The organism is Pseudoalteromonas sp. BZB3, assembly GCF_040104455.1.
Taxonomy (GTDB): Bacteria; Pseudomonadota; Gammaproteobacteria; order Enterobacterales; family Alteromonadaceae; genus Pseudoalteromonas.
In genome coordinates, this window is record NZ_JBECOS010000008.1 from 403,701 (window position 1) to 519,043 (window position 115,343).

General features: G+C 41.4%; 91 protein-coding genes and 1 tRNA gene (2 of these 92 cut by a window edge). 56 read left to right on the top strand and 36 right to left on the bottom strand.

Annotated elements, in window-relative coordinates; all coding sequences use genetic code 11:
* The 4 genes from ABMY35_RS07695 to cysE form a co-directional block, all read left to right on the top strand.
* Positions 1-875 carry the 3' portion of a fused response regulator/phosphatase gene (locus ABMY35_RS07695; RefSeq protein ID WP_349285655.1) on the top strand. It extends 790 nt beyond the left edge of the window, so the window shows 875 of its 1,665 coding nt (coding positions 791-1,665); its start codon lies beyond the left edge, outside the window; its stop codon occupies positions 873-875.
* A 240-nt stretch (positions 876-1,115) separates the two neighbouring features.
* Positions 1,116-1,784: a histidine kinase gene (locus ABMY35_RS07700; RefSeq protein WP_349285747.1), complete on the top strand. Its 669-nt coding sequence runs from the start codon at positions 1,116-1,118 to the stop codon at positions 1,782-1,784.
* A gap of 282 nt (positions 1,785-2,066) precedes the next feature.
* The gene (locus ABMY35_RS07705) at positions 2,067-3,257 is read left to right on the top strand and encodes an amino acid aminotransferase (protein ID WP_058030684.1); all 1,191 of its coding nucleotides are present in this window, start codon (positions 2,067-2,069) and stop codon (positions 3,255-3,257) included.
* Between the two features lie 217 nt (positions 3,258-3,474).
* A complete protein-coding gene (gene cysE / locus ABMY35_RS07710) occupies positions 3,475-4,296 on the top strand; it encodes a serine O-acetyltransferase (protein WP_349285656.1) in 822 nt (273 codons plus the stop codon).
* Between the two features lie 27 nt (positions 4,297-4,323).
* Here cysE and xseA read toward each other — a convergent pair whose 3' ends face one another.
* Positions 4,324-5,697 carry an exodeoxyribonuclease VII large subunit gene (gene xseA / locus ABMY35_RS07715; RefSeq protein WP_349285657.1) on the bottom strand — a complete coding sequence of 458 codons (1,374 nt, stop codon included), beginning with the start codon at positions 5,695-5,697 and terminating at the stop codon, positions 4,324-4,326.
* Between the two features lie 129 nt (positions 5,698-5,826).
* On the opposite strand from xseA, the gene guaB reads away from it, so the two are divergent.
* The 5 genes from guaB (at position 5,827) to rimI (ending at position 10,042) form a co-directional block, all read left to right on the top strand.
* Complete coding sequence (gene guaB, locus ABMY35_RS07720; protein ID WP_349285658.1) at positions 5,827-7,296, top strand: IMP dehydrogenase; 1,470 nt, start codon at positions 5,827-5,829, stop codon at positions 7,294-7,296.
* A gap of 113 nt (positions 7,297-7,409) precedes the next feature.
* Positions 7,410-8,984 carry a glutamine-hydrolyzing GMP synthase gene (gene guaA, locus ABMY35_RS07725; protein WP_138561171.1) on the top strand — a complete coding sequence of 525 codons (1,575 nt, stop codon included), beginning with the start codon at positions 7,410-7,412 and terminating at the stop codon, positions 8,982-8,984.
* 148 nt (positions 8,985-9,132) lie between these two features.
* A tRNA-Trp gene (locus ABMY35_RS07730) sits at positions 9,133-9,209 on the top strand.
* 64 nt (positions 9,210-9,273) lie between these two features.
* Entirely contained in the window at positions 9,274-9,600 is a 327-nt protein-coding gene (locus tag ABMY35_RS07735; protein ID WP_349285659.1) for a hypothetical protein, read from the top strand.
* Positions 9,590-10,042, top strand: a complete 453-nt coding sequence (gene rimI, locus ABMY35_RS07740; protein WP_349285660.1) for a ribosomal protein S18-alanine N-acetyltransferase — start codon at positions 9,590-9,592, stop codon at positions 10,040-10,042. The genes ABMY35_RS07735 and rimI overlap by 11 nt, the downstream gene beginning before the upstream one ends.
* Positions 10,043-10,056: 14 nt before the next feature.
* Here the strand turns inward: rimI and ABMY35_RS07745 are convergent, their stop codons facing one another.
* On the bottom strand, positions 10,057-12,726 hold the full coding sequence (locus tag ABMY35_RS07745; protein ID WP_349285661.1) for an ATP-binding protein: 2,670 nt from the start codon (positions 12,724-12,726) through the stop codon (positions 10,057-10,059).
* Between the two features lie 131 nt (positions 12,727-12,857).
* Entirely contained in the window at positions 12,858-13,544 is a 687-nt protein-coding gene (locus ABMY35_RS07750) for a 4'-phosphopantetheinyl transferase superfamily protein (RefSeq protein WP_349285662.1), read from the bottom strand.
* A 270-nt stretch (positions 13,545-13,814) separates the two neighbouring features.
* Between ABMY35_RS07750 and ABMY35_RS07755 the strand changes: the two genes are divergently transcribed.
* The 5 genes from ABMY35_RS07755 to ABMY35_RS07775 all read left to right on the top strand — a co-directional run bounded on the left by ABMY35_RS07755 (position 13,815) and on the right by ABMY35_RS07775 (position 20,298).
* Positions 13,815-15,194 (top strand): MATE family efflux transporter, encoded by a 1,380-nt coding sequence (locus ABMY35_RS07755; protein ID WP_349285663.1) that lies wholly within the window; start codon positions 13,815-13,817, stop codon positions 15,192-15,194.
* A gap of 158 nt (positions 15,195-15,352) precedes the next feature.
* Positions 15,353-16,942 (top strand): peptide chain release factor 3, encoded by a 1,590-nt coding sequence (gene prfC / locus ABMY35_RS07760; RefSeq protein ID WP_349285664.1) that lies wholly within the window; start codon positions 15,353-15,355, stop codon positions 16,940-16,942.
* A gap of 69 nt (positions 16,943-17,011) precedes the next feature.
* Positions 17,012-18,754, top strand: coding sequence for an arginine--tRNA ligase (gene argS, locus ABMY35_RS07765; RefSeq protein WP_349285665.1), 1,743 nt, complete (start codon positions 17,012-17,014; stop codon positions 18,752-18,754).
* Positions 18,755-18,878: 124 nt separating this feature from the next.
* Complete coding sequence (pdxH, locus tag ABMY35_RS07770) at positions 18,879-19,520, top strand: pyridoxamine 5'-phosphate oxidase (protein ID WP_349285666.1); 642 nt, start codon at positions 18,879-18,881, stop codon at positions 19,518-19,520.
* Positions 19,521-19,533: 13 nt separating this feature from the next.
* The gene (locus tag ABMY35_RS07775) at positions 19,534-20,298 is read left to right on the top strand and encodes a TatD family hydrolase (protein ID WP_349285667.1); all 765 of its coding nucleotides are present in this window, start codon (positions 19,534-19,536) and stop codon (positions 20,296-20,298) included.
* Here ABMY35_RS07775 and ABMY35_RS07780 read toward each other — a convergent pair.
* A complete protein-coding gene (locus ABMY35_RS07780; RefSeq protein WP_349285668.1) occupies positions 20,265-20,894 on the bottom strand; it encodes an AhpA/YtjB family protein in 630 nt (209 codons plus the stop codon). The genes ABMY35_RS07775 and ABMY35_RS07780 overlap by 34 nt on opposite strands.
* A gap of 65 nt (positions 20,895-20,959) precedes the next feature.
* On the opposite strand from ABMY35_RS07780, the gene serB reads away from it, so the two are divergent.
* On the top strand, positions 20,960-21,970 hold the full coding sequence (gene serB, locus ABMY35_RS07785; RefSeq protein ID WP_349285669.1) for a phosphoserine phosphatase SerB: 1,011 nt from the start codon (positions 20,960-20,962) through the stop codon (positions 21,968-21,970).
* 73 nt (positions 21,971-22,043) lie between these two features.
* On the opposite strand, the gene ABMY35_RS07790 is transcribed toward serB, so the two are convergent.
* On the bottom strand, positions 22,044-22,208 hold the full coding sequence (locus ABMY35_RS07790) for a hypothetical protein (protein ID WP_349285670.1): 165 nt from the start codon (positions 22,206-22,208) through the stop codon (positions 22,044-22,046).
* Positions 22,209-22,600: 392 nt separating this feature from the next.
* Between ABMY35_RS07790 and ABMY35_RS07795 the strand changes: the two genes are divergently transcribed.
* The 5 genes from ABMY35_RS07795 to lpdA all read left to right on the top strand — a co-directional run bounded on the left by ABMY35_RS07795 (position 22,601) and on the right by lpdA (position 30,756).
* Positions 22,601-23,332, top strand: coding sequence for a transporter substrate-binding domain-containing protein (locus tag ABMY35_RS07795; RefSeq protein ID WP_349285671.1), 732 nt, complete (start codon positions 22,601-22,603; stop codon positions 23,330-23,332).
* Between the two features lie 432 nt (positions 23,333-23,764).
* Entirely contained in the window at positions 23,765-24,523 is a 759-nt protein-coding gene (pdhR, locus tag ABMY35_RS07800; RefSeq protein ID WP_349285672.1) for a pyruvate dehydrogenase complex transcriptional repressor PdhR, read from the top strand.
* Between the two features lie 51 nt (positions 24,524-24,574).
* Positions 24,575-27,241: a pyruvate dehydrogenase (acetyl-transferring), homodimeric type gene (gene aceE / locus ABMY35_RS07805; RefSeq protein WP_349285673.1), complete on the top strand. Its 2,667-nt coding sequence runs from the start codon at positions 24,575-24,577 to the stop codon at positions 27,239-27,241.
* A 12-nt stretch (positions 27,242-27,253) separates the two neighbouring features.
* Positions 27,254-29,149 (top strand): pyruvate dehydrogenase complex dihydrolipoyllysine-residue acetyltransferase, encoded by a 1,896-nt coding sequence (gene aceF / locus ABMY35_RS07810; protein WP_349285674.1) that lies wholly within the window; start codon positions 27,254-27,256, stop codon positions 29,147-29,149.
* A gap of 179 nt (positions 29,150-29,328) precedes the next feature.
* The gene (lpdA, locus tag ABMY35_RS07815) at positions 29,329-30,756 is read left to right on the top strand and encodes a dihydrolipoyl dehydrogenase (RefSeq protein ID WP_138567070.1); all 1,428 of its coding nucleotides are present in this window, start codon (positions 29,329-29,331) and stop codon (positions 30,754-30,756) included.
* Positions 30,757-30,815: 59 nt separating this feature from the next.
* Here the strand turns inward: lpdA and phaC are convergent, their stop codons facing one another.
* The 3 genes from phaC to ABMY35_RS07830 form a co-directional block, all read right to left on the bottom strand.
* The gene (gene phaC / locus ABMY35_RS07820; protein ID WP_349285675.1) at positions 30,816-32,585 is read right to left on the bottom strand and encodes a class I poly(R)-hydroxyalkanoic acid synthase; all 1,770 of its coding nucleotides are present in this window, start codon (positions 32,583-32,585) and stop codon (positions 30,816-30,818) included.
* Between the two features lie 96 nt (positions 32,586-32,681).
* Positions 32,682-33,026 (bottom strand): phasin family protein, encoded by a 345-nt coding sequence (locus tag ABMY35_RS07825; RefSeq protein WP_138567068.1) that lies wholly within the window; start codon positions 33,024-33,026, stop codon positions 32,682-32,684.
* Positions 33,027-33,096: 70 nt separating this feature from the next.
* A complete protein-coding gene (locus ABMY35_RS07830; protein ID WP_349285676.1) occupies positions 33,097-33,846 on the bottom strand; it encodes an SDR family oxidoreductase in 750 nt (249 codons plus the stop codon).
* Positions 33,847-34,154: 308 nt separating this feature from the next.
* Here ABMY35_RS07830 and ABMY35_RS07835 point away from each other — a divergent pair, with 308 nt between their 5' ends.
* Positions 34,155-35,978 (top strand): HAMP domain-containing sensor histidine kinase, encoded by a 1,824-nt coding sequence (locus ABMY35_RS07835; RefSeq protein ID WP_349285677.1) that lies wholly within the window; start codon positions 34,155-34,157, stop codon positions 35,976-35,978.
* A 150-nt stretch (positions 35,979-36,128) separates the two neighbouring features.
* Here the strand turns inward: ABMY35_RS07835 and ABMY35_RS07840 are convergent, their stop codons facing one another.
* The 7 genes from ABMY35_RS07840 to ABMY35_RS07870 all read right to left on the bottom strand — a co-directional run bounded on the left by ABMY35_RS07840 (position 36,129) and on the right by ABMY35_RS07870 (position 42,277).
* Positions 36,129-37,955, bottom strand: coding sequence for a DUF885 domain-containing protein (locus ABMY35_RS07840; RefSeq protein ID WP_349285678.1), 1,827 nt, complete (start codon positions 37,953-37,955; stop codon positions 36,129-36,131).
* 78 nt (positions 37,956-38,033) lie between these two features.
* A complete protein-coding gene (hemW, locus tag ABMY35_RS07845) occupies positions 38,034-39,170 on the bottom strand; it encodes a radical SAM family heme chaperone HemW (RefSeq protein WP_349285679.1) in 1,137 nt (378 codons plus the stop codon).
* 2 nt (positions 39,171-39,172) lie between these two features.
* Positions 39,173-39,760 (bottom strand): XTP/dITP diphosphatase, encoded by a 588-nt coding sequence (locus ABMY35_RS07850; RefSeq protein ID WP_349285680.1) that lies wholly within the window; start codon positions 39,758-39,760, stop codon positions 39,173-39,175.
* 7 nt (positions 39,761-39,767) lie between these two features.
* Positions 39,768-40,202, bottom strand: coding sequence for a DUF4426 domain-containing protein (locus ABMY35_RS07855; protein WP_349285681.1), 435 nt, complete (start codon positions 40,200-40,202; stop codon positions 39,768-39,770).
* Between the two features lie 12 nt (positions 40,203-40,214).
* A complete protein-coding gene (locus ABMY35_RS07860) occupies positions 40,215-40,748 on the bottom strand; it encodes a YggT family protein (RefSeq protein ID WP_349285682.1) in 534 nt (177 codons plus the stop codon).
* A gap of 9 nt (positions 40,749-40,757) precedes the next feature.
* Positions 40,758-41,579 (bottom strand): pyrroline-5-carboxylate reductase, encoded by an 822-nt coding sequence (gene proC, locus ABMY35_RS07865; protein ID WP_349285683.1) that lies wholly within the window; start codon positions 41,577-41,579, stop codon positions 40,758-40,760.
* 14 nt (positions 41,580-41,593) lie between these two features.
* Entirely contained in the window at positions 41,594-42,277 is a 684-nt protein-coding gene (locus ABMY35_RS07870; protein ID WP_349285684.1) for a YggS family pyridoxal phosphate-dependent enzyme, read from the bottom strand.
* Positions 42,278-42,307: 30 nt separating this feature from the next.
* Here ABMY35_RS07870 and ABMY35_RS07875 point away from each other — a divergent pair, with 30 nt between their 5' ends.
* The 3 genes from ABMY35_RS07875 to ABMY35_RS07885 are packed head-to-tail and all read left to right on the top strand — an operon-like array spanning position 42,308 to position 45,368.
* On the top strand, positions 42,308-43,354 hold the full coding sequence (locus ABMY35_RS07875) for a type IV pilus twitching motility protein PilT (protein WP_138482675.1): 1,047 nt from the start codon (positions 42,308-42,310) through the stop codon (positions 43,352-43,354).
* A 12-nt stretch (positions 43,355-43,366) separates the two neighbouring features.
* Positions 43,367-44,485 carry a PilT/PilU family type 4a pilus ATPase gene (locus ABMY35_RS07880; protein ID WP_349285685.1) on the top strand — a complete coding sequence of 373 codons (1,119 nt, stop codon included), beginning with the start codon at positions 43,367-43,369 and terminating at the stop codon, positions 44,483-44,485.
* Positions 44,466-45,368: a hypothetical protein gene (locus ABMY35_RS07885; RefSeq protein ID WP_349285686.1), complete on the top strand. Its 903-nt coding sequence runs from the start codon at positions 44,466-44,468 to the stop codon at positions 45,366-45,368. Before ABMY35_RS07880 ends, ABMY35_RS07885 begins: the two co-directional genes overlap by 20 nt.
* A gap of 3 nt (positions 45,369-45,371) precedes the next feature.
* Here ABMY35_RS07885 and ruvX read toward each other — a convergent pair whose 3' ends face one another.
* Genes ruvX through ABMY35_RS07915 form a run of 6 tightly spaced genes read right to left on the bottom strand, consistent with a single transcriptional unit; the run spans position 45,372 to position 49,653 of the window.
* Complete coding sequence (gene ruvX / locus ABMY35_RS07890; RefSeq protein ID WP_349285687.1) at positions 45,372-45,821, bottom strand: Holliday junction resolvase RuvX; 450 nt, start codon at positions 45,819-45,821, stop codon at positions 45,372-45,374.
* A gap of 15 nt (positions 45,822-45,836) precedes the next feature.
* Positions 45,837-46,397 (bottom strand): YqgE/AlgH family protein, encoded by a 561-nt coding sequence (locus tag ABMY35_RS07895; RefSeq protein WP_349285688.1) that lies wholly within the window; start codon positions 46,395-46,397, stop codon positions 45,837-45,839.
* 48 nt (positions 46,398-46,445) lie between these two features.
* Positions 46,446-47,402, bottom strand: coding sequence for a glutathione synthase (gene gshB, locus ABMY35_RS07900; RefSeq protein WP_138482684.1), 957 nt, complete (start codon positions 47,400-47,402; stop codon positions 46,446-46,448).
* Between the two features lie 55 nt (positions 47,403-47,457).
* On the bottom strand, positions 47,458-48,192 hold the full coding sequence (gene rsmE, locus ABMY35_RS07905; RefSeq protein WP_349285689.1) for a 16S rRNA (uracil(1498)-N(3))-methyltransferase: 735 nt from the start codon (positions 48,190-48,192) through the stop codon (positions 47,458-47,460).
* A gap of 57 nt (positions 48,193-48,249) precedes the next feature.
* Positions 48,250-48,726: a hypothetical protein gene (locus ABMY35_RS07910; protein ID WP_349285690.1), complete on the bottom strand. Its 477-nt coding sequence runs from the start codon at positions 48,724-48,726 to the stop codon at positions 48,250-48,252.
* Positions 48,727-48,759: 33 nt separating this feature from the next.
* Positions 48,760-49,653: a hypothetical protein gene (locus ABMY35_RS07915; RefSeq protein ID WP_349285691.1), complete on the bottom strand. Its 894-nt coding sequence runs from the start codon at positions 49,651-49,653 to the stop codon at positions 48,760-48,762.
* A gap of 81 nt (positions 49,654-49,734) precedes the next feature.
* Between ABMY35_RS07915 and glnE the strand changes: the two genes are divergently transcribed.
* Complete coding sequence (gene glnE, locus ABMY35_RS07920) at positions 49,735-52,530, top strand: bifunctional [glutamate--ammonia ligase]-adenylyl-L-tyrosine phosphorylase/[glutamate--ammonia-ligase] adenylyltransferase (protein ID WP_349285692.1); 2,796 nt, start codon at positions 49,735-49,737, stop codon at positions 52,528-52,530.
* A gap of 56 nt (positions 52,531-52,586) precedes the next feature.
* Here the strand turns inward: glnE and ABMY35_RS07925 are convergent, their stop codons facing one another.
* The 3 genes from ABMY35_RS07925 to tolC all read right to left on the bottom strand — a co-directional run bounded on the left by ABMY35_RS07925 (position 52,587) and on the right by tolC (position 55,606).
* Positions 52,587-53,201: a TcpQ domain-containing protein gene (locus ABMY35_RS07925; protein WP_349285693.1), complete on the bottom strand. Its 615-nt coding sequence runs from the start codon at positions 53,199-53,201 to the stop codon at positions 52,587-52,589.
* Between the two features lie 16 nt (positions 53,202-53,217).
* A complete protein-coding gene (lpxL, locus tag ABMY35_RS07930) occupies positions 53,218-54,144 on the bottom strand; it encodes an LpxL/LpxP family Kdo(2)-lipid IV(A) lauroyl/palmitoleoyl acyltransferase (RefSeq protein WP_349285694.1) in 927 nt (308 codons plus the stop codon).
* Positions 54,145-54,265: 121 nt separating this feature from the next.
* Complete coding sequence (tolC, locus tag ABMY35_RS07935) at positions 54,266-55,606, bottom strand: outer membrane channel protein TolC (protein ID WP_349285695.1); 1,341 nt, start codon at positions 55,604-55,606, stop codon at positions 54,266-54,268.
* A 166-nt stretch (positions 55,607-55,772) separates the two neighbouring features.
* Between tolC and nudF the strand changes: the two genes are divergently transcribed.
* The 9 genes from nudF (at position 55,773) to ABMY35_RS07980 (ending at position 64,555) form a co-directional block, all read left to right on the top strand.
* Positions 55,773-56,396, top strand: a complete 624-nt coding sequence (nudF, locus tag ABMY35_RS07940) for an ADP-ribose diphosphatase (RefSeq protein ID WP_349285696.1) — start codon at positions 55,773-55,775, stop codon at positions 56,394-56,396.
* 12 nt (positions 56,397-56,408) lie between these two features.
* Positions 56,409-56,864, top strand: a complete 456-nt coding sequence (locus ABMY35_RS07945; protein ID WP_138482702.1) for a DUF1249 domain-containing protein — start codon at positions 56,409-56,411, stop codon at positions 56,862-56,864.
* On the top strand, positions 56,851-57,624 hold the full coding sequence (locus ABMY35_RS07950; protein ID WP_349285697.1) for a metallophosphoesterase: 774 nt from the start codon (positions 56,851-56,853) through the stop codon (positions 57,622-57,624). The genes ABMY35_RS07945 and ABMY35_RS07950 overlap by 14 nt, the downstream gene beginning before the upstream one ends.
* Complete coding sequence (locus ABMY35_RS07955) at positions 57,609-58,175, top strand: YqiA/YcfP family alpha/beta fold hydrolase (protein ID WP_349285698.1); 567 nt, start codon at positions 57,609-57,611, stop codon at positions 58,173-58,175. The genes ABMY35_RS07950 and ABMY35_RS07955 overlap by 16 nt, the downstream gene beginning before the upstream one ends.
* Positions 58,176-58,209: 34 nt before the next feature.
* A complete protein-coding gene (gene parE / locus ABMY35_RS07960; protein ID WP_058030634.1) occupies positions 58,210-60,099 on the top strand; it encodes a DNA topoisomerase IV subunit B in 1,890 nt (629 codons plus the stop codon).
* 113 nt (positions 60,100-60,212) lie between these two features.
* The gene (parC, locus tag ABMY35_RS07965) at positions 60,213-62,510 is read left to right on the top strand and encodes a DNA topoisomerase IV subunit A (RefSeq protein WP_349285699.1); all 2,298 of its coding nucleotides are present in this window, start codon (positions 60,213-60,215) and stop codon (positions 62,508-62,510) included.
* A gap of 165 nt (positions 62,511-62,675) precedes the next feature.
* Positions 62,676-62,771: a helix-turn-helix transcriptional regulator gene (locus tag ABMY35_RS07970; protein ID WP_349285700.1), complete on the top strand. Its 96-nt coding sequence runs from the start codon at positions 62,676-62,678 to the stop codon at positions 62,769-62,771.
* 90 nt (positions 62,772-62,861) lie between these two features.
* Positions 62,862-63,134, top strand: a complete 273-nt coding sequence (locus ABMY35_RS07975) for a hypothetical protein (protein ID WP_349285701.1) — start codon at positions 62,862-62,864, stop codon at positions 63,132-63,134.
* Between the two features lie 113 nt (positions 63,135-63,247).
* Positions 63,248-64,555 carry an amidohydrolase gene (locus ABMY35_RS07980; RefSeq protein ID WP_349285702.1) on the top strand — a complete coding sequence of 436 codons (1,308 nt, stop codon included), beginning with the start codon at positions 63,248-63,250 and terminating at the stop codon, positions 64,553-64,555.
* Positions 64,556-64,608: 53 nt separating this feature from the next.
* Here ABMY35_RS07980 and rluA read toward each other — a convergent pair whose 3' ends face one another.
* From rluA to ABMY35_RS07995, 3 genes are all read right to left on the bottom strand, one after another.
* Positions 64,609-65,262: a bifunctional tRNA pseudouridine(32) synthase/23S rRNA pseudouridine(746) synthase RluA gene (gene rluA / locus ABMY35_RS07985; protein ID WP_349285703.1), complete on the bottom strand. Its 654-nt coding sequence runs from the start codon at positions 65,260-65,262 to the stop codon at positions 64,609-64,611.
* Positions 65,263-65,385: 123 nt separating this feature from the next.
* A complete protein-coding gene (locus tag ABMY35_RS07990) occupies positions 65,386-67,254 on the bottom strand; it encodes a methyl-accepting chemotaxis protein (RefSeq protein WP_349285704.1) in 1,869 nt (622 codons plus the stop codon).
* Positions 67,255-67,435: 181 nt separating this feature from the next.
* Positions 67,436-68,350: a DMT family transporter gene (locus ABMY35_RS07995; RefSeq protein WP_349285705.1), complete on the bottom strand. Its 915-nt coding sequence runs from the start codon at positions 68,348-68,350 to the stop codon at positions 67,436-67,438.
* Positions 68,351-68,575: 225 nt separating this feature from the next.
* Here ABMY35_RS07995 and ABMY35_RS08000 point away from each other — a divergent pair, with 225 nt between their 5' ends.
* Both ABMY35_RS08000 and ABMY35_RS08005 read left to right on the top strand, forming a co-directional pair.
* Positions 68,576-68,896: a response regulator gene (locus ABMY35_RS08000; RefSeq protein WP_349285706.1), complete on the top strand. Its 321-nt coding sequence runs from the start codon at positions 68,576-68,578 to the stop codon at positions 68,894-68,896.
* Positions 68,871-69,803 carry a hypothetical protein gene (locus ABMY35_RS08005; protein ID WP_349285707.1) on the top strand — a complete coding sequence of 311 codons (933 nt, stop codon included), beginning with the start codon at positions 68,871-68,873 and terminating at the stop codon, positions 69,801-69,803. Before ABMY35_RS08000 ends, ABMY35_RS08005 begins: the two co-directional genes overlap by 26 nt.
* A gap of 26 nt (positions 69,804-69,829) precedes the next feature.
* Here the strand turns inward: ABMY35_RS08005 and ABMY35_RS08010 are convergent, their stop codons facing one another.
* A complete protein-coding gene (locus tag ABMY35_RS08010; protein WP_349285708.1) occupies positions 69,830-70,450 on the bottom strand; it encodes a hypothetical protein in 621 nt (206 codons plus the stop codon).
* Positions 70,451-70,684: 234 nt separating this feature from the next.
* Complete coding sequence (rapA, locus tag ABMY35_RS08015) at positions 70,685-73,579, bottom strand: RNA polymerase-associated protein RapA (protein WP_349285709.1); 2,895 nt, start codon at positions 73,577-73,579, stop codon at positions 70,685-70,687.
* 350 nt (positions 73,580-73,929) lie between these two features.
* Here rapA and ABMY35_RS08020 point away from each other — a divergent pair, with 350 nt between their 5' ends.
* The 5 genes from ABMY35_RS08020 (at position 73,930) to ABMY35_RS08040 (ending at position 79,606) form a co-directional block, all read left to right on the top strand.
* Complete coding sequence (locus ABMY35_RS08020; RefSeq protein WP_349285710.1) at positions 73,930-75,330, top strand: PhoH family protein; 1,401 nt, start codon at positions 73,930-73,932, stop codon at positions 75,328-75,330.
* Positions 75,331-75,751: 421 nt separating this feature from the next.
* Entirely contained in the window at positions 75,752-76,618 is an 867-nt protein-coding gene (locus ABMY35_RS08025; protein ID WP_349285711.1) for an MBL fold metallo-hydrolase, read from the top strand.
* A gap of 222 nt (positions 76,619-76,840) precedes the next feature.
* Entirely contained in the window at positions 76,841-77,989 is a 1,149-nt protein-coding gene (yiaY, locus tag ABMY35_RS08030; protein ID WP_349285712.1) for an L-threonine dehydrogenase, read from the top strand.
* A gap of 149 nt (positions 77,990-78,138) precedes the next feature.
* Positions 78,139-78,936: a LytTR family DNA-binding domain-containing protein gene (locus tag ABMY35_RS08035; protein WP_349285713.1), complete on the top strand. Its 798-nt coding sequence runs from the start codon at positions 78,139-78,141 to the stop codon at positions 78,934-78,936.
* Between the two features lie 130 nt (positions 78,937-79,066).
* Entirely contained in the window at positions 79,067-79,606 is a 540-nt protein-coding gene (locus ABMY35_RS08040) for a cytochrome b (RefSeq protein ID WP_349285714.1), read from the top strand.
* 46 nt (positions 79,607-79,652) lie between these two features.
* Here the strand turns inward: ABMY35_RS08040 and ABMY35_RS08045 are convergent, their stop codons facing one another.
* Positions 79,653-80,420, bottom strand: a complete 768-nt coding sequence (locus tag ABMY35_RS08045) for an NBR1-Ig-like domain-containing protein (protein ID WP_349285715.1) — start codon at positions 80,418-80,420, stop codon at positions 79,653-79,655.
* Between the two features lie 409 nt (positions 80,421-80,829).
* Here ABMY35_RS08045 and ABMY35_RS08050 point away from each other — a divergent pair, with 409 nt between their 5' ends.
* From ABMY35_RS08050 to ABMY35_RS08060, 3 genes are all read left to right on the top strand, one after another.
* A complete protein-coding gene (locus tag ABMY35_RS08050) occupies positions 80,830-81,336 on the top strand; it encodes a hypothetical protein (protein ID WP_349285716.1) in 507 nt (168 codons plus the stop codon).
* 9 nt (positions 81,337-81,345) lie between these two features.
* Positions 81,346-81,561, top strand: coding sequence for a hypothetical protein (locus ABMY35_RS08055; RefSeq protein ID WP_349285717.1), 216 nt, complete (start codon positions 81,346-81,348; stop codon positions 81,559-81,561).
* A 408-nt stretch (positions 81,562-81,969) separates the two neighbouring features.
* Positions 81,970-87,501 (top strand): collagenase, encoded by a 5,532-nt coding sequence (locus ABMY35_RS08060; protein ID WP_349285718.1) that lies wholly within the window; start codon positions 81,970-81,972, stop codon positions 87,499-87,501.
* A gap of 198 nt (positions 87,502-87,699) precedes the next feature.
* On the opposite strand, the gene ABMY35_RS08065 is transcribed toward ABMY35_RS08060, so the two are convergent.
* The gene (locus ABMY35_RS08065) at positions 87,700-88,086 is read right to left on the bottom strand and encodes a hypothetical protein (RefSeq protein ID WP_349285719.1); all 387 of its coding nucleotides are present in this window, start codon (positions 88,084-88,086) and stop codon (positions 87,700-87,702) included.
* A gap of 162 nt (positions 88,087-88,248) precedes the next feature.
* Between ABMY35_RS08065 and ABMY35_RS08070 the strand changes: the two genes are divergently transcribed.
* Together ABMY35_RS08070 and ABMY35_RS08075 are read left to right on the top strand one after the other, a co-directional pair.
* Positions 88,249-91,980, top strand: coding sequence for an ATP-binding protein (locus ABMY35_RS08070; protein WP_349285720.1), 3,732 nt, complete (start codon positions 88,249-88,251; stop codon positions 91,978-91,980).
* Entirely contained in the window at positions 91,981-92,883 is a 903-nt protein-coding gene (locus ABMY35_RS08075) for a diguanylate cyclase (protein WP_349285721.1), read from the top strand.
* Positions 92,884-92,909: 26 nt separating this feature from the next.
* On the opposite strand, the gene ABMY35_RS08080 is transcribed toward ABMY35_RS08075, so the two are convergent.
* Both ABMY35_RS08080 and ABMY35_RS08085 read right to left on the bottom strand, forming a co-directional pair.
* Entirely contained in the window at positions 92,910-93,290 is a 381-nt protein-coding gene (locus ABMY35_RS08080; RefSeq protein WP_349285722.1) for a DUF3192 domain-containing protein, read from the bottom strand.
* 164 nt (positions 93,291-93,454) lie between these two features.
* Positions 93,455-94,402: a D-2-hydroxyacid dehydrogenase gene (locus ABMY35_RS08085; RefSeq protein WP_349285723.1), complete on the bottom strand. Its 948-nt coding sequence runs from the start codon at positions 94,400-94,402 to the stop codon at positions 93,455-93,457.
* Positions 94,403-94,476: 74 nt separating this feature from the next.
* Here ABMY35_RS08085 and zntR point away from each other — a divergent pair, with 74 nt between their 5' ends.
* The 4 genes from zntR to ABMY35_RS08105 all read left to right on the top strand — a co-directional run bounded on the left by zntR (position 94,477) and on the right by ABMY35_RS08105 (position 97,886).
* A complete protein-coding gene (zntR, locus tag ABMY35_RS08090) occupies positions 94,477-94,890 on the top strand; it encodes a Zn(2+)-responsive transcriptional regulator (protein WP_349285724.1) in 414 nt (137 codons plus the stop codon).
* Positions 94,874-96,295, top strand: a complete 1,422-nt coding sequence (locus ABMY35_RS08095) for an SO_0444 family Cu/Zn efflux transporter (protein ID WP_349285725.1) — start codon at positions 94,874-94,876, stop codon at positions 96,293-96,295. Before zntR ends, ABMY35_RS08095 begins: the two co-directional genes overlap by 17 nt.
* A gap of 83 nt (positions 96,296-96,378) precedes the next feature.
* Positions 96,379-97,491 (top strand): 1-acyl-sn-glycerol-3-phosphate acyltransferase, encoded by a 1,113-nt coding sequence (locus ABMY35_RS08100; RefSeq protein ID WP_171040906.1) that lies wholly within the window; start codon positions 96,379-96,381, stop codon positions 97,489-97,491.
* A gap of 152 nt (positions 97,492-97,643) precedes the next feature.
* A complete protein-coding gene (locus ABMY35_RS08105; protein WP_349285726.1) occupies positions 97,644-97,886 on the top strand; it encodes a DUF1289 domain-containing protein in 243 nt (80 codons plus the stop codon).
* Positions 97,887-97,898: 12 nt separating this feature from the next.
* Here ABMY35_RS08105 and ABMY35_RS08110 read toward each other — a convergent pair whose 3' ends face one another.
* Positions 97,899-98,558: a hypothetical protein gene (locus ABMY35_RS08110; RefSeq protein WP_349285727.1), complete on the bottom strand. Its 660-nt coding sequence runs from the start codon at positions 98,556-98,558 to the stop codon at positions 97,899-97,901.
* A gap of 139 nt (positions 98,559-98,697) precedes the next feature.
* On the opposite strand from ABMY35_RS08110, the gene ABMY35_RS08115 reads away from it, so the two are divergent.
* Genes ABMY35_RS08115 through ABMY35_RS08125 form a run of 3 tightly spaced genes read left to right on the top strand, consistent with a single transcriptional unit; the run spans position 98,698 to position 103,840 of the window.
* A complete protein-coding gene (locus ABMY35_RS08115; RefSeq protein WP_058030613.1) occupies positions 98,698-98,904 on the top strand; it encodes a DUF3283 family protein in 207 nt (68 codons plus the stop codon).
* A gap of 5 nt (positions 98,905-98,909) precedes the next feature.
* Positions 98,910-99,314, top strand: coding sequence for a GNAT family N-acetyltransferase (locus ABMY35_RS08120; protein WP_349285728.1), 405 nt, complete (start codon positions 98,910-98,912; stop codon positions 99,312-99,314).
* Positions 99,315-99,337: 23 nt separating this feature from the next.
* A complete protein-coding gene (locus ABMY35_RS08125) occupies positions 99,338-103,840 on the top strand; it encodes an EAL domain-containing protein (RefSeq protein ID WP_349285729.1) in 4,503 nt (1,500 codons plus the stop codon).
* A 57-nt stretch (positions 103,841-103,897) separates the two neighbouring features.
* Here ABMY35_RS08125 and ABMY35_RS08130 read toward each other — a convergent pair whose 3' ends face one another.
* Positions 103,898-104,842 (bottom strand): ion transporter, encoded by a 945-nt coding sequence (locus ABMY35_RS08130; protein ID WP_349285730.1) that lies wholly within the window; start codon positions 104,840-104,842, stop codon positions 103,898-103,900.
* A gap of 3 nt (positions 104,843-104,845) precedes the next feature.
* The gene (locus ABMY35_RS08135) at positions 104,846-107,527 is read right to left on the bottom strand and encodes a bifunctional acetate--CoA ligase family protein/GNAT family N-acetyltransferase (RefSeq protein WP_349285731.1); all 2,682 of its coding nucleotides are present in this window, start codon (positions 107,525-107,527) and stop codon (positions 104,846-104,848) included.
* 315 nt (positions 107,528-107,842) lie between these two features.
* On the opposite strand from ABMY35_RS08135, the gene ABMY35_RS08140 reads away from it, so the two are divergent.
* The 3 genes from ABMY35_RS08140 to ABMY35_RS08150 all read left to right on the top strand — a co-directional run.
* Positions 107,843-108,178 carry a hypothetical protein gene (locus ABMY35_RS08140; RefSeq protein WP_349285732.1) on the top strand — a complete coding sequence of 112 codons (336 nt, stop codon included), beginning with the start codon at positions 107,843-107,845 and terminating at the stop codon, positions 108,176-108,178.
* A gap of 75 nt (positions 108,179-108,253) precedes the next feature.
* Complete coding sequence (locus tag ABMY35_RS08145; RefSeq protein ID WP_349285733.1) at positions 108,254-108,772, top strand: hypothetical protein; 519 nt, start codon at positions 108,254-108,256, stop codon at positions 108,770-108,772.
* An 894-nt stretch (positions 108,773-109,666) separates the two neighbouring features.
* Positions 109,667-115,343, top strand: the 5' portion of a protein-coding gene (locus tag ABMY35_RS08150) for an RHS repeat-associated core domain-containing protein (RefSeq protein WP_349285734.1). It continues 1,829 nt past the right edge of the window; only the first 5,677 of its 7,506 coding nucleotides appear in the window; its start codon is at positions 109,667-109,669; its stop codon lies off the right edge, out of view.

The window sequence follows — 115,343 nt, forward strand, 5'->3', positions numbered from 1 at the left end:
GGCTTGGTGGCATACCTGATATTTATTTAATAGATAAAAGCGGTGCGGTAATTAAAACCCTTGAATCACAGCATATGGCATTGGGTATTCTAGAAGAAGATGAGTTCGAGAGGAATATTGTTCATTTTGAGGTTAATGACGCTCACCGTCTTGTTATGGCAACAGATGGCATTGTCGAGACAGAAAGTAAACAAGGTGAAATGTTTGGTGAAGAGCGTTTAAAAGCTACGCTCGCAAGTAAATCAAATATCGGTACCGAAGATATTATTGCTCAAGTACATCAGTTCTCTGGTCACAGTGAGCAACAAGATGACTTGAGTATCGCAATTATAAATTGTGTTGCGAATCCGCTGATTATTAATTCGGAGGTGAGCTACTCTCAGCTGCCATTTGACTTTCATGTTGTGCTAAACGCAGAACAAATGAAACGAAATGATCCCATTTTAGAATTAGTAAATATGTTAAGTACGGTAGAAGGGGTTGATAATCACCGTTCAAATATTTTTCTTCTGCTTTCTGAAGCCTATAATAATGCATTAGATCATGGGGTGCTGGGGTTAGATTCAGACATCAAAAATCAAGAAGATGGATTTTTTATTTTCTATCAAATGCGTGAAGAGGCATTGGCAAAGTTGCAAGCAGCTCGGATCGAAATAAGTGCAAATTACGAACCTCAGCATCAACACATTAGATTTACCATTACTGACTCCGGCACTGGCTTTCATATTAAAGAAGATAGCACAGCTTCTTTGTGTCAAGAGCATGGTAGAGGTGTTGGCTTACTAAACGAAATAGCTCATTCTGTGTCTTATAATGAAACTGGCAACTGTGTTGAGCTTATATACTCATTAAATAACAACTCTTATATTTCTTGATTGAGTATTTAGGCGATTACTGAATAGTTTAATTTAAGTGTATAAAACTTTAGCTTAGAAAAAGTCATATCTCAAAGTCAAATAACCCCTACCACAGCTAATATCGACCAAAAAATTTTTAACCGAAATTAAATCTTACTTCCGCAGGTCTTAACTGTTTCTCAATGAATTGGCTTTGTCTCTTTGCAAAGCTAATTTTGTGTGTTAAGTTTCGGGTATCTGGATGTTTGGATGGCTAAAATGATTTCTTCTTATCTTTCACTTTCGGGCGTAACTACATCGCCTTCACTTGTTGAGCAAGCACTAGCAGAATTAGATGCATTTCTAAATTCTGAACAAAGCACTGTGGATGCGGTTTGGTCTTATTTGATCCCTGAATTAGGGGAAGGCGGAAGCTGCAGTTTATTTGGCCAACTACAAGATGCGCCTTTTGAGTTAAAAAGCTACATCAACAATAACCAAGAAAATAACGTGTTATTGGAAAAACTCAATGCGATAGTGCAATTCGTTGTTGATAAAACACAAGTAGATTGGTTTGGTATTTATGCAAATACCTTAACCCCTGAAGGTGAGCAGTTACTTAAACTGGCTTATCATGGTGCGCCTAGTCGTCCTTTGTTCCCACTTACAGAAGATTTTGCAAAGATAAGTAATAACGTACAAGTTGCCTTATCTTCTAAAGGTCGAGTTGTGAATGATGTCGCTGAATACGTAGCGCAAGGTGGTGAGTATTATACCTGTGATCCTAAAGTACACTCTGAAGCATGTTTACCTATGTTTGATAACATTTCAGGTTGCACAGGGATCATCGATGCCGAGGCGTTCTCAACTGGCATTTTTGATGAACAGGTGTTGGCAGTTTTAGTTGCCGCCTGTATTAGAATTCCTCAGTATTTACCGCGTTCGTAGCACTCGAGTTCTTAAAATTTTATGTTACTATTAACGCAGTTTTAATATCAATTGCATTGAATTTATGTTCATTTCTTGCGACTGAAAAATGGTCAAAGAATGAGAAAGAAATGACGTGATATAGTTATTCTATATGAGAAGTTTCTAACGAAATTATTGGACTATTTAGCTCGCTAGAATGAACACTTAGCCGATAAAATTGATATCACCCGGGTTATGCCTTGTAAATACTCTGCGCGTTTATAAGGCACACTGACAAATAACTAAATTAAGAGATGACCTATGTTCTCAGAATTAAAACCGTTACCAACTGATCCAATTTTGGGTCTTATGGCTGCTTACAAACAAGATACTAACCCTAATAAAATCGATCTTGGTGTTGGTGTTTACAAAGATGAGCAAGGTAATACCCCTGTACTAAGAGCTGTAAAGAAAGCTGAAGCTTTTCGTTTAGAAAACGAAACCACTAAGTCTTACATTGGTCTTGCTGGTAATTTAGATTTTTGTCAGAAAATGGAAACCCTGCTATTAGGTGAGCACAGTACATTACTTGCAAACCGTGTTCGCACTGCACAAGCGCCAGGTGGTACAGGTGCACTACGTGTTGCTGCTGAATTCATCAAACGTTGTAACACAGATGCGACAGTATGGGTAACAACACCAACTTGGGCTAACCACATCAGCTTATTTGAAGCGGCGGGCCTAACAGTTAAAGAATACCCGTATTACGACTACGAAAATAAAGGCTTGTTGTTCGATGAAATGATCGACACGCTGAAACAAGTACCTAAAGGTGACGTGGTTCTTTTACATGCTTGTTGTCACAACCCAAGTGGTATGGACTTAAACGAAGAGCAGTGGAAAATTGTTGCTGAACTTGCAAAAGAAGTAGGTTTCACACCATTAATCGACATTGCTTACCAAGGTTTTGGTGCAAGCCTTGACGAAGATGCAAAAGGCTTACGTTTACTAGCAGATGCCGTTGATGAGCTGATCATTTGTTCTTCATGTTCTAAGAATTTTGGCCTTTACCGCGAGCGTATCGGTGCATGTTCAATCATTGCTAAAGACAGTGCAAATGCTGATATTTCTAACTCGGTATTATTAAGTGTTGTTCGTAGTATTTACTCAATGCCGCCAGCACATGGTGCAGATATCGTAAATACGATTTTAGGTAGTACAGAACTAACACAAGAGTGGCATGATGAGCTTGATGAAATGCGTAACCGTATCAATGGTCTACGTACATTAATCAAAGATAGCCTAGCAGCTCAAGGTGTAGCACAAGACTTCTCTTTCATTGATAAGCAAAACGGTATGTTCTCCTTCTTAGGTATTAATAAAGAGCAAATCGAGCGCCTACAAAAAGAATACGCTATTTATATTGTAGGTTCTAGCCGAGTAAATGTTGCAGGTGTGAGCCAAGCTAACATTGAGTACTTCTCGAAAGCAGTTGCTGAAGTACTAAAATAATTAAGCTTTAAGCTTAATGAATGCCACTTAGTGATAAGTGGCATTTTTGTTTCTGGATTGTACTTTCTCTTGTTTTGAAGTGAATGCAAACCTTTCGCAAATTGCCTGTTTTAGTGCAGTTTGTTATAAGTAAGTAGAAGATGTTCCCAGCATTTTCTGGTCGTACGGTTTATGTAACCGTTACAATCCGCCTAATGTCAGTCTGTAAGGTATGTTTATGCGTCATGAAATTTGGCAGCAGCTTCGCCAAGAAGCAACAGAGTTAGTAAGTAGAGAGCCTCTTTTGGCAAGTCATGTTTACTCGAGTGTGTTAAATCACGAGTGTTTAGGCTCTGCGTTAAGTTTTATTGTTGCAAACAAGCTTGCGGATGCGGTGGTATCGGCTTTTACAATACGCGAATTGTTTGACCAAGCCTTTGTTGACTGCGACAGAATGTTGACCCATGTTGCCCATGACATAAAAGCAGTTAAAGATCGTGACCCTGCTGCCGATAGTTATTTAACTGTTATTTTGAACTTGAAGGGTTTTCATGCAATCCAAGCACACAGACTTGCACATTGCCTCTGGCGTCAAAACCGCAAAGAGCTCGCACGTTTCATCCAAAGCCGTACCTCTGAAGTTTTTGGCGTTGATATCCATCCTGCTTGTAAAGTCGGTCATGGCATTATGTTTGACCACGCAACTGGTATCGTAATTGGTGAAACCGCGGTAATCGAGGACAATGTTTCAATCTTACAATCTGTAACACTCGGTGGTACAGGTAATGAACAAGGCGATCGCCACCCAAAAATCAGAGCGGGTGTATTGATTGGGGCAGGAGCAAAAGTATTAGGTAATATCGAAGTCGGAGAAGGCGCACGTATTGGTGCTGGTTCAGTGGTGTTAAACCCAGTGGCGCCACATACAACAGTTGTGGGTATTCCGGCAAAAGTGGTTGGTAAGCCGAATTGTCCTTGTCCTGCAGAATCGATGGATCAAAATTTCTTAGAAGATGACGTGTCTTTAGAAAACGAATCGTATACCAGCGCTATGCTATAAACAGCATATAAATGGAAATAAAGGCTGCTACTGTGCAGCCTTTGTTGTTTCTAGGGTGTGATTCACTGTGGTGTGAATTTCACCATCATGGACTTGAGTAACAAGTGTTTCTCCCGCTTTTACTTGTTCAATCGATTTCACTACACTCTCGCCTTTTTTGGTGATGGAATAACCTCTCGCTAACACGCTCAGTGGGCTAACGCTTTCAAGTCTTGCTGCTAGCATGGCTAGCTGTTGCTCTGCGGACTGTTGGTTTTTATTTTGTGCATTCAATAATCTTTGCTCTAATTGCTGTAGCGCATCTTTTGATTGAGAAAGTCGACGTTCAGGGTGTTGATGTTGAAACCTTTGTTGCAGCAAACTCAGTTGGTTATTTTTTTGATTGAGCTGAGCATGCACGCCACGTTGCAATCGCATTGAAAGCTCGTCTAAACGCTGTGCTTGTTGCTGGAGTTGACTATTGGGATGCTGTAGCTTGAGTCGTTGTAGTAGCGCATTGTTAGTTTGCTTAGCTTCTTTGATTTTACTCAGCATTAAATGACTTAAGCGTGCGTACTTTTCAATAATGTGTTTTTTAATCGCATGTTGATCTGGGCTGACTAGTTCAGCGGCTGCTGATGGAGTAGGGGCTCTTAAATCAGCAACATAATCCGAAATGGTGGTATCTATTTCATGACCCACAGCACTAATAATAGGTAAACGGCTGGCAAATATCTCGCGGGCTAGATGCTCTTCGTTAAAGCACCATAAATCTTCTAATGAGCCGCCGCCACGGCCCACAATCAGCACGTCGACTTCATTTCGGATATTTGCCAAACGAATTTTCTCTGCAATTTGCAGGTGAGCATCGCTGCCTTGAACTTGAGTCGGATAAACGATAACTTCAAGTTGTGGAGCACGACGCTTCATTACTGTCAAGATGTCTTTAATGGCAGCGCCAGTGGCAGAGGTAACCACACCTACTTTTCTTATTTGTGTTGGCAGAGGTTGTTTATATGCACTGCTAAATAGTCCCTCAGCAGCAAGTTGTAACTTGAGCGCTTCAAATTGTTGTTTCAGTTGGCCTTCACCTGCAGGTTCCATATGTTCAACAATTAGTTGATATTCACCGCGGGGTTCATACACTGAGACGCGTGCTGTGACAACCACTTGGGCACCATTATTGGGTCTGTACTTGCTGTAGCGGTTGTTTCCTCGCCACATGGCAGCCTTAATTTGTGCTTTGTCATCTTTTAAAGAGAAATACCAATGGCCAGATGCCGGTGCAACAAAGTTGGAGATTTCCCCGGTTAACCTTAAAGAAGCAAAACCTTGCTCTAAAATGCCGCGAATTTCTTTATTTAGCTTTGAAACTGAATAAACTTGGTGTTTTGGAGCTGAAGAAACTGAGAATGTCATCATTGGCCTCTGAAAAAATTACCGCGAAACTTTAGCATATTTTTTGAAAAAAAGATTTACTCACTACAGCAACGCTGATAAAATTCGCACGCAATTCCTATTACTCAATTCCACGTGAGAGATACCGCAAACATGCTAAGAATTGCAAAAGAAGCCCTAACTTTCGATGATGTGCTACTCATCCCTGCACACTCAACTGTATTACCTCATACCGCTGATTTAAAAACGCGTTTAACGCGTGGTATTGATTTAAACCTACCGCTTGTTTCTGCTTCAATGGACACTGTAACTGAAGCGCGTCTTGCTATTGCACTAGCACAAGAAGGCGGCATTGGTTTTGTTCATAAGAACATGACCATTGAAGAGCAAGCGAGAAATGTTCGTAAGGTTAAAGCTTACGAAGCGGGTATCGTATCTTTCCCTGTCACTGTGACAGCTGACCTGACAATTGAAGGTGCGCTGGAGCTTGCACATGAGAAAGGTTTCTCAGGTTTCCCTGTGGTTGGTGAGAATAATCAACTAGAAGGCATCGTAACTAGCCGCGATATGCGTTTTGAAACGCAACTAGATAAGCCTGTTTCTTCAGTAATGACGAAGAAAGCCGATCTTGTAACGGTAAAAGAAGGTGCTGCACGTGAAGAGATCTTAGGTCTGATGCACGAGCACCGCATTGAAAAAATCCTAGTAGTTGATGATGCGTTTGCATTAAAAGGCATGATCACAGTTAAGGACTACCAAAAAGCACAAGAAAAGCCGAATGCATGTAAAGACGAGCAAGGTCGTTTACGTGTAGGTGCAGCTGTTGGTGTGGGTGCAGGTACAGATGAGCGTATCGCAGCCCTTGTTGAAGCGGGTGTTGATGTATTGCTTATCGATACTTCACACGGTCACTCTCAAGGCGTAATTGACCGTGTTAAAGCAACACGTGAAGCATACCCAGATTTACAAATCGTTGCCGGTAACGTTGCTACAGCTGAAGGCGCGATTGCGTTAGCTGATGCAGGTGCTGATGCAGTTAAGGTTGGTATTGGCCCAGGTTCAATTTGTACAACTCGTATCGTAACAGGCTGTGGTGTACCGCAAATTACTGCTATCTCTGATGCTGTTGAAGGCTTAAAAGGCCGTGACATCCCTGTGATTGCTGATGGTGGTATCCGCTTCTCTGGTGATATCGTAAAAGCACTTGTAGCTGGTGCATCATGTGTAATGGTTGGCTCTATGCTTGCGGGTACTGAAGAATCTCCAGGTGAAGTTGAGCTTTACCAAGGTCGTTACTACAAGTCTTACCGTGGTATGGGTAGCTTGGGTGCAATGAACCAAAAAGAAGGTTCGTCAGACCGTTACTTCCAAAAATCAAATGAAGCAGACAAATTGGTACCAGAAGGTATCGAAGGTCGTGTTGCTTATAAAGGTCCTATCGCAACGATTATTCACCAGCAAGTAGGTGGTATCCGTAGTGCAATGGGTTTAACTGGCTGTGCAACGATTGCTGAGTTAAATACAAAACCTCAGTTTGTTAAAGTAACGTCTGCAGGTATGGGTGAGTCACACGTTCACGACGTGCAGATCACCAAAGAAGCGCCTAACTACCGTATGGGTTAATGCGCAACGCATATTAAAAATTGGGCTAGCTCAGGCTAGCCCTTCTTAATTTTAGGTAAAGTTCGTTTTTGTGCTTTACTAAACTTATCGTTTTCTAACCAACGAGATTATCAATGAGCAAAGACATCCACGATTCCCGCATTTTGATCTTAGATTTCGGTTCTCAGTACACGCAGCTTATCGCGCGCCGTGTTCGTGAAATCGGTGTTTACTGTGAGCTTTGGGCTTGGGACGTAACGGAAGAGCAGATCCGTGAATTTAACCCACAAGGTATTATTTTATCTGGTGGCCCAGAGTCAACGACAGAAGAAAACAGCCCACGAGCACCTGAGTATGTATTTAATGCTGGCGTGCCAGTATTAGGCGTATGTTACGGTATGCAAACTATGGCAATGCAGTTAGGCGGCCTAGTTGAAAGCTCAGACAAGAAAGAGTTCGGTTATGCACGTGTTGAAAAACTAGGTAACTGTAAACTATTCGAAGACATTCAAGATCACATTGAGAATGGTTCGGACTTCCTAGACGTGTGGATGAGCCACGGCGACAAAGTAATTGAAGTGCCAGAGACATTTGTAACTTCAGCTAAAACTGATACGTGTCCACATGCGGCTATGTCTTGGGAAGAAAAGCGTTTTTACGGTGTTCAATTTCACCCAGAAGTAACGCATACGCAACAAGGTCAGCGCCTGTTAGAGCGTTTTGTTATTGATATCTGTGGCTGTGAAAAGCTGTGGACTCCATCGCAAATTATTGAAGATGCCGTTGCTAAAATCAAAGAAAAAGTAGGTGATGACGAAGTTATCCTAGGCCTATCTGGTGGTGTAGATTCATCAGTCGTAGCCATGCTTATCCACCGTGCAATTGGTAAGAAGCTAACCTGTGTATTCGTTGATAACGGCCTACTTCGTTTGAACGAAGGTCAGCAAGTAATGGAAATGTTTGGTGATAAGTTCGGTCTGAACATCATCAAAGTTGATGCTGAAGAGCAGTTCTTAAATGACCTAGCAGGTCTTTCAGATCCAGAAGATAAGCGTAAAGCAATCGGTCATACATTCATTGACGTGTTCGATGCAGAGTCTAAAAAACTGAAAAATGCGAAATGGTTAGCACAAGGTACAATTTACCCAGACGTGATCGAGTCAGCGGCTTCTAAAACAGGTAAGGCGCATGTGATTAAGTCTCACCATAACGTAGGTGGTCTACCTGATGATATGGAAATGGGTCTAGTTGAGCCGCTTCGCGAATTATTTAAAGATGAAGTACGTAAGATTGGTCTTGAGTTAGGTTTACCTTACGACATGCTTTACCGTCACCCATTCCCAGGTCCAGGTTTAGGTGTACGTGTACTAGGTGAAATTAAGAAAGAATACTGTGACTTACTTCGTCGTGCAGACGCTATCTTCATTGAAGAACTACATAAAGCAGACATCTACCACAAGGTATCGCAAGCATTCACGGTATTCCTACCGGTTAAATCGGTTGGCGTAATGGGTGATGCACGTAAATACGACTGGGTAGTATCACTTCGTTGTGTAGAAACAATCGACTTTATGACAGCGCGTTGGTCACACCTACCTTATGATTTCTTAGGTCTGGTATCAAACCGCATCATTAACGAGATCGATGGTATCTCACGCGTGGTTTACGATATTTCTGGTAAGCCACCTGCAACCATCGAATGGGAATAATGCGCAAGTAGTTCATTGCTAATTTAATGATTAAAAAGGCGAATAGGTAAAATATTCGCCTTTTTGTTTATTTAAGCCGCAGTTAAACATTTTTTTGAAATTTTTACTTTACCTTTAAAAAAACCTCTCTATAATGCGTCGTCATTGCAGGGGCGTAGTTCCAATTGGTAGAACAGCGGTCTCCAAAACCGATGGTTGCGGGTTCGAGTCCTGCCGCCCCTGCCACTTCTTACTTTGCTTTATCTGCTACAAACCTTTATATTCTAAAAAAATTCTTCAAGATTTAACTATGCGCGCATTGCATGCTGATGTTTTAGGTATTACACCACTTAAACTCAATTCACATTTTGCTCCAGAGACATCTGAGTCTGAAATGACTTCGGCTGATCACAGAGAGGTGCCTTTAATGGCTTCTGAGCAGCAAACTGAGCAATATGAGTTACTAACCCTACCTTATCAATTACATGCTGATTTACTATTGCTACAGCCCGCAGGCTTTGCTGAAATAATAAAGGGCAATAGCGTCAAGCTGCAGAACAACGTGCTTACTCTGCCTTCGGTAAACCTCACGGTTGAGCACAAACGTGCGTTATGGAAGTTATTACATGACAAGTAAAATAGTTGCGGGCTTACTTAATGATATGCCGCTTGAAACCATTATGGGTATCGAAGCGGCATGCCATAGCTTTCCTTGGAGCGCTAAAACCATGCAATCCTGTTTAGGAGGCCGTTACTATAATGCAGGCTTATTATTAAGTGATGAACTGGTTGGTTTTTATATTGCTGAGCAGGTTGGGCCTGATCATACTCTAATGGATATTTGTGTTGCCCCTGAGTACCAAGGGCAGGGTTATGCGAAACAGCTTATGGTTCATTTGCTGAAGCAGGCACAAACACGCCAAGCTGAGAACTGTTTTTTAGAAGTAAGAGAATCAAACTTAAGCGCGATTGCGGTTTATCAAAAGTTCGACTTTTCAGAAGTGGGTTTACGGAAAAACTATTACCCAGCGAAAGAAGGTAAAGAGCATGCAGTATTAATGGCGAGAAGCTTTTTTTAAAGTGATAACGCCATTTAAACCTCAGTTTTTTGCTGTTGTGCCAAGGTGTACTTGATGGCTTCACAGAGATTCAATTGCGTATATTGCCACTGAGCCTGCTGATTGGTCATTAAGCTATTTTCAAGCTCTTCAGCAGCGCTGTGAATGTTCATAAAGCCAAAGCATCCGGCACTGCCTTTTAAGCTATGAGCAAGTGCTCTGAGCGACTCCCACTCCTGATTATCATAATAGTTTTGCACTTGTTTAAGATAGTCAGGCAGCTTTTCCATATAATTTTTGTTGATTTGTACAAACTTTTCACTGGCTAAGAGGGAATCCCACTTAGATTGACTCGCGGCCTGGATCTGTAGGTGCTCTAGCAGTACTTGGCCAAGTTGTTTCTTATCGATTGGCTTTGCCAAGGTTGCATCACAGCCAGCAGCAAGGTAAGACTCAACATCATGCTTCATAACATTTGCAGTGAGAGCGATGATAGGGCCATCGTAGGCTGCGTGCCTGAGCATTTCAGTGGCTTCAAGGCCGCCCATGACAGGCATTTGCATATCCATTAAAATCAGTTGGTAATCATTAACTAGCGCTTTCTCAACTGCTTCAGCACCGTTATTGGCTATATCCGGCTTGATTCCCCATGCATCAAGCAGTAGGCAGATCAATTCTTGGTTATCAGGGTTGTCTTCTGCCAGCAGAATACTGGCATCAAACTGAGTCGCAGCAAGCTCTTGTGAGGCATCAGGGATATACGCTGACTCCTCTAATTTATTGATAAGTTGGTAATCGCCATTCGGAAAGTTTGCTAAAACACGAATGGTAAACTTACTGCCTACACCCTGTTCACTCAATACTTCTACATCACCACCGAGTAGCTGGGCCAAATTCTTAGAAATACAAAGACCTAAACCGGTTCCACCGAAGCGGCGTGTGGTTGTGCTATCAGCCTGCTCAAAGGGTTTAAAGACGCGTTTGATTTCACTGTCAGACATGCCGATACCGGTATCTTCAATAACAAACTCAACACTTTGACTTTGATGAATAAATCGTACACTTAAGCGAATACCTCCATACTCGGTAAATTTCACGGCGTTGGTGGTAATGTTTAAGAGGATTTGTTTTAAACGGGTAATATCGCTGTAAATGGAGCGCGGCAGTGGGAATTGGTAGTCCATAGAAAAAGATAGCTGCTTTTCTTGTGCCAGTGGCGCGATGATCGACTCAACATCTTCAAGTAAAGGCTGAAGCTTGAATGGGCGATTCTCTACATCAAGCTTTTCAGCTTCTATTTTCGATAAATCTAGGATGTTATTTATCAGCTCTAACAAATGTTTGGAGTTACGCAATACAGTACTTAAGTGATTTCGATTCGCGGTTGCTTGCGGATTAACAATCAATTGCTCGGTAAAGCCCATAATGGCGGTAAGCGGCGTGCGAATTTCATGGCTCATATTAGCTAGGAAGCGACTTTTTAAGTCACTGGCCTGTTCAGCCTCTTTAATCGCGATTTCGAGTTGTTGATTTGTTTCTTCTAGCTCTTTGGTGCGCACATCAACCATTTCTTCTAGGTGTAATTTGTAGGTTTTAAGTTCAGATTGAGAATCTCTGATCTGTTTTACCATGTGGTTGAAGTCTCTGAACAAAAGCCCAACTTCATCGTTGCTTTGTTCAGGTAAAGAGACTGATAAATTACCATCACCGACCTTATGGCTGGCAGCACCAAGTAATTCAATTGGGTTTAAAAGTAGATTCCTTACCACTATAAAAATCAAGATAGGGAGAGTTATCACCGACAAAATGACAATCAAAGCAGTGATCAAACTAATTGCTTTACCTGATTGATACAGCAGCGCTTTTGGAATGCTCGATAAATAATAATAACCGCCACTTAATTGCACCGCATAAACCATACGCTCGATGTTATCTACACTCGACAATTTAATTGATTTCAGCGTACTTCGCTCAGCGGTTTCTTGTATTTTTTGAGTTTCTTCGACGTTCAAAGATTGTGCATACAGATTTGGATCTGAACTGAATAAGATTTCACCCTGCTGAGTGATCAATAAATTTAAGGTATTATTGTATGGAGACTCTAAGATACTTGAGTGAATTACCGAAGGGTCAACTTGAACTATGATGTAACCTTGTTGTTTTGGTCTTTTGAGCTGGTAATCAACACTGAAAATTTGCTGTACAAGATAAATATGTGTGGTGTTGTTTTCAGTCGGCACCATGAATTTCTGCTGCCGCATACTGCTACTTTTTACTTGCTCAAAAAACGGATAACTTTGTGGTGCCTGATTCAAATTATTCGCATAGTAAGCTTTTGATTCACCCTCTGGTGAAACTAGGTTAATGCTTAATATGTCAGGGTAGGCATCACTGTAACTGGCAAATACATCCATTAAAGCGCCAAGCCGAGCGGTTTTTTCAAAAGGTGTTTCAAAATCTATTGCGAGAAAATCGCTTAATACAGGAGAAGTTGAGAGCAGTTTGGTGGTTGACTGATAAATCTCAATATAGTTGAACATCTTCTGATGCTGCTGTTCAACAAATCGACTTACAGTGAGCTTTGCTTGTTTTTGTGTTGAACTAGTAACGTTAGTCAAGGTGAAACCACCTAAAAACAGCAAAGGTAAAATCACTAATGGAGTGATGTACCATAATAATTTTATACTTAACTTGCTGGTTTTCATGCGATTTAAATAACGTCCTAAATGTTCTTCTTGTTAGCATAATGGAACAAAGCCCAAGTATCTAATCCTAAGACAATGCAGCTTTTTTAACAAGTCATATGCGCTATGTTCATACTTGTTTAATAAAGTAACTATTTTGCTTCAAATAAACATTGAGTGAATACAAGGCCATCTATAATTTGATAGTGAACATTAACTTCCAAACCGGTTTGTACTTGTTTGCTTAAGTTATACATTATTTTAAAAGTTAAAATAGTCTCGTTAAATGCAATTAACTTTGCTTTATCGAAGCCAAAATATTTTTTCACAAAAGGGTAAAGGGCTTTATAAATACTTTCTTTGGCTGAAAAAATAACGCTGAGGGGATGTGTTACTTGCTTACTAAGCTCATGAAATTGCGTGCTTTCGTCATCTCGTAATATGTGCGTTTGCAGTTTTATCTCTTGACTATCCTTCATCAATTTTTCGACATCAATACCTACGCCTGTGGCGCGATCTTGCAAGCCAGCTATCGCAGCAGCAATGCCTTTGGTGTGGGTAATTGAACCAAATGTACCTGCCGGCCAAATTGGTACTCTATCATCTGCGGTATGGACTATTGGGTTTTCAAAATTTAGTGCTATTAGTGCTTGAGTTGCACATAGTCGACCTGCTAAATATTCAGCTTGACGTTTGTGAACTGCTTTTTTTATGCGTTCAGGAAGTGGCTGTTTGAATAAATCAAAACTTTGAGGCACAAAGCTCCCAGCATCGAACTCTAGCACCACAAGCTCAAGCGTGAGATGATTTTTAAAAACAGTTGATTGGGTTACTTGCATTGCTCACTCCTTTTGGGGCTGAGTGTCAGTTATTTGTTTTAAAATCGCAAGTTTTTCTAAGAAGGTTAAAGGTCGATTATTTAAGCGGATAATAAGTTTTACAAAAGTTTACCTGCTTTATTTTAATCCAGCTTTTAGGATGAAGATAAAGTAAGAAATGCTTTGGCTAGGTCACTAAACACATACTTTGTTACAAACCAGAGAAGTTATTTTGTAATAAAAACTTGGGTTTAGGGTCTTAGTTTAAGACATACGAAATGGATTGATATTATGCAGCAGAGTCAAACTTTGTGTTATCTAAGTGCATCGCCTTGGCAGCTATTAAGAAAAACCACCGCTATTTTATTGCCAGCGATTTGTATTCTATTGGCTTACGATCTAGCCGAATCGTCGGTGATAGCCAATACCAATGAGCAACTTCTACAACTCTATGGGTATGCTCAGCCTTTGCTTGTAACTTTGATGGCATTTGCTGTTGCCTTGTCGGTTCGAACGAATATGGCCATGGTGCAATTGGTTGAGCAGAAAAATAAAGGATTGTTTGCTCATATTCGCTTTGGTGTATTTGCCAGTGTCGCTGTATCTATTTTCTTATTACTCACATTAGATGAAATACTGGCCTTATTCGGTTTAGCTGAGTGGTTGAGTACTTTATCGGACGTGCAGTCTGTCGAGTTTACTTCAGAGATCATGTCGTTTTTAACAGTGCGGATCAGCACACTCTTTGCTTTAGTGATTATTTGGCAAGTTAGCAGCGCGCTCAGAGCGTTAAACGATTGTTGGTACTCGGCACTGTATTTATTGCTTTGGATGATGTGTAAGTCAATTGGGTTGTTAGTGTTAGCTCAGCAAAGCGAGCTTCATTTGCTGAGTTCTCTAGCCCAGTTGCATGCTTTTGTTGATGTTTTATTTGCAGCGATAGGTTTAAGCCTTGTGTTTATGAGGCATAAATCGAGTTTATTTGCATCGGACAAAGCAGTAAATGGAAATTTAGATACGATACTCATTATTTGTCAGCAGTTAATACCTGCATGCTCTCTTGCGCTATTAACTTATATCGCCAGCCAGTCTGATACCGCTTTTATCGCAGTATTTGCTTTAACCTTTAAGATAGAAGCATTGGCTTTATTGATCCCTATGGTGCTGACCGCTTCATTGCCTGCAATAGTGGGCGTCAATTATTGGTCGAACAATAAAAAACGTGCTGTGAGTATCTTAAAAAGTGCGTTTTATCTCATTATTGCTATGCAATGTGTGATAGCCGCTTTACTTTATTTATTTCAGTCACAGCTGTTTGCTGGGATCTGCCCCGATTGTCAGCAAATTACCTTGTTAAAATACTTCATTCAATTCTTACCCATTAGTTATGTCGGTTTAGGTATGTCTATGGTGTATGTCTCTTGTTTGAATGCCATGGGCAAGAGTAAACAAGCCATGGTGTTTTTGGCTTTCCACCGTCTATTGCTTATCCCAATTTCGGCTGTGTTGGGGCTTAATCTATTGGGAAATATGGGGTTGTTTATTGGCTTAGCAGTATCGCATTTCATTATGGGTGGTTTTGTATTTTATCAGATCACTGTTTTTTACAGCCGTTCAAGTGATGAACAAAACGACATGATGCAATTAGATTTGCAAACAGAAAAAACTTAACTGTTTGAGAAGAAAAAGTTGTTATAAAAACCGCTGTACGATTGAGTATCTTGGCAAGATAAGCGAAAATAGTCGATTAACTGATATTCATAGCCTGAGCAGGACAAGTAATTTCATTTTACTTGTGCTGTGCTCAACTTAAGAGAAGATTTTAATCGATGTCAAACGCTTCAATTCCTCAGGAAGTCTCGAAAAGACGGACTTTCGCGATTATCTCGCACCCGGATGCGGGTAAAACCACCATCACAGAAAAAGTACTTTTATTCGGAAAGGCCTTACAAAAAGCCGGTACGGTAAAAGGCCGTGGTTCAAACCAGCACGCTAAGTCTGACTGGATGGAAATGGAAAAAGAGCGTGGTATCTCGGTAACAACCTCTGTGATGCAGTTCCCGTATAACGATGCATTGGTGAATCTACTAGATACTCCGGGACACGAAGATTTCTCTGAAGATACTTATCGTACACTGACAGCCGTTGACTCATGTCTGATGGTGATCGATGCAGCAAAAGGTGTAGAAGACCGTACACGTAAACTGATGGAAGTTACACGCTTACGTGACACGCCAATCGTGACTTTTATGAACAAGCTTGACCGTGACATCCGCGACCCTATGGAAGTGATGGATGAAGTTGAAACTGAACTTAACATCATGTGCGCACCGATTACTTGGCCAATCGGCTGTGGTAAAGAGTTTAAAGGTGTGTATCACATTCACCGTGATGAAACGATTCTATACGCAACCGGTCAAGGTCATACCATCCAAGAAAAGCGCATCATTAAGGGCTTAGATAACCCAGACTTAGATGTAGAAATCGGGGATGAATTAGCAGAGCAACTTCGTGAAGAGTTAGAGCTAGTAATCGGTGCATCAAACGAATTTGATCACGACCTATTTTTATCAGGTGAGCTAACGCCAGTTTACTTTGGTACTGCATTAGGTAACTTCGGTGTTGACCACATGCTTGACGGTTTGACTGAGTGGGCGCCAACGCCAATGCCACGTCAAACAGAAGAGCGTGAAGTCAAAGCAGAAGAAGAAAAGTTCTCAGGCTTCGTATTTAAAATTCAAGCGAACATGGACCCGAAACACCGAGACCGTATCGCATTCATGCGTATTGTATCGGGTAAATATACCCAAGGTATGAAAATGGACCACGTACGTATCGGCAAAAAAGTCAGTATTTCTGACGCGGTTACTTTCATGGCCGGTGACCGTGAACGTGCGCAAGAAGCGTTTGCAGGTGACATCATTGGTTTGCATAACCACGGTACAATCCAAATCGGTGATACTTTTACTCAAGGTGAGAAGCTTAAGTTCAGTGGTATTCCAAACTTCGCGCCAGAGTTATTCCGTAGCATTCGCTTGAAAGATCCTCTCAAGCAAAAGCAGTTATTAAAAGGCCTAGTACAGCTTTCAGAAGAAGGTGCGGTACAGGTATTTAGACCATTACAAAATAACAGCCTAATCGTAGGTGCGGTTGGTGTGCTGCAGTTTGATGTGGTTGTTGCCCGTTTGAAAGCGGAATATAACGTGGATGCAATCTACGAGAGTGTGTCGGTACAAACAGCGCGTTGGGTAACCTGCGACGACGATAAGAAAATGGCTGAGTTTAAACGTAAGTGTGAAGCTAACTTAGCCCTTGATGGTGGTGATAACTTAACTTACATTGCACCAAGCCGTGTAAACTTAAATTTATCGATGGAACGCTATCCTGATGTTCAGTTCCACCATACACGTGAACACTAATAAACGCTTAAATTGAATCGAATTTAACCTTGCTGGCGTTGATGGCTGGCAAGGTTTACAGGATAAAAAATGAATATCAAAACTCTATTAATTGAAAAAGCTAACGCGGCGATGCACGCTGCGGGTATTCCTGAAGGCACAAACCCAGCGGTTACACAATCTACTCGTCCGCAATTTGGTGATTACCAAATCAATGGTGCAATGGGCGCTGCAAAAGCATTAAAAACTAACCCGCGTGAACTTGCACAAAAGATCATCGACAATTTAGACGTTGCCGATCTTGCTGCAAAAACTGAAATTGCAGGCCCGGGTTTTATCAACATTCACCTAAAGCCTGAGTTTTTAGCTGCAAGCCTAGAAGCGGCAAACCAAGATGCAAAACTTGGTGTTGCTGAGCATGCAAACCCGCATAAAGTTGTGGTTGATTACTCTTCACCAAACCTTGCAAAAGAAATGCACGTAGGTCATTTACGTTCTACCATCATTGGTGATGCGGTTGTACGTGCCCTTGAGTTCCGTGGTGATACGGTTATTCGTCAAAACCATATGGGTGACTGGGGTACACAGTTCGGTATGCTTATCGCACACCTTGAAGATTTACTTGAGCAGGGCGTTGACCTTGAAAAAGTAGCACTTGCTGACCTTGAAAGCTTTTACCGTGATGCGAAGAAACGTTTCGATGACGAAGAAGGTTTTGCTGACAAAGCGCGTGACTACGTCGTTAAGCTACAAGGTGGCGACGCACACTGTAAGAAGCTTTGGCAGATGTTTATCGACACGTCGGTTAAACACTCTGAAGAAGTATACGCAAGATTAAACGTTACCCTTGGCCGTGACGATATTAAAGCTGAAAGCGCTTATAACGACCGCCTACAAGGTGTGATCGACCTACTTAAAGAAAAAGGCATTGCGGTTGAAGACCAAGGTGCGCAAGTAGTATTCCTTGATGAGCTTGCTAACAAAGATGGCGAGCCATCAGTGTTCATCGTTCAAAAGTCAGGTGGCGGTTTCTTATATTCAACGACTGACCTTGCAGCCTGTGACTACCGTTCAAACGAATTAGACGTAGACCGTATCTTAATTTTCGTAGATGCACGTCAGGGCTTACACTTCAACCAAGTTGAGATCACAGCACGTAAAGCGGGCCTTTTAAAAGACAAAACCAGCTACGAGCCAAGCCTATTCGGTACTATGATGGGTGATGATGGTAAACCATTCAAAACTCGTACGGGTGGAACAGTTAAACTTGCAGACCTACTTGAAGAAGCAGTAAGCCGTGCAGCAGATAAAATTGCTGACCGTACAGCTGAATTAAGCGAAGAAGAGCGCAGTGAGATTGCGCGTAAAGTGGGTATTGGCGCAGTTAAATACGCTGACTTATCTAAGCACCGTACCAGTGACTATATCTTCAACTGGGACACAATGTTGAGCTTTGAAGGTGCAACTGCACCTTACTTACAATATGCCTACACGCGTGTAAGTGGCATTTTCCGTAAAGCGGGCGTAGATAGTGAAAATCTTGCTGGCAGCATCAACATTGTTGAGTCGCAAGAAAAAGCATTGGCGTTAAAACTACTTCAGCTTGAAGAAGTGCTTGATCTGATGATCAGCGAAGCGACTCCACACGTATTATGTGGTTACTTATATGAGCTTGCGAGCCTGTATATGACTTTCTACGAAGCGTGCCCAATCTTAAAAGATGATGTGGCAGCTGATGTACGTGAAAGCCGTTTACTACTATGTAACTTAGTGGCTAAATCGCTACGTACCGGTCTAGACCTTCTGGGCATCGAAGTGATGGAGCAGATGTAATCTGTTTCATTCACTAAATGAACTTGATAGGCCGCGCAACAGCATGTTGTTGCGGCTTTTTTTATACCCAATTAAGAGCAGATTGTTATTAACCTAAGCTCAGGTTAACGAGTAAGGAACGAATATGAAATTAGAAGACATTCGCCGCGAGTATACCCAAGGTGGTTTGCAGCGTGACACGCTAGCAGATGACCCTATTGTGCAATTTGAGGCTTGGTTAAAACAAGCGGTTGAAGCCAAGTTTAGTAATGATCCGACAGCCATGGTTGTAGCAACGGTTGATGAAACCGGCCAGCCCTCACAGCGCATTGTGCTTCTGAAGCATTTAGATGAGAGCGGATTTGTATTTTTTACCAATACGGGCTCACGAAAAGCACAAGAATTACAAAGCAATAATAAAATTTCGTTGCATTTCCCATGGCATGAAATTGAACGCCAAGTGATTGTTTATGGTGAAGCTAAGCCACTTCCAACCAGCGCTGTAGCAAAATATTTCTTATCTCGTCCAAAAGAGAGCCAACTCGCAGCTTGGGCGTCACAGCAGTCTCGCCCAGTGTCATCACGCCAAGCGCTGATGCAAACCTTTAACAGCATGAAGGCAAAGTTTGCTAAAGGCGATATTCCACTGCCAGACTTTTGGGGCGGCTATTGTGTTGAGCCAACTAAAATTGAATTTTGGCAAGGTGGCGAGCACCGCTTACATGACCGCTTTATGTATGTGAAACAAGCCGATGGCAGCTGGGCTATTGAAAGATTAAATCCTTAAGCTTCGCTTCAATATGCAATTCATAGACACCCACTGTCACCTTGACTTCGAGGAGTTTAAAGGTGACTTGCAAAACCATGTTTACCGTGCAAATCAGCTTGGTATTCATGGTTTTGTTGTACCTGGGGTCACATCAAAACAAAGTGGAGCATTACTGAGTTTTAAACTGCACAACCCTGGAGTTTATATTGCTTTCGGTCTTCATCCGTATTTTATGGCTGAGCATCAAGATGGTGATTTTGAACAACTGAAAAGTTTGGCGATTGAACATCGAGAGCAGCTGGTGGCGATTGGTGAGTGTGGTATTGATGCGAGTATTGCAGATATTGAAAAGCAGCAAACGCTTTTTGCAAAGCATATAAAACTTGCGAATGAGTTGTCGCTGCCGCTAATCGTGCATCATAGGCAAAGCCATCATTTGATTATGCAAGCATTTAAGCAAGTACAGCCAAAATGGGGTGGGGTGATCCATGCTTTTAGTGGCTCACTGCAACAAGCGCAAGCGTATATCAAACTGGGTTTTAAACTTGGCGTGGGGGGCACGATAACCTATGAACGTGCCAACAAAACCAAACAAGCTTTGGCACTAGTGCCACTCGATAGCTTAGTGCTTGAGACTGACGCGCCTTCTATGCCGCTTGCGGGTTACCAAGGGCAGATAAACTTACCTGAACGCCTTAAAGCAGTATTTGATTGCCTAGTAGCAATTCGCAGTGAGTCAGAGTCTGAGATTGCCGAACAAGTTTATGCGTCGTCTTGTTCGCTTTTTAATATTTGACGCTTCACTTCCCAACGTTTTAACGCGCGCCCTAATTGCCAAGTGAATACACAGGTAATGATCAACATCAGCAACACCATACGACCGAGTTCGTGAAAGTGATGATGGCTTTCACTCATAGCGTCTTGAGTTAAGTACACCATATTTACAAAGCCAAGGGGTTTGTCATCCGCATTGGTAATGGGTAGCACGATGGCATCTTTTAATTTGCTGATCCCCGGTAATTGTTTTGCAATGCCTTGATTGAGTGGCTCGGCTTGAAATCCTTCACTTTTAGTTAAGAGTTGCCCTTGGTGGTCATAAATAGCAGCGCCTAACACGTATGGATCTTTGGCCAAATTCTTGGTCAGTTTTTCTAACTTATCGAGCTCTTGGCTTTGCATTGAATAGCTGGCGTTCCATGCTGTTTGCTGTGCCAAACTTCGGGCAGCTTGATGCGCTTGGTTATTTAACAGTTGATGAGAGCGAAAACTGGTATTAAAGGCAATCCAAGTCAGTGTGATAAAGCAAGCTGCAGCAATGATTAAACGGATCAAGCGTCGGTTTTTTGAAGACGTTATCAAATCAAGTGCTTGTGTATTTTTCATAGTATCCATATTGAGTGCTGACAGCCTTTTGGAATGATGTTACAAATGCATTGTTACTAAATTTGGAGCTCACAATGGCTGGTATTCGCTTTAACCTTACACCGCAACTTTCACTCACTGATTTATGCACCTTAGCAAAATGTTATCAGATTGAAAATGATCACTTAGTCGAGCAAGCGTCTGAATCATTGCCATTGGGTGAAGATTTTATCGTGTTTTTTGGTGCTCAAGCGAACACACATTTTTTGCAATATGCCATTGAGTTTATTGGTAAGACGAATATCAATGCAGTAAGCCTATATCAGCCTGCAGCGCAATTAGCACCAGCGTTAGCGTTTAACGTTAAAGCACAGTTTGATGACTCGAAAGAATATAAAAAACAGCTGCGCAGTTTTGCTGTCGAGCATGGTTTTGAAGGTGCCTATTTATCAAAGCCAGCCAGTTTGAGCCAGCCGGGTTTACTCATCATGGATATGGACTCTACGGCGATAGAAATTGAGTGTATTGATGAAATAGCACGTTTAGCCGACGTTTATGACGAGGTTGCTAGCGTGACTGCCATGGCAATGGCTGGGCAATTGGGTTTTAGCGAAAGTTTGCATCAGCGCGTGGCGAAACTTGAAGGTATTGAATTGTCTTTGATCCAACAGTTAAAAGATAACCTACCGCTGATGGAGGGCATTCAAGATCTTTGTCATACATTAAAAGCCCATAACTGGCAGTTAATACTCGCATCGGGTGGCTTCACTTGGTTTGCAGAAGCACTGCAAGCACCACTGTCGCTAGATGCTTTTTATGCCAATGAGCTGGAAATAAAAGGTGCGCGTTTAACGGGTAAAGTATTAGGTGATGTGGTCGATGCTCAGAAAAAGGCTGATATTTTAGCAAAGACGCGCACTCAGCTTGGATTAGCGAAACAACAAACCATTGCCATTGGTGATGGTGCTAATGATTTGGTGATGATGGTGGAAGCGGGAACAGGGGTGGCTATTCATGGCAAACCAAAAGTGATTGAAAACGCCGATGCAGCTATTTGTCATGGCTCACTATTGCAGTTGTTATATTTTATTGCACTACCCAAGTAATCAGTTTGCCAGTGATTAATTGTTCGAAAAAAGGAAGTCGCTGCTACTTCCTTTTTTTGTGTCTATGAAGAGGTTACCTTCGACATGCGTCCACATTTTCACAGGTAGGGAAATAACTCATATGGCAAATACCTTGTGGCGTTGAAAAACCAAACCCGCCTGCAATGTTAGGAGTCGCAACTTTATCAATGGTTTTTGCATTCGATAAGTTCTTTAACTTCTTTTTATTCAATTTCATGATCAGTTTCCTTCTAAATAAAGCCGAAATAGGCTTATTTATGTTAGGTGGTAAATAAGCCAGGGACAAGCTTTGGCTCAGAGTAAAAGATTATAAAAATCGTTTGTACAAACGATTAAGTGCTATTGATAAGACTGCACTATTTAGCTCTATAAAATGATTGTTTAATCTTCATTGGGGCGAGCTTTTGAAGACTAAACATTATGGCGCTAAGTAAGTGGTGTAAAAGATTTCATCGTAATCAGAAATCGCCTAAAGGAGTTTAATAAAGCCGCTCTAAGGCTTATTACTCTGCTATGAGGCTAGTAAATCTGATACAGTTTTGGCATTGTGAGCTAGCATGTTAGGAGGTATAAAGCACTATGGCCCGTTTTTGTTCAGCAATTTTTTGTATGTTATTAGCTACATTTTCCAATAGTGTGTGGTCTTCAGAAACCTTGCGCTTTGTCGCTGAAGATCTCTACCCCTTGCATTTCAATGACGACAAAAAGCAGCCAAAAGGGTTTTTAGTTGAGTTAGTCGATAAAGTATTGAGTGAGTGTCAATGCCAAGGGCGTGTTGAAATAATGCCACAGGCTCGCGCGTTCAAAGAGTTTAAGTCAGATAAAAATACTTTGATGATCTCATTATTAAAAACGCCACAACGTAGCAATGAATTCAATTTTCTAGGCAGTGTTTATTTCGCAGATGCTTATCTAATTGGACTTAAAAAAAAATCGTTTCCATTATTTGATTTAAAGAGTGCTCGTGGGTTAAGGGTCAGTACAGTACGAGGATATTTTAGTCATTACTATCTAGAAAAGTCGGGGTTTTCTACTGATCATGATTTAGTGCTTGCGCCAGATCCTGAGAGCCTACTCCATATGCTTTATAAAGGAAGAACAGATCTTGTGTTAACAAATACCTTGTCGCTTGATAAGGAGCTAAGAAGCATAGGACTTGACCCTGATCAGATAGAAGAAAAACTAAGTTTAAAAGGCTTCCCTAACGAGTTGCATTTTGTTGCCAATAAGCAGCTCGATCAAGAGGTAGCTCGGAAGCTTAAGCAAGGGCTGGAAAAAATTAAGCTGACAGGAGAATACACAACCCTATTGAATAAGTGGCAGTTACTTCAAGAAAAGTAAGTGAGCAAGCAATTTAGCTAAAAATGAGAACTAATAGAGTTGTTACTGGCAGACAATTGAATAATATATAGGATTTGTACATCTCATTTCTTCCCTAAAAAACCAAAATATCGATTAGTTACATTTTTTAACTTGTGAATGTATCCCCCTACTCCCTCAAATTTTAGATTGTCCAAGTACTGGAACATTAAAAGCAACCTTTAATGGTCTGACCACTTTAATTTGTACTGTGGTTTTTCCTAAATTTGTATAAAGTTTAGACTTTGGTTGTAGAAAAGCTGTGGTTAAACCGTGCAGAATTTTGACAGTATCACGGGTTTTTGATAGTGTAATGCGCAAATTTGGTATTACCAATTTACCTTTTGGTTAAGATTACCTAACAATATGATGTTAGATGGTCTTTTCAACATGCTTAAATTCGGCGTTTGATCAATGTCTTTAAAGATAAAAGCAGCAAAATTATCCGATGTTATTTTAGAGCAACTTGAGAATATGATCCTCGAGGGTTCTTTAATGCCAGGTGAAAAGTTGCCTCCAGAAAGGGAGCTTGCGAAGCAGTTTGAGGTTTCAAGACCTTCTCTTCGAGAAGCAATTCAGAAGCTTGAGGCAAAAGGACTCGTGACACGTCGTCAAGGCGGCGGAACGTATGTAAAGAATCAATTAGAACAGGGGCTCACTGATCCGCTGTTTGACTTGATCAGTAAGCATCCAGAATCACAATTTGATTTGCTGGAGTTTCGTCATGCACTAGAAGGGATCGCGGCATATTATGCAGCGCTTCGCGGTACTGACACAGACTTTGAGAAAGTTCAGCAAAGTTTTGACAATATCGCCGATGTGCACGGGGACCTAGAGCAAAAAGCACAAGCAATTAATGCATTTCATTTTGCAGTGGCTGAAGCGTCTCATAACGTGGTGCTACTACACCTTGTTAAAGGTATGCAGTCTTTACTCGAGCAAAACGTATTACAAAACTTACAAGTTTTGGTGCAAAAGAATGACGTTAGTGAACAGCTTGCTGAGCACCGTAAATTGTTGATGGATGCTGTTATAGAAGGCAATCCGGAGCAAGCACGATTAGCTAGTAACGCGCACTTGGCCTTTATTGAAGAAGCATTACTTGAAGCGGACAAAGAACGTTCGCGGATCGCACGTAGTTTAAGACGTACCAGTAACAATCGAGCTCGTTAAGATTAACCAGAAGTAATTAAATTCGTATTTTAAACATAAGGAACACTCCATATGTCTGAAGTCAATAAAATTGACGTAGACGCGTTAGAAACCCAAGAGTGGTTACAAGCGCTTGAGTCTGTAGTAAAAGAAGAGGGCGTTGAACGCGCTCAGTTTCTATTAGAGCAAGTATTAGAGCAAGCTCGTCTTGATGGCGTTGATATGCCAACAGGTATTACTACAAACTATGTAAATACTATTCCAGCAGATCAAGAACCTGCATACCCAGGTGACACAACAATTGAACGTCGTATTCGTTCAATCGTTCGTTGGAATGCGATCATGATCGTTTTACGTGCGTCTAAGAAAGACTTAGAGCTAGGCGGCCACATGGCGTCTTACCAGTCTTCGGCTGCATTCTATGAGATGTGTTTCAACCACTTCTTCCGTGCACCAAACGAAAAAGACGGTGGTGATTTAGTTTATTACCAAGGTCACATTTCACCAGGTATCTACGCACGTGCTTTCTTAGAAGGTCGTTTAACTGAAGAGCAACTTGATAACTTCCGTCAAGAAGTAGACGGCAAAGGTATCTCTTCATACCCACACCCTAAGTTGATGCCTGAATTCTGGCAGTTCCCAACTGTATCTATGGGTCTAGGTCCAATTGCATCAATCTACCAAGCACGTTTCCTTAAGTACTTAGAAGGTCGTGGTTTGAAAGAGACGAACGAGCAGCGCGTATATGCGTTCTTAGGTGACGGTGAGATGGATGAGCCAGAATCACGTGGTGCAATTTCTTTCGCTGCGCGTGAGAAACTAGATAACCTATGTTACCTAATTAACTGTAACCTTCAGCGTCTAGACGGCCCAGTAATGGGTAACGGTAAGATCATTCAAGAGCTTGAAGGTCTATTTAAAGGTGCTGGCTGGAACGTTATTAAAGTTGTTTGGGGTGCAGGTTGGGATGCGCTTCTTGCTAAAGACACAACTGGTAAGCTATTACAGCTTATGAACGAGACAATCGACGGTGACTACCAAACATATAAAGCGAAAGATGGCGCATATGTTCGTGAGCATTTCTTCGGTCGTTACCCAGAAACAGCGGCACTTGTTGCAGACATGACTGATGACGAGATCTTTGCGCTTAAGCGTGGTGGTCACGATACATCTAAGCTTTTCGCAGCTTATAAAGCAGCGCAAGAGACAAAAGGTCGTCCAACTGTAATCCTAGCTAAAACGGTTAAAGGTTACGGTATGGGTGAAGCAGCTGAAGGTAAAAACATTGCGCACCAAGTTAAGAAAATGGACATGACGCACGTTGAACATCTTCGTTCACGTCTTGGTCTTGAAGACTTGGTATCTGATGAGCAAATCAAAGATCTACCATACCTGAAGCTTGAAGAAGGTTCAGCTGAATATGAGTACCTTCACTCACGTCGTAAAGCGCTTCACGGTTATACACCGCAGCGTTTACCTAATTTCACACAAGCACTAGAAATTCCAACGCTAGAGCAGTTCAAGCCGCTACTAGAAGCACAAAAGCGTGATATCTCTACAACTATGGGCTATGTACGTGCTCTGAATATCTTACTAAAAGATAAAGGCGTAGGTAAAAACATCGTACCTATTATTGCTGATGAAGCGCGTACCTTTGGTATGGAAGGTCTATTCCGTCAGATCGGTATTTATAACCCGCATGGCCAGAACTACACACCTCAAGACCGTGACATCGTTTCTTACTACAAAGAAGCAACTTCAGGTCAGGTACTTCAAGAAGGTATCAATGAGTTAGGTGCAATGTCTTCATGGGTTGCTGCTGCAACGTCATACTCGACAAATGATCTACCGATGATCCCATTCTACATCTACTACTCTATGTTCGGTTTCCAACGTGTTGGCGATATGGCGTGGATGGCAGGTGACCAACAAGCGCGTGGTTTCTTACTAGGTGCAACCGCTGGTCGTACAACGCTTAACGGTGAAGGCCTACAGCACGAAGACGGTCACTCGCACATTCAAGCGGGTACTATTCCTAACTGTATTTCTTACGACCCAACATTCGTATTTGAAGTCGCGGTAATCCTACAAGACGGTATTCGTCGCATGTACGGTCCAGAGCAAGAAAACGTGTTCTACTACCTAACACTAATGAATGAGAACTACGCACAACCTGCAATGCCAGAAGGTGCGGAAGAAGGTATTCGTAAGGGTATCTATAAGCTTGAAGACAATACTGGTGACAAAGCACACGTTCAGCTAATGGGCTCAGGTACTATCTTAAACGAAGTACGTAAAGCAGGTCAGATCCTAAGCGAAGAATATGGTATCGGTTCAGATGTATTCTCTGTAACGTCATTCAATGAGCTTGCTCGTGACGGTCAAGATGTTGAGCGTTTCAACATGCTTAACCCAGCAGCAGATCAAAAAGTACCTTACATTACGTCTGTACTAGGTGAGTCTCCAGCAATTGCTGCAACTGACTACATGAAGAACTATGCAGAGCAAGTACGTGCTTATATGCCAAGCGCTTCTTTCAAAGTACTTGGTACTGACGGTTACGGTCGTTCAGACAGCCGTGAAAACTTACGTCGTCACTTCGAAGTAAATGCAGGTTACGTAGTAGTTGCTGCACTTACAGAGCTTGTTAAGCAAGGTAAAGTTGACGCATCAGTTGTTGCTGACGCTATCAAGAAATTTGATATCGACACAACGAAAACTAACCCACTATACGCATAAGAGGCAGATAGAATGGCAATCGAAATTCATGTTCCAGACATTGGTGCAGATGAGGTTGAAGTAACTGAGATCCTAGTTAACGTAGGTGACACAGTTGAAGTTGATCAATCTCTTATCACTGTTGAAGGTGATAAAGCTTCAATGGAAGTGCCAGCTGCGCAAGCGGGTACAGTGAAAGAAATTAAAGTAGCTGAAGGCGATACTGTTGCAACTGGCTCTTTAATTATGATTTTTGATGCTGCGGGTGAAGCACCTGCAGCAGCCGAGCCTGAAGCACCTGCAGCCCCTGCGGCTGCGCCTGCTCCAGCAGCGGCATCTGAATTAAAAGAAGTTCACGTACCTGACATCGGTGGTGATGAGGTTGAAGTAACTGAGATCATGGTTGCCGTAGGCGACGTGGTTGAAGCTGACCAATCAATCTTAAACGTAGAAGGCGACAAGGCTTCTATGGAAGTACCAGCACCATTTGGCGGTACAGTTAAAGAAATCAAAGTTGAAGTTGGCGGCAAAGTATCAACGGGCTCGTTAGTATTCGTATTTGAAACTGGTGCATCTGCGCCTGTAGCTGTTGAAGCGGCTCCTGCGGCAGCGCCTGCTCCAGCAGCGGCGGCAGAACTTAAAGAAGTTCACGTACCAGACATCGGCGGTGACGAAGTTGAAGTAACTGAAGTCATGGTTGCGGTAGGCGATGTAGTTGAAGTTGACCAATCAATCTTAAACGTAGAAGGCGACAAGGCTTCTATGGAAGTACCAGCACCATTTGCAGGTACTGTTAAAGAAGTGAAGGTTGAAGTTGGCGGTAAAGTGTCGACTGGCTCTCTTGTGTTTGTTTTTGAAACGCAAGGCTCCGCACCTGTAGCTGCGCCTGCTGCGACAGCACCTGCAAAAGCGGCTCCGGCAGCACCTGCGGCAAAACCAGCGCCAGCAGCGGCACCTGCAGCTTCAGCACAAAAAGATGAATTTGTAGCGAACGACCAATACGCACATGCATCACCTGTAGTTCGTCGTCTAGCGCGTGAGTTTGGTGTAAACCTAGCACGTGTGAAGGGCACGGGTCGCAAGAACCGTGTACTTAAAGAAGACGTACAAAACTACGTGAAAGAGTTAGTGAAGCAAGTTGAATCAGGTCAGTTATCTAAAGGTGGCAACACGGGTGGTGGCGAGCTAAACCTAATTCCTTGGCCAAAAGTAGACTTTAGCAAGTTTGGTGAAGTTGAAGAGAAGAAACTTTCTCGTATTCAAAAGCTTTCTGGTGCAAACCTTCATCGTAACTGGGTACAGATCCCACACGTTACGCAATTTGACGAAGCTGACATCACCACGCTAGAAGCATTCCGTAAAGAACAGAATGTAATGGCTGAGAAGAAGAAAATGGGCGTGAAGATCACTCCACTAGTATTCGTAATGAAAGCCGCGGCTAAAGCACTTGAAGAGTTCCCAACGTTTAACTCATCACTATCTGAAGATGGCGAAAGCTTAATTCTTAAGAAGTATGTAAACATTGGTATCGCAGTTGATACACCAAATGGTCTAGTTGTTCCTGTTGTTCGTGATGTGAACAAAAAAGGCATCATTGAGTTATCTCGCGAGTTGATGGAAATTTCTAAGAAAGCACGTGAAGGTAAACTAACTGCATCTGATATGCAGGGCGGTTGTTTCACAATTTCTAGCCTAGGTGGCATCGGTGGTACTGCGTTTACACCAATCGTAAATGCACCAGAAGTTGCCATCTTAGGTGTGTCAAAGTCAGACATGAAGCCGAAGTGGAATGGTAAAGAGTTTGAGCCGCGCCTAATGGTACCGCTAAGCTGTTCATACGACCACCGTGTAATTGACGGTGCGTTAGCAGCACGCTTTACTGCAACACTTGCAGCTTACCTAAGCGACATTCGTCAGCTGGTAATGTAAAACTCAAAAATCCCACTGATTTTCAGTGGGATTTTGTTTGTATCCTCTGATACAATCGACGCACACTTTTTTAGTCTGCCCCTTGTTCCTCCTGACAAATGGATGACATGGCAGTGAGTATAACGAGTAGGGCAACGCCAATTTGGCATAACCCGTTCGCAAAATATTAAGGTTAAAACATGAGCAACGAGATCAAAACTCAAGTTGTTATACTAGGCGGTGGTCCTGGTGGTTACTCTGCAGCTTTCCGTGCTGCTGATTTAGGTTTAGACGTTACACTTATTGAATCACGTAACACTCTAGGTGGTGTTTGCTTGAACGTAGGTTGTATCCCTTCAAAAGCATTACTTCACGTTGCTAAAGTAATCGACGACGCGAGCGAAATGGCATCTCACGGTGTTACTTTCGGTGCTCCACAAATCGACCTAGATAAAATCCGTTCTTGGAAAGAATCAGTGATCGGTCAATTAACTGGTGGCCTAGACGGCATGGCGAAGATGCGTAAAGTTAACGTGGTTAACGGTTACGGCAAATTCACAGGTGCTAACACCATCGCTGTTGAAGGTGAAAACGGTACTACAACTGTTACTTTCGACAATGCAATCATTGCTGCAGGTTCTCAGCCTGTAAACTTACCTTTCATCCCACAAGATGAGCGTGTAATTGATTCAACAGGTGCACTTGAGCTTAAAGACGTACCTGAGAAGCTACTTGTATTAGGTGGTGGTATCATCGGTCTTGAGATGGGTACTGTTTACCGTGCGCTAGGTTCACAAATCGACGTTGTTGAATTTGCTGATCAACTAGTACCAGCAGCGGATAAAGACATCATCAAGATTTACCAAAAGTACGTTAAGAACAAGTTCAACGTAATGCTTTCTACAAAAGTAGTGGCTGTTGAAGCGAAAGAAGACGGTCTATACGTATCATTTGAAGGCAAGAACGCTCCGGCTGAGCCAGTACGTTACGACAAAGTACTTGTTGCTGTAGGTCGTACGCCTAACGGTAAACTACTTGACGCTGAAAAAGCGGGTGTAGCTGTTGACGAGCGTGGCTTCATCAACACTGATAAGCAAATGAAGACAAACGTAAACCACATCTTCGCGATTGGTGACATCGTTGGTCAACCAATGCTTGCACACAAAGCGGTTCACGAAGCACACGTTGCTGCAGAAGTTATCTCTGGTCAGAAGCATTACTTCGATCCTAAGTGTATTCCTTCAATCGCATACACAGATCCAGAAATCGCTTGGGTTGGTGTAACTGAGAAAGAAGCAAAAGAGCAAGGCCTTAACATTGAAACTGCGGTATTCCCGTGGGCTGCATCTGGCCGTGCAATCGCTTCAGCACGTACTGAAGGTTCAACTAAGCTTATCTTCGATAAAGACTCAGGTCGCGTTATCGGTGGTGCAATGGTTGGTATCAACGCAGGTGAAATGCTTGGTGAGATCGGCCTAGCGGTAGAAATGGGTGCAGACGGTGAAGACCTAGCGCTTACTATCCACGCTCACCCAACTCTGAACGAGTCAATCGGTCTAGCTGCTGAAATCTTTGAAGGTTCAATCACAGACCTACCAAACAAAAAAGCAGTTAAAAAGAAGAAGTAATTCTTTGATTTAAAGCTTTAAAAAAACCCGCTTCGGCGGGTTTTTTGTTATCTGCTACATTAAAGTGTAACCTTTACATATTCTCCGGGTGCATCATAGATACCCGGCTTTTCATCAGTATGCGTTGCTCTGGCGTCTACTTTGATGTCATTTAGGTTGTTAAGCCACTGGTGCCAGTGAGGCCACCAAGACCCCGTTTGATGCTTAGCTTTATCAAACCATTCTTGAGCTTCACCCTTGGCCTCAGGGCCATAGAAGTAACCGTACTTATTTGCTTCAGGCGAATTAATTACACCGGCAATGTGGCCACTCTCACCCAGCACAAAAGTCACAGGGCTTGCGGTATTTTGCACACCTTTAAATGTGGCTTGCCAAAGCGCAATATGATCATCACGCGTAGAGAGCATATAAATTGGTGTTTTTACCTTGCTCAAATCAATTTTAGTACCACGAATACTGATCGCTTTTGGCTCTACCAGCTTGTTTTCTAGATAGAGGTTACGCAGCATAAAATTATGACATGCTGCAGTAAGGTTGGTACTGTCACCATTCCAGTAAAGCAGGTCCATATTCATAGGCGCTTTGCCTTTGAGGTAATTATTCACATAATAATTCCAGTACAGGCTGTTCTCTCTGAGCATACTGAATGCGGTGCCGAGTGAGTGACCATGCATGACACCATTTTCAGTATTATAAGCCTCAAGCGCTGCAATTGTTGGCTCATTAATAAAGACACCAATCTCTCCAGGTTGCGCAAAATCGAGTAATGTGGTTAATAAGGTCGCACTTTTAATGCGTTGCTTCATACGTTTCGCTGTGAAATAAGCCAATGTTGTGGTCAGCAGAGTACCGCCAATACAATAGCCCATGGCATTGACATAGGTTGTGCCTATATGTTTCTCGATGGCATCGACGGCGGCTATCACGCCATCAACCACATAATCTTCAAAGCTGATGTGTGCCATACTTGGATCCGGGTTTTTCCACGACATCATGAATACGGTATGGCCCTGATCTACAGCCCATTTCACCATCGAGTTTTGCTGTTGCAGATCTAAGATATAGTACTTGTTCACATAAGGTGGAATGATTAATAAAGGCGTCTCGAGCACTTGCTCTGTGGTTGCACTGTATTGGATTAATTCAAATAAATGGTTTTGATAGACCACACGACCAGGGGTAGTGGCTAGGTCTTCCCCGAGTTTATAAGCTTGCTCTTCAGTCATGCTAATACGCAGCATGTCTTGGCTTTTGTCTAAGTCTTTTTTAAGCAGCTCAAAACCTTTCACCAGGTTTTCACCTTTTGACTCTAGGGTGAGTTTCAGTAATTCTGGGTTAGTGCTGATAAAATTACTGGGCGCAAGCGAGTTAATGGTTTGTCTGGCAAAAAACTCAAGGCGTTCTTTTTGTTTTTCGTCTAACCCTTGAGTATCACGAATATTTTGTAGCAGTGATTCACCAAATAATAAATAGCTTTGCTTGATGTAGTTAAACCATGGGTTTTGTTGCCATTGTTCGTCTTTAAAACGGCGGTCGCCACGCTCTTCACTGATAACAGGCGCAACTTTTTCGTCACCGGTTTGCATCGCGTTTTGCATTATCTGCAATTGCTGTTGCCACCAGTTCGTTTGATTCTTTATTAAGGTCTCTGGCTGCTGGCTTAGGGCTTGCAACCAGGTGGTAAAGTCTTTGCTGTTTTGTTCGTTTAAAGCTTGTTGAACAGGGCTTTGTTGGCTCAGGCTTTGGGTAAAGGAGTTAAAAATTTCTTGGTTTTGTTGCCACCAAGATTGCATCGTAGCATTTAAGGCGTCGTTATCCATCTTCATCATGATTGTCCTAATGACACAACTAGACGCTGCTTGGGTGTCGCAGCATGAAGGCAAGAAGAGCAGGTAGCGGCAGAAATACCGCTACCTAAATAAGTCTTAAGCTTGAGCTGTTTGCATTTGCTCTTTAGTTAAAGCTTCTAGGTTGTCTTTGAACTCTTGACCTAGTTTTGTTAGCTTTTGACCGTCTTCGATCATTTGCTGGCTTAGTTGCGTCATTGCTGACACTTGGCTTAAGTTAAAATCGATTGCAGATTTAACATCTTGTACTTCAGTCGCTGCTTTTAATTGCGATACAGAAGCATTTGAAATGTTTTGTACTGCATCAATTTGAATGCTTGCTAGCTGTTCAATGTTCTTTGCAACAAGTTGGTTGAACTTGATTGCTGGGCCGAAAAACTTTTGGTTTTGTTCAGTTAGCGTGTTTAGTAAATCAGTGTACATAACGTTTTCCTTTTGAGTCGTTGAAATTGTTCAAAAAATGGGTTGAGTGTTAACTGCTTACTCAACTAACTTAATTCATGTATAAACCACCGTTTAAAGCGAGTGTTTCACCAGTGATATAAGCTGCATCGTCAGATGCTAAAAAGCGCACTGCTTTGGCGACTTCTTCTGGGGTCGCTAAACGTTGCATAGGTACTTGGCCGCGAATGTTATCTAGTACCTCAGGTTTCATTGCTGCAACCATTGGGGTTTCTGTATAACCCGGAGCAACTACATTCACTGTGACACCAGCGCGCGCACCTTCATAAGCAAGAGATTTAGAAAAGCCGATTATGCCCGCTTTTGCTGCGGCATAGTTTGCTTGTCCAAATTGTCCTTTTTGGCCGTTTACACTTGAGATATTGATGATACGACCTTGCTTTTGCGCACACATATGCGCAAACAAAGGTTGGGTCATGTTGAAAAGAGAGTTCAAGTTGGTATCAATGACTTCTCGCCATTGTTCAATTGACATTTTCTTGAACGTGGTATCTCGAGTGATACCTGCGTTATTAACCAATACATCAATGTGTTGATGCTCTTCGATGAGGTCGTCTAGGGCAAGTTTACAAGCTTGCGTATCTGTCACATCTAAAAACGCTGCTTGGACATGTTTTGGATTGATGTTTGCTTCATTGAGCCATTGATCAAAGTCAGCTTGGGTGCGACGTTGGCTTGCAACGGCGATAACGAAGAATTGGTTTTCTACAAGAGATTGAACGATGGCTGTACCAATGCCACCAAAGGCGCCAGTTACAATGGCAGTTTTTTGTATATCCATGATGATTTCCCTACATCTTTTATGACAATTTAACTGCATTTGTCATGTTTGCTTTAGGCAACAAACACCAGTGAAATTCACTTGAGTGATCATTAAGTAACTTCATTATTTGCGAAAAAAGTGACAGTTTTTTAACCAAACCATGACCTTTTTAAGAACTCACTCTTGCGGCTTACTTTAAGCGTAAACCCCATAGCGCGGTTTATCATATAGTCTATCGTTATGCTCGAAATTTGCACAATTTATAACTTGATCTAAATCTAGTTTTCTTTACTAAACTTAAAGTAAGGAAAAATTAAGGTCAGACTATGCGCGTTCAGTCTTCATTACTTATTTTTAAAGTTGCTTCGAGCACATGTGTGTTTTTAATCATGCTTGCAAGTTGGTTAATGTATTCACACATAGCTCATACTCAGCGAGTTGAACTACAGTTAAATCGTCTAAAGTTAGCTGCAGCTCGATTAGTAGGCGTAAAAAATGACTACATACAAGAAAGGCAGCCAGAGTTTATAGAGTCTTTCGATAAGCATTATTTCCAGTTCGAAAAAGAATACGGTGAGCTTGCTCAACTTCTTTTAGATGAGCCAAAAGTCATGCTGCAACTTTCCGCAATAGAATCTAATACCGCACTACTAAGGCAAACTTTAAAGCGTTTTGAGCAGTTCCAAATTAAGTTAGGTCATGAGGCTGATGAGGGCGTATATGGCTTGTTTAGAAGTCATGCTCATCAGCTACAAAGCTATGTGCAAACAGCTGAACAACCCATGTTAGAGCTTGAGGTACTTGAATTACGGCGTGCAGAGAAAGATTTTTTACTGCGACACGATCATGCCTATATTGAACGTCATACTGGAATTTACGAAAAATTATATCAAAAGTTACAATCCGAAAACCCTCAAGCGGCACTGCTACTCAAAGCTTATCGGCAAGGTTTTTTATCTTACAGTGCTGTGCTCACAGAAATTGGTTTTAACTCTAAGCAGGGTTTGAGAAAGCAACTTGATGAGCAAAAAAATGCGCTGACAACCAAAATATTGGGATTGAGCAATTCCATTATTTTACAGGATCACGATACCAAGCAAGCTTGGGTTTTAAGTTTACTGGGCACGATAATTTTGATTTGCTCTGTATGCTTTGTTCTATTGATGATATTGCATGCAAGAGTCTCGAAAAAGATCAATGTGATCAATGATGTCTTAGATAAGGTTGTTGAACATGAAAACTTTAAGCTTAGGACGAACCTCAATAATACCGATGAGTTAGGTCAAATAGGCACGCATGTCGATAAATTACTTGAATACCTTGATAGTCTACTCGTGCGTTTGTCTTCGGCGCAAAAACGTTTATTAGAAGGTGCTGAAGTGGCGAGTTTTAGTAATATTATTCATCGTTTTACTCAAGAGCTCAATACGCCACTTGGAGAAGTAAAAAGTGGTAAGGGTGATATGGCTGAGTTAATAGCCATCATGAAAAGTAACCTAAGAGATGGGCTAGATGAGAATGCCTCTATTACTGAGATGATAAGTCACCTTGAAAGTACGCTAGATATTATTGAAAGTAACCTCACGGTGAGTGAGCAGCTTGTTGAAGAGTTTAAATTGATCTCGGCAAACCAACACTTGGATGTCTTGACCTATTTTAACTTACTTGATCAAGTAGAACATGCTTTTCGAATTAATGACGGTTTATTACCTGCGGGTGAATATGATATCACCTTTGATATTTCAGAAGAGCTGTTTATTAATAGCTACCCCTCTGCAATCAATCAGATCATTAACCTGTGCATTCATAACAGTATTAAACATGGCAAAATAGCCAATCAAAAACTCCATATTGTGGTGTCGGCAATGGTTGTAAATGACTTTGTGCATATCTATTTTAAAGACGATGGCATGGGCATAGACAAAGAAATTTTACCGGTGATCTTCGAGCCGTTTATTACTTCAAAACGTCATAGTGGTGGCACTGGTCTAGGTATGAGCATCATACATAATTTAGTGACGCAAAAGCTGAAAGGGGAAGTGAAAATGCAAAGCCCTGCGCATGGTGGTGCTTGCCTTCATATTATTTTGTCAGAGACTGAATTTTCACAAAAGCAATTATCTGACGTGGGCACAGAGGAAATGGATTAGTGCATAATGGGTTATACCTTCCCTCAAAATAGCGCTCTTAATCAAGAGGGGTGGTATTATTTAGATAGAAAAGTAAATTCGCCTCCAAAAGCGAGTTAAAAAACAAAAAAGCCATGATTCTCATCATGGCTTTTTATGTCACTTTAGCGGTTAAGCCTTTTTACTGGCAACCCACTCGTCCACGAACTTTTCAAGTACATTAAGCGGCACTGGGCCATTTTTCAGTACTACATCGTGAAACTGGCGAATATCAAACTTGTCACCAAGCTCTTTTTTCGCATCTTCACGTAGTTCTAAGATCTTAAGCATACCGACTTTATAAGCGGTTGCTTGAGAAGGCATTACAATGTGACGCTCAACCATTTTAACGCCGTCAGACTTAGCGTTAGGGGTGTTATTAACGTAGTAATCAATACCTTCTTGGCGAGTCCACTTCATAGCGTGAATACCTGTATCTACTACTAGGCGACATGCACGCCACAGTTCCATAGCTAGACGACCGAAATCTGAATATGGGTCTTCATATAGGCCCATTTCTTTTGGTACTAGCTCAGAGTATAAACCCCAACCTTCGATATAAGCTGTGTAGCCACCGAATTTACGGAATTTAGGCACACCTTCAAGCTCTTGCGCGATAGCAATTTGCATGTGGTGACCTGGGATACCTTCGTGGTAAGCAAGTGCTTCCATTTGGTAAGTAGGCATTGCTTCCATGTCATACAGGTTTGCGTAGTAAATACCAGGGCGAGAACCATCTGGTGCAGGCTGCTGGTAGAACGCTTTACCAGCCGCTTTTTCACGGAACGCTTCAACACGTTTAACGATCATGTCAGCTTTTGGTTTAACAATGAATAACTCATCAAGACGAGATTTCATGTTGTCGATCATCGCAGTGGCATCTTTAAGATACTTCTCTTTACCTTCATCAGTATTAGGTAAGTAGAACTGCTTATCAGTTTTCATGAATTCCATGAATGCTTTTAAGTCACCTTTAAAGCCAACCTTGTCTTTGATTTCACGCATTTCGTCATGAATACGTGCTACTTCAGCAAGACCGATTTGGTGGATCTCTTTTGCTGTTAAATCAGTCGTTGTTGTTCGAGCAAGGGCATTGTTAAAGAATGCTTCACCTTCTGGGAACTTCCAAGCACCATCACGGGTATCTGCTTTCTTTTCGAGCTTAGCTAGGTAGTTAATTAGCTTGTTGTAAGACGGCTTGATAGCAGTTTTAAGTGCTTCTGTCGCTTCATTGATTAGTGCTGCCTTTTCAGAATCAGCGATTTCTAGTTTGTTTACCTTACGTTTGAAGTCAGCAAGTAGAGTAGAGTCGTCACCTTTTTCAAACGGTGCGCCTTTAATAATGTTCTTGCTTGATTCAATTACGTGAGGGAAAACAAACTTCGGAGCAATAATGCCTTTTTGTGCACGGATCTCTAAAGAGTCGATAAGTTGGTCGAATACTTTAGTGACGCCATTTAAACGTGAGATATAGGCTTTCGCATCTTCTACGCTAGTGATTTGGTGTTGGTTAATTAAAAATGCAGGCACCATTGAGTGTGTACCAAACATTTGGTTAACCGGATAGTTATGGTAGCGCCATTTGAAATCAGCAATGTCATTTTCTAAGCTTTGTTGCATTAGGTCATAACTAACCTGAGTATTAGCATCAAGTTTGCTGCGGTCAATTGCAGTTAAACGAGCAAGATTCTTTTTCGTGATTTCAAGATCTTCAAGTGCGCTAGCTTCACTGTCATCATCCCATTTATCATAGTCTTTCTTGATGCCCATGTAAGTTTGGTATACCGGGCTGCGCATAACGCCATCCATGAAGATTTCTTCGAAAAGCGCATTGGCTTTTTCTACTTCACTTTGAACAACTTGAACTTGGGGTGCAGAAGCAGGTTTTTCAGCAGTTTGCTGACAACCAGCCAAAAATGCTGCGCTGATTGCTGCAGCAATAATGGTGAGTTTACGCATTGTTATCTACCTTTGAGTTTTTTGTACGCTATGGATTATCCGAGCGCGTTTTTATTTTTATTAAAACAGCAATGCTGTTTAAACAAATAATTCTAGCAGGTCATTTAAAAAACGGTGGCCTTTATTTGTAACCAACCATGAATGACCTAGATCTTCTATTAATCCTTTATCGAGTGCAGTGTTAATTGCAGCATCAATTTTGCTTATTGGTAAGCCAGAATAATCGATAAACTGATGTTTATTGCATGGCTCTCGCAGCCTAAATTGGTTCATAAAGAACTCAAATGGTCGGTCTTCATTTTCAACTTGCCAGCTTTCATATAAATATGGCTTGCTAAGATCCATATAACCACGAGGGTGTTTCACTTTTACGGTACGTAAAATACTACCTTGTTTAGGTTGAGTTATCTTACCGTGGGCGCCACAGCCTATACCTAGGTAATCACCGAAGCGCCAATAATTTAAATTGTGTTTGCATTGATAACCAGGTTTTGCGTAGCCTGAGATCTCATAGTGCTCGTAGCCTGCTTCTGCAAGTAATTTTTGACCTTGTTCTTGGATGTCCCACAATGTTTCATCTTCAGGGAGAACCGGTGGTTTTGAGGCAAACTGAGTATTAGGCTCGATAGTCAGTTGATACCAAGACAGGTGAGGCGGGTTGAGTGCAATGACTTTTTGTAAATCGCTCAACGCATCTTCTACACTTTGACCCGGAAGTCCATGCATTAAATCCATATTAAAAGAATTTAAACCTGCAGCTTGTGCTTCTTTTGCTGCGTTTATGGCTTCATTTTCACCATGAATACGACCTAGGGATTTTAACTTGTCGGCTTGTAAACTTTGCACACCAATTGAGATACGGTTAATACCTGCTTCAACATAATGCTTAAACTTGTCTTTTTCTACAGTGCCCGGATTCGCTTCTAAGGTAACTTCAATATCATTTTCAAAGGGGATAAGCTTTTCTATTTCGGCTAATAACCATTGATAGGCTTTACCCGATAACAAACTTGGCGTGCCGCCACCGACAAAAATACTGTGTAATTTACGGCCTTGCACTAAGTGCAAATCAGCTTGTAAGTCGTGGAGTAAGTGTTGAATATATTCTTGTTCAGGAATTTCACCCTTTTGACCGTGGCTGTTAAAGTCGCAGTAAGGGCATTTTTGCACGCACCAAGGTACGTGCACATATAAGCTTAGAGGAGGAAGTTGCACAATTAGCCTTTTAATTTAGCAACGAGTTGCTGCAGTGCCTGACCACGATGGCTCAGGGCATTTTTTTGCTCCTTCGTTAATTGTGCAGACGTGCATCCTTCACTTGCTACATAAAACACCGGATCATAACCAAAGCCTTCACGGCCTTGTTGATCTTCTGTGATGGTCCCTTCCCAGCTTGCTTGGCAAACGAGTGGTGTCGGGTCATCAGCATGACGCATATAAACTAACACACACCAAAAACGCGCTGAACGTACTGTTTTACCTTGCATCTCAACCAGTAGCTTGTCGATATTGTCTTGGTCGTTTGCGTTTTCACCTGCAAAACGTGCTGAATACACGCCTGGTGCCCCGTTTAAAGCATCGACCTCAAGACCTGAGTCGTCAGCGATGGCAGGCAGGCCGGTAATTTTAGCTGCGTGGCGCGCTTTAATAATGGCATTTTCGATGAAGGTAGTGCCTGTTTCTGGCACGTCAGGCACATCAAACTGGCTTTGTGGTAATACTTCAATGTTTAACTCATTAAGCATTGCACCCAGCTCTTTCACTTTACCTTGGTTGCCTGTGGCAAGAACGATTTGTTGACTCATCAGTTAGTTAGTCCACGTAGAATTTTTGTTGAAAGTTTAAAACTTGAAAGTTGTTACCTTGATTAATGTTGATTTTAAAGCGGTAAACCTCTTCATTGCGAAAATCAACTTGGGCAAGGTAATAAATGGCGTCGCCATCAACCACTTCTTTGAATTCCAGTACTTGTTTAGTTCCAAGGAGGTTCTTTGCTTCACCTGTGAGCTTAGCTTTTTGGGCAGGTGTGCCTTTTTTATTGGCAAGCACTGAGATATTAATCACGCCTTTATAGTTACTACGCTCAAGCCCATAGGCTTTGGCGATACTAGGTTGAATAAACGTTGAGGGGAAAGCTATGTAGTGCACTTGCCACGGGCCGAGTTCTTTATACTGTCCACCTTGTACAGAATTAGCAGAGGCAATAAAGCTACTTAAAGCTAGGATGAAAGCAATCAAAATTCGCATAAATACTCCTAATTAACCTAGCAAGTCCATGATTAATAATTGCACGAACTGCAGGCCAATAATTAATACCAAAATAGATAAATCTAAACCGCCAAGAGGTGGGATAACTTTACGAATTGGGCGTAGCATTGGCTCAGTAAGTTGGTCAAATACCGCGGCAATCGGGTTATAACCTTGAGCTACCCAGCTCATGATTGCACGAATAATTAATATCCAAAATACCAGCGTAAAGGCTTCTTTTAAGACAGTGATAACACCATTGATTGCGGCGCCTACAGGCTCCCAACCACCGTAAAACATCACCATGAGCAAAGATACTTTGGCAAAACCAACTAGGAAAGCAAGCACCAAAGAGGCGAGATCTAAGCCACCTACACCAGGAATGATTTTGCGCAGTGGATTAACCGCAAAAGAAGTGGCTTTAACAACAGTTTGACTGAGAGGATTGTAAAAGTCAGCGCGAACTAACTGTAGCCAAAAACGCAGTAACACGACCATTAAAAATAGGTCGAATACGATACCAATTAAAAATTGCATAGCAGTCATGGCTGCCTCCTAGATCTGTTGTTCCATTTCTTCAGCGCGAGCGATACAGGCGTCCATAGCGTCGGCAACGGTAGTTTGTAAGTTTTGTGATTTTAAGTATTCAACAGCCGCGTGTGTTGTTCCACCTTTTGATGTCACATTGGCGCGCAGTTGTTCGAGTGAAATGTCATCATTGGCAAACGCCATTTCAGCCGCGCCTAATGCAGTTTGCTGCACGAGTAGTCGAGCTTGTTCATGGCTAAAGCCAAGGTTTACGGCTTTTTCAGCAATAGATTGCATAAATAGGAAGAAATACGCAGGCGATGAGCCTGTTACAGCAATGATGTCATTTATCTGTGACTCTTGCTCTAACCATAGTGCTATGCCTGTTGCGCTGAACATATCAGTGACAATGGCTTTTTCTTCATCGCTAATTGCATCGCTGAATAAGCCACTGACGCCTTTACCTAATAAGCTCGGTGTATTTGGCATACAGCGTACGAGTTTTGCATCAAACCCCAGCATTTCACGTAAGCGCTTTACAGTAATACCTGCAGCAACTGAGATGAATAGTTTGCTACTCATGTCTATGCCTGCGTCTTGGAATGTTTGGCAAAGTTCTGCCATCATCTGTGGTTTAACAGAGAGTACGATAATATCGGCTTGCTTTACTGCCGAAAGGTTATCTGATGTGGCGTTCACACCTAAGTCAGTTTCAACTTTTGCTAGTTTTTCTGGATTGCGGTTAGTAGCAATAATGCTGTTTGCATCGAAGCCACTTTTTACCATACCACCGATGATGGCATAGCTCATGTTACCTGTTCCGATAAACGCGATGGTTTTATTTGACATAGTTTGTGCTTACCTTATTGTCTTTTGCCAAAAATATCGGTGCCAATACGCACCATGTTTGCCCCAGCAATGATGGCAGGCTCTAAGTCCTGGCTCATACCCATAGAGAGGGTATCTACTTGAGGATATTGGTGCTTTAGTTTATCAAAGCAAGCCCGCATTTGCTGAAAATATTGTAATTGTTTCTGCTCATCATCGGTTTTTTCGGTGATGGTCATTAAACCACGGAGGTTTAATTGACGTGCATCAGCTATAAATGCAGCCAATTCATCTAGCTCTGAAAGCTGGCAACCCGACTTATTTTCATCTTCACTGATATTTACTTGGATCAGGATGTTCAATGGCATCAGGTTATTTGGTCGTTGCTCGTTTAAGCGTTTTGCGATTTTTAAACGGTCAACACTTTGCACCCAACTAAAGTGCTCCGCAATATGGCGAGATTTATTTGATTGGATCGGGCCAATAAAGTGCCATTCAATGTCTTTTTTATCTTTTAATTGCTGAATTTTATCAACGGCTTCTTGTACGTAAGACTCGCCAAATTGACGTTGCCCTGCGTCATAGGCCTCTTCAATGAGGTCGATTGGTTTGGTTTTAGATACAGCCAGTAATTGTACCGTATCGGAAAATGGACTGTTTTGTTCTGCTTTTATCACGCGATCGTAGGCGCAGCTCAGACGTTCTGCTATTGTAACCATATTATATTTCAGCTCGTTTTGGAGTCATACATGGATATTACTGAATTATTGGCCTTTAGTGTTCAACATAAAGCCTCGGATTTACATTTATCATCGGGTGTTTCGCCGATGATCCGGGTTGACGGCGATGTGCGTCGTGTAAATATTCCCGCGTTAGAATCGAAAGACGTAAATAGCCTTGTTTACGATATTATGAATGATAACCAGCGAAAGGACTATGAGCAAAATTTAGAGGTAGACTTTTCATTCGAAGTGCCTAATTTAGCGCGTTTTCGTGTTAATGCATTCAATACGAGCCGTGGCCCAGCAGCTGTGTTCCGTACTATTCCGTCAACAGTGCTTTCACTTGAAGAGTTAGGTGCACCAGATATTTTTAAAGACATCTCGGATAAACCGCGAGGCTTGGTACTGGTTACCGGTCCTACCGGTTCTGGTAAATCAACCACCTTAGCCGCTATGGTTGATTACATAAATAATAATAAACACCACCATATCTTGACCATCGAAGATCCCATTGAATTTGTCCACCAAAATAAATTAAGCCTAATTAACCAACGTGAAGTGCATCGAGATACCCATAGTTTTAAAGCGGCACTTCGTTCAGCGCTGCGTGAAGATCCTGATGTCATCTTAGTCGGTGAATTACGTGATTTAGAAACTATTCGTCTCGCTATGACCGCAGCTGAAACGGGTCATTTAGTGTTTGGTACTTTACATACCACATCAGCACCAAAAACCATTGACCGTATTATTGATGTTTTCCCAGGTGAAGAAAAAGACATGGTGCGCTCAATGCTGTCAGAATCACTGCAAGCGGTTATTTCACAAACACTGGTTAAAAAGGTAGGGGGAGGTCGTGTGGCTGCACACGAAATCATGCTTGGCATTCCGGCAATCCGTAATCTAATCCGTGAAGATAAAATTGCGCAGATGTACTCGGCCATTCAAACCGGTGCTATGCACGGCATGCAAACTATGGATCAATGTCTAAAGAACTTGGTTAACCGCGGTCTTATCACAGCGCAAGATGCACAAACAAAAGCACATGATAAAGCGCAATTTGGTCCAAATATGTAAGGGGAGGCCATCATGTTATTGAATCAATTCTTACAAGCCATGGTAGACCGACAAGCATCAGACCTATTTGTTTCTGCGGGTCTCGCTGTGAGTGCCAAAATTGATGGTGAGTTAACGCCTCTAAGTGAGGAGCGCTTAACACCGGAAGCTTCTCTTGAGATTGTCGAGTCTGCAATGAATGACAGGCAAAAAGAAGAATTTTATCGCGAAAAGGAATGTAATTTCGCGATTGCCACCGATGAAGGTCGTTTCCGTGTATCTGCATTTTGGCAAAGAGATTGTGCGGGTATGGTACTGCGTCGTATTGTGACACAAATACCTGATGTGAATGATTTGGGCTTACCTTCTGTACTGACTGATGTGATCATGTCAAAGCGTGGTCTGGTGTTATTTGTCGGTGGTACAGGCACAGGTAAGTCAACATCACTAGCTGCACTGCTAGGTTATCGTAACCGTAATCAGCGTGGTCATATTCTAACAATCGAAGATCCAATTGAATTTGTGCATGAACACAAAAAGAGCATCATTACACAACGTGAAGTAGGGATTGATACAGAGAGTTTCGAAGCGGCGCTAAAGAGCTCGTTGCGACAAGCTCCTGATGTCATTTTGATTGGTGAAATCCGCTCGCAAGAAACCATGGAATACGCGCTTAGCTTTGCTGAAACAGGCCATTTATGTGTAGCAACATTGCACGCAAATAACGCTAACCAAGCGATTGACCGTATTATGCATCTGGTTCCAAAAGAGAAACATGATAAACTCAAGTATGACTTAGCATTGAACTTACGTGCAATTGTTGCCCAGCAACTCGTGCCTTCAGCGCAAGGCGAGGGGCGCGAAGCGGCCATCGAGATTTTACTTAACTCGCCAATGGTGGCTGAGCTTGTCAAAAAGGGTGACATAGGTTCAATTAAAGAAACCATGGCGAAGTCAAAAGAGATGGGTATGCAGACCTTTGATCAGGCATTGTTTGAGCTCTATAAACAACGTCGTATTAATTATGCCGATGCACTTCACTACGCAGACTCGCCGAATGATCTACGCTTAATGATAAAGCTGCAGAATAATGAACAGCAAGGCGCAGGTTTCCTACAAGGTGTGACTGTTGATGGGTTGGACTCAAAATAATAAGTATTTAAGAAGTTTATATTTTCTACTGCCTATGTTGGCTGTGTTGTTTAGTCACACAGTCAACGCGTTAGGTATAAACAAAATACAGATATACGTTAGGGATGATGTGTATATCGATTACAAACGCTTTCTAAACGGCCGTAAAGTCTCAGAGATCACTGACTTTTCTGGTGAGTATATTCGTCGAGACGTTGTTGATATGATTTTAGCGCAACAAGCACTTGCGTTAGGTGGTTTTACAAAAGAGTTTGAATATCAAACTGGAAACGTCAACTTTAGAAATACCAAACTGCTAGTGCAAGGAAAACTGCTACTCAGCATGGACAGTTATTGGTTGGAAGATGCCAAAGCAATGTCTGATTCTGTGTATATTAGCAAAGCACTCATTAAACGAGGTGAGTACTATGCAGGGGTATTTTATTCACCAAATAATGAAAAAATGCAGCAGCTTCACAGTTATCAGCAACTGATAAACTACACCTCAGTCAGCACTCCCCGCTGGCGTACCGATTGGGAAACATTACATAACTTACCATTAAATAAGCTATTTGTTGAACATGAGTGGGTGTCTCAAGCGCGCATGGTAAGCATGATGTGGGCTGACTTTATGTTAATGCCACTGATGCCGAGTCTTAAAAATGAATTTAATTTAGAAGGCATAAAGTTAGTTGCTCACCCAAATTTGGTGATGCTTTTGGATGGTAGTCGACACTTGGTTGTATCGAAAGCACATCCATATGGTAAAGAAGCTTTTAAAGCGTTGCAAAAAGGGTTAAAGATATTAAGGGAGCGTGGCATGATCATAAAAGCCTACACGCAAGCAGGCTTTATTCCTGATCTGTCAAAATATAAGGTTTTAAATCAGTTACCAACTAGGTAAGAATTAGTCCCAAAGCGATTCAAAAAAGCTCTCTAAAATGATAACCGCAGACATACCGTCTACGTTGCTCTTGCCTAAATTACGATAGCCACCTTGCTCGAATAAACGTGCTTTTGCGTCAGTGGTGGTCAGTCGTTCATCTTGGGTTTCAACTTGTAACTTAAAGTTATTGTGTAGGCGGTTGGCAAACTTTTTTGCTTGGAATGTAACTTGTTGATTCGTGCCATCCATATTTAACGGCAGTCCAACCACTAATAAATCAGGCTTCCAGTCGTCGATGTGTACAGCAATTTCATCCCAATTAGGAATACCATCTCGGGCTTTGACGGCGCCAACACTATTGGCTGTGCCAGTGATCTCTTGACCAACAGCAATACCAATACTTTTAGTACCAAAATCAAAACCCATTACCGTTCGTTGACCAATGGGTGTTTTTTCTTTTTTATCTGTCATTAATTTTATTCTTTATTAGGCGTGACCAGCGATAGTCGCAAGTTTAGACACATCGAAGCCAAGCATTTCAACTGCTTTTTGCCAGCGAAGCTCTACTGGCGTATTAAAAATGATTGCAGGGTCAGCTTTGATTACTAACCAGCTATTTTCTGACAGCTCACGTTCTAGTTGGCCTTGCTCCCAACCTGCATAGCCAAGGGTAATTATAAACTCACTGGGGCTGTCATCATAAGTCAGACTTGCTAGCACATCTTTAGACGTGGTTATCATGATCTCTGAGCTCAGCTCTTGGCTTGATGAATAGCCATATTTTGGCGTATGAAGCACAAAGCCTCTGTCGGTATGCACAGGGCCACCTGCAAACACATGGCGTTTAGAGGCTTCACTCATCTTGTTATTTTCGATATCAATTTTATCGAGTAGTTCACCGACAGTGACATTGACAGGGTGATTAATCACCAGCCCCATCGCACCTTCTTCATTATGCTCACAAATATACGTCACACTTTGCTTGAAGTAGGGGTCTTGCAAACTCGGCATTGCGATTAAGAAATGATTTTCTAATGATGATTGCATATTGATGGCCTTAGATCAGAAGATGGGGCGCATATCGCCCCATTTTGTTTATTTATTATGGGCTAGTTTCTCTTCGATCGCCTCATAGAATTTATCCATAATTGAAATATCAAAAGCTGCTTCGATTTCTTTTACACAGGTTGGCGCTGTGACATTGATTTCGGTTAGCTTGTTACCAATAATGTCTAAACCAACAAAAATGAGCCCTTTTTCTTTTAGAGTTGGGGCAACAGCTTGCGCGACTTTTAAATCATCCTCACTGATTGGACGGGCTTCACCACGACCTCCTGCTGCGAGGTTACCCCGGGTTTCACCACCTTGAGGAATACGCGCTAGGCAGTAAGGGATGACTTCCCCATTCACAACCAAAACTCGTTTATCGCCTTGCTTAATTTCTGGAATGTACTGTTGTGCCATTGCAAATCGGCTACCATGTTCAGTCAAGGTTTCGCAGATCACACCAATATTAGGATCATCTTGTTTTACTCTGAAAATTGATGCGCCACCCATGCCATCGAGTGGCTTTAAGATGATATCGCCATGCTTAGTTAAAAACTCGCGAATTTGTGCTTGAGAGCGAGTCACCAGCGTATCTGGTGTATGTTCACTAAACCATGCAGTAAATAGTTTTTCGTTAGCATCGCGAAGACTCTGTGGCTTATTAACGACTAGAGTGCCGGCATCTTCAGCGCGTTCAAGAATATAGGTAGCGTAGATGTATTCAGTATCAAATGGTGGATCTTTTCGCATTAAGATCACATCTAGGTCACTAAGTGCAATATCTTGTTTGTCTTCTAATGCATACCAGTTGTCAACGTCGTCAAACACAGTCGCTTTAGCTGCGGTTGCACGGGCTTGGCCTTGATATAAAAACAAGTCGTCCATTTCCATGTAGTAAAGTTCATAGCCACGTTGTTGTGCACTGAGCATCATGGCAAAGCCAGTGTCTTTTTTAATATTGAAACCACTGATAGGATCGCTAATGATACCGAGTTTAATTGCCATAATGTTTACCTAGTTATTTGAATGTTTTAATCAATATGGGGGTAGAAAAGCACTTTTAAAGTGCTAAATCACCAAATTGCAATTGCAGTGCACTTAATACGGTTAAAGCTGCTGTCTCTGTGCGAAGGACTCTTGGGCCTAAGCGAACATCTACAAAGCCTTGCTCTGAGGTCGCAGCCATCTCTTCATCAGTGAAGCCGCCCTCAGGCCCAACAACAAAACGCACACCTTGTGTTGGTACTGGCAAAGTTTTAATACTGTGCTCGGCACGAGGGTGTAGGGTTAACTTTAACTCTTCACTTTGCTGTGACAGCCACAGAGATAATTGAATTGGAGGGTGGATCTTGGTTACAAAATTACGACCTGATTGCTCGGCAGCAGCGATTGCGATTTTTTGCCATTGCTGGTGCTTCTTAGCGAGGCGATCACCGGTTAGTTTTACTCCACAACGGGTTGTGAACAGAGGGGTAATTTCGGTGATACCTAGCTCTACTGATTTTTGAATGGTGAAATCCATTTTATCACCGCGAGAAATCCCCTGACCCAGATGAATTTTAAGAGGTGATTCAACGTCAACGTCTTTGAATTCGATAGGTGTTGCTGTAACCGACTTTTTGCCTACTTCGGTCAGTTCACAAAAATACTCTCCCCCTTCGCCATTAAACAAAGAGACATTATCGCCTTGTTGCATTCTTAACACTCGACCAATATGGCCTGCAGCATCATCAGAAAGTAGAACTGGGGTGTTAAGGCTTAACTCAGAAGGTTGAAAAATATGAGGAACGCGCATAGTGATTAGACTTAAAAACAAAGGTGGGGCAATAGTAAGGCTAAGCGAAAGCGGCGTCTAGTCATTCTCTAATTTACATAAAGATGCTTCGATTGATCTATCGGCTTCATCAAGATGTTCACTGTGACAAGATAAGTGATTTTCATGAAACACATCTTGAATTTGACTGTAGTTATAACCTTCAGGTGTGATTTCAACTAAATATCGGATTGGGTGGAGAGCGTTGAATATAGCTCTTTGTTCTTCATTCGCGAGATGAAAATCTAAATCATGGATGACCACTCCAGCAATTTGATGATGTTCTAGTAAATAAGCGGCAAGCTCAGTCACACTTATTTCGTTAGCGAAGTCACAATAGCAGTAGTCTTTGATCAGATTGTCGAACATCATTTTAACTAAATGACGCGTATTTTCACCGGCAACAATAAGGTGTTGCGGCTTGTTTGGAAATTGTTGATTTTGATAGGTCACAAAATCTCTGCTGAACTCAGCATTACTGTCTATAAGTAAAAAATTTTCAAAACAAGTCGCCATACCTTCACCTTGCTTCAGTCAGTGGTTAACGCACTAAACTGAAAAGACATTAATAAGTAAATAGCCCATAGCGGTGAAAACCGCAAATTCTATACAGGCAACGCCAATATTATCTTGGTGATCAACTTCTAGTCCTACATTCACTTTGGGCAGAGCAAAATGAATAAGAGAAAAGCTCATCGAGTATAACAATACCCACATTATCCCACAGTGTAGCAATACGCTGTTGATATTCTCGACTATGGTGGCCCCGTGATAAGGTGCACTCTGTAACCCTGCAAAGAGCGCTAATGAAAGCCCAATGGTTTTACCCGCATATCGTATACCAATTGAGGTATTCGAAAGGTTAAAGTTTTGTTGTAACGAAGCGCCTTGGTTTGCCTTGGCAAATCGCATTTCTCTTAGCTTACTATCAATAGCGAATACGATCTGTAAAACAATAAAGCTCATCGTTGCCACTAATAAATCACTGACGCCCTGTGGGTGAAGCCAATGAAAAATACCTAATACAAGTATGGTATTACCCAGTAACATGCCTGAATCGACGAGGGCTGCACAGATATTTTGTTTCATGATGGCTTTTTCTTCATTGAATCGATTTAAAATCCATTTTCGATGAATATATTGACCTAGCAAAATAAAACTAAAAGAAATCAAAACGGTAAGTATGGCTAAGGTAAAATGGCCAGCAGTTAAGTGTTCATACACATCAGGAAAGATATATGCCCCAGTGATCGCGATGATACCGATTTGACAGGCGTAGTTAATGCCGAAGGCAAAGTTATCGCGTTTGGCAATTTCAGATTCGAGGGCTTTTTTGGCTTTGTATTGCATGATGAGACGATGACCAATCACAATCAGGCTTGCTAATACAAAACAAACTAAAATGGCAAAAATATTGATATCGAGTAAAGACAAATATGACATATAACGTGTAATGTTATGGTTTTAATAGATTAACTATAACGACTCCCAACTCATTGAGCTACCTAGCTTTGGAGATTTTTTATGCATCAGGTCGATTTTCCGCTTTCACTTTTGCAATTAGCTGAGCAACGTTGGCAGCAATTATATGGCGCACAGCCCTATGATGAGCAACTTGGGCGGTTAATAGGGCTCAGTGATTTTGCATTTAGAATTTTAGAAAAACGACCGGAGTTAGGGACTTGGTTACAGCAACTTAATGTTGACTGTCGTATCGTTCCAGAGCCACTGACAGGCGACCTAGTCGAACTGAGTGAGTTGGTATGTTTTAAACAACTGCGTTTATATCGTCAGCAGTACTGGCTAAAGGTGATGTGGTTAGACTTGGTTCATCAAAACCCCATCGAAGACAGTATTGAGTATATTTCTAAGTTGTCAGAAGCTTTAATCGGGGCCGCGAACCAATGGGCGTTTGCTCAAACAACAAAGCAATGTGGCGCCCCGTTAGATGAACAAGGAAACTCTCTGCCAATGTTGGTTTTAGGTATGGGTAAGCTTGGTGGCGGAGAGCTTAACTTTTCATCAGACATTGATTTAATTTTTACTTACCCAAGAAATTTATCGACGCAAGGCGGTAGGCGCAGTTTCGAATCCCAAGTGTTTTATACTAAGGTTGCGCAAAAGCTGATTAGCGCGTTAAACCAAGTGACTGCAGACGGGCAGGTATTCAGAGTGGACATGCGCCTTCGACCATTCGGTGAAAGCGGACCTTTGGTGATGAGCTTTGCTGCAATGGAAGATTATTACCAAGACCAAGGCCGTGAGTGGGAGCGTTATGCGATGCTCAAAGCAAGGCCGCTAGGGGAAGAAACCTGTTATTGGGATGAATTTAAGCAACTACTTAAACCTTTTGTATATCGCCGTTATATCGACTTCTCAGTGATTGAGTCGCTTAGGAAAATGAAGCATCTCATCTCGCAAGAGGTACGCAGGAAAGGGTTGGTAAATAATATCAAACTCGGTGCAGGTGGTATTCGTGAAGTCGAATTTATAGTGCAAGCACTTCAGATGATCCGCGGAGGTCGAGATGTCGGCTTGCAAACCCCCTCTATATTGGCTGCCATTTCAGAATTAACCGAGCTTGATATCTTACCAAGTGAAGTCAGCCATAGTTTAAAGCGTCACTACTTATTTCTTCGCAGAGTCGAGCAATACCTGCAAGCATTTGATGATCAACAAACGCAAACTTTGCCCGATTCGGAGTTAGATAAAGTGAGACTGGCTTACTTACTCGAACATCAAGATTTTCAGTCAACTTTGCCGCAGATTAACCAAGTGATGGAATCTGTTCGACAAGAATTTGCTTTAGTGGTGGGGGATGAACCTCAAGAGCAAACGAGTTTTGATGACAGCTATAGCTATGCCTGGTTACAAAGAGATTGCTTACAATTAGAAGGTGTACTCGAAGCTGAAAAATTAGCGCAATGGCAAAATGTGCTGGTTGAGTTTGATGCCAAGCTGAATAAGCGTCATGTAGGCATAAGAGGGCGAGATATACTAGATAAGTTGATGCCTGCTCTACTGCATGCTCTGGCACAGCAAAAAAGCTCAGCTGAGTTGTTGCTGCGGGTTTTAAACATTGTTGAAATGATTGCGACTCGAACTACTTATTTAGAATTACTGTTTGAGAATCAGGGCGCACTTAAGCAATTGGTTCTGTTGTGTGGCCATAGCAAGTGGATCGCTGAACATATTGCAAAATACCCTATATTGCTTGATGAACTCATTGATCCAGCAGCGCTTTATAAACCTTTACCCTTGAGTGAGTATCGGACTGAAATTAGGCAGTATTTCTTACGTATTGAGCAAGATGACCTCGAGTTACAAATGGAAGCGCTAAGACAATTTAAGCAAGCGCATCAATTACGTATTGCCGCCGCGGATGCGACCGGTGTGTTGAGCATCATGAAAGTCAGTGATCATCTTACAGCGCTTGCTGAAGCAATCGTATCTCAGTCAGTGAATCTAGCTTGGCAGCAAATGGTAAGCCGCTACGGTGAGCCACAGGGCTGTAATGAGCTTAGTAAGGGCTTTGCAGTAATCGCTTATGGCAAAGCGGGAGGCTTAGAGCTAGGCTATGATTCAGATCTTGATTTAGTATTTGTCCATAATCAACAAGGTGATAGCAGTACGATTGGTAATAAACAAATCTCCTCGCGTCAGTTTTATTTAAAGCTTGCTCAGCGTTTGATGCACTTATTCAATACTCGTACAGCGTCAGGTATTTTATATGAGCTTGATACAAGGCTTCGCCCTGAGGGGAACTCTGGCTTGTTGGCGATTAATATTGAAAGCTTTAATCATTATCAGCAGTCACAAGCGTGGACATGGGAACATCAAGCTTTGACCCGAGCGAGAATGATTTACGGTGAGACTGAGTTAGTCGAGCGTTTTGCTGAGATCCGTAAAGATATCTTATGTACAGCAAGGGATGAAGCTCAGCTAAAAGATGATGTGGTCAAAATGCGCGAAAAAATGCGCGCGCACCTTTCTAAAGACAGTGAACAAGCATTTGATTTGAAACAAGGTCATGGAGGCATGACAGACATTGAATTTATCGCTCAGTTTTTGGTGTTAAATCATGCTAAGCATTGTCATGAACTCACGCATTTTTCAGATAATATTCGTATTCTAGAAAGTGCTGTGCAACAGGGAGTGATCAACTCAGAGCAACAAACTATTTTGACAGAATGTTATTGCACACTTCGTGAGCATTATCACTTAAATAGTTTAAATCAGCACGGTCGATGCGTGCCAAGAGAGCTGGTAGCCGTTCAGGTAGAACTGGTCAGAAATATTTGGCAGCAACTTTTCAACTAAGCCTGTCTCTAGAATAAAAAATGGGGCTAATTTCAGCCCCATTTTTTGTTGATGATTTACTTATTTAGCCTTCTACAATTCGTTCTGACAAAGTGAGAAGGTTTTTGTGTAATAACCGCCGCGCGATGGTTCGGACAAAAGAAAGTATACACTTCGTACTCGAAGTCATCATTGATTGCGCGACCAATCTGATAAAGTGCCGACACAAAATTACTATCGACTCTGAAGTTATGTTTGACGACATAATCTCTTTCTAAATACCAAAATAGTTCAATGCCTTCTTCACGCGCATAGTTGGCTAATACCTCTTTTAAGGTGCCGCCTGATTCGAAACGTCGTGGTGTTGATTCACCAGTCCAACCGGGTGAGGATGGCTTTACAACGAGGCCGCGTTGTGCCAGCGCATCATCTAGAGGAAAAGTTGGTTTTCCTAAATTTATGACGTACTGATCACGTTCGGTATCTCGCTCGCTAACTCGGTTTCTAAAGCTCTCGTAAAACTGCGACAGACCTTTTGCTGCGGCATTACTGGTTTTTGTCATATCCATATTCTCAGGCAGAGCGCCATTGAGAACATAATAGGCTGCTGCAATTAATATTGCGCTCAAGGCGAGGTGTTTTACCCAAAACCCCATTGAAGACGACTTTTTTCTCTTATTTTTTTTAGCCATACATAGCACTCATGATCTATTTATAGTACGACGGCGCATTTTGATCAGGTCGTGTTTTAAACCTTCTGTGTAACCACATATATTGCGATGGTGCTTTATCGATAGATAGCTCCATAAGTTCATTTACGCGCCTTACGTCACTATTTTCATCACCACTAGGGAAATTTTCCAGAAGTGGGTAGAACTCAATATGATATTTACCATCTTTATCGCGAGTCCCTGAAAAGCTTAGGGCTTCACAATGTTTGCTTGCTGCAAAAAGGAGAGTTCCGGTTGTTGTCGCAGCATCTTTTACCGCATAGAAAGAAGTGAACTCGCAACGGTTTCGACCATAGTCTTGGTCGGGTAAGTAGTAGCACATCTTTCTATTTTTTAATGACTGCAATAAACCCTTTACATCTCTTTTGCCAATTAATGCCTCGTTAGATCGAAGGCGACCTCGTGTCATAAAATACTCCATCAAGGCATTGTTATGTGGACGGTAAAATCCAACTCCTGGCTGAATAGAGCCGACAATTCGCCCTAGCATTTCAAGGTGTAACATATGCGGTACAAGTAACAGTACACCTTTACCCTCAGCTTGGACGCGCTCTACATGCTCAAAGCCCTTAATAGAGCCGATGACATTTTTAACCCGCCAGTTTGGCCACCACCATGCCATACCTGTTTCTAACGTTGCTACGCCTGTGTTTTTCATGTTCTCTTTTACGAGTTTAGCCTGATCAGCCTCGCTCATATCAGGAAAACAAAGCTTGATATTTACTTCGGCAATTTTACGGCGTTTCTTAACATATTTATGGACTAATTTTCCCAGACCTTGACCTAACCATATTTGTATTTTTTGTGGAAGCCAAGAAATTAGGTAAAGGAAAAGCACACCAAGCCAAGTTAACCAATACTTTGGTGCCAAAAAAGCGAGTTTAAAAGATGGATTTGTGACCACAAAAGTTCTCTCGTAAACAGAATTGTCGATAGTTTAACGATAAGCTTTTCAAAATACAAAAGCCGGCGAGTGCCGGCTTTTGAAAAAAGAATTTTAAGTGTCTGTTTAACTGGACTTAATTTTAGCCTTCAACAAGGCCTTTGTTAATAGCTTCAAGGTCAGCTCTTGAAAGCGTACCTGTCGCTTGCTTAAGTCTAAGTGAAGAAAGCACGTATTGATAACGTAGGTTAGCAAGGTTACGTTTTGCTGCATATAAGTTTCGTGTACTGACTAGTACGTCAACAATAGTACGAGTACCTACTTCAAAACCCGCTTCTGTTGCTTGTAAAGCACTCTCAGCAGAAACAACGGCTTGCTCTAGTGCGCGGTATGTAGCCACATCAGACACCACTTGGTTATAAGACGTGATCACCGAACGCGTGATGTCACGCATACTCTTTTCTAGATCTTCGCTCGCTGCAACATAATTAGCTCTTGCTCTGTCTGTCGCTGCTTGTGTTTTACCACCAGAGTAAATTGGTACGTTTAAAGTTAATCCAATTTGTGTCGTATCGCCACGAGGTTTTCCGTCAGCACCAGCTGTATTAGTTAAACCATCTGAGTATGACGCTTCAAAACCAAGTGTTGGGTAATGACCCGCTTGCGCTCTGTCAATTTCATCTGATGCAATGTCGAGTGACGCTTTAGTGATTTGTAAAGATAAATTACGCTCTTTTGCAATATCAATAAAATCAGTTGATTTTTTAGTTGGCTTCACAGTTGAAAAAGTATCAGTGTTTAAAGCATCAAGTTTGCTGTGGTATTTGCCAGTGATTGTTCTTAATGTTTCACGCGCGGTTTCAACATCATTTGAAGCAACAATTTCGTCAGCAACTGCACGGTCAAACTGGGCTTGTGCCTCATGCACATCAGTAATTGCTGTTAAGCCCACTTCATAGCGTTGCTTTGTTTGTTCAAGCTGACGTTCGATTGCGCGTTTTTCTGCTTGTACGAATTCAAGATTGTCTAATTTACTTAAAACGTCAAAGTAACCTTGGGCAATGCGAACAATTAGGTCTTGCTGAGCTAAGGCATACTGAGTCTCGGATTGCAGTGCTTGTTTTTCCGCTATGCCCAAACTTTCCCACACACCTAAACTGAATACGGTTTGTGAAAGAGTAAGCGTACGACTGAAAGTGTCTGAAGATGAACTACCAAATACATAACCTTGAGCGTCGTTTCCGTCGTAACCATCGTTATCGGTTTCACCATAGCTCATTCTTAAACCTAATGTTGGTAGTAATTCACCTAATGCGCTGTCTTTAGCAAACTTTTGAGCGTCTGCTTGGGCTTTTGCTTTTAATACCGTAGGATCATTGGCAGTTGCAATGTCGTAAACTTGTAATAAATCTTCGGCTTGAGAAATCGTGCTGGTTAAAGCGCATGATAAACCAACAAGTAGTGATAATAAGCTTTTTTTCATTTGTCGCTCGATCCTTAGACAATTTTTAATTGAGAGTATGTTACCGTGTTTTTATCAATAGCAAAGGGGTAAATACGTAAAAGTTTACGTTCAAGTGTAACAGAATATATTACAGTTGAAATACTTAGTTTTTGGCGTCTAGATCCCTATTTTTAAAGGTAAATTTATGAAGTCTATAAATCAATTTAATGAAAATGATGTAAAAATCACATCAATTGAGCCGGTTTTTGAGGGCTTCTTTAAAATTCATGCGTATAAATTTAACCATGCGCTTTTTGCTGGTGGCATGAGTCAAACTGTGCGCAGAGAAATACTAGAGCGCGGCCATGCTGTGGCTGTTTTACCGTACGATCCGAGTACAGATAATGTACTACTTATTGAGCAAATTCGCATAGGCGCGCTGGCAACAAAAGACTCACCTTGGTTACTAGAATGTATTGCTGGCATGGCCGAGGGGTCGACTGACTATGAGGAAGTGGTTCGCAAAGAAGCCAAAGAAGAAGCCGGCTTAGAACTGCAAGAGCTTGAGTTTATGACATCATATTTATCAAGTCCTGGCGGTACCACTGAACGATTATATTTATATCTGGCGAAAACAGACTTATCCAATGCAGGTGGTATTTATGGTTTGGATAATGAAGACGAAGATATCAAAGTGCATGTTATGCCTTATGATAAAGCGATTGCCCGCCTAAACAGTGGAGAAATTGATAACGCTGCGACTGTGATTAGTCTACAATGGTTAGCGTTAAATAAAGCACGTATTTTGGAACAATGGCAAGCAGAGTAAAGAGGTGCACAGTTGAGTAATGTGGTTACTAGGCAAGCGTATATTCAATCTCTCCCCAAGTATATTACTTTGTGTGAGCGTAACTACTTACGCGCATTAAAAGTATTACCTGAAGAAGTGGTTGGCGAGAAGCGTAAAATCGTATTAGCCAATGCCAGTTACGAAGTACATATTGACGACTGTGCAAAATACACCACAGATATCTCAATTAAACAAACCTCAACAATTAGCGACTATCTACCCGAATTAGATATCGCTGTGCGCCTATACCATGATGCTAAAGTGGCTGAAGTGGTGCATCATGATTTTCATCAGCGTATTAAGCCCTCTTATGGTTATCCTAATCCGAGCATGCATCATAAAGATGAAAAATATCAGCTGAATGCTTTTTTAGGAGATTGGCTGATGGCATGTTTAGAAAGTGGTCGAGTACCTTTAAACTGGGATGTGAATAATGGCATGGTTTGAACAAGTTTATACTTTTGATACCCGCCATTTAAAACTTGCTCATTTTACTGATTGTCACTTATTCGCTAACAGAGAAGGTGAATACTTTTCTGTAAATACAGCAAGCAACTTAGCGGCAACCTTCGAGTTCCTTGCTACACAGCAATTAGATGCGGCAATATTTGGAGGGGATATTACCCAAGACCATTCTGCTAAGTCTTATCAGTTATTTGCAGAGCTTTTAGAGCAAAGTGACTTAACCTGTCCGATCTTTTGGCTGCCTGGAAATCATGATGAGCCCTGTGAGTATGCGGCGATTGAAAATACCCAAATACTGCCACATAAAAAACTAATTGCAGACGGCGTTGAAGTATTACTGCTGAATTCAAAAGGCGACACGCCAGCAGGTTGGTGTACACTAAGCCACCTTGAAGAATTAAACATGCATTTGGATGAAACTGAAAACCATGTGCTCGTGCTATGTCATCACCATCCAGTGCCAATCAACGGCTATTTAGATAAACACATTTTAGAAAATGGGCCGCAGTTATTAAACACCTTGGTTGAGAGTGAAAAAGTAAAAGCGCTTATTCACGGCCATGTGCATAACGATTACTCGCAAAGCTATAGAGAGTTGCCAGTGTTAGCAACACCGGCAACTTCGATTCAGTTTTCAAAAGCAACGTTAGATTGGCAGCAGCAAAATTTAGGGCCAGCGGTGCGTCTAATTGATTTTTCGCGTTCAGTGTTTAAAACAGAGGTGATATGGTTAAACGCGTAATCTACATTCACGGGTTTAATAGCTCAGAGAAGTCATTTAAAGCGCAACAGTTTGGACAATGGATATCAAGGCATTATCCTGATATTGAATATATCTCACCGAGGTTACACTTTGATCCCAGAGTTGCAATTATTCAGCTAACACAGCTGATTGACCAACATACGGTGTTGTTGGGCAGCTCGTTAGGTGGATATTATGCGACCTATTTGTCGCAGCTGCATAACATTAAAGCAGTTGTGATTAATCCGGCAGTTAAGCCTTTTGAATTATTAGCAGATTACTTGGGACCGCAGTATAATCCCTACCAAGACATGCACTACGAACTGACCTTAGAGCATGTTGCTGCTTTACAATCACTATTTATGACTCATCTTCCACATCCAAGTAGGGTAATGTTGCTTCAGCAAATGGGAGATGAAGTTTTGCCATTTGAGCAAGCAGTTGATTATTTTAAACAATGCGCGCAACATGTAGAGTTTGCCGGTGATCACAGTTTTATGGGTTTTGAGCGTTACTTTGACACCGTTGCCAAATTTCTTAAAATCACGTAAAACAAAACGAATAAAAAAGATAAAGAATTAAGCCATGAGCCAGCAGAATTATAATGCCGAAGCGATAGAAGTTTTAAACGGGTTAGAGCCTGTAAAGCGTCGCCCGGGAATGTACACAGATACCACTCGACCTAATCATTTAGGCCAAGAAGTAATAGATAACAGTGTTGATGAAGCATTAGCTGGCCACGCAACCAAGATTGATGTCATCCTGCATGAAGATAACTCACTAGAGGTTATCGATGATGGCCGAGGTATGCCGATTGATATTCACCCAGAAGAAGGCATTCCTGGGGTAGAGCTGATCCTAACTAAACTGCATGCTGGTGGTAAATTCTCAAACAAAAACTATCAGTTTTCAGGTGGTCTACACGGGGTAGGTATTTCAGTCGTAAACGCCTTGTCAACGCGTGTTGAAATTAGCGTGCGTCGTGATGCTCAAGTCTATGAAATGGCATTTGAAAACGGCGATAAAGTACAAGACCTAGAAGTGACTGGCACGGTAGGTAAGCGCAATACGGGTACTTCAGTCCACTTTTGGCCTGATGCAAGTTACTTCGATTCAGCAAACTTCTCTTTATCTAAACTTAATCACTTACTAAAAGCCAAAGCGGTTTTATGCCCAGGCTTACGTATTCGCTTTATCAATAAGCAAACCAAAGAAACGCAAGAATGGCACTATGAAGCCGGTCTTGAAGATTACCTAAAAGACGCAGCAAGTGGTTTTGAAGTATTACCAAAATCGCCTTTCACAGGCAGCTTTAGCGGCTCAACAGAAGGTGTTGATTGGGCGCTACACTGGTTACCTGAAGGTGGCGAGTCAATCGCAGAAAGCTACGTAAACTTAATACCAACAGCACAAGGTGGTACACACGTAAATGGTCTTCGCCAAGGCTTATTAGAGGCCATGCGTGAGTTTTGTGAATTCCGTAACTTATTACCCCGAGGCGTGAAGCTAACTCCAGACGATATCTGGGATAAATGTAGCTACGTATTATCGGTGAAGATGCAAGACCCACAATTTGCAGGTCAAACCAAAGAAAAGCTATCTTCTCGTTCATGTGCGACCTTTGTGTCGGGCATTGTAAAAGATGCCTTTAGTTTATGGTTAAATGAGCACACAGAAACGGCTGAGTTACTGGCAGAATTGTGTATCAGCAATGCGCAAAAGCGGATGCGCGCAGCGAAAAAAGTGGTGCGTAAAAAGGTCACATCAGGTCCTGCATTACCGGGTAAGCTAACCGACTGTTCGGGCAGTGAAACAGAGCGTTCAGAGCTATTTCTAGTAGAGGGTGACTCGGCGGGCGGTTCTGCGAAGCAGGCCCGAGACCGTGAATTCCAAGCTATCATGCCGCTGCGCGGTAAAATCCTAAATACCTGGGAAGTTGAATCAGGGCAAATTCTAGCTTCTCAAGAAGTACATGATATTTCAGTCGCTTTAGGTATCGATCCTGATTCAACTGATCTATCGGGCCTGCGATATGGCAAAATTTGTATTCTTGCTGATGCTGACTCGGATGGATTACACATAGCAACACTCTTGTGTGCACTATTTGTTAAGCATTTCCCAACCTTAGTCAAAGCGGGTCATGTGTATGTGGCTATGCCGCCATTATTCCGTATCGACATTGGTAAAGAAGTTTATTACGCGCTCGATGAAGACGAAAAACGTGGTATTTTAGATAGAATTGAAGCCGAGAAAAAACGCGGTAAAGTGAACGTACAACGATTCAAAGGTCTGGGTGAAATGAACCCCATGCAGTTACGTGAAACGACTATGGACCCTAATACGCGCCGTCTCGTACAACTGACGTTAGATGAAGAAGAGCACACCATTGAAATGATGGATATGCTGCTTGCGAAAAAGCGCTCGGGTGACCGTAAATCATGGCTTGAAGAGCATGGCGACAGAGCCGAAGTATAAGAATAGATTTTAAAATTGAGTAGCCGCTAAACGATATAATCGCTAGCGGCTTTGTACGTTTTGTTCATTTCAATTAATGAAAGCGTATAAAGATAATAACAATAGGGCGCGATATGACAGATCCGCAAACCTTGTCCTTACAGGGCATAGAACAACAAACCATGGGGCGTTTTACTGAAGACGCTTACCTCAACTATTCCATGTACGTGATCATGGACCGTGCACTGCCACATATTGGCGATGGTTTAAAACCAGTGCAACGTCGTATTGTGTATGCGATGAGCGAGCTGGGTCTTTCAGCTGCCGCTAAGTATAAAAAATCAGCACGTACAGTCGGTGATGTGCTGGGTAAATACCATCCTCACGGAGACAGTGCGTGTTACGAAGCCATGGTATTAATGGCGCAGCCGTTCTCATATCGCTATCCGCTCGTTGATGGTCAAGGTAACTGGGGTGCTGCGGACGATCCTAAGTCTTTTGCCGCAATGCGTTATACCGAAGCCCGATTATCTAAATTCTCAGAAGTGCTGTTAAAAGAACTAGGCCAAGGCACCGTTGATTGGACCCCGAACTTCGATGGCACCATGAACGAACCGCAAGTACTGCCAGCACGTTTGCCTCATATCTTACTAAATGGCGTAACGGGTATAGCGGTAGGTATGGCGACAGATATACCGCCACATAATGTTCGAGAATTAGCGTCTGCCTGTTGTACGTTACTTGATAAACCAAAAACAACCCTTGAAGAGTTGTTAGAACTCGTTCAGGCACCTGATTATCCTACGGATGCTGAAATTATCACGCCAAAAGCGGATATTCAGAAAATCTATACCACGGGTAAAGGCTCAATAAAAATGCGTGCGGTTTACACTGAAGAGCAAGGTGAAGTGGTGATCACGGCTTTACCGCATCAGTGTTCTGGCGCAAAAGTATTAGAGCAAATTGCAGCGCAGATGACAGCGAAAAAGCTGCCTATGGTGGCAGATCTTCGCGATGAATCAGATCATGAAAACCCAACGCGCATTGTGATTGTCCCTCGTTCAAATCGAGTTAAAGTCGAACCTCTGATGGCGCACTTATTTGCAACCACAGATTTAGAAAAGAGCTATCGTGTTAACCTGAACATGATTGGCTTAGATGGCAGACCGCAAGTTAAAGATTTACGATCAATTTTAGCGGAATGGCTTGTATTCCGCCGTGAAACAGTACGCCGTCGTTTGCAGTATCGTTTAGATAAAGTGCTTGCTCGACTGCACATTTTAGAAGGTTTAATGATTGCCTTCTTAAACATCGACGAAGTCATCGAAATTATCCGTAATGAAGATAATCCAAAAGCAGAGTTGATGTCGCGCTTTGGGTTATCAGATAAGCAAGCTGAAGCCATTCTAGATCTAAAACTTCGTCATTTAGCGAAGCTAGAAGAGATGAAAATCAAAGGCGAGCAAGATGAACTTGCGGCAGAGCGTGACAAGCTAGAGCTAACGCTTGGCTCTGATCGTCGTATGTCGACTTTGATGAAAAAAGAAATTCAAGAAGCCGCAGAGCTTTATGGCGATGAACGCCGCTCACCTGTGGTTGAGCGTGGTGAGTCAAAAGCCTTAAGTGAAAAAGATTTAATTCCTTCAGAAGCCGTGACGGTGGTGCTATCTGAAAAAGGCTGGGCGCGTGTAGCCAAAGGCCATGATATTGATGCAGAAGGCTTGAACTATCGTTCAGGTGATGAATATAAAGCCTCTGCACGAGGCAAAAGTAATCAACCAGCCGTATTCTTAGATAGTACTGGGCGCGCGTTTGCGACTGATGCGCATAGCTTACCGTCGGCCAGAAGCCAAGGTGAACCAATGACAGGTCGCTTTAGCTTAGCGGGTGGTGCGACATTTGAACACGTGGTGATGGGTGAAGAAGAAGAGCTTTACCTCATGGCAACCGATGGCGGTTATGGCTTCATTACAGGCTTCAATGACTTAGTCAGTAAGAATAAAAACGGTAAAGCGCTAGTAACCGTGCCGAAAGGAGCTGAGCTCATAGCACCGATTTCTGTGAATGATGTTGCAACCGATCGCTGTATGGCAATTTCGAATGAAGGTCGAATGCTCATTTTCCCACTACGTGATCTACCAAAACTGGCTAAAGGTAAAGGCAATAAGATCATTTCTATTCCAAGTGCGAAAGTACAAGCGCGTGAAGAATTTGTAAAAGTACTCGCGTGTGTGCCAGATGGTGCATCGGTTACATTGCATGCAGGTAAGCGCAAACTAACCCTTAAGCCTAGTGATTTAGAACATTATTATGGTGAGCGTGGTCGTCGTGGTAATAAACTACCAAGAGGGCTTCAACGTGTTGATGAATACGAAATTGAGTTTACCAAAGCGGAGCCTATTGAAGAGGCCCCGTCAGAAAGCTCAGAGTAAGCATTTAAGTTTTGTAAGCCCGCAATTGCGGGCTTTTTTAATGGCTAATCGTATTAGCTAATCATCTGAACTATAAAGATAAAATTTCGTGTCGGGTAAAAGTCTTGGTTGAGTTGCTGTAGTTTGTTCATAGTGACCTCGTTGGAAGCAAGGAAACAAAAAATAATGGTTTTAAAACAATTAAGAGTCAGTCGACACTTAACCCAAGAGCAGTTAGCCGAAATGTCAGGTCTCAATGTTCGTACAATTCAGCGAATTTAAAGCGGACATAATGCCAGTTTGGAATCATTAAAATGCCTTGCCTCTGTTTTGGAAGTAGATGTAGATACACTGCAACAAACGAAGTTAGATATGAAAACACAAGAAGAGTTATGGCAAGCTGCGCCACTGTGTGTCAGATGTTGGTTTGCTTTAAATTATCTCAATTTAACGCCGTCAAAACGTGTGACAGTTCGGGCGTTGTTTACTTGCCACATAAGTGGTTATTTATTCTGTTTACTAGGCTTAATAAGTCAGCCAGCATTGGCGGGCGGCATCATTATGTTAGGAGTCGGATACTTTTTTAACTTTTGTTTATGGCTAGGCAATAAGTACAGTATCTGGAGTGATGTAGAGCACACTTAATTCATTATGTGCTGTCAGTTTCTAAAGTGAGTATTAGACCAGTTGCTATTGGCGAAGAGTGACTGAAACTGATAAGTTTAATGCTCACTTATTACACAAGATAAATACAAAAAATGAAAAAACTGAATCTCAGCTTAGCCTTATTACTCAGTGCTAATATTCACGCCCTAGATTTAGATAAATCAGTTCAACAAAGTTTACCTAAACTCAATCAGCTTTATTTACACTTGCACCAGAATCCAGAGTTGTCCTATCAAGAAGAGCAAACAGGCAAACGTTTAGCCAAAGAGCTAGAGCTGCTTGGCTTTGACGTGACTAGCAATGTGGGTGGTTTTGGCGTTGTTGGTTTATATAAAAATGGCAACGGCCCAACAGTGATGATCCGCGCGGATACTGATGGTCTTCCTGTTATAGAGCAGACAGGTAAACCGTATGCGTCAAAAGTGAGAGTGTTAGATAAGCATAATAATCAGGTCGGTGTTATGCATGGCTGTGCTCACGATATTCATATGACCAGTATGATCGGTACTGCTGAACAGTTAATGCAGCACAAAGACCAATGGCAAGGGACGCTGATGATGGTTGCTCAGCCTGCTGAAGAAGTCGGAGGCGGTGCCAAAGCCATGATCAAAGAGGGGTTATTTAAGCAGTTTGCAAAGCCTGACTATGTGTTGGGTTTACACACCAGTGCATCGCTTCCTGCAGGGCAGGTAGCAATCGCACCAGGTTATGCTTTAGCAAACGTGGATTCGGTGGATATTTCAGTCAAAGGCAAAGGCGGACATGGTGCTTACCCAGATACCACAATCGATCCTGTGGTGTTAGCATCTCGCATTGTTTTAGGTCTGCAAACCATAACCAGCCGAGAAATTTCACCGCTTAAACCATCTGTCATCACTGTCGGTTCAATTCATGGTGGCTCAAAGCACAATATTATTTCAAATGAAGTGAAATTGCAGTTAACGCTACGCTCATATGATCCTGCGGTTCGCGAAAAACAAATTGCGGCGATCAAGCGATTAACTGCTGGCATTGCGCAAAGTGCTGGGTTAGAAGAGTCGCTTTATCCTGAAGTGGTGGTACATGAATCGGAGTCTATTCCATCAACTTATAATAACCCTGAACTTGCAACTCGTATGACAAAGAGCATTAAACAGGAGTTAGGAGACTCGCAGGTTGTCAAAGCTGAGCCTGTAATGGCGGGCGAAGACTTTGGTTTATTTGGCCGCACCGAAGAAAACATTCCAATTACCATTTTCTGGCTAGGTGGGGTTGAGCCAAGCAGCTATCAAGCCGCAATGCAAAGTGGTGAGCCCCTACCGTCATTACATTCGAGCAAGTTTGCACCAGATTATGAACTGGCAGTACTTACTGGTGTAAGAGCCATGACAGCGAGTGCTATTGACCTGTTTAAGCAGTAGTTTTTAATTCGTTAAAATATAAAATAGCCGCAAGATTACCTGCGGCTATTTTATTAAAAAGGCGCAGGAGTGGTAAAAGTCATCATCTCTTCAGTGCGAGGGTGCGCAATTTGCAACATCTCGGCATGCAGCTGTAAACGGTTCGCTGCTGCTAGTGCTTCATCTTTTGCATATAACCTGTCACCTAAAATGACATGACCCAGTGATAGCATATGTACGCGCAGCTGATGAGAGCGGCCAGTGATAGGTGTGAGTTTTACACGAGTTGCAGCCGCTTCATGCGCTAATACCTCAAAATGGGTGAGTGATGGCTTACCACTTTCATGACACACCATTTGCTTAGGTCTATTTGGCCAGTCACAGGTCAAGGGTAAATCAACTGAGCCTGTAGACTGCGCTAATTTGCCATGCACACGGGCAATATAATACTTATTGGTCAATCTATCTTGAAATTGAATGCTTAAAAAACGATGGGCTTCTTTGTGCATAGCTAGACACAGCACGCCCGAGGTTGCCATATCCAAACGGTGCACGATACGTGCACTCGGGAAAACACGGTTTACTCGTGCAATTGCACAATCAGCATGTTTCGGGTCTTTACCGGGCACTGTTAACAGCCCACTAGGCTTATTGATGACCAACATATCGTCATCTTGATACAGAATATCTAAATATGGGTCTAGTGGGGGAGCATAGTTAAGTAGCACAGTAATACCTCGTTTTTAGCAAGGGCGATATTCTACCCTAAGCAAGCAGCAATAAGCGAGTTAACTTCACATACAAAAACAGACCCAAAAGGGTCTGTTTAAAACTTTGGGGTTTGAGTGTCGCTATACCTTAAACTGTTCTAGCATATCTTCTTGATGAGCAATTTTATCAAACTGTGACTGCATGGTCTGGTCGACATTGGCAGCTTGAGAGAGCACAGTGTCTGAAATAATACGAATTTCAGATGCATTGTCATTAACATCAGTGACTACTTGCCTTTGTTCGTGCAGCATATTGGCAATTTGCATGTTTAAATCAACAATATGCGCAATTGAATCTCGTATCGCATCAAGGGCATGCTTGGTTTCATCGGCTTTACCTACCGTTGTTTGTACTACTTGCTGACTTTGTTTCATCACTTGTACGGCGCTCATGGCACCAGCTTGGAGTTGATCAATCATTGACTTGATTTCTGTAGTCGCTTCTTGTGTACGCTGTGCAAGTGTTCTTACTTCGTCAGCCACCACAGCAAAGCCGCGACCTGATTCTCCGGCACGGGCTGCTTCAATCGCCGCGTTTAGTGCTAGTAGGTTAGTTTGCTCGGCAATACCATTGATCACAGACAGAATTTGTTCAATACCACTTGTTGAGACTTCAAGCTCATTCACGACGTTAACAGCATCGCTTATTTGCTCTGACAATTGTGCGATTGAAGAGGTGGTTTCTGATACAACCTTTTGACCGTCTTGTGCTGCTGTATCTGTATTTTGAATCGCAGAAGCGGCCTCTTGGGCTGTGTTGGCAACACGCTGTTCAGTATCTGACATACTGGCTGTCGCTTCGACTAACGCACCTAACGCATTAACCTGACGCGAGATTTCTTGTCTAGATTGGTTTGCATCATTTGACGTTTGCTTCGCATCGGCAAGAATTTCACGACCTAGGCTCTGAATTTGCTCAATGATCCCTTGAAGACGAGTAGTGAATAAGTTGAAGTTTTCTGCAAGCTCTGCAAATTCAGGGTCGCTGTCTGTGTTCAGACGTACAGTTAAATCAGCATTGCCTTTTGCAATATTCGCCATCGCGTCATTTATGTCTTCGAGCGGTTTAAGCAGAATATTAATCACAATAGAAAGCAATACAACACCGATAATCACAAATAGAATAGTGAAAGTGATTGAGTCACTGGTTAAGTTATCAACCGCGGCAAATACTTTGTTTTTTTCTAGTGCCACGCCAACTAGCCAATCAAACCCTTCAACTTGTTGAAATACCAGAATGTGCTCTTTACCATTGAGTTTTATGCTTTGCATGGTTTGTTTGAATTGTGTGTTTCCTAAGAACTTTGAGGCTTTTTCACCATTTAATTTGCTATCAGGGTGAGAAATAATAGTCCCGTCTTTACTGACCATAAAGGCGAAACCTGCGTCAAATAAGTTGAATGAGTTAATCATATTACTGAGCTTTGCCAAGCTCACGTCAAAGAAAATAGCACCATGAAATTGACCTGACTTTTTAACCGGTGTGCCAATTGAAACGAGGATTTCTTTTGATACAGAATCAGCATATGGAGCAGTTACAATGAGTTTGCCTGCATTTTTTGCATCTTGATACCAAGGACGTTTTCTTGGGTCCCATGTCGGGCCGGGGTTCCAACTTGGGTTGCTGGCAACATATTTGCCCGTGCGCTCTTCACCATACCCTATCAAAATAAATTCTTGTTGCAGCTTCTGTTGACTTAGTAGAGGAGCCGCTTGTTTTAAGCTGCCTGTTTGCGCCACTAAATCAGTGGTGAGGCTAGCCAAATTCGCACTACCTTGCATTTGAGCTGTGACTGTGTTGCTGATCCCTTGAATAATTTCGGCCACGCTCTGTTCAACTTGTTTTTCAAGGTTACTTTTCAGCGAGAAGTATTGTTTTATAGACAGCACAGTCAGTGCAAGCAGTAAGACCAGTGAGGATATGACGATGATTTTGTGTTTAAACTTCACACATAACTCCAAAGGCCTGAGGCCAGTCATTTATTATTATTAAAGTTTTGATTTGTATCTGTTGATTTGTGAGTGATAACTCAGCGCAATCACTCACTTAGCTAAATGCTAAACCCTACTAAAGTCTAGGGTTTAAATGCATAAAACACAACCTAACTCAAAGAGTAAAATTAAAAGAGTTTTATTGTTTGCTGGTATTGATTAAATAGACAGCTGAAAGAGCCAGCGCGCCGCCAATAGCAACACTCAAAGGAATGGTTTCTCCAAAATACCAAACAGATAATCCCATTGCGGTTACGGGGACCACAAAGATAAATGAACTAGAGCGACTCGGCCCTATTTTTTGATTTGCCAAGAAAAACACACTCGTGGCAATACTGACCACAATCACAGACAGAAATAGCATATGGTTCCAATAAACTTCAGGATAGTGAGACATTGACGAAAGTGGATTTAAATCAAAGGCAAATATATAACTTAATATACTGGCCCATAAGTACATTAACGCGCTAAATGTCATAAAGTCAGCAAACTGTGTACCACGTTGGCTAGCAAGTGTTAGAAATGCCCATGAAAGTGCTGCGAGTACAAAAAATAAGTTACCAGATGCAAAAATCTGCTCGGTATCAAAATGCCAAACCTCAATCATCATCATGCCACCTGCAAGGCCTAATAACATACCCACGAGCTGCAAAGGCCTAAACGTTTGCTGATTAAAAATAGCAGCAAGCGCAAATGTCATAATGGGGTTTATGGTTGTAACCAGCATGCCGCCTTTACCAGGTAAACCGTCATGTAAACCTAAGAAGAACAACTGATTGTAACCGGCCAACAAAAGCCCTGCGGGTAAAGACCACAATAAAGCGGGCCTAGCAAAGCGCAAATCTACTAGTTTGAATCTTTTCACCAAAAAAAGAATGGGTAGCATACTAACGGTTGCCAAAGCCAGGCGATAAAAAACGGTGAGCTTTGCTGGGGCCATATCGGCAATGATTTTTCCTGAAATCCAACTCGCGCCCCAAAATAGCATTGCGGTCACGAGTGCGAGAATAACGGGTGCATCATTAGAATTTTCTGACTGCTGCAAAGAGTGCATGGTTTTCCTTTAAAGTCCTAATCTAGGCAATAACGTTTTATATCATACTTATTTCAGTTTTATTCGAAAAAGCGGATGAAAAACACTGGTTTTACCGAGCTTTTACAGGGCGATTAAAATGTTTGATCTAAGTCGTTTTAAGTATTAAATATATTGGTGTTTTTTTAGCCTTTTCAACTTCTATTTCTATACTTCAAATAATACAAGGTCAAAATGGTGAAAAACATGGATATCAAAGCACTCCTCATTGACGATGATAACTTTATTCATAAAGTGGTGAGAAAAGCAGCGGATGGGGTATTTAGTGTTTGTCACGCATACAACGGACCTGAATGCTTTGAAATAACTAAGGCTGAACAACCCGATGTGATTTTGCTCGATGTTGAAATGCCTGGCCAAAATGGTTATGAATGCTGCGAGGTCTTGAAGTCTGACAGTGCAACGAAAGAAATTCCAATTGTATTTTTGTCAGGAAAAACAACTTTAAGAGAGCGCATGCTAGGCTACGAGGCCGGTGCTGATGATTATCAACTCAAGCCTTTTTGATACCGTTGAATTAATTGCTAAATTGAAGGTGTCAGCCAAATATAAAACAGAGCGAGATTCAGTAAAAACAGAAATAAAAACGGCGCATAACACCGCGATGGATGTGATGACTGGCAATAGTGAGCTTGGCTTGGTGATGCGCTTTGTTGAAATGACCTATGGTATTCGCCAGTTAGATTCATTGGCAAAACAGTTGCTCGAAATAACGTTTAGCCTAGACTTGAAATGCTCAGTGCTGTTTGATTTTAATGGCAAGGCATTTACCTATTGCAGCTCAGGTTTACTGTCGCCCATAGAGCAAGAATTGCTAGAAAGCTGTCGAACTAATAAGCGGTTTATTGGTTTTGGTTGCCGTACGATTATCAATTATCCAAAAGTAACCTTACTTGTAAAAAACATGCCTTTAGACAGCCCTGAAAAATATGGGCGATTCAAAGATGTTTTGCCTACTGTTTTAGGTGCCACCGATGCCAAACTTAGATTGATGGAAACCAATGAACTCTTGCTGAAACAAGGCGAGAAAACCCATTTTGCTTTCACCAATATTCGCCATTCATTACAAGATCTTGCCAAGAGCTTACATGTTCACCAAGTAGATGCGGGAGACAGTATCGAACGCCTTGCCACGAGTATGCAATTTGAATTACCCAAGCTTGCGCTCGAACCAAACCAAGAAGAGTTTATCCTCGACTCTATCACTAACGCCTATGATGAGGTTTCTGAGCACTTAAGTAACTCAAACGAAGTGAATATTACGTTTGTGCACATTTTAAAAGAGATGAAATCACTAGTTGGAGATTTGGAAGGCGTGATTTCAGCAACCCAGCAAGACATCTGCTTTATGCAAGGTGCCGAGGTAGATATTGGCGATGAAGACGGCTATCAAATGGACGTGGAGCTATTTTAATGCCGCTCTGTCTATGCGTCGGGTTGCTATTCTGCGAGTAGATTATCTATATCATTGATGGCGTTTTGATAATGCATAATCATGAACGATTCTTGCGCGATGAGTTCTAAAAGTAAGTTTCTCATCAAATATAGCGTTTCTAGTAAATGCTCTTTCCTGACAGATTCTCTTGTGTAAAAAATATCGCCTAATCGAGCTAAAGTGGCTTCAATACTCAGAGCTTGTAAGCGATATAAAGTCGACAACAAAGATACTGTTTCTATGTGCATATTAGAAGAAATCCCCGATTGCTTAAGTGCATCCCAGGCGGAATTTCTTAACATATCTTGCACTAAACCGTTTGGCATCTGGTTTAGGATAAACTCCCGTTGTTTATTACTTTGCGAAAATTCGGGAGGATTATTTATGGCTGATTCAACTTTACTCAGCACTTGCTGGTGATATGGTTGCCATTGCTCTAATAAAGCTTTGTTTGCAGTTAATTCGGCTTTTATGAGTTGCAGGGCACGGACTTTTTCTTGATCTTTTTTAACTTGCGAATGCATTTCACTTAAAAATAAAGCCAATAGTACACTGAATACGATTAACCCAGATTCAAATAAAACTTTGATGATATTTGCCCGCGCTTTTTTTGTTTTAAAAATCATCGTCTACCCTTGAAGTTTAATGTCAACCCTATTTTAGTTAATAGGATTGTTAAAAGCATAATAAGGCTGTATCTAAATGGGGTAAATAGCAAAAAGATAAATTGACGATGAGAAAACATCAACTTTCAGGTAATACGGTTTAGTGGTGAGCTATGTAAGCGCTAATAAAAGTTTCGGAAGAAGTTTAAATAGAGAGGAAATGGAGGCCAGCCATTGACTGACCTCACAGGGAGTTTAGTGAGATACCACAATTAAGCGAATCGCATCGAGTTTCAATTGCGCTTTTTCAATAAATTCATCAAGCTGCGCTTTTTGCTTATCAAACACCTGAATTTCTTCATCACGAATATTCGGGTTGATGGCTTTAAGTGCCTCAAGGCGACCTTGCTCTTCGTTTAACGACGTTTGCATTTTTTCTTGTGCAGCCGCTTTTAGCATCAATAACTCGGCACCCGCTAATTCATTTGCTTTGTTAATGAGTGGGTGGATCGCAGCTTGTAAAGCATTTGCCAATTTACTACCCGTTTGGCGACCAACTGCCGAAAGTTGGTTGTTGAATGCATCAAAAGCAACATTCTCAGCTAAGTTATTGCCTGCTTTATCGAGTAAAACGCGAATTGGTGTTGGCGGTAAGAAGCGACCAACTTGCAACGCTTTTGGTGCAGAGGCTTCAGCAACAAAAATTAACTCAACAAAGAAGGTCCCTGCTGGAAGCTTTTTGTTTTTCAGTAGTGCTACAGACGCACAACCAAAGTCATCGTCACAGATCATGTCCATGGTGCCTTGTACCATAGGGTGATCCCAACTGATAAACTGGGCATCTTCTTGAGAAAGAGAGGTTGCACGATCAAATGTCACTGTAATGCCATCATCACGTAAACACGGGAAAGATGGGTTTAGCATATGCTCAGTTGGCTTCAAGATAATGGTATTTTCGCCTTTATCTTCTTGGTTTACACCAAACATATCAAACACATTGATCATGTAAGCTGGTAGTACAACATCGTCATCAAGTTGTTCAATTTCAGCGGCTAACGCATCTGATTTACCTTGACCACTCGAGTGCAGCTCTAATAAACGGTCACGACCTTGCTCCATTTGCTTACGCAGTTGAGCATTCTGTTTTGCAGCTTGCTCTAAAAGTGGGTCTAGCTCTTCTTCGTCACAGTTATGCTCACTGATAAACTCTAATAAGTCATCGCTGAACTCTTTGTAAAGAAGCTGACCTGTTGTGCTGGTGGTTTCGAATGCATCTAGGCCTTCATGGTACCAGCGCAATAACACTTCTTGCGCGGTATTTTCAAAGTAAGGCACATGAATATTGATGTCGAACTTCTGACCAATGCGGTCAAGACGACCAATACGCTGCTCTAACAAGTCTGGGTTGAGCGGTAAATCGAACAGTACAATGTTATGTGAGAATTGGAAGTTACGGCCTTCAGAACCAATTTCAGAACATAGTAATACTTGCGCACTGTCGTATTCGTCGGCGAAGTAAGCTGCTGCACGGTCACGTTCAACAATGCTCATGCCTTCGTGGAAAACGGCTGATTTAATGGCTTCGCGCTCACGTAAAATTTGTTCAAGGTTGATAGCAGTTTGTGCTTCGGCACAGATCAACAACACCTTTTCGTGCTTAAGTTCTTTGAGTTTGGCAATTAACCACTCAACTCGCGGATCAAAACCCGCCCAGCTACTACCAGCACCTTCAAACTCTTGGAAGATTTTTTCAGGGAACAGGGCGCGTAATGCAGATTTTTCAGGTGTTTGAATGCCACCCATATTGCCCATCACAGACATAGCTGTTTTGTATTGCTTAGGTAACTCAACCGGGTAGCTATGTAATTTACGGCTTGGGTAACCATCAATACCACTGCGGCTATTACGGAATAAAATACGACCTGTACCGTGGCGATCTAATAGCATCGACAAGATTTCTTGCTTTGCTGAGTCATCACCACTTTGCGCTTTGGCAAGTAATTCAGTGATGTCAGTTTCCTTTAACAGAGTCTGTAAAGTCGTCTGATTCTTTTCATCTAACTCGCCTTGCTGTAACAGCTGATTAGCGGCATCAGCCACTTCTTTATAGTGGCTTTCTTCTTCAACAAAAGCATCGTAATCGTAGAAGCGATCTGGGTCTAACAGTTGCAGACGAGCAAAGTGACTGTAGTGGCCAAGTTGGTCTGGCGTTGCTGTTAGAAGAATTAAGCCCGGAATATCTTGGCTAAGCTCTGCAATACGCAGGTATTCTGTACTTGGCTTTTCTTTAGTTACCGTTAAGTGGTGGGCTTCATCGATGATCAATAGATCCCAATCAGCCAAAGTGGCTTGTTCAAACCAGCGGCGTTTTTTAGTAATGAACTCAAGACTCACCAATACCAGTTGCTCAGTCTCGAATACATTTGGAGAGTCGGCAAATGCTTCGTCACAACGTTCTTCATCGAAGATAGAGAAGTACAAGTTGAAGCGACGCATCATTTCAACCAGCCATTGGTGCTGAAGGTTTTCAGGTACCACAATTAGTACTCGGCTAGCACGGCCAGTTAAAATTTGCTGATGTAAAATCATGCCTGCTTCGATGGTTTTACCCAAACCAACTTCATCTGAAAGCAAAACGCGTGGTGCGTGACGCCGGCCCACTTCATCTGCAATATATAACTGGTGCGGAATAAGGCTAGCACGTTGGCCAATTAGGCCTTTTAAATGCGATTGCTGACGGGTGAACTGGTGCTGCCATGTGTTATAGCGCAACGTGTAACGGTCGAATCTGTCAATTTGACCAGCGAATAAGCGATCTTGTGGCTTATTAAACTTAATAAAGTGGTCCAAAAACGTTTCTTTTAACGTGGTTTTTTCTTCTGTATCGAGGCGAATACCGTGATAGCTCAGAATGCCATTTTGTTCTTCAACGGTTTCTACCTCAAGTTCCCACTCTTCGACACTGCGAATAACATCACCGGGATTAAAAATTACACGGGTAACCGGTGCTTCTTGTACTGAGTAAACGCGGTTTTCTCCACTGGCAGGGAATAAAATCGTAAGCTGTCGCCCCTCTAAAGCTACGATGGTACCTAATCCTAAATCTGATTCAGTATCACTGATCCAGCGCTGACCTAAGGAAAAATTCATGTTTGTCTCGACTTAACAGAAAAAAGGCGGCTATGTTAACCGTAAGCAAGGGCCTATTCAATCTTGTTTCTCAGGCAATTTTATGCTTTTGAGGATCCATTAGCGCGCAGATAAATCATTGCCTTTTAAGATAGTCGAAATCTTCTGATTTAGTGAAGGGAATTGATCGGTGTATTGAGCTTTTGGTTTGAGCAAAATTCACGCCTTAAAGGTAAATACACTCTATTTCTGTCATAAAACAGACTTTTATGACAGATAGGCTAAACTTACAGTGTGGCCATGAGTTTTTGATGGCAACGTCATCAAAAGCCATGGCTGTCGCGGTATCAATGCAACGATAGGAAGATGCTATGGTAAAAGCTCAAGATGTCGATAAAAAAATGTACGTGCTCGACACTAACGTACTACTCCACGAACCCCTCGCATACCTCTCTTTCCAAGAACACGATGTAGTCGTCCCCATGACAGTGTTAGAAGAGCTTGATCATATTAAGGATAGAAAACGTGATGTAAGCCGTGATGCACGTGTTGCTATACGCGGTCTTGAAGATATTTTAAGAGATGCTTCTCCAGAACAAATGTTAGAAGGGGTGAAACTCCCAAATACAACTGGTGAGAACAACTCAGATAATTGTGGTCGCCTTGTGATCATCAACGACCATTTATTTCCTGATAATGTGTCTGGTTTGCCGGGTAATGAAAACGACCACAGGATCATTAACTGTGCCATTCATTTACAACAGCAACATAAAAAGACCAAGGTTGTACTGGTCACTAAGGACATTAACATGCGCCTCAAAGCAAAAGGGGCCGGGCTGAAGTTTGTAGAAGACTATCGAACAGACCAACTCATTGACGATATTAAATTGCTCAGCTCGGGATTTAAAAAGTTCCAAGGCGATTTTTGGCAAAGTGTTGGCGAATGTAGCTCAGAGCAGCAAGGTCGTTATACGCTGCATCATATTCCTAAAGAGCGCATTGAAGACGTTTTCAGCAATGAGTACATCGTTGATGAAACCGATCACTTTGCAGCGCGAGTGGTGGGATATGACGAAAATCACATCACCCTCAAAGATCTCGGAGTTGAGCGCCTTATGCACCAACAAGCTTGGGGCGTTTCACCGAAAAATATTTATCAAGGCATGGCATTTGATGCCTTGTTAGACCCAGAAATAGAGTTGGTCATTCTGACAGGTCCTGCTGGATGCGGTAAGACACTCCTTGCTTTAGCCTGTGCGTTGGAGATGGTGATTGAGAAAAAGGTCTATGACAAAGTACTTGTTACTCGTAATACGCCTGAAATCGCTGAGAGTATAGGTTTTCTTCCCGGCACAGAAGAAGAGAAAATGGCACCTTGGCTTGCAGCCATTACCGATACACTTGAGGTGTTACATAAAAATGATGAAAGCCCCATTTCAAGCCGTAACTATATTATGGAAAAGGCCAACATTCAGTTTAAGTCAGTAAACTTTATGCGTGGGCGAAGCATCCAAAATGCGGTGGTGATTTTAGACGAAAGTCAAAACTTAACCGCTTCTCAATTGAAAACCATTATTACCCGATGTGGTGAAGGCACAAAACTCATTTGTACGGGTAACTTGGCACAAATAGACAGTAATTATTTAACTCCAGTGACCTCGGGTTTAACCTACTTAGTTGAACGTTTCAAACATTTTGAAGGTAGCGCCACCATCAATCTGAACGGTGTGGTGAGAAGCCGTTTGGCGTCATTTGCCGAAGAAAATTTATAGTTTAATTAAATATTTTCCATTCAAATCAATGCTCACCTTGGTGGGCATTTTTTATAGCAGTTTTAAACAATCCTTTTATGTTTTTATTTCGTAGCTATATTTTGATACAGGCTGTTTTAGTATACCCAAACCACCTCAAGATACGAGGTTCAGCGAGAATTGATTGGCTGTCAGACAAGGCATTGATTTGAAGGTCTAGTGGTTCTAAATCGAAAACTGATAACGCAGTATGAAAGCCAATCAAACTCACCCAAGGGAGCGTGCTTTCAGTCCTATTTCATCGTCAAAGAACTTGGAAAGGACTCGTCATTACGCTGCGTCCTTTTCCTTGAACTAGAACAGAAGGCAGCGCTCTGAATCATGCATCTTTAGGAAGTTTGGGTATATAAGCAGTTAATAATAAAGAAAATTGAGAGTCATCATGAAAACAATATCGATTTTAATCGGGGCGTCTTTACTCAGCGCGTCATTCACAAGCATCGCAAACGTTAAGTTTAAGTTAGAGGCATTGTCTGAAAGCCTACATGTGCTTTATGGGCGAGGAGGCAATATTGCCATTAGCACGGGCGATGATGGCATTTACTTAGTAGACGACCAATTTGCCAAGCTCAGTGATGACATTAAAAAACAAATAAGCCAGTTAAAGCCTGGTGCGCCTGAGTTTGTGATTAATACGCATCACCATGGCGATCACACTGGTGGAAATGAAAACTTTGCCAAAGCAGGGAGTCATGTCATAGCGCATCATAATGTGTATGACCGCTTGAAAGAAAAGCATGGTGAAGGGTCTAAATATTTGCCTGTTTTAAGCTTCAGCCAAGATATGACACTTCATTTCAATGATGAACACGCGCAGCTTTGGCACTATGCTCATGCTCACACTGATGGCGATGCGGTCATTTTTTACAAGAATGCCAATGCAGTACACATGGGAGATATTTTCTTTAATCTAGGCAGTTTACCTTTTGTTGATGTCGACAGTGGTGGTTCGCTTGATGGCGTGATAAACGCGGTAGAACAAACTTTAGCGAGAATAGATAACGATACTAAAGTGATCCCAGGTCACGGCCCTGTAACTGATAAACAGGCACTTGAAGCGTATCGAGCATTACTGTTACAAGCTAAAAGTGCCATGGTATCAGCGATGAGCGGCGGCAAATTGCTTGAAGAGGTGCTTGTTGCAAAGCCGCTGTCAGTGTTGAATTTAACTTATTCAAACTGGTTACCAGAAGAGCGAGTGACCACTTTGTTTTATAGAAGTTTGAGTGCGCCACATCATAGACATTAATCGCTATTTGTTGTTATTTCTTACATCAGTGAAGAGATTACTTCGCTGATGTATTAGCCATCTATGGTTGTCTACTAAGCACTAAGACTAAAGTGTATGTCCCTAATTAAACACATTTGCTCTGGATCAATTCTTTGATTTTGTTCTGCTGTCACACATCATTGATGTAGTAAGAGTTCAGTATTAAGAGATCAAAATCTAATTGAATGGGAAATTCACATTATGACTTCAGCGTTTTATATTCCAACAGTAAATCTTATGGGTGCAGGTTGTTTGAAGGATGCCGCCGACAGCATTCAAGCACAAGGTTTCAAAAAGGGCCTTATCGTTATCGACCAAGTATTAAATAAAATTGGTGTTGTGGCTCCAGTGCAAGCTTTATTAACTGAACGTGACGTGCAAACGGCTGTTTTTGATGGCACGCAACCAAATCCAACCATTGGCAATGTTGAACAAGGGTTAAAAATCTTATCTGACAACCAATGTGATTTTGTTATATCACTGGGTGGTGGCTCTGCGCATGATTGTGCAAAAGGCATTGCATTAGTTGCCGCTAATGGCGGAAAAATTGCTGACTATGAAGGCGTTGATCAATCTGCAAAACCGATGTTACCGCTGATTGCAATTAACACCACAGCAGGAACCGCATCAGAAATGACACGCTTCTGTATCATTACCGATGAAGCGCGCCACATAAAAATGGCGATTGTTGATAAACATACTACGCCGCTTATTTCAGTCAACGACCCAGAGCTGATGTTAGCAAAACCAGCGTCATTGACAGCTGCAACGGGTATGGATGCACTGACACATGCCATTGAAGCGTATGTATCAATAGCAGCTACACCAATTACAGGTGCGGTTGCAATTAAAGCCATTGAATTAATCCAAGCCAACCTACGTGAAGCCGTGCAAAACGGCGGAAATATTGAAGCGCGAGAGCAAATGGCTTATACACAGTTTATGGCGGGGATGGCATTTAATAATGCATCGCTTGGCTATGTACATGCTATGGCACACCAATTAGGTGGTTTCTATGATTTACCGCACGGTGTATGCAATGCAATTTTATTGCCTCACGTTCAGCGCTTTAATGCTAAGGCTTGTCCTGAGCGATTAAAAGATGTTGCAAAAGCCATGGGTGTTGATGTGAGTGCTCTGACAGCAGAGCAAGGTGCAGAAGCGGCGATTGATGCCATCGTTAAATTAGCATCTGATGTGGTTATTCCTTCTGGTATTGATCAGCTAGGTGCCAAAGCTGATGATATTCCGACCTTAACTGAAAATGCATTGAAAGACGCGTGTGGCTTTACTAATCCAATTCAGGCTACTGCAGAGGAGATTTCAGAAATCTTCCGCGCTGCAATGTAATTAATAGAACGAATTTGCTTTTTAGATGTCGAAGCCTTGGTATATGTGCCAAGGCTTTTTTGTTTTGGGGGTTCGCTTTTACTTTTAGCTGAGGATTTTTTATCCTTGTGCTTTTATTTTCTAGCCGTTTCAAATTTCAGGGCCAAACTATGTTTAGTAAAATTGTAAAACTTAAAGATTATCAATTACTCACATTAGGTTGGTTAGGTATGCTATGTATGGTGTGTTTAAACTGTACAGTGCATAGTTTATTTATTGCTAAACAGCGGGTTGATATTGTTTCCTCTATTTTCTGGTCATTGCAAGAGTTCGGTATTTGGTTACTGATCACGCCGTTTATTTGTTTTGCTCTACAGCGCAGTATGAAATTAAAACAATTAATCATAGTGGGTTTTTTCGCGCTTACATGCGTGTTAACTGTAAACACGAGCCTTGATGTTTTAATAGAGCAGACTGCATGGCAAGAAAGCCTTTTCTATAATTGGCATAAACATGCCATTGCTTATTTGGCCATCGTCACTTTAGTGCATTTTAAAAGCCGGTTTGTCGATGTAAATAGGGCTCAAAGTAGCGACTCAGTTGCTCAAACGTCTCGATTATTTGTTAATCAAAAAGCGGAAGAAAAAACAGAGCTACAAAGGTTGCAAATAGAAGAGTTTGATATTGCGTTTGCCGATATTTACTTTGCAAAAGCCGCGGGCAATTATGTTGAGTTACATACCAAGCAAGGTATGTCACTGGTTCGCACAACCATGAAAGAGTTAGAAAACAGCTTACCTGCTCAGGCTTTCTATCGCTGCCATCGCTCTTACCTTGTCAATCTTTCTCATAGTGCAAAGCTAGTCAATGCGCGCTCGGGTCATGGTCTATTGGTGCTCAATAACGACATTGAAGTGCCAGTCAGTAAAAGTAATCGTTCAACAACCAAAATGCTCTTAGGCCTTTAAAAATAAAGGCTAGGGACGAATGGATGAATAACCTTTTGTCCCAAACCTTATGAGTTCGTCACATAGAGCTGGGTTGGGTAGAATCAATTTTATATAGTTTTCATCATCAAAATTCTGAGGAGAAAACAATATGAATAAGCCGTCACTTACTCTAACGACTCGCTTACTACACTGGTCGGTTGCGCTCACTATGCTAGGTTTGATTAGTGTGGGTTATTACATGGTGAACTGGGAAGTATGGTCCTTGTATCCTATTCACAAAGCGCTAGGTGTTATCGCGCTATTGTTAGTATTACCACGTGCAATTTACCGTATTAAAAAAGGCTTCTTACCTGCTGATGACAATGCATCAGAGGCACTTAATAAAGCCATTCATTTCGCCCATTGGGGTTTACTAATAGGTACCTTGTTAATGCCAATAAGCGGTATGCTTTACTCAGGCTTTGGCGGGTACGGTATCGATGTGTTTGGTCTGACTTTAGTGCCAAATAACTATACAGAGAATGGCGCAGTACCTTTCAATGAGACTATTTTTGTAGTTGCTAAAGCTGCACATTCTTATATTGCTTATGCGTTAACAGGTCTGATTGCATTACATATGCTGGGTGCCATTAAGCATCATGCGTTTGATAAAGACACGACATTACTGCGCATGTTAGGCCGTGCTTAATTAAGGATTATTATAATCCTCAAATCAGTTCTATGTGTGGTTGAAGTTATAGCTTTTCTTCGACCACATGAACAATACTATAAAGTCCTTGTTTGTCAGGAAAGATCAAATTTTCATGTGCATCGACCATCTTCCAATCGGTCCGACAAGTACCCGGGTACTTTGGTGTGGTGAACTCAATAGAAATATCTATGATTTCACCAGATTCTACTGTAGGCAGGGGAATGCTATCTCTTGAGTAGCATAAGTTAGGGTCCTGAGGCGTGATACGTTTTAGATGTTTTTCTTTCCAAGGTACGGTGCCAATATTTTGCACCCGCCAAGTTTTAGTAAAACGCGTGTTAATAGGAATAGGTGTTCCATCTGGAATAGTGACGTCTTTAATAAACTTGGTTGCAAAGCCTGTTTTTAGTTCAATCTTTTCATTCTTACTATCTGAAATATAAGCATAAAAATAATATGGCGACGCTGTTAAACAGATCAAACTAACTAGCCATATTACATAGCTAAGTAAAGTCTTAGGCTTTAATTTTCTCACTATAGCGGGCAGCCTAACAGCATTAAGGTTATTGTTTTCAGTCGATACTTTTATTTGCTCATCAGCTTTATTTGCTTGCAACAGCGCTGCGAATTCTTCTTCGCTTATCTCTAAAACGGCCATTAGTTTAGTTTGCAAACTTTCACTTGGCGTACGTTGGCCATCAAGAACTTTATAAAAGTGAGAGCGACTGCATTCGCACAGGTTAACGATTTGTTTTATGGTTAGTCCTTTTGTCTCCGAGACACGCTTTACCTGGCGTCTAAGTGGTGTCATGCTTATTCCTTTTTGGGACTTTTTAGTACTTTAAGTTTTTTGTCTCTGAGACAATTTTTCCATTGTACATAAAAAAAGCAAGGCATAGAGTGTGTTGTAGGATTTTTGTAATACAAAATACTTATAAAGCATAACAATAACGCTAGCCCTAACGCCAAGTAAGAAATCTAAGACAATGAAATGGTTAAAGCACTTTTGGTTTTATCTAGTCAAACCTCGTCGTACGTGTGAAGAGTGTACTCTGATATTTAAGCCAAAACAGAGTAATGCTCGGCTTTGTGAAAAGTGCCAAGCGCGGAGAAATGAGGTAAAGCAATGAACTTTATCGAGAGAGTAGATAGGTTATAAAAACCTCTCGAAATTGTGGGAGTTGATTATACTAGTTAATAACTACTTTTTTAGAGACGGAATGATGAGACGAGCATGTCTTGTTTTTTCATTAGTTATATCGACCTGCTCATTGGCTAAGCCATTTAATGTGGTAACAGGCATTGATAGACCGCCATATTCTATACAAAATGCAAGGTTAGGCTTTGAAATAGAGTTGCTAAATGCGGTGCTAGACAAACTTGTAGAGGATCATGAGTTTGTGATTGCGCCCTACGGCAGGTCGATAAAAATACTAGATGTAAAAAACATAGATGCTATGACAACTGCAAGTATTTCTATTTATCACGATTCTGGAAAGCTTAGCTTACCCTATATTCAGTATCAGAATGTCGCTGTGACCTTAAAAAGCGCAGATTTAAAGCTTGAATCAATCAATGACCTAGGGCGCTTTTCTATCGCTACCTTTTTAAATGCTAAAACGATTTTAGGAGACACCTTTAACCAAGCAGTTTCAAAGTCGAGCCAATACACCGAATTATCTGACCAGTCTCTGCAATTACACATGCTTAGAAAGAATAAGGTCTAAGTCTTAGTAATGGATATCAATATATTTAATTACTTCAATAAGTTTCATGAACTTGAGGTTGATATTCATCGGATCTTCCCGCTTACCCCCTACGGGCTTCTTGTTAAAGAAAATGCTTTTAAAACCCGTTTTGATCATGCTCTACAGCAATATTTACATTCCGACGCCTACCTTACGTTAGCCAACAAATGGTCTATTGACCCTAATCTATTAATAAAGCAGTAAAAATAAATTGCATTTAGTATGCACCCTCTTTTTCTTATAGAGTAAGTTATGCTTTTAATCTGGTTTTACCAGTTTCTTTTAGATAACTTTTTCGATAAAAGTCTTTTTCTGTTTACAAAGTTTCACACTTTGTTCATTTCTATTTAAATCTATTTAAATCTATTTAAAACAGATTATTAGCGTTATTTGTGAAGTGGGTTTTTATGATGGTTTATGTAATAAAAGGTTCATTTAGTTTACAAAGTTGTAAATATAAATAGAATTTATTGCATACAATATTCCTTATTGTATTTGGGACTGACTTTCGTGCAACTTGAGTCAGTCTTTTTTTTTGCGTCAGATCAGCTGGTTATTGGCTTAATCCGTTTCCAACGCAATGGTAGTAATTGATTATCTGGAAGTAGAAGTATGATGTATAAATCTAAAAAGTTGTTTGTAGGAGCAAGCTTATTAGCTGTTTCTACCTTACCAACTTACGCCTCTGCAGCCGCTATGTGCGGTGCAACGACAACAACAGGCAATGCTTTAACACTTGGTCAAGCTGAGTGTATTTCAGGAAATGGACTTTATTTCTATGTAGATATTGAGCAGGATGGCACACCACTTAACATTTCCACTTCTGGTGGCATTGGCGAGGCCGATATTCTCGTAAATACAGGAAGTTGGGCAACTTCTAGCTCCCACATTGCGCGAACACAAGAAGCGGGCACAAACGACTCTTTAAAAATTACAGCAAACAAAGGTCGTTTATATATCAGCGTGTTTGGGCTTCATGAACAAGTACAATTGTCTTTGACTAAAGCAACGTTAGATGAGCAACCGGCTACAGATAAATGCCTTGAAGCAAGACAACAAAGTGGCGAAATAGCCTTGAATGAAGCGTTATGTATTGGTGGTAATGGCCTTTATTATTATGTTGATGTACCAGAAGACAACACTGAGTTAACAATTGAAACTCAGGGCGGTGAAGGCGAAGCGGATATTTTTGTCAACAACAGTGGTTGGGCAACACGTAGTAGCTATACTGCTTTATCTGCGAATACTGGCACCAATGAAACATTAAAAGTGACGGCTAATAAAGGGTTATTTTACGTCAGTGTAATGGGCCAAAATGATGGCGTGAACTTCTCTGTTAAAACAGGTACTACCACCCCAGATTCAGTAAACCCAACAGATCCTGCAACGGCAGACTTTGTGGTTGTAGAGCCAGTTGTGATGTCTATACCGGCTGCAGCGATTAATTCAAAAGCAGAATTTAGCTCAGATGTTGAGCAGATCATTGCCTCTACTTGGGCGCAGTGGGGCGAGATTTCAGCAAACTCTCCAGGTGTAGTCGCGGATGTTGCTAAAGCCATTCATTTCCTTGCTCAGCAAGATGACATAAAAGACAAAGACCTAGATACATTACTGTATTTTTTGCGTAACTTTGCGGCAAATGGTGACTTTACTCAGTTTAGCCAAGCTGATGCTAAGTTAATCAGTGATGCGCTTCATGCGGTTGCTATGATGACGGAGTTTTATACCACAGGTGCGCCGGCTGGCTTAATCCATGAAAGCTATGCAACTGCTTTAATTAATTTAACCACAGCCGAAGGCGCACAGTTTATTACTGAGCAATTACCACATTTAATGGCACTGACTCAGTTTTATGCGGGTTTATCTAACCCATATGTAAACGACAATTTTGGCTATAGCACCAATCAAATCTTAAAAGCATTTTATGATTTAGCTTACATTGGTAAGCAAAACGCGGTAATTAAAGCGGCATTTAATGAGCATATGCTTGCCGTGATGTCTGTGCTTCGTAGTTATGCACTAGGCGAAACAGGCTTAGATATGCGCTGGAATGCAGATGCAGATCGCATGTGGATCATGCCGCACGAGTTTTTAGCGTTAGGTCATGTTGCCAACCTGGCGGAACCTGCTGTTCAGGCGCGTATTGATGGTATTGTGAAGGAAATCTTCGACGTAACATCGGCACAAGTTGACGCAGAGGAAGTGAAGAAGAAAATCACAGAAAGCTACCTTGAAACCGTGAATCGAAGCTGTGACAGTAGCGATGCACTGAACGGTTATTGTTCTGTGCCTAAAAAGGTGGAAGATATCTTAACCATTACCTACCAATGTAATGACGCTATTACTATTCGTGCACAAACAATGACAAACCAGCAACTTACAACAGCATGTAGCAAGATGGCTGATGTAGGCACGAATTTCCACCAGTTCTTTAATACCAATATGCAGCCGGTGAGCAATGATAACAACACCAAACTTGAAGTGATTGTTTATGCAACACCTGAAGACTATGAAGCATATGGTTATCAATTTTTTGGTCATAATACCAATAATGGTGGTATTTACCTTGAAGGTGATCCGAGTGTAGCGGGCAATATTCCGCGTTTCCATGCAATGCAATGTCCACAAAGCTGGGTTGGCTTTTCATGTGACACAGCAGGAGAAGTCTATAACTTAGAGCATGAATACGTTCACTATTTAGATGGTCGTTACAACTTATATGGCATGTTCGCACACCATAATAATACGGTTTCTTGGGCCGAAGGGTGGGCTGAGTTCTTAACCAAAGGTCAATATAACAAGCGTAACTTTGATGCCATTGCGGGTAAGACTATTCCGTCACTGCGCAGTATTTTATTCATGGAATATGGGTTTGATAATTTGTATCCATGGAGCTACTTAACCATGCGCTACTTGGCTGAAAACCATAAACAAAGTGTTTTGGCGCTTTCAAATGCATTGAAGTTAAGTGGCAGCACGCAGTTTGAAACACTACTGGCCCAAATTGCGACAGACCATAATGATGACTTTATCAATTGGATGGTTGCAAACACCGATGCGGTTGCACCAGGCTTACTACCAGACCCTGTTGCAGGTGTATTCTCTGGTTGTGAGTTATTAACCACTTATGAGCGCGGCACAGCAAAAGCAAGTGTTTCAATTACTAACCCGTATGCTGAGCCTGTGACTTTGTATTGGGTGAACCCAGCAACAGGAACAGCGGATTTAGCTAACCCATATGCAACCTTGAGTCATGGCGAAGTATATAGCGCCGATTTTTGGTCTCAAGGCGACCGTATGGCGGTGATGGATAGTCAAAATACCTGTTTAGGTGTGGCGGCGCTCACTGAGCTAAACAGTGATTATGTCATCACGCAAGCTATGCTACCAATGACAGATTCTGGCACAGATAATGGCTCTGGCACAGACAATGGTTCTGGTACAGACACTGGTTCTGGTAAAGACAATGGTTCTGATACAGACAATGGTTCTGGCACAGACAATGGCTCTGGCACAGACACTGGTTCTGGCACAGACAATGGTTCTGGCACAGAGACTGGTTCTGGTACAGACACTGGTTCTGGTACAGATACTGGCTCTGGTATAGATACTGGCTCTGGTAAAGGTGAAAACCCTTGGACGCCAATTGCGAACTGTCCAAATACTGAAACAAACAGTGCCTATGACATCGCAATTAATGAAAAGATCTGTATGACGGGCTCAGCGCCTAAGTACTTCACAATGACAGTACCTTGGGATGCTTCAACCGTTACTATCGGTCTTATGGGCGGTGAAGGTAATGTAAACCTATATGTGAACAATGATAGTAATGCTTGGCCGACGTCTGCTGCAGCTGATTTATCGAGTACCAATGCTGGTACATCTCAATCAGTTCAGTTTACTGCCAATGCAGGCCAGCAGATCATGCTTCAGCTTGATGGCCAGTTTACTGGGGTGACTTTCCATGCCTTAGTGCAAAGTAATGAGCAAGGTGGTGGCAACACAGATCCAACACCAACCGATCCAAATGACCCATTTGTAAATAACCACCCAGAGTTAAATGATGGCTTACCTGAAGATGAGTCTCGTTTCTTAGGCTTAGATGGTCAGGCTTTGGTTGAGCGTATTATGGCGTCTAACCCGCAACATGTGGGTGCCGTATTCAACATTAAATCGGGTCAGGCGAGATACTTATTCAGCGAATCTAATATGATGTCGGTGATCAGTGAGTTACGTCGTCAAGCGCGTATTATTGATGAGTACAATGCTTATAAAGTACAAGGTTTAATTTACTTCTTACGTGGTGGGTTATTTGTACAGTTCTTTAATCCAGATCTTGTGCCTGCATACTCTTCATCTATTGAAGTAAACCTAAAAGCGGCAATGCAGGACTTATTTGCAAGCGCTGGCATTTACGGTGAGTCAAACGACCAAGCATTGGCATTACAAGAGCTATTAACGCTAACTGACTCAGCTGAGAACCGTGCGCCATTCTACGATAACTACATCAATATTTTAGAGATGTTTGATGAAACATGGGCGGCTAAGCGAAGCCGAATGGCGGCTGCTAATGCCATGATGACCGCGTTTTTCCGTGCTTCACAAGCAGCGCCAAATGGTGATCCAGATTTCATCGCGCGTATGCAAGATGGCCGTTTACTAGATACCATGTATCGCTTCCAACGTGATAATCGTTATTTACTGCAAGCAGACGATAACTACTTCATTAAAAATGTGGTGAATGAGCTTGCGCGTTTCTTAAGTGTGCCGTCATTAAAAGATCAGGTTAAGCCAATGGTTAAGAACATTTTGGCATCAACCAGTCAGTATGATGAAACCGCGCCGTTATGGGTAAAAGCAGGCAGTATGGCAGATACATTTGACCGTCAAGATTGTGGTTACTACGACATCTGTGGCTTTGCATATTACTTAGAAAAAGAAACCTTAAAGTTTAACTATCAGTGTTCAGATACATTAAAGATCCGTGCTCAGCAGATGTATAACGATCAAGCTCAGTGGATCTGTGAAGTATTAGGTCAGCAGGAAGCGCATTTCCACAATGTATTAAAGACGTATAACATCCCTGTGGCAGATGACTATAACGATGCACTTGAACTGGTTATTTTCAACTCGTCAGAAGATTATCGCGACTATGCCGGCACATTCTTTAACATGGATACCAACAATGGTGGTATGTATTTAGAAGGTGCGCCGAATGATCCGAATAACCAAGCGCGTTTTATTGCTTATGAGCAAAATGGTGATGACTATTTCCACGTATGGAACCTACAACACGAGTATGTTCACTACTTAGATGGTCGCTTTGATTTATACGGTGATTTTGCACAGGGCTTAACCGCTGCTACAACTTGGTGGACAGAAGGTTTAGGTGAGTACATTGCATATCAAGACGGCTATAACCATGCAATCAATGTTGGCCAAGCGGGTAACGTAGCACTGTCTACTATTTTCACAAACACCTATGAGTCTGGCCAAGAACGCATCTATCGCTGGGGTTATTTAGCCGTACGCTTTATGCATGAGCGCCATTCAAGTGATGTGGCACAGATCCTAACTTACTTACGTAGCGGCGAGTATCAAGCTTATCAGCAATACATTGATGACATTGGTACACGTTATGACAACGAGTTTGCAAATTGGGTTGCGTCATTGGCTGAAGGTGTAAGCGGTATTGTTGAAAGAGGCCCAGATGATTCGGTGGCTGTAAATTCAGGTGATACTGGTAACTGGGCAGGCGAGCCAGAAACGATTGATACCGATTTCACGCCATGTATGGCAACGGATGCAGCAAACGAATTTGACCCAAGTAACAACCAGTTAAGTAAAGGTGTGACAGTGGTGGAATGTATTTCTCCAAGTTCATCGAGTGCAAACTTTGTATTTTCTAATTCAGGCTCTGAGCCACTGACGCTGCGTATTACCACTGAAGGTGGTTGGGGTAATCTAGATATCCTATACAAAGGCGGTAACTGGCCAACACGCAGTGACTACACAGCTAAATCGGGTGGTCACGGTAATACAGAATCGATTGACCTACAAATCGATGCCAATGAACACTGGCACTACTTCTCTCTTGATGGTCAATTTGGCGGCGCCAAGATGACGGTGGAGATTGTAGAGTAACCCTACAACAGAAGTAAAAATCAGTTTCATTATTTGATACGTCCCTAAAGCCACTCGCAAGAGTGGCTTTTTTGTTTTCAGTATATTAGCGGGGCAAGGCCGCTTTTAATTTCAGTTTGCAAAGCGGTGAGAGAGTGCAGTAAAAAAACAGGCATAAAAAAAGAAAGCATATGCTTTCTTTTTTTGCTTAGTTTGTATTTAAAAATTAGCGCCGGTTGGCGGTATTTTACCATTATGTGTTTTAGGCCTTTGATGGTGTTCATGGCCGTGTTCAAGCTTTTCGTTATGGCCATGACGATTTCTGGTTTGATGATTCGGCTGCAGTGGTGGAGCTGAAATATTGGGGCTTACAGGTGCAGCTTGCATCGCCGGTGCCTGTACATCAGCTGTTTTGTGCGCCATCGCAGTAATTGGCTGCTTTAACTGTGCTTCTTGCGTTGGTAGTGAACTGGGTGGCGCATTTTCCGTATGCTGACTAGTTAATACAGGAGGCTTTAATGGTACTTCTTCTGGTTGCGAATTATGCGTGAAAATAATGATGCTAGACACCGCCATTAACGCAATAGGAATGACAATTTTATTCATACGTCACCTCTGGATATTGTATACATTAAACTTATCACTTCAATAGGTCTAAACCAAGTTTGGCATGTATAAAATTGTAAATATATTAATGATAAAAAGTAACCATTAACTAAGATTGCTTGCTAGTATTAACTTAGATCATTACCCCAAAGGAATTTGTGCATGATGATGCACACGGAAGAACAACTAACCACATCACCGCTGCAATTTTATCGTCGTGCATTTTGGGTTGCGCTCGCGATTACGATTATGTTGGCTGCGACACTGACATTGCATTTGTATAACCTTAAACTGCAACAAGCATTTACTCAGTTTGAAACCCATTATGAACGGCTAAATAGCCAGTTAGATAAAACGCTGACAGCCGTTGATAATATCTTTCTGGCCGTTAATGTGAGCTTAGAGCAACCTCTTGGTTATGAGCTTTCTCAACCTAAAACCTCCCCCATTGTTCGCCATTCAAATTATTATTATCAATCTCTGGGTAAGCACTTTGGTGAGTTGGTCGGCTATGGTGACTTAACAGGTGTTGATTTATCGCATCCATATTGGCAAAAAGTGATGGCTTTGGGTGGGGTGTTTAATACTTCTTTGGCTTTGCTTGAACCACTTGAAGCAATTGCCTACGTCAGTGATAGTGGCCTAGTCTTTGTCAAAAGCAGGCATACTCAGAACAGTGAACTTTTGAGCAAAATTGTTTCAGGCAGCTTTAAAGTAAATACAGACCCTTCTAAATTCATGGTCAGCCAGCGATTGGAAGTGGCAGGTAAAAGTTATTTTGCGTTCTCTAATCAGCGTATTTCAAGTTCACGTGCTCATACGCTGATGATCTTTGATGCGAGTAAGTTCCAAGCATTGTTTTATGATAAATCACAACCAAAAGCTGAAGTCTATTTAAGTGATAAATTACATCGGAACTTAATTACAGATTTGTCATTGGGTAAGCCTGTTTATCCAGACCAAGGTGAAATTGCACCTTGGCATGACGGGGTTATATTTTATAAAAGTGAAGCATCGCGCCCGCTTGATATCGTTATGAGCGTGTCTGAGCAAGGCTTTGCTGAGTCTATTATTTATAGTCTAGGGCTAGAATTTAGTTTTATTTTATTATTTATTTTAGCAACTTACTTTCCCTTGCACTGGCTTTGTGAACAAATATTTGTAAGACCATTGAAGGAGCTTTTCTCATTTATTCAGCAGCCCGAAAATCACTCCAATACTTATATTGTGCCTAAGCTTTGGCTTTCTGAATTTAAACAAATTAAAACCATTCATCAACGTCGCGCTCAGTTATTTTCAAGGGTAAAAGAAGATCATCAAACGCTCACCGATCAACTTCAACAGAAGCAGCATTTTCTGGAGCTTGCAGGGCAAGATAAAGAGCGACAAAGTGCGGTGCTTAAGGGGGTGTTAGATGCGGTGCCAGATGCCATTTATTATAAAAATACTGACGGAGTATTGATTGGCTGTAATAGATCTTTCGAGCGCTTGCTCAAAACAAGTAAGCTAAACTTGCTCGGCAAAGACTTTAATGATTTTGCTGAACACTTCCTTGCAATAATGGATATTGAAGCAAAAGTTTCAGAGCAACATAAACCCTTATCTCAGCAAATGAGTGTCGAGCACAGTACTTACTTTGTTACGGTCGCGCCTTTTTTCAGTGAACAACTAGGTGTAATGGGGTGTGTCGGGGTTTTACGTGATATTACTGAGCACCAAAAAGCACTGCAATCTTTGCAAGTGTCTGAATCTAACTTTAAATCTGCTATTGAGTATGCACCTAACGGTATAGCGCTTGTAAAAGTAGATGGCACTGTAATGATGTTAAATAAAGCCGCTGAACGTTACTTAGGTTGTTGTAATAAACAAGGGCAGCACGTATCCACACTGTTTGGTTATGAGAATTATCAGCAAATTTCTCAGGTATTAGAGCATTTATCAAAGCACAAACAGTCTGTTGACCAACTGAGTTTGACACAATCTGGAAGCTATCCGTTTCTCGATTTGCGTGTGTCTTTGGTATGTGACAGTGAAGAAATGCCCAAGTATTTTGTGATCCATATTCAAGATATCACAGAAATTACCACGTCAAGGATGGAAGCCGAAAGAGCCACATTAGCCAAAAGTCGCTTTATTGCCAATTTAAGCCATGAGATTAGAACCCCCCTTAATGTCATTATTGGGCTGGTGGACATGGTAAAACGCGCTGTCACTGAGAAGCAGCAGCAAAGTCGCTTAGAAACTGTTACGCATGCCGCTGAAACCTTATTAGAGATGCTGAATGATATTTTGGATTTTGCCAAAGTTGAAAGTCACGAAGTGAGCATAAAAAATAACGATATTATTGTTAGTGAACTCTGTGAAAATCTTCAAGAGTTAATCGAACCGCTGGCAAACAAGAAAGGGCTAGCAGTTTCCTATATAGTTGATGAAAATGTATGGCCTTGTTTATATGGCGATAAACAAAAGCTTACGCAAATTCTGTTGAACTTATTGAATAATGCTGTGAAGTACACACAAAAAGGCACGGTAAGATTTGCTCTGAAGCTCACTTACTCTGATGCTGAGACACAAACCATTCAATTTTCAGTTAAAGACACAGGCATAGGCATTAAAGAAAGTGACCAAGTAAAACTATTCGATGCTTTCACTCAAGTTGATGATAGCCTGTCTAGAGAACACGAAGGAATAGGATTAGGGCTTGCCATAGTAAAACATGAAGTTGAGTTATTGGGGGGCGCAATCGCCTTACAAAGTCAGTTTGGTAAGGGCAGTGAATTTTACTTCTCACTCACTATGAATAAAAAGCTGTCCTCAGCTGCAAAAGTAGCTAAAAGGTGTGCATATTTTGGTGCTGCTGCCCCTAATTTACTTGAAGAGTTTGGTATATGCACAATACGAGAAGCGGATGTACTGCCAGACAAGTATCGTTACTTGATTGTTGAAAAAGGAAGTTTATCTAAGTTACCACTTACTCTTTTGAGCTCTATGGCAGGTCTTAGGCGCATCTATGTGAATCAAGCAGAGCCTAAAGTAAACGACGTAGACTTGGCAGACATATCTTTGCGCTGTGAAGAAGGAGCATTTATTCAATCGTGCTTATCAGATATATTTTTCAAATCTCAAGAAGTGGCAGTTTTACCAGAGTCTCTTGAACATGAAGCTAAAAATCCTAAACCTCAAAGCGGTTATCAAGGTTCATTATGTTATGTGGTCGATGACAATGACATAAACTTAGACATCGCTAAAAATTTATTGCGGCAATTGGGCGTCAGTGTTGTCGTCAGTCAAACGGCAAAAGATATTTGTGATGCGGTCGATAACCTAAGGCCAGATATTATTTTTATGGATATCCATATGCCTGAAATTGATGGCTTTCAAGCAGTTAAGCAACTCAGTGGTTGTCAGTATTTAAATGAGATCCCCATTATTGCCCTGACAGCAAATGCAGAAATATCTTCTCAACAAGAATATTTGCATTCTTCGATGCAGGGATATATTAATAAACCTGTAACCATTGAAGAGTTAGAGAAAATATTGGTTAAGTATGTAAAGCCACAACGTAAGTTTTTTGACGAAGCCTTTGCGCTTCAGCAAATGATGGGTGAAGTCACATTATTAGATAATATGATGGTAAAATTTCTTGAGATGTGCGAGAAATATATAACGCAATTAAAATCAAGTTTAGAGACTAAAGAAATGATTTTATTAGCGCATAGTATTAAAGGGGCATCAGCCGGATTAGGATTTGAACAATTAGCAGAAGCAGCGAAGCAGTTAGAAGCAGAGTTAAAACAACAAAAAAAAATAGTAAATCCTAAGTTAGTCTTTGAGCTTGAAACACAATTATTAAAAGTACAAGCGTTTCTGAAAAATAGAGCAAGTGGGTGTTAAATGGCAAAAATTGCGCATATTTTAATTGTAGATGACGACCCGCTTAATCGTGTCGTATTAGAGAACACCTTGTCAGATGAGTACAGTATCTCACTGTGTGCAAGCGGTGAAGAAGCGGTCAGTTTTCTAGAATCAAATACGGTAGATTTAATTATTTCAGACATTCGTATGCCAGGTATGAGTGGCTATGACTTGCTTGAAAAGCTAAAAGAAAAACAGAGCACTTATTCTATCCCATTCATTATTATCTCTGCGAGTAACAGTTACAACGATGAAGCTAAAGGGCTTGAAATGGGCGCTATGGACTACATCACAAAGCCGTTTAGTCCAGTCATTGTAAAAGCAAGGGTAAAGAATCACTTAGCAATAAAGCAAAAGAATGATTTACTCGAAAAGTTGGCTGCAATTGACGGCCTAACAGAGATCCCCAATCGTCGGTTATTAGACGAAACCTTAGCGAGTTATTGGCAGGATTGTTCACAAAGCCATGAGCCCTTTTCGTTATTCTTAGTTGATATAGATTATTTTAAAGAATTTAATGATACCTATGGTTATGCAGCGGGTGACGAGTGTTTAATAAAAGTCGCACAAGCTTTGAACGAAAGCAGCCGTAAACATAATGGTTTCGTTGCTCGATATGATGGAGTGCGATTTGCAGGGCTACAAAAGGGTAAAAATAAAGAGCAAATCTCACTGTTTGCAAAACATATGCATGATGTTATTGATGCGTTGAAAATCCCTCATAAAAGCTCGCCAATTTGCGCTCATGTCAGTATTAGTATTGGCATAGTACACATAGATAAGGATTTTAATGGCAGTGATCAAGATGTTTTAAAGATTGCTGATGACGCGCTTGTGAAGTCACATATGCAACAAGAAAGGGTCACAATATTAAGCCGTTAGAAGAGTTTAACGGCTTAATGAAATGCTTATAGAATTTGTAGTAGAGCTGATTGACCAAAACCAATTAGCTTTTCATCCTTAAACACCAGTGGCGTGCACTCGTCTTTTGTTACTTTGCCATCAGAATGTTTGCTGTTTGTTGCAATGTAAATCACTTTGAAAACGCCTTCATCTTTTTTCACTAACTCTGTAAAGTCAGGAGTTGGCAATTGACCCAGTACTTGGTTGTAGTCGGCACCTAAGTCTAGGCTCGCTATAGTTTTACGGTTTTCTTCTTGCTGATATTGCCAGCGATTACCATTGTGATTTGACGCCCAGCCTGGCTCAACGCCATCATCAGAAACAGCCACAATACAGCCTGAAAGTAATGGTGCACTTAGCGCAGCAACAAGTAATAATTTTTTCATTGTAGATTTCCTTAAAAAATTCGTTTCAGATAATTTGTTTTTATTAGAGCAATATTGTTGCCAACTTTAAAAGTCTTTATTTTACAATTGCCTGTTGTTTTTTATACAGATTTTGAAGTGTTGACCCTTCTAAATTTTAGGGTTATTCACCAAATTTTAGCGAATTACACAACAACATTACGGGCTCTGCCATTGTTAAAGTTAACAATATTATTTGCGATTTCTTTCACTAGTCGTTCAATAGATTCTTTTGCCGCCCAAGCTGTATGTGGGGTCAGTATTAAATTGTGACCTTGATAATTGGCAAGGGGATTGTTTGCTTGTGCAGGTTCAACAGATAATACATCAAAGCCAGCTCCTGCAATTCGGTTATTTGTCAGAATTTCAACTAAAGCTGATTCATCAACTATACCGCCTCTGGCTGTATTGATCACAAAGCTGGTAGGCTTAAGCAAACCTAAGGTCTTACTATTGAATAAATTTCGGGTCTCATCATTAAGCGGGCAATGAATAGATAACACATCGGCCATCTTTAACGCTTCGATGAACGCTGTTCGGCCAGGACGAATATCATTAGCGTTCGGTCTTTCAGCAATAATGACCTGTGCGCCAAATGCTTCAGCAACTTTGCCAACCGCTTGCCCTAAGCTACCATGGCCAAAAATCACAAAGTTTTTACCCGACAATTCAGTGATCGGATAATCAAGGCGACAAAACATATTACTTTGTTGCCAAAGACCATTCGCACAATCTTGCTGGTAGCGGTGAATATTAGTCATTAAGTTGCCAAGTAGAGTAAAAGTATGTTGCACGACTGATGAGGTTGAATAACCCGCGACGTTACAAACACGAATGCCCAATTCTTTAGCCGCATCAAGATCAATGTTATTCGTGCCAGTCGCAGCAACACAAATGAGTTTTAGATGAGGTAATTCAGCTAAGGTTGTAGCATCTAGCACCACTTTATTAGATATTACAATGTCTGCATCTTTGCAGTGAGTAAGTACCTGCTCTTTATTTGTGTGCTGATATGTGGCCAATTCACCAAGAGCTGACAAAGGTGTTAGATCAGTATTGGCGAGTGTGGCGGCATCAAGTAAGGCAATCTTCATAAATTTAATCTGCTCTGTTGACCTTGGAGTTTACTCAAAGGTTTATAATGTGCTTAATAAGTCGGGAGTGTAAGATGAAAATAGGCGAATTAGCAAAGCGTTTAGATATTAGTACGGATACTTTAAGGTATTATGAAAAGCATGGCCTACTGAGTTTTAGTGAACGCAGTGAGTCAGGTTATCGTATTTATGGTCCTAAACATGAAAAACAAATGCAGTTTATTTTAAGAGCAAAAGCAGTCGGGTTTAGCCTTAAAGAAATTCAAGAATTGTTAGCAATTAAGGTAGAAAAGCAACAACATAGCTGTGGTGAAGTGAAACAACTTACTTTGCAAAAAAGACAAATTGTTCGTGATAAGATAGCTGAATTACAACGTTTCGAAAAATCTCTATCATTGTTGGCAGATGCCTGTTGTGGCGGCCCTGAGCTTGCGACCGGCTGTTCAATTTTAACCACCTTGGAGGCAGCAGATGACATTGTTATCTAATTTCTGGTCTTTATTTTTAGTTTCAGCCCCTTGGTTAATGTTGGGGTTATTACTGGCAGGCCTTTTAAATATCTTCATACCTAAAAACTTTTTACAAAAGCACTTAGGTAAAGAAGGTGTGTGGACGACCATTAAAGCAGCCTTAATTGGCGCGCCAATGCCATTGTGTTCATGTGGTGTTATTCCTGCCGCAGTAGGACTTAGAAGGGCTGGCGGATCGAAAAGTGCCACCACGGCGTTTTTAGTGTCTACACCAGAAACTGGTGTAGATTCAGTATCAGTGTCTTATGTGTTACTTGGGCCATTTATGGCGATTATCAGGCCAATAGCCGCCGTGTCGAGCGCGATAGTGGCAGGTTTATTGGTTGGTAAAGAAGAAGCGTCAGAAACAAAAAACTTAGATAAAGGCAATCAAGCCACTGCATCTGAAAATTCAGTATCTATGAGTACAAGCTGTTGCGCTCCTAAGCTAGGGGATGTCGAGGATGACACTGATAAGCAGACAAGTTGCAGTAGTAAAAAAGCAGAAATAGTAACAAAGCCAAAAGCATCATGCTGCTTAATGTCATCTGATGAAGTGATACAAAAGAAAGAAGAGAAGCCCGCAACAACAAACTGTTGTGGTTCGAAGAAACTAGAAGAGCAATCAAGCTGTAGTAGTGAAAAAGCAGAAACAGTAGCTGATACAAAAACAGCTTGTTGCGCAACGTCATCTGAGCCTGTCATCGTAAATAACAGCGAAGCGTTACTTGAAAAAACGACAAGCTGTTGTGATACAGAGCCCCCAGCAAAGCCTACGAACAACGGATCATCGTGTTGCGACAGCAAAAAAGAAGACCATCAAGCAACGTCTTTCTTCTTCAAGTTAAAGCAAGCTGTGTATTTTAGTTGTAATAAGCTACTCAGTGACACCATGGGGTGGCTGATGATAGGACTGTTTTTCGCCGCGCTAGTGCAAACATATGTACCGACCTCATTCTTGAGTCAGTGGGGTGATGGCATATTGGCAATGGTCGTGGTGATTTTAGTGAGTATACCTATGTACATTTGTGCAACGGCCTCTACGCCAATTGCTGCAGGATTATTGATGGCTGGAGTATCACCGGGAGCCGTATTGGTGTTTATGTTGGCAGGACCCGCAACCAACATTGCTACTTTGGGTGTGGTTGCAACAGAGCTTGGTAAACGTGCCGTGAGCGCCTACTTAACAGGTGTGATTGGTGTGGCGATTGCTTTTGGTTTCTTAACTGATTATTTAGTCGAGCAGTTTGGCTTTGAAGTTAATCCAGCCCATGGCATGGAACATGAGCTAATGCCGAGTTGGTTAACCCAAGGTTTGGGGATTATATTGTTGATTTTAATGTTGCGATTAGTTTTGATATCGTTAAAACAGCGAATGAAATGATAGGCTTATCTGGTCGGAGTTGATAACCTTAGCATCCGACTGATTAGCAAGATAAAATACGACGTTTTTTTTACCCAGTAACAATGAGTAGTTTTGTGGATAAATACGCAGATATAAGACCTTACAATGATGAAGAAGTCCCAGCCGCGCTGTCTCGTCTTCTAGAAGACAATGACTTTATTGATGTAATTGCTAAGCATAATGCGCCGAGTTGGTTAAATAAATGGCCTTTCATTGCAAGACCTTTAGTGCGTAGTCAGCTACGAAAGAAGTGGGGCAATATCGCAACCGTTGAGCAAGTTCAACAAGAAGTAGCGGGTTACCTAGAACTCTTAATCAAGCGTACCACCAGTAAAGTAACTTTCTCTGGCTTAGAAAAGCTTGATAAGTCAACGCCGTATTTATTTATCTCAAACCACCGTGATATTGCTTTAGATCCAGCCATCATGAACTGGGGTTTACATTCTCATAATATGCAAACTGTGCGTATTGCGATTGGTGATAACTTACTTCAAGTACCGTATATCAACGAGCTCATGCGCTTGAACAAGAGTTTTATCGTTAAGCGCTCAGTGAAAGCCCCAAAAGAAATGCTTAAAGCATTGAGCCAGCTTTCTGCTTACATCTACGACTCTTTAGATACGGGTAATTCAATTTGGATTGCACAAAAAGAAGGCCGAGCCAAAGATGGCGTAGATCAAACTGATCCTGCGCTTTTAAAAATGCTGCAACTGCAAGGTCGTCGTTTGAAGCTGTCTTTTGAAGACTATGTAAAGCAGTTAAAAATCGTTCCTGTGTCGATCTCTTATCAATACGAGCCTTGTGCCGTTGCTAAGGCCAAAGAGCTGGTGCATAAAAAAGCCCATGGCGAGTATGTAAAAGCTGAAGGTGAAGACATAGAAAGTATCATTGAAGGTATGCGTTCAGATAAAGGCCATGTGCATGTTTCGTTTGGTACGCCAATTACAGAAGAGTGTGATACACCGGAAGCCCTGGCAGCAAGTATTGATAAACAAATTATCAGCCAGTATTACTTACACTCAACAAATTACATTGCAGGTGGTCAAGAAGAAACGGTGTCAGCAGAACTTAAGAGTGAGTTTCAAACTCGACTTGAGACTATTCCAAGCGAATTACACCAACAGATTTTGGCTATGTACGCAGAGCCTTTAAAGCGCAAAGGCGAATTTGTCTAAACGTTATTTGATTGACGGAAGGGAGCATTTGAGCTCCCTTTTTTATTACATGCTTAAAGCTCGAGCTCTGATTTTTCAATTTATATTGTTGACAACAGAGGGTTAAAAAATCTAAAAATAGATTAAATACCATACATTTTTAACTTTTGTTGATGGAACAAATCGAGATTTTTGAGATCCCCAGTCCATGTAAGGGGATCTGCCAGGTCAATAATCGTGGCTACTGTAAAGGTTGTTATCGCAGTAGAGAGGAGCGTTTTGCTTGGAATACATTGACCGATCAACAAAAAAGAAAAGTGATAGCCTTGTGCCAACAACGCTATAAACGCTATCTAGCCAGTAAGAAAAAATCATCTGATGATAAAAGCGACCAGCAAACTCCGTTTGATTTCTAAGCTCATTTTTGTTTATAAATTATGCTTACCCTTTAATTCGCGCATTTTACCTGATTGTTCAAACTGTAGCAGCGTTGCTGATAGTGCAGATACTAGGTGCTGATGCTTCTTATGGATGTAGTGGTATACATACTGTGAGTCTAGGGTTGTGAGCTTGATGCCAGAGTTTTGCAGTTTTTGCATATAAGGGTCTAAATAAAAACCGATGACAAGCGCTGCAGACACTTGTTTTTGCATCAATAAATTCAATAGTGTCGAAACACTTTTCACTTTATAAAGCTGACCCTTATATGTGTTAGACTCAAGATACTTGGCTGCTGCAGGATAAGTCGAATGAATAACCAATGAAGGCATATCAGACAAAGTACAGTCGTCACAAAAGCTGATTAAATTGAGTTTAAAATCTAATAATGGTGTATCAAGACGTAATAGATTCTGATAGATGTTACTTAAGCCTGATATTTTAGCTAATTGTCCGTCTAACACCCCTTCATTAGCGGCTACAAGCGCACTGTCTCGGTTAAAGTCTATTAGCTCTACTTCAATCCCTATCTCTTTATAGGCGAGTGATATCAGCTCCACAACATATCTTGATTGCGCAGTATCAGCAGGGCGATTAAAAGTAAGTTTATTTGTACTAGCTTGAATAAATGATGAAAAGAGTAACAGCAAAAATATACTTCTTTGTACCAAAAACAAATTCATTTCTTAAATATCTTAATTCACTGTTTTGTAAAATATAGCGAACTATAGCTAAAAATAGTATGGTACGCAGTCTGGATTATTATGTATTAAACTTAGTGAAACCGTTATGAGTTACAACTTGTGCAACCTGCCTAGACAAGAAAAATACCAAATTCAACTCGATTACGAAGCCTCATTTTGGGCTTATCAAATCAAACGTGGCAAGAATTCTCGTGAAACGATTTACGATACTATCAATAATCGCCCACTTTCGGAACAGCAAATCTTAAAGCAAAAGTTTGAATACTACCTCAGCATGATGCTGGCAGGTTAACCTCCATGAAGGTTGAGCGCTTAGAGCAAATCGCCACCCCTTTGGTGAATAAGTTTTATCAAGCTCATAATGTGCGCGGTCGTGCAAACAAGCAAGATGCAGTATGGGTAGTTAAGAGCCCAGTTATTATTGCGGCCTGTCGTATTCAAAATAGAGCGGGCGCGTTGTTTCTTTCGACTTTGTTTGTGGCTGAGGCGTATCGCGGTCAAGGTATTGCAAAACAAATCATACTTGAGGTGTTATCTCAGCAGACTCAGCCTATATTTACCTTTGCTTACGCTCATTTAGAAGCGTTTTACCGCGCTGTTCAATTTACCTGTGTCGAAGCCTTACCAGACGAGTTAGCGTGTATGTTCAACGCTTATCGACAGCAGGGCCGCAATATCATCGCCATGAAGTATCAGCCCTAGCGGCTATTAAGGAAGGAGATAACATGAGGCTAATAAGCATTGTCATTCTTTGGATATCACTGATATTCAGCATTGTCGTAAATGCGAGTGTTAGCCGCTTATCTCCTGCAGAAGGGTTATCACAAAGTTACGTGAATACCTTGTTACTTGATAGCCAAGGCTTTTTATGGCTTTCGACAGAAGCTGGCTTAAATCGATACGATGGCTATCGAGTACTCAATGTGTCAGGGCCTGAAGGGGTACTTGAAGAAGTTGTTCTAAATCGAATCTATCAAGACTCTCAAGAAAGGGTTTGGATAGCGACGCAAAATGCAGGCTTTTTCAGCTACGATGTGAAATCGGACAGTTATAGAAATTACTTTCCAGCCCCAAAAACGGAAGAAGAATATGTCAACTTTTCAATAAACCAAATTTTAGAAAAAGATGACAACCATGTTTGGTTAGGTCGTTTTGATAATGTGGCTTTAATGCAGGTTGATACGGGGGAAATTGTTGATCAGATCCCGTTGCCTGTACTAGAGCAGCGCACTTTTGTAAGGGCGTTGCTTAATTATGGCGATTTTCTCTTTATTGCGACCACAGATGGTGCGTTTGTATTCCAGCACTCTTCAAAACAACTTCAGAAAATAAAATATATTGACGAAGTGACACATGAATATCAGTCCAATACTAAGCGACTTTATCTGAAAGATAGCAACACCTTATTGTTGGGGGCGGTGAAAGGGTTATATGAAATAGATATTAGCGACCTTCAACAAAAATTTGCAAGCGGGTCATTTGATTGGCAATACAAAACATTGTTTGCTGATATTAATGTATGGGATATCGAGCCTCAAGACGATCATTTGCTCCTAGCTACAGATAAGGGGTTAATACATTTTTGGCCTGAAACAGGGCAAAGAGTTCGCGATCAAAGACTGCTAAACAGTGAGTTTACCCTTGCAGATAGCAGCATTATGGAAATAGTGCGAGATAATCACGATGGCTTATGGCTAGCGACGAAAAGTGATGGCGCGTTTTATCTTTCGGAGCAAGTTGACCGCTTTAAAAATGTCAGCAGTTTGAATACCCAAGGCTCAGGGTTTTCACATAATACTGTATGGCGAATGGTTGAGCTGGGTGGCTATATTTGGGCTGCAACAAACGACGGCCTCACCCGTTATGACCCTAAAAAAAATGAAACACAGATATTTTTAAAAGGGTATTTAGGTGAAGATGTTTATCCTGAGTTTTCAATATATACACTTCACTTGTATGAAGATAAGTTATGGCTAGAAACGAATCGCGGTTTCTTTGTTTATGATCCGGTAAAAGACGAAGCAACACAACTAACAGGGCGTGACGAAGAAGAAACCAAAATTTTGCAAGATAGGCTTTATGGCGTTTATGTATCTGAAGATGGATTTGTGTACTTTATTCATGCAGAGCATGGCTTTTTTAAGTACAGTATCAATGATAAAAAGCTGCACAAACTAGAAGGGGAATTTGAGCAGTTTGACCCGTTTTTATCTTTTTCATTTTTAAAGCCTTTACCAAGCCACCCAACGCATCCGCTGTTTTTTACTGGCGGGACTTTGTACCGCTTTGACCCTATTTTCAATAAGTTACATGTTATTTATGCTGTACCTGACGCACACCAAGATATCCCCATTATTGTGCAGTCTTACATGATAGATAAAAACAATATTCTGTGGCTGTCACTTTCGAATTACGGGTTAATCGGCCTTGACCCGCAAAGCTCTGAAAGAGTGCACACAATAGATTTAGAAGAAAATAACCTTGGCACCTTGATGTACGGGATGCAAGAAGATGATGAAGGCATGATCTGGATGTCTTCTCACAAAGGGATTTGGCGTTTAGACCCTGATAACCTTCACTTGCAGCAATTTACCACAGGAGATGGTTTACTCAGTAATGAATTTAATGGTGGTGCTGCGTTAAAGTTAGCAAACGGCAATATAGCCTATGGCTCGGTGAAAGGTTTCACCATGTTTGATCCAAAGGTCAATAGGCCCAAGAAAAACTTGTTAGACAGAGTGAATATTACCTCAGTAGAACTCATGTCTAGAAAGTTGACGCATAGTGGCTTAAAAGTCTTTGAGGAAATTGAATTAGCCCATGATGACATTGGCCTTGAAGTGTCTTTCTCCGCAATGAGCTTTATATACCAAGATCGCATCGTCTATGAATACCAAATTTCAGGTGGACAAAGAATTCTAACTAGAGGTAATAACCGGGTTGTATTTCCAAAGTTAAATCCGGGTAGCTACCAGTTGAAAGTGTGGGCGAAAGATCCACTTAACGGAGATTATACACCGCCGGCTTCGCTCGGCATCAAAGTGAATTATCCTATTTGGCGCTCGCCTTTGGCAATTGCAAGCTATGTGTTTATTATCAGCGTTTTATTTGCTTTATGGTTACGCCGAAAGCAACGTATTGAGCAAATTTTACTGGCGGCACATAAAGAGACGCAAAATAGTGAAATGCGTTTAAAGCTCGCACTTGAAAGTAGTGACTCAGGGGTCTGGGATTGGCAATTAGACCACCACTTAATCTATCAGCCTAGGCTCACTGCTGAGCTTGGTTACAATAATGATGCAGTGACGTTAGACGAGTATTTGCAAAAAATTCACCCATTCGAGCGTAATCTTTTCAGACTTGAATGGCTAGAATTTGTGACCACCAATAAAGGCTATTTTAATTGTACTTACCGTCTGCAGCACAAAGAGGGGCATTGGCGTTGGTATAAAGACTCGGGCAAAGTAATGGCTTGGACCAATGATGTGCCAGAGCGTGTAACGGGAACCTATACTAACTTAACCAGAGAAAAGATGTTCGCTGAGCGGGCAAGGTTGTTTGGTGCTGCCTTCGAGCAAGCCAGAGATTGGGTGTTTATTCTCGACAAGCAGTTGCGTATCAAAGCCTGTAATGCAGCCTTACAGCAAGCATTTAATATCGTTGAAGAACCCAAATCTAGTTCTGCGTTAAACTTAGGTCTGCCAATTGCAACGCGAATGCATTATCTGCGTAAAATAAGTCAGTTAAAAGTGTCAGAATATTTTGTTGGCGAAGAGCGAGTTGGTCTTGCCAATGGTAAGCAGTGTCATGTGCTTATTAAAGTGACTGCAGTATCTGATGGTAATGGTGAGCTGAGCAATTATGTGGTTGGGTTGACAGACATTAGTGCCCAAAAGGAGTCAGAACGCTCTTTGCAGCAACTTGAAAGTATCAATACAGTTACACAACTTGCAGGCAAAGCCCGTTTTATTGATTGGGTTGAGCATGCAATTAGTCAAAAAGAGATTAATCAGAGCCTAGCTGTGATGGCGATACGAGTCGACAGGCTCAAGCATTTCTATGATATTTATGGTAAGTCGTTCTTTGAAAGCCTTATCAAACATATTGCGAAACAATTGACACTCAGTCTTGGACAACAAGTGAATATCGCATTTGCGAATGGTCGTGAGTTTATGGTGTTGTTGGAGCGATTAACTGAGCCTGCTGAGGCAACCCAATGCATCACAAAAATAAAGAATCAATTTGAGCATGCACAATTAATTGATGGTCATAACATTCAGCTTATGCCGTTCATTGGTGTCGCGAGTTACCCAGAAGATGCGGATAACGCTGAAGAGCTATGTCAAAAGGCGCGTATGGCACTTAATCATGCAATGGATGAGAAAAGTAGAGACTATCAATTCTTTACGCGAGCCATGCAAACCCGTGCAGAGCGAATTTTTGCGATCGAGCAAAGCTTAATGGCTTCTCTGAAAGAAGGAAACTTCATAAATCAGTATCAGCCAATCTTGAATTACCAAACTCGGCAAGTAGAGGGGCTCGAAGTTTCATTAAAATGGCCATCATTAGATGATTACTCTCAAGACTATGTGAATGATGTGGCCAAGCAAATTGGTGCCAGTCATCGACTTTTATTACATGCCTTGAGTGCTGGCCTTATCGAGTTAAAACAATGGCACTTACATCACCCGAATCTTTATTTAGCAGTTAACTTAACGGCTGCAGATTTGGTGCAAAGTGACCTGTTAAGTCGCATTGCGAATGTTATCTCGCGCTGTAATATTGGCGCTGAACACGTGGTGATTGAGATCACTGAAGCACAGACAGTGGTGAATTCAGAGCAAACCCTAAATTTGATGACCCAACTCAAGTCGATTGGTTGCCAAATTCACATTAATGGCTTTGGTTCTGAGTTTGCATCATTGGCCTCAATACAAAGCCTGCCAGTCGATGCTTTCAAGATAGCGCCTGCGCTTATCAATCAAAAGAATGGCGATCAAGCGGTGATTGCTCACGCCGTTATTAGCGTTGCAAACTTACTTGAAAAGCGTTGTATCGCAGAAGGTGTATTGAACGCTGGGCAGATTAATAAACTCAGAGAAATAGGCTGTGATATTTTCCAAGGCCCAATTTATGGCGATGCCGTTACAGGTGATTATGTGGCAAACATGCTAGATAAAGCCTGGTATGTGTTTACACCAGAGGCTTCTTCAGAGGTAAAGGTTTAAGCCCGAAAGCAGTTTATCTAAAAATAGAGATTCTTTTGATTGTATATTGCTGTGGCCTTAAAGCTTGTGGCCACAGTGTCTGCAATATTGGCTATGCACGCGTTTATTGGTCATAACTTTAATTGCTTGATTAGCTTCTGCTGCGCTTAAGCCTAATTCGACTCTCAGAGCCTCAAGATGCGCGCGTTCTTCTTCGTCAACATGACCGTCTATTAAACTGTGTAACACCGCTTCATGAAAGACTTCGCGGCGCTTGCGTAATTGCTCTGCAAAACTCGATGCCAATAAACCGGTTGGTATGGCGACCATGCCCATACTTAACATGGTAATGACCCCCCCAAAAAAGCGTCCCACTGGTGTAATTGGCACCACATCACCGTAACCAACTGTGGTTAGGGTAGCCATTGCCCACCACATAGCATCAGGTATAGAGCCAAACTTATCGGGTTGAACATCGTGCTCAATAAGATAAATACCGCATGACGCCATGATCAGCACCACAGACATAATAAAAAAGGCCGCCATTAAACTGCTGGCTTCTTCTTTAAAAGCCGCCAGTAATAACTGCATGGCTTTAGAGTAACGGGTGAGTTTGAATATTCTCAGTAGTCGAACAACACGCAAGAAACGCAGGTCAAAGCTAAAGAACATCATCAGAATGGTTGGCGCGATGGCCAGTAAATCAATTATCGCAAGCGGCGTCAGTGCATATTTAAAACGCTTTTTAAGATTTGAATCTTTTACTTGTTTGTATTCGATTTTATCGACACAAGACCATAACCTTGCTAAGTACTCTATAGTAAATATGGCGACAGAGCCAATCTCTATAACAAGAAAAACTGTGTGATAAGTTTGGGCGAGTGAGGCCACAGACTCTAAAACAATGGCGATCACATTGACCATAATTAAGAAGATCAAAAATACATCGAGTATGTGACCTGCTTTTTGATGTCGGCCACTACTTTCAAGTAAGCTTGCGGCCTTTTGTCTGGTTGTTAGCATAATTTATTGTTGTGCTTCATCTAACTTCAAAACCATATTAATGGTTCCCTCTTCAAAGTCACGAGTTACTTTAAAGCCTAATCGCTTAGAAAGCTCAATCATGCCAGTATTTTCAGGTAAAGTTATCCCCTCAACAATACCCACACCTTGGCTTCGGCAATAATCTATGGCTGCATTCATAAGCAGTTTACCAAGTCCTAGGCCTTGGCTTCCTGAGCGAACGACAACTGCAAATTCCGCAGAAAGATTATCTGGGTCCATTAATACCCGAGATACTCCCAGCGTGCGATAAGCGCTTTTGTGCGGGGCAGAGACAATAAACGCCATTTCTCGGTCGTAATCAATCTGTGTCATTTTAGCTAATTGCTCATGATTGAACTCAGGCAGTTCACCAAAGAAGCGTTTGTATCTGTCTTCTTTAGTTAGCGACTGGTCAAACTCTTGATGGGCGCGCTCATCTTCAGGGCGAATTGGCCTTAAAGTAGCTTCTTGGCCGTCTTTTAAGGTCACCTTTTGCTCCCACTCTTTCGGGTAAGGTTTAATGGCTAAGCGTTTACGATTGGCTTTGGCCTGATATGGGCGAAGCTGAATCGCGGCGTCGAGCACTAAAAATTGCCCTTCACTGGCAAGCACAGGGTTTAGCTCTAAATTATAAATATCGGGTTGATCAACCAATAATTGTGAAATACGCGTCAGCAGGGCGCAAAGACGATATTTATCAACTTTATCGGGTAGGGTGCGCTCTTTGAGCACGCCTTTGTCTTGCGCTGCAGCGATTAAATATTTTGCCAAGTTCATATTAAGTGGAGGGAGGGCCACCGCTGCTTGAGAGAACTCAAGACCGGTACCTGCTTCACCTAATAATATGACAGGGCCAAAGCCAGGCTCGGTTTTGATGGCAATACGCAGCTCTTGTGCGCCCGCTCTTGGCGCCATACGCTGCAATGAAAAACCTTCAATAATGGCATCCGGGTAGGCTTCTTTAATACGTAGCAAGATAGCAAAGGCATTTTGCTCGACTTCATTGCCATCATTTAAATTCAGTACCACGCCACCCACTTCAGACTTTGAAGGAATAGACGGACTGATAAGCTTTAACGCCACAGGAAAACCAAGTCGTTCAGCTTGTTCTTTTGCTTCGCTTGGTGTGAGCGCAATTTCAGTTTGAATACATTCTATTGAATAGTGTGATAAAACTTTTCGGGCAAGGTGAGTTGATAAGTGGGTATGGCCTTCAGCTATAAACTCTGCAATTTCATGCTTTGCCGTTTGGCTATTGATTAATAGATCGCTACTGATCGACTCCGGCGTTTGCGTTAAATGCTTTTGGTTACGGCGATAGCTTACTAAGTGCATAAATGCGCCAACAGCGCCTTCGGGTGTGCGGTAGGTCGGAATTGAATGTTCGGCACACACATAGCGTGCTTCATAAGCCGCGTATTCACCCATAAAGACGGTCATGACATAAGGGCGAGCCATTTTTGGAATTTTTTCTAAGGCGTTGGCAATGATCTCTGCGTATTCTTCACTCGGTGCAAGCGCTGAAGGCGTGTGGATAATCAGTAAGTTTTTCACCTCAGGCGCTTTAAGCAATATTTCTAGCGCTTGTTGGTAGCGTTTTGGTGATGAGTCACCAAATAAATCGACGGGGTTATAGATTTTCTCAGCCTGAGGAATGACTTTATTTAATGCTTCACGAGTTTGGTCACTCAGCTCCGCCAGTTTTCCTGATCCTTGTAAAAGTGTATCAACGGCCATAATGCCCGGGCCGCCGCCATTGGTGAGAATGGTCAACTGTTCTACTTGTAACAGTTTAGGGTGAAGCGCCAAGGTCTGAGTGGCAGCAAAGAGCTCACGTAAATCATTTACCCTTAACATACCTGCACGTTGGAACATGGCATCGTACACCGCGTCGTCACTGCTTTGACCGCCAGTATGAATATATGCTGCTTCTGCGCCAGCGCGGGTGCGACCTGTTTTAATTACCAACACAGGTTTACTAAATGCAGCGGCTCGCGCGGCTGAAATAAAACGGCGAACGTCATCAATGTTATCGATATACAGTAATATCGCACGAGTTTTGGCATCTCGGCCTAAAAAGTCCAATAACTCGTCAAAGTCGATATCAATACAATCGCCGACAGAAATAAAGTATGAAAAGCCAATACGCTTATTCTGCGCCCAATCTAAAATGGTCGAGCACACTGCAGCCGATTGTGAAATAAACGCCAATTTACCGGGTTCTGCCACGGTATGAGAAAAGCTGGCATTTAAACCTAAGTGAGGAATGAGTAGGCCTAAACAGTTGGGTCCAAGTAGGGTGACGCCCGCTTCTTTTGCGATTTGTTTGAGGGAAGTCTTTTGCGCTTGGTTTGCACCCGAGGCAATAATAATCGCATGTTGACAGCCTAGTTCACCGAGTTCGATGATGATCTGCTCTAAGGTATTTTTGTTGGTACAGATAACAGCAAGATCAGGTGTTTGCGGCAGCGCTTTAATGTTGCTGTAGGCAAGCACACCATGCACCGCTTTATGCTTTGGAGAAACCGGCATGATCGGCCCTTTAAAGCCACCTTGAAGTAAGTTGCGCATAACCACAAAGCCTGCACGACCAGCATTATTTGACGCACCAATGACTGCAACTGACTTAGGATTAAAAAATTGGCTGATCCGCTTAACACTCATCTACTGTTCCTTACCAAACATTTTTTATAACTTTAACACGTAACAGGGCACAGAAAAGTTGATTTAAGTTAGCTTTGTCATTAAATAACTGACTTATTACCAAGGTCTGATATGAATGAAATAAGTAAGGTATGTCTAGTTTTATTTTATTTTAGGTTCTGAATAAAAAAATTCGTTTTTTGTTTATCACTATTGTTGTTATGTGGGTGTGGTTTTTTTAAAAAGCTGTTATATTACAGTGGACTATATTGCAAGGGTGTTGGCTTTTAAAAAACATCTTTGTTTTTGCTAATAACCATCAAATTAAGGAAAAGTATGTTTAAAGTTTTAGTTCTAATATTCGCTATATTTTTTGTTAACCAGTCTTTCGCTGATCAAGCTTCAGGAAAAGTTACGCAATTAAGATATGCAGTTCCTGATAATATTTACTTTAAGTTAGACTCTATGCCAGAAGGTGTAACAAAATGGTTTTATGTTCGTGTAGGTAGCGGTTTGAAAGCAGGGTGCGAGCTCAAAGGGCACAGTGAATCACTTCAAAGTGTCTACGCCATGTTGTTAACAGCTAAAGCATCGCAGCAACAAATAACCATCAGTTATTGCCAAGACACAAATAACTACGGTCTTGTTAATCAATATATTCAGTTAGATTAGAGACTAAAGTTAGTTACTCAGTTCTTATCTAGTTGTTTATTATAGATTGCTTTTTAAGCATAAAGACACTTTCAAATGAGTTCACTTAAAGTAGTAAAAAAGTATTCATTGTACTCTATATTTACCTCGTTAATCCTGCTTATGAATCTAGGTTGTACAAGTTTACAAAATGCGACAGTAATCAACTACAACATACCTAAGTCATCATATATTGGAAGAGGAACAAACGCTGGTCCTATTTTAGTTGGTGCACTTGGTGCTACAGGTTTAGCTTTGGGTATTGCAATCGATAAGGGTATAAGTAAAGAATTTGATAGTAAAATAACTGAATACCAAGGAAAGTATTTTCAACGAACAGCCAGTTTACTAGAACAGTTATTTGTTCGTGCAAAGCATATCAGTATTAAAAAGATAGATTTTACAGCTCTTGAAACAAACGATAATTTTGTTAATACAACTATATATATTGAAGTGCAAACGAATAAGCAAACCGAAATTATTAATATAGAACTGGGTGTCATCGATTTTGAGGATTTAAGATCGACAGATATTTTCTGGAAAAAGCTGACAAGCAAACTAAAAGTAGGATTATAAAATGAAAAGCTTTTTTATACTATAAGGGCTGCTATTTTCAGCTTCTATCAATGTAAACCAAAAAGAGCATACATTCACTGGTCAAATAACTGACATAAGAGTTGTTGACGATTGCGTGCTCTTTAAAATTGCCGAAAGCTTTAGAACATGCCTTTAAAAAAGAAGGCTGGTTTGGTTAGTCAATAACGCAAGCTAGACATCAATATTACCTGAATATGACTTTGTTCGCTAAAACTAAATTGTAATGTACCTTTTGATGCTATAGCAGTTGAAGCTTTATTTATTCCAGAAATAATCAATTTAGTAGTAGTTTTACTTTCTAACTGTCTGCTAGTTAATACTGATACTACTTGAACGGTAAATATAACGGTTCAAGTAAAATGGGGTAAAAATTACGATCATGTTGAAAAATACAGCTTGTAGGGTACAGCTCCCAAATGATTAAGATTATAAACCTAAGGCTTTAACCGCTTTTTATGCAGGGAAATATATTGGTCTGAGACAGACATTCATATTTCTAAAGACGACTGGCAACATTATTGAATTTGAAAAGGTTACTTATTAATTAAAAGGGAATAATATAAATATATAATTCAGGCTTAAGTTAGGTTAATAGCCTGTTTTTATTAACAAAGAGGCTTCCATAGTTAAGCCTCTTTCAATGTTTTCAAGTTACGCAAACAAAACACTTTACTCGTAAGGCTATGAATTTAATGGTTTTATCGCGTTCTAACGAAGTTCCCCCCGCCCGGTCTGCAGCGATAATTATTTTAACTAAAGTTTACAAGGTTTGAGTTTTGCAATAAAAAATAACTTGTACTAACGCCATGTTTTTCAATAAAATAATCAAAATTTCTGTAAACTTCTAATTACAAGATACGGACTATCCTGCTAATGCGCTTTTCTAAAAATAACAAGCTTCTTTTATTGTCATATTTATTTGCTAGCCAGCAAGCCCTTGCTTCATCAGCATGGGTGCCAATTTCAAATGGTGACATTACGAGCATTATTCCAGTACCTAAAGTGGAGGTAAATGGCACTAATGTTTATACAACTGGCGATAATATGAAAATATTGTTGGGAGATATAGGTGCTACCTCTGCTTATTACTACCAACTTATAGACAGTCAAACTGGCGCATTAGGTCCATTGCAATGTACAACAGCTGAAACAGCCAAAGCACAAGGTAATACCTTGGTAGCTAGCCCTGGCGTGACAAAAGGTTCGTATAAATTTCGAGTTTCAGCTTGCATGACGGGTGTTGGTTGTGATGTTGCTGCATTTGAAAAAGGAAATTTAGCCTGTTCAGAGTTTGGTAGTTCAAATCAATTTACTTATAACTCGGTAAGCGGCATCAGAACACCTTCAGTATCTGACTCTACTAATGAATATATTGGTACGACCCAGCTTCAATTTAGGGTATCAGAGAGTGGTGCTGCTACTTACACTGTGCCTATCAGTATCCCTAATGGCTCAGGCGGTGTACAGCCGCAAGTAAGCTTGTTTTATAGCTCTCAAGCTGGCAGCGGTCATTTAGGCCATGGATGGAGTTTAAATGCGGGGTCTGCAATATCAAGATGTGGCAAGACGCCCGTATACGATGGAGTACAGGGAGGTGTATCGCTTACAAAGAATGATAGGTTATGTTTTAATGGGCAAAGGTTATTGCTTAATAGCTCAACTTCAAGCGTCGGTACAGATGTCGGTGTTTCTAACTCAGACTACTGGAGTGAGACTGCCACTTATCATACGGCAATAGATAGCTTTTCTGTTATCACCCCTTATTATTCTGACTCAGAATTAAAGGCTTTTACAGTCGAAAACAAAGCGGGAGAAATACATTATTTTGGTGATGTTGGCATACTTTCAAATAAGACTCCATTACTAAAGACAAAAAGCCGAGCAACGCTACGTAATACCTTTAAAAAATACAAACAAGGCGAAACTACAGGAAATACTGATGCTTACTTAACAAGCGTCGTATCTTCAAACCTGGCTCATACTTGGTTAATAAAAGCCGTTGAAGATGTTATGGGTAGCTACTTCGTTTATAACTACAGCACTTTTGATGTCAGTAATGGTGAGTCATACCTAACCAGTATTGATTATACTGGTTCTAATAACCAAAGGCCCTTTGCCAGTGTAATTTTCAATTATAAAAATGATAGAAAGAAGTTTCTTGGCTGGAGTGCTGGTTCTCCAATACAACGAACACAATTAATCAAAGATATTACCGTTGAGATAGATGGTAAAATGTATAGACAATATACTCCATCTTACTTTGAAAGTGACTTTCTTGATGAAAAAACATACCTTGAAGAATTAAGAGAGTGTACCCTAGACTACTCCAAAAGCATTTCATCTCCTGATGAAATTTGTAATGCTCCGCTTTCATTTAAATGGCAAAAACCAGATCCGATTACATCTGAAATAAAGACTGTCTGCCCTAAAGGCCCAAATGAAGGTGGTTTAGTTACAGATGGCGAAAGTTTTCATCCAGAGTTTTATGAGTGTTTTGAACAAGTTGAAAATGATCCATTTACGCCTTTCAAATCCAGCTCAAGTAAGTATATTTCCGCAGAAAACTTAGGTTCAAGCGTACTGATTGACTTTAATGGCGATGGTTATACTGACATTCTATATCCAGATGGAGAATGGAAGGTTAAGTACGGACCTAATTTATCAACAGCTGTAACAATCGATAATTCCAGACCTTTTACTTCAGAGGAAGCGTTAAAAACAGTCAAAGTGATTGACTATAACGGCGATGGTCAATTGGATTTACTTGCCGCTAAGGAAGAGGGCCAGAATTGGCACATTATCACACACAAGAAAATCACTCGAGAAGTACAAAACTGTAACAGCGGTAATGCGTATGCACGTCGACCTGACAGTTGTTATACATACACGACTTCAATGAATGTTAATGACTTAGGGATAAAAGCCATTGGCGCTGAGTCCCGCACCCAGATAATGGATATCAACGGCGATGCACTGCAAGACATTGTATATACCTTAAATAATGAACTATTTGTCTATGAAAATACTGGGAGTAATTTTGAGTTAGCAAAAAAGTTTGTGACAGTACCAGAGCATCAAGTTGAGCGATATAATGATGAAGAAACGATAGAAATAACAACTTCATTAACTAGTAGTAACAGTTTATACAAAAACACAGCTGGAGCAGTTAATTCACTTGTACTAGATTTTAACGGCGATGGTATTACAGACTTATTAATTGCCAGAAAAACGACTGTCAAGCGATGCCATCCTACAGACTCTAATGATGATGTGAATAGAGATGCTGCGATACAAGAATCAGGTGATCTCAAAACAACTTCAGAGCCGAACTGTTGGCCAGAGGGGCCACATTTTGCGTGGTATTTATATTCAGGCGCGAATTGGAGCGAATATACTCAAAAATTCAATTATATTGATTTTTCTAATCCTAAGGTAGTCGACTTAAATGGAGATGGATTAAGCGATATTGTTTGGCGAAGTGGTGAAAAAATTAAATATCGCTTGAGTAGTGGCCGAGAATTGTTAGAACCACAAGTTGCACAATATGTCAATTCAAACTCCACGATAAGTGATATTACTTTTAAAGAAGAGCAAGAAGAATCAAGCTACTTTATGGATGTCTCTGCTGACGGTAGAACTGACTTACTGATCAGTAATAATGCTGGCACACATAGAGCAACTTATTTTTCTCGACCTATTTTAGGCGCGCCAGAAAAAGTATTATTTGAGAACCGAGGTAGTTTTGCTTTTTCAAAAGACACAGCTACACAGTTTGCAGACATTAATGCTGACGGGCAGTTAGATTGGCTACAAAGCAATGACAGTTTTACAAGTTGGGAAGTTAGGTACAGCACTCATAAAGATGAGTTAATGCACGTTATTTATGAATCTGATAATGGTCATGGTGTAACTAATCACATTAACTACGACAGTATTAACGTTACTGAAGATAACATTCCACTAAATAGAGCTGCAGTTAATATACTAAGTGATTCAAGTTTAAGGTTTAATGATGATGGTACAACTAACAATGACTACGTTGCGGCCAAAACTGGATTATTTGTTGTTTCTGGCGTACTTTCAAAGACGAACATAAAGACCAGTGCAAATATAACGACTAGCGAGTATGCATCGGTTATATATCAGTATGGTGGCCTACTGATGCATAAAAAGGGTTATGGTAATTTAGGATTCGAATTACTCAGAACACTTGATTTACAGACATGTAAAGACAAAACAGTTCAGTTCGCACCTTCTCTAAATGATGAAGATGATGATGACACAGGTAATATTGATTGGGGCGAGTTAACGCTTACTGATTTCGATAATTGTGTCACAACAACAACCATGTACAATCAGGCCGCGCCTTTTATAGGTATGCCAAAGTCGACGATTAAAACACTGGGTGTGGGTAGTGATTCAATCTTATTAAGTAAATCGACAAACGAATACAATACGAAAGAGACAATTAACGGTGGTCAGCAAGTTTATCTATCAAAATCGACCGACTTTAGCTACGCGCTAAACAAAGACTTATCATCTAGCAAATTAGTCTCAAGAACAATAACAACACAAGAGCAGGATACTTATGGCAACGTAACTGAGAGTAATGTTGTTGTAGATAATTTATCGGAGGGGGCGACAAGCTCACTTCACTACTCTAAGGTTAATACAAGTAACAGCTACGGCACGACTGCTATCGACAAGCGTATGGGCCGACTCTCGTTAGCAACAGTTACAAAGTCATATAAAACAACCGATGTAACTGACAGTAGCACTCAAATAGCAAGTTTTACTTATAATGGTAATAAGTTGCTTGAAAGCGAAACAACCGCTTTAGGTAAGACTACCCACACCTATGATGACTGGGGTAATAAAGTCGAAAGTACACTTGTGGTAAATGACTCTTCTGGCACAGTGAGAGATACACGTAAATCAAGTTTGGAATATGACACTCGTGGCCGTTATGTTATTTATACAACTAACGCAAAAGAGTTTGTTACTACCAATAAATACCTCACAACTGGCTCTAACGGCAACTTCACTACATCGCCAACAGGTCGCGTTTTAGCAATCGAGACTCACAATGAGGTTGGCAGTAACGTTAAAAAATACTTAAATGGCTTTGGCGTTGCTTATAAAACAGTGTCAAATACAGGGTCTCAGTCGCCGACGCTGGTTTCTCAAACGTTTACTAGCCCATGTAGCTCAGTAACCTGTGGTGTCAGTGGGGCTTATCAAAGGGTGATTTCAGCCGCTTCAGGTGTGCCAGAAAGTCATACATATCTAGATGCATGGGGCAGAGAGCTGCAAACTAAAAAGCGTCTGATGGATGGCAGTTGGCAAGTGGTTGCCAAATTTTATGATGCTCAGGGTCGAGCAGAGTGGGTGAGCGAACCTAACAAAAATAGTGTTTCAGGTAATAAAACAAGTTTTGAGTATGACCGTATTGGCCGTGTTAAAAAAGAAACTAAGCCAGACGGTTCAACCGTAACGCGTGAGTACGATGGTTTACAAACCATTACCACTGACGCGAAAGGTAATAAACTTCGCGTGACCAATAACTTTGCGGGTCACAAAACAGCCGTTGAAAATTTAGCTAGCAACGATGCCGTTCTCACTAAATTAACTTATGTCTATGATGCTAATAATAATCTACTGAACTCGAAAGTTTATACAGGCAGTACTTATAGTCACACCCAATCAACGCTGACCTATGATGATTATGGTCGCAAAGAGAGCATGACAGACCTTGATAAAGGCGATTGGACATATGCCTACAATGGTTTTGGCGAGCTAGTTTCACAGACCAATAGCAGCAACCAAATTGTTGAACTGCGTTACGACGAATTAGGTCGTAAAATAGCTCGTTTAGATGTGGATGGACTAACATGTTGGGAGTACGACACAGAGCTACAAGGCAAATTAAGTCGTGTTGCTTATAAAAAAGGCAGCGGACAAAGCAAAAATACCTGTAGTGCTTCGAATTGGCCAAGCAACCCGAACTACCAAGAGCAATATACGTATGGTCATAACCATCAACTAGCTAGCACAACAACGACGATAGACGGTGAAGCATTTCATACACATGTCATGTATGACGAATTTAACCGTGTTAAGTACACTCAATATCCGGCGAATGGCTTTACGGTTGAGCATGGCTATAACAGCTTAGGTATGCCAACGACATTAAAAAATGTGACACAAGGCCACCGTGACTTCGGCAAAATCTATCAAGAGGTTAAAGCAACCGATGCGCGTGGTAATGTAACTGATGTGCGATATGCTAATGGTGTAAAACAAACCAAAGGTCACAATGCGCAAACAGGTTATATAGAAGCCATGTCTTTAACCAAAGGCAGCAGTGTTTTACATAATCAAAACTTTAAGTTTGATGCGTTAGGCAATCTAGAAGAACGTAAGCATAATTTTGGTTATGGAGGCAGCGCACACGATTATTGTGAAACGTTTGGCTATGATAACTTAAACCGTCTTGATTGGAGTCGTACCAAAACAGGCACAACGGCTTGTAGCACCACTTCAGGCATTT

What these genes read in the sequence shown, in the direction of transcription:
- ABMY35_RS08040 (WP_349285714.1), top strand. Translation starts at nt 79,067, where the DNA reads ATGAATAAGCCGTCACTTACTCTAACGACTCGCTTACTACACTGGTCG.
- ABMY35_RS07780 (WP_349285668.1), bottom strand. Translation starts at nt 20,894, where the DNA reads ATGGATACTATGAAAAATACACAAGCACTTGATTTGATAACGTCTTCA.
- ABMY35_RS07995 (WP_349285705.1), bottom strand. Translation starts at nt 68,350, where the DNA reads ATGCACTCTTTGCAGCAGTCAGAAAATTCTAATGATGCACCCGTTATT.
- ABMY35_RS08095 (WP_349285725.1), top strand. Translation starts at nt 94,874, where the DNA reads ATGACATTGTTATCTAATTTCTGGTCTTTATTTTTAGTTTCAGCCCCT.
- ABMY35_RS07840 (WP_349285678.1), bottom strand. Translation starts at nt 37,955, where the DNA reads ATGCGTAAACTCACCATTATTGCTGCAGCAATCAGCGCAGCATTTTTG.
- ABMY35_RS08140 (WP_349285732.1), top strand. Translation starts at nt 107,843, where the DNA reads ATGTTTAAAGTTTTAGTTCTAATATTCGCTATATTTTTTGTTAACCAG.
- ABMY35_RS08060 (WP_349285718.1), top strand. Translation starts at nt 81,970, where the DNA reads ATGATGTATAAATCTAAAAAGTTGTTTGTAGGAGCAAGCTTATTAGCT.
- ABMY35_RS07790 (WP_349285670.1), bottom strand. Translation starts at nt 22,208, where the DNA reads ATGAAATTGAATAAAAAGAAGTTAAAGAACTTATCGAATGCAAAAACC.
- ABMY35_RS07955 (WP_349285698.1), top strand. Translation starts at nt 57,609, where the DNA reads ATGGTTAAACGCGTAATCTACATTCACGGGTTTAATAGCTCAGAGAAG.
- guaB (WP_349285658.1), top strand. Translation starts at nt 5,827, where the DNA reads ATGCTAAGAATTGCAAAAGAAGCCCTAACTTTCGATGATGTGCTACTC.
- ABMY35_RS07980 (WP_349285702.1), top strand. Translation starts at nt 63,248, where the DNA reads ATGAAAAAACTGAATCTCAGCTTAGCCTTATTACTCAGTGCTAATATT.
- ABMY35_RS07830 (WP_349285676.1), bottom strand. Translation starts at nt 33,846, where the DNA reads ATGGATATACAAAAAACTGCCATTGTAACTGGCGCCTTTGGTGGCATT.
- ABMY35_RS07825 (WP_138567068.1), bottom strand. Translation starts at nt 33,026, where the DNA reads ATGTACACTGATTTACTAAACACGCTAACTGAACAAAACCAAAAGTTT.
- parE (WP_058030634.1), top strand. Translation starts at nt 58,210, where the DNA reads ATGAGCCAGCAGAATTATAATGCCGAAGCGATAGAAGTTTTAAACGGG.
- serB (WP_349285669.1), top strand. Translation starts at nt 20,960, where the DNA reads ATGGCTGGTATTCGCTTTAACCTTACACCGCAACTTTCACTCACTGAT.
- lpdA (WP_138567070.1), top strand. Translation starts at nt 29,329, where the DNA reads ATGAGCAACGAGATCAAAACTCAAGTTGTTATACTAGGCGGTGGTCCT.
- ABMY35_RS07775 (WP_349285667.1), top strand. Translation starts at nt 19,534, where the DNA reads ATGCAATTCATAGACACCCACTGTCACCTTGACTTCGAGGAGTTTAAA.
- ABMY35_RS08100 (WP_171040906.1), top strand. Translation starts at nt 96,379, where the DNA reads ATGAGTAGTTTTGTGGATAAATACGCAGATATAAGACCTTACAATGAT.
- ABMY35_RS08020 (WP_349285710.1), top strand. Translation starts at nt 73,930, where the DNA reads ATGGTAAAAGCTCAAGATGTCGATAAAAAAATGTACGTGCTCGACACT.
- cysE (WP_349285656.1), top strand. Translation starts at nt 3,475, where the DNA reads ATGCGTCATGAAATTTGGCAGCAGCTTCGCCAAGAAGCAACAGAGTTA.
- ABMY35_RS08025 (WP_349285711.1), top strand. Translation starts at nt 75,752, where the DNA reads ATGAAAACAATATCGATTTTAATCGGGGCGTCTTTACTCAGCGCGTCA.
- ABMY35_RS07925 (WP_349285693.1), bottom strand. Translation starts at nt 53,201, where the DNA reads ATGGCTAAAAAAAATAAGAGAAAAAAGTCGTCTTCAATGGGGTTTTGG.
- yiaY (WP_349285712.1), top strand. Translation starts at nt 76,841, where the DNA reads ATGACTTCAGCGTTTTATATTCCAACAGTAAATCTTATGGGTGCAGGT.
- ABMY35_RS07745 (WP_349285661.1), bottom strand. Translation starts at nt 12,726, where the DNA reads ATGAAAACCAGCAAGTTAAGTATAAAATTATTATGGTACATCACTCCA.
- ABMY35_RS07750 (WP_349285662.1), bottom strand. Translation starts at nt 13,544, where the DNA reads ATGCAAGTAACCCAATCAACTGTTTTTAAAAATCATCTCACGCTTGAG.
- ABMY35_RS08080 (WP_349285722.1), bottom strand. Translation starts at nt 93,290, where the DNA reads ATGAAAAAATTATTACTTGTTGCTGCGCTAAGTGCACCATTACTTTCA.
- ABMY35_RS08130 (WP_349285730.1), bottom strand. Translation starts at nt 104,842, where the DNA reads ATGCTAACAACCAGACAAAAGGCCGCAAGCTTACTTGAAAGTAGTGGC.
- parC (WP_349285699.1), top strand. Translation starts at nt 60,213, where the DNA reads ATGACAGATCCGCAAACCTTGTCCTTACAGGGCATAGAACAACAAACC.
- ABMY35_RS07870 (WP_349285684.1), bottom strand. Translation starts at nt 42,277, where the DNA reads ATGGTTACAATAGCAGAACGTCTGAGCTGCGCCTACGATCGCGTGATA.
- pdhR (WP_349285672.1), top strand. Translation starts at nt 23,765, where the DNA reads ATGTCTTTAAAGATAAAAGCAGCAAAATTATCCGATGTTATTTTAGAG.
- ABMY35_RS07835 (WP_349285677.1), top strand. Translation starts at nt 34,155, where the DNA reads ATGCGCGTTCAGTCTTCATTACTTATTTTTAAAGTTGCTTCGAGCACA.
- ABMY35_RS07855 (WP_349285681.1), bottom strand. Translation starts at nt 40,202, where the DNA reads ATGCGAATTTTGATTGCTTTCATCCTAGCTTTAAGTAGCTTTATTGCC.
- ABMY35_RS07735 (WP_349285659.1), top strand. Translation starts at nt 9,274, where the DNA reads ATGCGCGCATTGCATGCTGATGTTTTAGGTATTACACCACTTAAACTC.
- rimI (WP_349285660.1), top strand. Translation starts at nt 9,590, where the DNA reads ATGACAAGTAAAATAGTTGCGGGCTTACTTAATGATATGCCGCTTGAA.
- ABMY35_RS07975 (WP_349285701.1), top strand. Translation starts at nt 62,862, where the DNA reads ATGAAAACACAAGAAGAGTTATGGCAAGCTGCGCCACTGTGTGTCAGA.
- ABMY35_RS07850 (WP_349285680.1), bottom strand. Translation starts at nt 39,760, where the DNA reads ATGAGTCAACAAATCGTTCTTGCCACAGGCAACCAAGGTAAAGTGAAA.
- ABMY35_RS08135 (WP_349285731.1), bottom strand. Translation starts at nt 107,527, where the DNA reads ATGAGTGTTAAGCGGATCAGCCAATTTTTTAATCCTAAGTCAGTTGCA.
- ABMY35_RS07755 (WP_349285663.1), top strand. Translation starts at nt 13,815, where the DNA reads ATGCAGCAGAGTCAAACTTTGTGTTATCTAAGTGCATCGCCTTGGCAG.
- phaC (WP_349285675.1), bottom strand. Translation starts at nt 32,585, where the DNA reads ATGATGAAGATGGATAACGACGCCTTAAATGCTACGATGCAATCTTGG.
- prfC (WP_349285664.1), top strand. Translation starts at nt 15,353, where the DNA reads ATGTCAAACGCTTCAATTCCTCAGGAAGTCTCGAAAAGACGGACTTTC.
- ABMY35_RS08070 (WP_349285720.1), top strand. Translation starts at nt 88,249, where the DNA reads ATGATGATGCACACGGAAGAACAACTAACCACATCACCGCTGCAATTT.
- nudF (WP_349285696.1), top strand. Translation starts at nt 55,773, where the DNA reads ATGAAGTCTATAAATCAATTTAATGAAAATGATGTAAAAATCACATCA.
- ABMY35_RS07950 (WP_349285697.1), top strand. Translation starts at nt 56,851, where the DNA reads ATGGCATGGTTTGAACAAGTTTATACTTTTGATACCCGCCATTTAAAA.
- ABMY35_RS08065 (WP_349285719.1), bottom strand. Translation starts at nt 88,086, where the DNA reads ATGAATAAAATTGTCATTCCTATTGCGTTAATGGCGGTGTCTAGCATC.
- tolC (WP_349285695.1), bottom strand. Translation starts at nt 55,606, where the DNA reads ATGAAAAAAAGCTTATTATCACTACTTGTTGGTTTATCATGCGCTTTA.
- ABMY35_RS07795 (WP_349285671.1), top strand. Translation starts at nt 22,601, where the DNA reads ATGTTATTAGCTACATTTTCCAATAGTGTGTGGTCTTCAGAAACCTTG.
- gshB (WP_138482684.1), bottom strand. Translation starts at nt 47,402, where the DNA reads ATGGCAATTAAACTCGGTATCATTAGCGATCCTATCAGTGGTTTCAAT.
- glnE (WP_349285692.1), top strand. Translation starts at nt 49,735, where the DNA reads ATGCATCAGGTCGATTTTCCGCTTTCACTTTTGCAATTAGCTGAGCAA.
- ABMY35_RS08125 (WP_349285729.1), top strand. Translation starts at nt 99,338, where the DNA reads ATGAGGCTAATAAGCATTGTCATTCTTTGGATATCACTGATATTCAGC.
- aceF (WP_349285674.1), top strand. Translation starts at nt 27,254, where the DNA reads ATGGCAATCGAAATTCATGTTCCAGACATTGGTGCAGATGAGGTTGAA.
- ABMY35_RS08115 (WP_058030613.1), top strand. Translation starts at nt 98,698, where the DNA reads ATGAGTTACAACTTGTGCAACCTGCCTAGACAAGAAAAATACCAAATT.
- ABMY35_RS07910 (WP_349285690.1), bottom strand. Translation starts at nt 48,726, where the DNA reads ATGGCGACTTGTTTTGAAAATTTTTTACTTATAGACAGTAATGCTGAG.
- ABMY35_RS07970 (WP_349285700.1), top strand. Translation starts at nt 62,676, where the DNA reads ATGGTTTTAAAACAATTAAGAGTCAGTCGACACTTAACCCAAGAGCAG.
- ABMY35_RS08045 (WP_349285715.1), bottom strand. Translation starts at nt 80,420, where the DNA reads ATGACACCACTTAGACGCCAGGTAAAGCGTGTCTCGGAGACAAAAGGA.
- ABMY35_RS07895 (WP_349285688.1), bottom strand. Translation starts at nt 46,397, where the DNA reads ATGCAATCATCATTAGAAAATCATTTCTTAATCGCAATGCCGAGTTTG.
- aceE (WP_349285673.1), top strand. Translation starts at nt 24,575, where the DNA reads ATGTCTGAAGTCAATAAAATTGACGTAGACGCGTTAGAAACCCAAGAG.
- ABMY35_RS07700 (WP_349285747.1), top strand. Translation starts at nt 1,116, where the DNA reads ATGATTTCTTCTTATCTTTCACTTTCGGGCGTAACTACATCGCCTTCA.
- ABMY35_RS08005 (WP_349285707.1), top strand. Translation starts at nt 68,871, where the DNA reads ATGATTATCAACTCAAGCCTTTTTGATACCGTTGAATTAATTGCTAAA.
- ABMY35_RS08050 (WP_349285716.1), top strand. Translation starts at nt 80,830, where the DNA reads ATGATGAGACGAGCATGTCTTGTTTTTTCATTAGTTATATCGACCTGC.
- ABMY35_RS08085 (WP_349285723.1), bottom strand. Translation starts at nt 94,402, where the DNA reads ATGAAGATTGCCTTACTTGATGCCGCCACACTCGCCAATACTGATCTA.
- proC (WP_349285683.1), bottom strand. Translation starts at nt 41,579, where the DNA reads ATGTCAAATAAAACCATCGCGTTTATCGGAACAGGTAACATGAGCTAT.
- ABMY35_RS08145 (WP_349285733.1), top strand. Translation starts at nt 108,254, where the DNA reads ATGAGTTCACTTAAAGTAGTAAAAAAGTATTCATTGTACTCTATATTT.
- ABMY35_RS08000 (WP_349285706.1), top strand. Translation starts at nt 68,576, where the DNA reads ATGGATATCAAAGCACTCCTCATTGACGATGATAACTTTATTCATAAA.
- ABMY35_RS07885 (WP_349285686.1), top strand. Translation starts at nt 44,466, where the DNA reads ATGGGTTGGACTCAAAATAATAAGTATTTAAGAAGTTTATATTTTCTA.
- argS (WP_349285665.1), top strand. Translation starts at nt 17,012, where the DNA reads ATGAATATCAAAACTCTATTAATTGAAAAAGCTAACGCGGCGATGCAC.
- guaA (WP_138561171.1), top strand. Translation starts at nt 7,410, where the DNA reads ATGAGCAAAGACATCCACGATTCCCGCATTTTGATCTTAGATTTCGGT.
- ABMY35_RS07875 (WP_138482675.1), top strand. Translation starts at nt 42,308, where the DNA reads ATGGATATTACTGAATTATTGGCCTTTAGTGTTCAACATAAAGCCTCG.
- zntR (WP_349285724.1), top strand. Translation starts at nt 94,477, where the DNA reads ATGAAAATAGGCGAATTAGCAAAGCGTTTAGATATTAGTACGGATACT.
- rapA (WP_349285709.1), bottom strand. Translation starts at nt 73,579, where the DNA reads ATGAATTTTTCCTTAGGTCAGCGCTGGATCAGTGATACTGAATCAGAT.
- rsmE (WP_349285689.1), bottom strand. Translation starts at nt 48,192, where the DNA reads ATGCGCGTTCCTCATATTTTTCAACCTTCTGAGTTAAGCCTTAACACC.
- ABMY35_RS08035 (WP_349285713.1), top strand. Translation starts at nt 78,139, where the DNA reads ATGTTTAGTAAAATTGTAAAACTTAAAGATTATCAATTACTCACATTA.
- ABMY35_RS08105 (WP_349285726.1), top strand. Translation starts at nt 97,644, where the DNA reads ATGGAACAAATCGAGATTTTTGAGATCCCCAGTCCATGTAAGGGGATC.
- ABMY35_RS07860 (WP_349285682.1), bottom strand. Translation starts at nt 40,748, where the DNA reads ATGACTGCTATGCAATTTTTAATTGGTATCGTATTCGACCTATTTTTA.
- ABMY35_RS08010 (WP_349285708.1), bottom strand. Translation starts at nt 70,450, where the DNA reads ATGATTTTTAAAACAAAAAAAGCGCGGGCAAATATCATCAAAGTTTTA.
- ABMY35_RS07705 (WP_058030684.1), top strand. Translation starts at nt 2,067, where the DNA reads ATGTTCTCAGAATTAAAACCGTTACCAACTGATCCAATTTTGGGTCTT.
- pdxH (WP_349285666.1), top strand. Translation starts at nt 18,879, where the DNA reads ATGAAATTAGAAGACATTCGCCGCGAGTATACCCAAGGTGGTTTGCAG.
- ABMY35_RS07915 (WP_349285691.1), bottom strand. Translation starts at nt 49,653, where the DNA reads ATGTCATATTTGTCTTTACTCGATATCAATATTTTTGCCATTTTAGTT.
- ABMY35_RS08120 (WP_349285728.1), top strand. Translation starts at nt 98,910, where the DNA reads ATGAAGGTTGAGCGCTTAGAGCAAATCGCCACCCCTTTGGTGAATAAG.
- ABMY35_RS08055 (WP_349285717.1), top strand. Translation starts at nt 81,346, where the DNA reads ATGGATATCAATATATTTAATTACTTCAATAAGTTTCATGAACTTGAG.
- ABMY35_RS08075 (WP_349285721.1), top strand. Translation starts at nt 91,981, where the DNA reads ATGGCAAAAATTGCGCATATTTTAATTGTAGATGACGACCCGCTTAAT.
- ruvX (WP_349285687.1), bottom strand. Translation starts at nt 45,821, where the DNA reads ATGACAGATAAAAAAGAAAAAACACCCATTGGTCAACGAACGGTAATG.
- ABMY35_RS07880 (WP_349285685.1), top strand. Translation starts at nt 43,367, where the DNA reads ATGTTATTGAATCAATTCTTACAAGCCATGGTAGACCGACAAGCATCA.
- xseA (WP_349285657.1), bottom strand. Translation starts at nt 5,697, where the DNA reads ATGATGACATTCTCAGTTTCTTCAGCTCCAAAACACCAAGTTTATTCA.